This is a genomic window from Mycoplasmopsis agalactiae 14628 (genome assembly GCF_000266865.1).
GTDB classification, from domain to species: domain Bacteria; phylum Bacillota_I; class Bacilli_A; order Mycoplasmatales; family Metamycoplasmataceae; genus Mycoplasmopsis; species Mycoplasmopsis agalactiae_A.
The window spans coordinates 288,356-403,698 of sequence record NZ_AJPR01000011.1 but is presented as its reverse complement, the minus strand read 5'-3'; the positions used below and the strand labels follow the sequence as shown (position 1 = coordinate 403,698).

General features: G+C 29.5%; 81 protein-coding genes, 14 tRNA genes, 1 pseudogene and 1 riboswitch (2 of these 97 running past the window's edge). Of the genes and pseudogenes, 29 read left to right on the top strand and 67 right to left on the bottom strand.

Translation table 4 applies throughout. From position 1 onward, the window contains the following. From MAGB_RS03765 to MAGB_RS03740, 6 genes are all read left to right on the top strand, one after another. Nucleotides 1-761 carry the 3' portion of a glycosyltransferase gene (locus MAGB_RS03765; RefSeq protein ID WP_004024457.1) on the top strand. It extends 244 nt beyond the left edge of the window, so 761 of the gene's 1,005 nt are visible here — the last part of the coding sequence; its start codon lies off the left edge, out of view; the stop codon is at nucleotides 759-761. Nucleotides 762-990: 229 nt separating this feature from the next. Further along, the gene (locus MAGB_RS03760) at nucleotides 991-1,434 is read left to right on the top strand and encodes a hypothetical protein (RefSeq protein ID WP_235750750.1); all 444 of its coding nucleotides are present in this window, start codon (nucleotides 991-993) and stop codon (nucleotides 1,432-1,434) included. Between the two features lie 25 nt (nucleotides 1,435-1,459). Then, the gene (locus MAGB_RS03755) at nucleotides 1,460-3,664 is read left to right on the top strand and encodes a UvrD-helicase domain-containing protein (RefSeq protein WP_004024455.1); all 2,205 of its coding nucleotides are present in this window, start codon (nucleotides 1,460-1,462) and stop codon (nucleotides 3,662-3,664) included. A gap of 21 nt (nucleotides 3,665-3,685) precedes the next feature. Further along, nucleotides 3,686-5,326, top strand: a complete 1,641-nt coding sequence (locus MAGB_RS03750; protein ID WP_235750749.1) for an MHO_4530 family protein — start codon at nucleotides 3,686-3,688, stop codon at nucleotides 5,324-5,326. A gap of 43 nt (nucleotides 5,327-5,369) precedes the next feature. Next, the gene (locus MAGB_RS03745) at nucleotides 5,370-6,260 is read left to right on the top strand and encodes a DegV family protein (protein WP_004024453.1); all 891 of its coding nucleotides are present in this window, start codon (nucleotides 5,370-5,372) and stop codon (nucleotides 6,258-6,260) included. A gap of 71 nt (nucleotides 6,261-6,331) precedes the next feature. Next, nucleotides 6,332-8,665 (top strand): MAG2960 family serine endopeptidase lipoprotein, encoded by a 2,334-nt coding sequence (locus MAGB_RS03740; RefSeq protein ID WP_004024452.1) that lies wholly within the window; start codon nucleotides 6,332-6,334, stop codon nucleotides 8,663-8,665. A 48-nt stretch (nucleotides 8,666-8,713) separates the two neighbouring features. On the opposite strand, the gene MAGB_RS03735 is transcribed toward MAGB_RS03740, so the two are convergent. The 14 genes from MAGB_RS03735 to ligA form a co-directional block, all read right to left on the bottom strand. Next, nucleotides 8,714-9,790, bottom strand: coding sequence for an MAG2950 family lipoprotein (locus MAGB_RS03735; RefSeq protein ID WP_004024451.1), 1,077 nt, complete (start codon nucleotides 9,788-9,790; stop codon nucleotides 8,714-8,716). Between the two features lie 21 nt (nucleotides 9,791-9,811). After that, nucleotides 9,812-11,191, bottom strand: coding sequence for an MSC_0618 family F1-like ATPase beta subunit (locus tag MAGB_RS03730; protein WP_004024450.1), 1,380 nt, complete (start codon nucleotides 11,189-11,191; stop codon nucleotides 9,812-9,814). After that, nucleotides 11,191-12,765 (bottom strand): MSC_0619 family F1-like ATPase alpha subunit, encoded by a 1,575-nt coding sequence (locus tag MAGB_RS03725; protein ID WP_004024449.1) that lies wholly within the window; start codon nucleotides 12,763-12,765, stop codon nucleotides 11,191-11,193. Before MAGB_RS03725 ends, MAGB_RS03730 begins: the two co-directional genes overlap by 1 nt. A 3-nt stretch (nucleotides 12,766-12,768) precedes the next feature. Beyond that, nucleotides 12,769-15,015, bottom strand: a complete 2,247-nt coding sequence (locus MAGB_RS03720; RefSeq protein ID WP_004024448.1) for an MSC_0620 family F1-like ATPase-associated subunit — start codon at nucleotides 15,013-15,015, stop codon at nucleotides 12,769-12,771. Continuing rightward, nucleotides 15,005-15,469, bottom strand: a complete 465-nt coding sequence (locus MAGB_RS03715; RefSeq protein WP_004024447.1) for an MSC_0621 family F1-like ATPase epsilon subunit — start codon at nucleotides 15,467-15,469, stop codon at nucleotides 15,005-15,007. Before MAGB_RS03715 ends, MAGB_RS03720 begins: the two co-directional genes overlap by 11 nt. Then, complete coding sequence (locus MAGB_RS03710; RefSeq protein WP_004024446.1) at nucleotides 15,469-16,389, bottom strand: MSC_0622 family F1-like ATPase gamma subunit; 921 nt, start codon at nucleotides 16,387-16,389, stop codon at nucleotides 15,469-15,471. Before MAGB_RS03710 ends, MAGB_RS03715 begins: the two co-directional genes overlap by 1 nt. Continuing rightward, nucleotides 16,389-16,883, bottom strand: coding sequence for a DUF2714 domain-containing protein (locus tag MAGB_RS03705; protein ID WP_004024445.1), 495 nt, complete (start codon nucleotides 16,881-16,883; stop codon nucleotides 16,389-16,391). The genes MAGB_RS03710 and MAGB_RS03705 overlap by 1 nt, the downstream gene beginning before the upstream one ends. Next, nucleotides 16,870-18,381: an MSC_0624 family F1-like ATPase-associated membrane protein gene (locus MAGB_RS03700; RefSeq protein WP_004024444.1), complete on the bottom strand. Its 1,512-nt coding sequence runs from the start codon at nucleotides 18,379-18,381 to the stop codon at nucleotides 16,870-16,872. Before MAGB_RS03700 ends, MAGB_RS03705 begins: the two co-directional genes overlap by 14 nt. 52 nt (nucleotides 18,382-18,433) lie before the next feature. Then, nucleotides 18,434-21,010, bottom strand: coding sequence for an Ig-specific serine endopeptidase MIP (mip, locus tag MAGB_RS03695; RefSeq protein ID WP_004024443.1), 2,577 nt, complete (start codon nucleotides 21,008-21,010; stop codon nucleotides 18,434-18,436). 29 nt (nucleotides 21,011-21,039) lie between these two features. Further along, nucleotides 21,040-23,331 carry a putative immunoglobulin-blocking virulence protein gene (locus MAGB_RS03690; RefSeq protein WP_004024442.1) on the bottom strand — a complete coding sequence of 764 codons (2,292 nt, stop codon included), beginning with the start codon at nucleotides 23,329-23,331 and terminating at the stop codon, nucleotides 21,040-21,042. Between the two features lie 205 nt (nucleotides 23,332-23,536). Continuing rightward, a complete protein-coding gene (locus MAGB_RS03685) occupies nucleotides 23,537-25,768 on the bottom strand; it encodes a putative immunoglobulin-blocking virulence protein (protein ID WP_004024441.1) in 2,232 nt (743 codons plus the stop codon). Nucleotides 25,769-25,846: 78 nt separating this feature from the next. Beyond that, entirely contained in the window at nucleotides 25,847-28,444 is a 2,598-nt protein-coding gene (gene mip / locus MAGB_RS03680) for an Ig-specific serine endopeptidase MIP (protein ID WP_004024440.1), read from the bottom strand. Between the two features lie 28 nt (nucleotides 28,445-28,472). Next, entirely contained in the window at nucleotides 28,473-30,683 is a 2,211-nt protein-coding gene (locus MAGB_RS03675; RefSeq protein ID WP_004024439.1) for a putative immunoglobulin-blocking virulence protein, read from the bottom strand. A gap of 199 nt (nucleotides 30,684-30,882) precedes the next feature. Further along, the gene (ligA, locus tag MAGB_RS03670) at nucleotides 30,883-32,847 is read right to left on the bottom strand and encodes an NAD-dependent DNA ligase LigA (RefSeq protein ID WP_004024438.1); all 1,965 of its coding nucleotides are present in this window, start codon (nucleotides 32,845-32,847) and stop codon (nucleotides 30,883-30,885) included. Between the two features lie 137 nt (nucleotides 32,848-32,984). Between ligA and MAGB_RS03665 the strand changes: the two genes are divergently transcribed. From MAGB_RS03665 to whiA, 3 genes are all read left to right on the top strand, one after another. Continuing rightward, on the top strand, nucleotides 32,985-34,235 hold the full coding sequence (locus tag MAGB_RS03665; RefSeq protein ID WP_004024437.1) for an MAG2810 family protein: 1,251 nt from the start codon (nucleotides 32,985-32,987) through the stop codon (nucleotides 34,233-34,235). A 129-nt stretch (nucleotides 34,236-34,364) separates the two neighbouring features. Then, nucleotides 34,365-35,552 carry a phosphopentomutase gene (locus MAGB_RS03660; RefSeq protein WP_004024436.1) on the top strand — a complete coding sequence of 396 codons (1,188 nt, stop codon included), beginning with the start codon at nucleotides 34,365-34,367 and terminating at the stop codon, nucleotides 35,550-35,552. 90 nt (nucleotides 35,553-35,642) lie between these two features. After that, nucleotides 35,643-36,464, top strand: a complete 822-nt coding sequence (gene whiA, locus MAGB_RS03655) for a DNA-binding protein WhiA (RefSeq protein WP_004024435.1) — start codon at nucleotides 35,643-35,645, stop codon at nucleotides 36,462-36,464. A gap of 118 nt (nucleotides 36,465-36,582) precedes the next feature. Here the strand turns inward: whiA and rpsR are convergent, their stop codons facing one another. From rpsR to rpsF, 3 genes are read right to left on the bottom strand one after another with little or no spacing between them, the layout of a single operon-like run. Next, entirely contained in the window at nucleotides 36,583-36,906 is a 324-nt protein-coding gene (rpsR, locus tag MAGB_RS03650; RefSeq protein ID WP_004024434.1) for a 30S ribosomal protein S18, read from the bottom strand. An 18-nt stretch (nucleotides 36,907-36,924) separates the two neighbouring features. Beyond that, the gene (locus tag MAGB_RS03645; RefSeq protein WP_004024433.1) at nucleotides 36,925-37,323 is read right to left on the bottom strand and encodes a single-stranded DNA-binding protein; all 399 of its coding nucleotides are present in this window, start codon (nucleotides 37,321-37,323) and stop codon (nucleotides 36,925-36,927) included. A gap of 37 nt (nucleotides 37,324-37,360) precedes the next feature. After that, a complete protein-coding gene (gene rpsF, locus MAGB_RS03640; RefSeq protein WP_004024432.1) occupies nucleotides 37,361-37,798 on the bottom strand; it encodes a 30S ribosomal protein S6 in 438 nt (145 codons plus the stop codon). Between the two features lie 353 nt (nucleotides 37,799-38,151). Here rpsF and topA point away from each other — a divergent pair, with 353 nt between their 5' ends. Then, nucleotides 38,152-40,005: a type I DNA topoisomerase gene (gene topA / locus MAGB_RS03635; RefSeq protein ID WP_004024431.1), complete on the top strand. Its 1,854-nt coding sequence runs from the start codon at nucleotides 38,152-38,154 to the stop codon at nucleotides 40,003-40,005. A 146-nt stretch (nucleotides 40,006-40,151) separates the two neighbouring features. Here the strand turns inward: topA and MAGB_RS03630 are convergent, their stop codons facing one another. Beyond that, entirely contained in the window at nucleotides 40,152-41,204 is a 1,053-nt protein-coding gene (locus MAGB_RS03630; protein ID WP_268869545.1) for a zinc-dependent alcohol dehydrogenase family protein, read from the bottom strand. A gap of 237 nt (nucleotides 41,205-41,441) precedes the next feature. Here MAGB_RS03630 and secA point away from each other — a divergent pair, with 237 nt between their 5' ends. Then, nucleotides 41,442-43,955, top strand: a complete 2,514-nt coding sequence (secA, locus tag MAGB_RS03625; RefSeq protein ID WP_004024429.1) for a preprotein translocase subunit SecA — start codon at nucleotides 41,442-41,444, stop codon at nucleotides 43,953-43,955. Nucleotides 43,956-44,046: 91 nt separating this feature from the next. Continuing rightward, entirely contained in the window at nucleotides 44,047-44,292 is a 246-nt protein-coding gene (locus MAGB_RS03620) for a DUF2188 domain-containing protein (protein WP_004024428.1), read from the top strand. 64 nt (nucleotides 44,293-44,356) lie between these two features. Here MAGB_RS03620 and MAGB_RS03615 read toward each other — a convergent pair whose 3' ends face one another. Genes MAGB_RS03615 through cypl form a run of 3 tightly spaced genes read right to left on the bottom strand, consistent with a single transcriptional unit; the run spans nucleotide 44,357 to nucleotide 48,365 of the window. Beyond that, nucleotides 44,357-46,108: an ABC transporter permease subunit gene (locus MAGB_RS03615; protein WP_004024427.1), complete on the bottom strand. Its 1,752-nt coding sequence runs from the start codon at nucleotides 46,106-46,108 to the stop codon at nucleotides 44,357-44,359. Beyond that, complete coding sequence (locus tag MAGB_RS03610) at nucleotides 46,072-46,983, bottom strand: ATP-binding cassette domain-containing protein (protein ID WP_004024426.1); 912 nt, start codon at nucleotides 46,981-46,983, stop codon at nucleotides 46,072-46,074. Before MAGB_RS03610 ends, MAGB_RS03615 begins: the two co-directional genes overlap by 37 nt. After that, nucleotides 46,983-48,365 (bottom strand): ABC transporter thiamine pyrophosphate-binding lipoprotein p37/Cypl, encoded by a 1,383-nt coding sequence (gene cypl, locus MAGB_RS03605; protein ID WP_004024425.1) that lies wholly within the window; start codon nucleotides 48,363-48,365, stop codon nucleotides 46,983-46,985. Before cypl ends, MAGB_RS03610 begins: the two co-directional genes overlap by 1 nt. 35 nt (nucleotides 48,366-48,400) lie before the next feature. Then, nucleotides 48,401-48,502, bottom strand: a riboswitch (TPP riboswitch). 298 nt (nucleotides 48,503-48,800) lie between these two features. Between cypl and MAGB_RS03600 the strand changes: the two genes are divergently transcribed. From MAGB_RS03600 to MAGB_RS03565, 8 genes are all read left to right on the top strand, one after another. Then, nucleotides 48,801-50,600 carry an MAG3090 family protein gene (locus tag MAGB_RS03600; RefSeq protein ID WP_004024424.1) on the top strand — a complete coding sequence of 600 codons (1,800 nt, stop codon included), beginning with the start codon at nucleotides 48,801-48,803 and terminating at the stop codon, nucleotides 50,598-50,600. A 113-nt stretch (nucleotides 50,601-50,713) separates the two neighbouring features. Continuing rightward, a complete protein-coding gene (locus MAGB_RS03595) occupies nucleotides 50,714-52,090 on the top strand; it encodes a glycine--tRNA ligase (RefSeq protein ID WP_004024423.1) in 1,377 nt (458 codons plus the stop codon). 41 nt (nucleotides 52,091-52,131) lie between these two features. Further along, nucleotides 52,132-54,069, top strand: coding sequence for a DNA primase (dnaG, locus tag MAGB_RS03590; protein WP_004024422.1), 1,938 nt, complete (start codon nucleotides 52,132-52,134; stop codon nucleotides 54,067-54,069). Continuing rightward, nucleotides 54,062-55,591 carry an RNA polymerase sigma factor gene (locus MAGB_RS03585; RefSeq protein ID WP_004024421.1) on the top strand — a complete coding sequence of 510 codons (1,530 nt, stop codon included), beginning with the start codon at nucleotides 54,062-54,064 and terminating at the stop codon, nucleotides 55,589-55,591. The genes dnaG and MAGB_RS03585 overlap by 8 nt, the downstream gene beginning before the upstream one ends. A 5-nt stretch (nucleotides 55,592-55,596) precedes the next feature. Further along, a complete protein-coding gene (locus MAGB_RS03580; protein ID WP_004024420.1) occupies nucleotides 55,597-56,382 on the top strand; it encodes a Nif3-like dinuclear metal center hexameric protein in 786 nt (261 codons plus the stop codon). Nucleotides 56,383-56,492: 110 nt separating this feature from the next. Further along, nucleotides 56,493-57,857 (top strand): FAD-dependent oxidoreductase, encoded by a 1,365-nt coding sequence (locus MAGB_RS03575; RefSeq protein ID WP_004024419.1) that lies wholly within the window; start codon nucleotides 56,493-56,495, stop codon nucleotides 57,855-57,857. Nucleotides 57,858-58,192: 335 nt separating this feature from the next. Continuing rightward, nucleotides 58,193-58,696 (top strand): dUTP diphosphatase, encoded by a 504-nt coding sequence (locus tag MAGB_RS03570; RefSeq protein WP_004024418.1) that lies wholly within the window; start codon nucleotides 58,193-58,195, stop codon nucleotides 58,694-58,696. A gap of 19 nt (nucleotides 58,697-58,715) precedes the next feature. After that, nucleotides 58,716-60,590 (top strand): S41 family peptidase, encoded by a 1,875-nt coding sequence (locus MAGB_RS03565; protein ID WP_004024417.1) that lies wholly within the window; start codon nucleotides 58,716-58,718, stop codon nucleotides 60,588-60,590. A gap of 36 nt (nucleotides 60,591-60,626) precedes the next feature. Here MAGB_RS03565 and tsf read toward each other — a convergent pair whose 3' ends face one another. From tsf to MAGB_RS03545, 5 genes and pseudogenes are all read right to left on the bottom strand, one after another. Continuing rightward, complete coding sequence (gene tsf / locus MAGB_RS03560; RefSeq protein WP_004024416.1) at nucleotides 60,627-61,523, bottom strand: translation elongation factor Ts; 897 nt, start codon at nucleotides 61,521-61,523, stop codon at nucleotides 60,627-60,629. 52 nt (nucleotides 61,524-61,575) lie between these two features. Next, on the bottom strand, nucleotides 61,576-62,529 hold the full coding sequence (rpsB, locus tag MAGB_RS03555; RefSeq protein WP_004024415.1) for a 30S ribosomal protein S2: 954 nt from the start codon (nucleotides 62,527-62,529) through the stop codon (nucleotides 61,576-61,578). A gap of 190 nt (nucleotides 62,530-62,719) precedes the next feature. Next, nucleotides 62,720-63,205, bottom strand: a pseudogene (locus MAGB_RS04605) (DpnII family type II restriction endonuclease). A 20-nt stretch (nucleotides 63,206-63,225) separates the two neighbouring features. Beyond that, nucleotides 63,226-63,648: a DpnII family type II restriction endonuclease gene (locus tag MAGB_RS04555; RefSeq protein ID WP_268869544.1), complete on the bottom strand. Its 423-nt coding sequence runs from the start codon at nucleotides 63,646-63,648 to the stop codon at nucleotides 63,226-63,228. Next, on the bottom strand, nucleotides 63,641-64,489 hold the full coding sequence (locus MAGB_RS03545; protein ID WP_004024414.1) for a DNA adenine methylase: 849 nt from the start codon (nucleotides 64,487-64,489) through the stop codon (nucleotides 63,641-63,643). Before MAGB_RS03545 ends, MAGB_RS04555 begins: the two co-directional genes overlap by 8 nt. A gap of 526 nt (nucleotides 64,490-65,015) precedes the next feature. On the opposite strand from MAGB_RS03545, the gene MAGB_RS03540 reads away from it, so the two are divergent. The 5 genes from MAGB_RS03540 to MAGB_RS03520 all read left to right on the top strand — a co-directional run bounded on the left by MAGB_RS03540 (nucleotide 65,016) and on the right by MAGB_RS03520 (nucleotide 74,441). Continuing rightward, nucleotides 65,016-66,680 carry a variable surface lipoprotein gene (locus MAGB_RS03540; RefSeq protein ID WP_004024413.1) on the top strand — a complete coding sequence of 555 codons (1,665 nt, stop codon included), beginning with the start codon at nucleotides 65,016-65,018 and terminating at the stop codon, nucleotides 66,678-66,680. A 25-nt stretch (nucleotides 66,681-66,705) separates the two neighbouring features. Further along, nucleotides 66,706-69,009 (top strand): leucine-rich repeat domain-containing protein, encoded by a 2,304-nt coding sequence (locus tag MAGB_RS03535; RefSeq protein WP_004024412.1) that lies wholly within the window; start codon nucleotides 66,706-66,708, stop codon nucleotides 69,007-69,009. 19 nt (nucleotides 69,010-69,028) lie between these two features. Further along, entirely contained in the window at nucleotides 69,029-70,837 is a 1,809-nt protein-coding gene (gene mbfn / locus MAGB_RS03530; protein ID WP_004024411.1) for a leucine-rich repeat lipoprotein MbfN, read from the top strand. Continuing rightward, nucleotides 70,804-72,885 (top strand): S41 family peptidase, encoded by a 2,082-nt coding sequence (locus tag MAGB_RS03525; RefSeq protein ID WP_004024410.1) that lies wholly within the window; start codon nucleotides 70,804-70,806, stop codon nucleotides 72,883-72,885. The genes mbfn and MAGB_RS03525 overlap by 34 nt, the downstream gene beginning before the upstream one ends. A 119-nt stretch (nucleotides 72,886-73,004) precedes the next feature. Beyond that, the gene (locus MAGB_RS03520; protein WP_004024409.1) at nucleotides 73,005-74,441 is read left to right on the top strand and encodes a DNA recombination protein RmuC; all 1,437 of its coding nucleotides are present in this window, start codon (nucleotides 73,005-73,007) and stop codon (nucleotides 74,439-74,441) included. 73 nt (nucleotides 74,442-74,514) lie between these two features. Here the strand turns inward: MAGB_RS03520 and MAGB_RS03515 are convergent, their stop codons facing one another. The 3 genes from MAGB_RS03515 to MAGB_RS03505 all read right to left on the bottom strand — a co-directional run bounded on the left by MAGB_RS03515 (nucleotide 74,515) and on the right by MAGB_RS03505 (nucleotide 78,313). After that, nucleotides 74,515-76,116 carry a dicarboxylate/amino acid:cation symporter gene (locus MAGB_RS03515; RefSeq protein WP_004024408.1) on the bottom strand — a complete coding sequence of 534 codons (1,602 nt, stop codon included), beginning with the start codon at nucleotides 76,114-76,116 and terminating at the stop codon, nucleotides 74,515-74,517. Further along, complete coding sequence (locus MAGB_RS03510; RefSeq protein ID WP_004024407.1) at nucleotides 76,106-77,458, bottom strand: FAD-dependent oxidoreductase; 1,353 nt, start codon at nucleotides 77,456-77,458, stop codon at nucleotides 76,106-76,108. Before MAGB_RS03510 ends, MAGB_RS03515 begins: the two co-directional genes overlap by 11 nt. Before the next feature lie 195 nt (nucleotides 77,459-77,653). Continuing rightward, nucleotides 77,654-78,313 carry a variable surface lipoprotein gene (locus tag MAGB_RS03505; RefSeq protein WP_004024406.1) on the bottom strand — a complete coding sequence of 220 codons (660 nt, stop codon included), beginning with the start codon at nucleotides 78,311-78,313 and terminating at the stop codon, nucleotides 77,654-77,656. A gap of 168 nt (nucleotides 78,314-78,481) precedes the next feature. On the opposite strand from MAGB_RS03505, the gene MAGB_RS03500 reads away from it, so the two are divergent. Beyond that, nucleotides 78,482-78,787 (top strand): PTS transporter subunit EIIB, encoded by a 306-nt coding sequence (locus MAGB_RS03500; RefSeq protein ID WP_004024405.1) that lies wholly within the window; start codon nucleotides 78,482-78,484, stop codon nucleotides 78,785-78,787. 43 nt (nucleotides 78,788-78,830) lie between these two features. On the opposite strand, the gene MAGB_RS03495 is transcribed toward MAGB_RS03500, so the two are convergent. The 9 genes from MAGB_RS03495 to MAGB_RS03455 form a co-directional block, all read right to left on the bottom strand. Further along, nucleotides 78,831-79,736: a BspA family leucine-rich repeat surface protein gene (locus MAGB_RS03495; RefSeq protein ID WP_004024404.1), complete on the bottom strand. Its 906-nt coding sequence runs from the start codon at nucleotides 79,734-79,736 to the stop codon at nucleotides 78,831-78,833. A gap of 217 nt (nucleotides 79,737-79,953) precedes the next feature. After that, nucleotides 79,954-80,643: a variable surface lipoprotein gene (locus tag MAGB_RS03490; protein ID WP_004024403.1), complete on the bottom strand. Its 690-nt coding sequence runs from the start codon at nucleotides 80,641-80,643 to the stop codon at nucleotides 79,954-79,956. Nucleotides 80,644-80,809: 166 nt separating this feature from the next. Next, nucleotides 80,810-81,871, bottom strand: a complete 1,062-nt coding sequence (locus tag MAGB_RS03485; RefSeq protein WP_004024402.1) for a variable surface lipoprotein — start codon at nucleotides 81,869-81,871, stop codon at nucleotides 80,810-80,812. Between the two features lie 140 nt (nucleotides 81,872-82,011). Next, nucleotides 82,012-83,031 carry a variable surface lipoprotein gene (locus MAGB_RS03480; protein ID WP_004024401.1) on the bottom strand — a complete coding sequence of 340 codons (1,020 nt, stop codon included), beginning with the start codon at nucleotides 83,029-83,031 and terminating at the stop codon, nucleotides 82,012-82,014. 172 nt (nucleotides 83,032-83,203) lie between these two features. Continuing rightward, nucleotides 83,204-83,277: transfer RNA gene (locus tag MAGB_RS03475), tRNA-Gly, on the bottom strand. A gap of 111 nt (nucleotides 83,278-83,388) precedes the next feature. Continuing rightward, on the bottom strand, nucleotides 83,389-84,681 hold the full coding sequence (locus tag MAGB_RS03470; protein WP_004024400.1) for a CNNM domain-containing protein: 1,293 nt from the start codon (nucleotides 84,679-84,681) through the stop codon (nucleotides 83,389-83,391). Beyond that, the gene (gene dnaB / locus MAGB_RS03465) at nucleotides 84,681-86,156 is read right to left on the bottom strand and encodes a replicative DNA helicase (RefSeq protein WP_004024399.1); all 1,476 of its coding nucleotides are present in this window, start codon (nucleotides 86,154-86,156) and stop codon (nucleotides 84,681-84,683) included. The genes MAGB_RS03470 and dnaB overlap by 1 nt, the downstream gene beginning before the upstream one ends. Further along, entirely contained in the window at nucleotides 86,146-86,601 is a 456-nt protein-coding gene (gene rplI / locus MAGB_RS03460; RefSeq protein WP_004024398.1) for a 50S ribosomal protein L9, read from the bottom strand. Before rplI ends, dnaB begins: the two co-directional genes overlap by 11 nt. After that, a complete protein-coding gene (locus tag MAGB_RS03455; RefSeq protein WP_004024397.1) occupies nucleotides 86,582-88,582 on the bottom strand; it encodes a DHH family phosphoesterase in 2,001 nt (666 codons plus the stop codon). The genes rplI and MAGB_RS03455 overlap by 20 nt, the downstream gene beginning before the upstream one ends. A gap of 282 nt (nucleotides 88,583-88,864) precedes the next feature. On the opposite strand from MAGB_RS03455, the gene MAGB_RS03450 reads away from it, so the two are divergent. Continuing rightward, entirely contained in the window at nucleotides 88,865-89,935 is a 1,071-nt protein-coding gene (locus tag MAGB_RS03450; protein WP_004024396.1) for a variable surface lipoprotein, read from the top strand. Between the two features lie 42 nt (nucleotides 89,936-89,977). Here the strand turns inward: MAGB_RS03450 and MAGB_RS03445 are convergent, their stop codons facing one another. The 29 genes from MAGB_RS03445 to MAGB_RS03305 form a co-directional block, all read right to left on the bottom strand. Continuing rightward, a complete protein-coding gene (locus MAGB_RS03445; RefSeq protein WP_004024395.1) occupies nucleotides 89,978-91,756 on the bottom strand; it encodes a P68 family surface lipoprotein in 1,779 nt (592 codons plus the stop codon). Nucleotides 91,757-91,911: 155 nt separating this feature from the next. Then, the gene (locus MAGB_RS03440; protein ID WP_004024394.1) at nucleotides 91,912-92,736 is read right to left on the bottom strand and encodes an ABC transporter permease subunit; all 825 of its coding nucleotides are present in this window, start codon (nucleotides 92,734-92,736) and stop codon (nucleotides 91,912-91,914) included. Further along, nucleotides 92,723-93,697 (bottom strand): sugar ABC transporter permease, encoded by a 975-nt coding sequence (locus tag MAGB_RS03435; RefSeq protein WP_004024393.1) that lies wholly within the window; start codon nucleotides 93,695-93,697, stop codon nucleotides 92,723-92,725. The genes MAGB_RS03440 and MAGB_RS03435 overlap by 14 nt, the downstream gene beginning before the upstream one ends. Before the next feature lie 70 nt (nucleotides 93,698-93,767). Then, on the bottom strand, nucleotides 93,768-94,982 hold the full coding sequence (locus MAGB_RS03430) for an ABC transporter ATP-binding protein (protein ID WP_004024392.1): 1,215 nt from the start codon (nucleotides 94,980-94,982) through the stop codon (nucleotides 93,768-93,770). A 131-nt stretch (nucleotides 94,983-95,113) separates the two neighbouring features. Continuing rightward, nucleotides 95,114-95,905, bottom strand: coding sequence for an alpha/beta fold hydrolase (locus tag MAGB_RS03425; protein WP_004024391.1), 792 nt, complete (start codon nucleotides 95,903-95,905; stop codon nucleotides 95,114-95,116). A gap of 147 nt (nucleotides 95,906-96,052) precedes the next feature. After that, nucleotides 96,053-96,319, bottom strand: coding sequence for a 30S ribosomal protein S15 (gene rpsO / locus MAGB_RS03420; protein WP_004024390.1), 267 nt, complete (start codon nucleotides 96,317-96,319; stop codon nucleotides 96,053-96,055). A gap of 91 nt (nucleotides 96,320-96,410) precedes the next feature. Then, nucleotides 96,411-97,298, bottom strand: a complete 888-nt coding sequence (locus tag MAGB_RS03415) for an FAD synthase (RefSeq protein WP_004024389.1) — start codon at nucleotides 97,296-97,298, stop codon at nucleotides 96,411-96,413. A 30-nt stretch (nucleotides 97,299-97,328) separates the two neighbouring features. After that, on the bottom strand, nucleotides 97,329-98,171 hold the full coding sequence (locus tag MAGB_RS03410) for a YcsE-related riboflavin metabolism phosphatase (protein WP_004024388.1): 843 nt from the start codon (nucleotides 98,169-98,171) through the stop codon (nucleotides 97,329-97,331). Continuing rightward, nucleotides 98,164-99,030: a tRNA pseudouridine(55) synthase TruB gene (gene truB / locus MAGB_RS03405; protein WP_004024387.1), complete on the bottom strand. Its 867-nt coding sequence runs from the start codon at nucleotides 99,028-99,030 to the stop codon at nucleotides 98,164-98,166. The genes MAGB_RS03410 and truB overlap by 8 nt, the downstream gene beginning before the upstream one ends. Nucleotides 99,031-99,103: 73 nt before the next feature. Continuing rightward, nucleotides 99,104-101,470 (bottom strand): protein translocase subunit SecDF, encoded by a 2,367-nt coding sequence (gene secDF, locus MAGB_RS03400; RefSeq protein ID WP_004024386.1) that lies wholly within the window; start codon nucleotides 101,468-101,470, stop codon nucleotides 99,104-99,106. Nucleotides 101,471-101,506: 36 nt separating this feature from the next. Beyond that, on the bottom strand, nucleotides 101,507-102,469 hold the full coding sequence (gene ruvB / locus MAGB_RS03395; protein ID WP_004024385.1) for a Holliday junction branch migration DNA helicase RuvB: 963 nt from the start codon (nucleotides 102,467-102,469) through the stop codon (nucleotides 101,507-101,509). After that, nucleotides 102,450-103,046, bottom strand: a complete 597-nt coding sequence (gene ruvA, locus MAGB_RS03390) for a Holliday junction branch migration protein RuvA (RefSeq protein ID WP_004024384.1) — start codon at nucleotides 103,044-103,046, stop codon at nucleotides 102,450-102,452. Before ruvA ends, ruvB begins: the two co-directional genes overlap by 20 nt. Before the next feature lie 351 nt (nucleotides 103,047-103,397). After that, a tRNA-Leu gene (locus MAGB_RS03385) sits at nucleotides 103,398-103,482 on the bottom strand. Between the two features lie 8 nt (nucleotides 103,483-103,490). Beyond that, a tRNA-Thr gene (locus MAGB_RS03380) sits at nucleotides 103,491-103,566 on the bottom strand. Between the two features lies 1 nt (nucleotide 103,567). Then, a tRNA-Val gene (locus MAGB_RS03375) sits at nucleotides 103,568-103,643 on the bottom strand. Nucleotides 103,644-103,647: 4 nt separating this feature from the next. Beyond that, a tRNA-Glu gene (locus MAGB_RS03370) sits at nucleotides 103,648-103,723 on the bottom strand. 5 nt (nucleotides 103,724-103,728) lie between these two features. Beyond that, nucleotides 103,729-103,803: transfer RNA gene (locus MAGB_RS03365), tRNA-Asn, on the bottom strand. A gap of 186 nt (nucleotides 103,804-103,989) precedes the next feature. Continuing rightward, nucleotides 103,990-105,846, bottom strand: a complete 1,857-nt coding sequence (locus tag MAGB_RS03360; RefSeq protein ID WP_004024383.1) for a P68 family surface lipoprotein — start codon at nucleotides 105,844-105,846, stop codon at nucleotides 103,990-103,992. Between the two features lie 183 nt (nucleotides 105,847-106,029). Beyond that, nucleotides 106,030-106,761: a signal peptidase II gene (locus MAGB_RS03355; protein ID WP_004024382.1), complete on the bottom strand. Its 732-nt coding sequence runs from the start codon at nucleotides 106,759-106,761 to the stop codon at nucleotides 106,030-106,032. 1 nt (nucleotide 106,762) lies between these two features. Further along, nucleotides 106,763-109,441, bottom strand: coding sequence for an isoleucine--tRNA ligase (gene ileS / locus MAGB_RS03350; protein WP_004024381.1), 2,679 nt, complete (start codon nucleotides 109,439-109,441; stop codon nucleotides 106,763-106,765). Between the two features lie 243 nt (nucleotides 109,442-109,684). Beyond that, the gene (locus MAGB_RS03345) at nucleotides 109,685-111,304 is read right to left on the bottom strand and encodes a CTP synthase (RefSeq protein ID WP_004024380.1); all 1,620 of its coding nucleotides are present in this window, start codon (nucleotides 111,302-111,304) and stop codon (nucleotides 109,685-109,687) included. A gap of 93 nt (nucleotides 111,305-111,397) precedes the next feature. Beyond that, nucleotides 111,398-111,473, bottom strand: a tRNA-Phe gene (locus tag MAGB_RS03340). A 4-nt stretch (nucleotides 111,474-111,477) separates the two neighbouring features. Further along, a tRNA-Asp gene (locus MAGB_RS03335) sits at nucleotides 111,478-111,554 on the bottom strand. 4 nt (nucleotides 111,555-111,558) lie between these two features. Then, nucleotides 111,559-111,634 (bottom strand) — tRNA-Met (locus MAGB_RS03330). Between the two features lie 30 nt (nucleotides 111,635-111,664). Next, nucleotides 111,665-111,757, bottom strand: a tRNA-Ser gene (locus MAGB_RS03325). A 1-nt stretch (nucleotide 111,758) separates the two neighbouring features. Further along, nucleotides 111,759-111,834 (bottom strand) — tRNA-Ile (locus MAGB_RS03320). Between the two features lie 26 nt (nucleotides 111,835-111,860). Continuing rightward, nucleotides 111,861-111,937, bottom strand: a tRNA-Met gene (locus tag MAGB_RS03315). Between the two features lie 7 nt (nucleotides 111,938-111,944). Next, nucleotides 111,945-112,021, bottom strand: a tRNA-Ala gene (locus tag MAGB_RS03310). Between the two features lies 1 nt (nucleotide 112,022). Further along, nucleotides 112,023-112,099, bottom strand: a tRNA-Pro gene (locus MAGB_RS03305). Nucleotides 112,100-112,563: 464 nt separating this feature from the next. On the opposite strand from MAGB_RS03305, the gene MAGB_RS03300 reads away from it, so the two are divergent. Continuing rightward, nucleotides 112,564-113,844, top strand: a complete 1,281-nt coding sequence (locus MAGB_RS03300; protein WP_004024379.1) for a DUF4357 domain-containing protein — start codon at nucleotides 112,564-112,566, stop codon at nucleotides 113,842-113,844. A 220-nt stretch (nucleotides 113,845-114,064) separates the two neighbouring features. Continuing rightward, nucleotides 114,065-115,343 carry the 5' portion of an ATP-dependent DNA helicase gene (locus MAGB_RS03295; RefSeq protein WP_004024378.1) on the top strand. The gene runs 977 nt beyond the window's last position, so 1,279 of the gene's 2,256 nt are visible here — the first part of the coding sequence; its start codon is at nucleotides 114,065-114,067; the stop codon falls past the right edge of the window.

Sequence of the window (115,343 nt, the reverse complement as noted above, 5' to 3'; positions counted from 1 at the left end):
GAGCAAAGCACTCATACATTTATTTCCCTGATAATGACGGTTCTGTTTCATTTGTTAGACAACTTTTAGAAACAATTAGTAAATATGATGCTGATATTGTTGAATTTAGACCTCGTTTAGTTAATACAATTAGATGAAAGCCTTTTCCTAGATTAGAGCCAAACAAAATTTTTGCTTTAAGTAAAAATCCTGAAGTTGTTGCATACTCTTATCCATTTATTTTCAACAAAGTATTTAAAACAAAGTTATTAAACAGCTTGCCTAAATTTAAATTAAGAGAGCTTAATGACACTAAATTACAAGTTTACTTAAACTACTTACTTTTAATCAATGCAAGCACATATGCTTACACAAATGAAGTTATTGTTCGCGAAAATATCCAATCTGATATGTGATTAGCTCCAAACAATTTTATCTATCAATTTAATGAATTGTTAAGCTATGTAAAAATGAATAATTTAAAATTACAACAAGAAATTAAGTATGCATATTATTACTTTTTACAAATCTTTTTAGCAGGATTAATCAAGACTTGAAGAGCTCGTTTTTCTCTTTCAGTAATAACTGATTACATCAACTATAATGAAAAAAGGTCGAAAAAATTTGCTGAAGACTTGTATAAACATTTACAAAAAATGCACAATGATGACAAATTGTTTTTTGAAACAAACATTTATATGCTTAAGTCAAATATTGAAAGTAATTCATTAAAGTACTTACCAAATATTGACAAATGAAGTGATATTTTAGGTGAATTATAATATGCTTCACAAAAATGTAAATTTTTGAATAAGGCTATTTTATAGGCTTTTAGATCTAATTACATTCTTTTTATTAATTACACTATTATCTTATTTATGCGTTATTAAAGCCACTAATAACAAACACATCCCACTATTAAACTATTACTATTTTTGATTTTCTAGCATTATTATTTCTCTTGCTTTATTTATTGTCATTCCCTTTGCTTTTGAAGGCAGAACAATTTGGATGATTGCATTTAGAGTTCAGATTTTATGTACAAATAATGCTGAAAATAAAAGCACTAAAAAATCATTAATAAAATCTTATTTACTAAGAAGTTTGTTTTCCTTTTGAATATGATTATTTTTAGTTTTGCTAATTCTTGCTTTCATTATGCCTTGGCAGATTGATAATTTTTATAAATTTTTACTCTCACCTATTAATACTGATAATGCTCCTATTAATTTCATTTTTCTAGAAAGATTTTTACAAACAATAGTTGGACTATATTTTCTATTTTTATTCATTGACACATTGGTAATTATTGTCAATAAAAAAAATTTAGGCATTGTTGATTCTCTTAGTGGCAGCAGAATTGTATGAATAAAACACTATGATAATGATGAAAGTATTATGCCTAAATTAGTTCCGTTTAAAGCTGATAATAAGCCTTTTAACATTATTTCCTAGTTACTCTTAGAATGAGGTACCACACATGATTGAAAATAAGATTATTGAAATTCAAAAAGCTAAAATTTTTGAAAGTTTGAATGAAGAACAGACTGAAGCTTTATATTACTTTGATGGCCCATTGCGTATAATAGCTGGTGCTGGCAGTGGAAAAACTAGGGTTTTAACTAGAAAAATTGCCTACCTAATTAATGTTTTAGGTATCTCTCCAGATCACATTTTAGCTGTAACTTTTACTAACAAAGCGGCTTCAGAAATGTCGGAAAGAGTTAAACAATACACAAACACTAAGTTTAACAAAGGCACAGCAGAAATTTCAACATTTCACTCTTTGTGTGCAAAAATTCTAAGAGAAGAAGCATTCCATATTAATTTGAAAAATGATTTTCAAATTATTGATGATAATGACAAAAAGAAAATTTTAAAAGACATTTATAAAGAACATGATTTAGTGCCAACTGATTCAAATTTCAAAAATTTAACACGCTTTTTCTCATGACTTAAAAACAAACTTTATGCAAGTGATGAAGAAATAATTGACTTTATTAATTCAGACCCTGAAAGTGAATTTTATGGCGATGGCGAAAGCGTTGTTAAAATTTATAATATCTACAACGAACAGCTTAAACATTTGCAAAGTTTAGACTTTGATGACTTATTAATTAAAGTTAATGAACTTTTTTACAAAAATCCGGAAATTGTAAAAAAATGAGCCTTGAAATACTCATATATTTTAGTTGATGAGTTTCAAGACACTTCAGCAATTCAATACGAAATCATTAAATATTTATCATCACAAAAAGCACAACTTACAATAGTTGGCGACCCTGACCAGACAATTTATCGTTGACGTGGTGCTGACGTTAACTTGATTTTATCTTTTGAAAAAGACTTTGAAAACACTAAAACCATCATTTTAAACAAGAATTACCGTTCAACTAAAAAAATATTAGCTGCCGCTAACAACTTAATTAAGTATAACCGCAACAGATTCAATAAAAATTTAGTTACTGACAATCCTGATGGTGATGAAATTGAATATATTCATGCTTTTAGCCCTGAGGCTGAAGTAAGATGAGTTGTGCAAAAAATTAATGACTTAAAAAAGCAAAAGATTCAGCTTAAAAATATTGCTATTTTTTACCGTTCTAATAGCTACTCTAGAAACTTTGAAGAACAGTTGATGAACGAAAAAATTAACTACAGAATTTTCGGTGGTGAAAAGTTTTATCAACGTAAAGAAATTAAGGACGCTTTAGCATTTTTAAGAGTTATTTACGATGGCAATGACTTGCAACTTAAAAGAATTATCAATGTGCCACCAAGAAAAATTGGCGAGGCATCAATAAACAAAATTGTTAGCTTTGCTAATGAAAAAAATCTATCGCTATATAAAACTTTAGTTACCCACTATAAAGAATTGCCAGTACCTAAAGAAGTTATTATCAACATTATTGCATTATTAAACTGTGTAAATAAGTATAAGGCGGCTTTGCGCCAAGGCAATAAAATTCATGTGGTTTTAGAAAGCTTTTTAAAGGAAATTGGTTTTTTAAAATATGTTAATGAAGATGTAGGCTTAAAGGGTACTGGAGAAGAAAATATCAGGGCACTTTTAGAAGGAATTAAGTCTTGAGAAATAACTAACCCTAACAAGGGACTTAAAGAATATTTTGAATACATTTCTCTTATTTCTGCTTCTGATTCCTCAGATGAATCAATGAGCTATGTTTCGTTAATGACAGTGCATGCTGCCAAGGGGCTAGAATTCGATAATGTCTTTTTAGTTGGCATGTGCGAAAATATTTTTCCAAATTACAGAGCATACAAAGTTGCTGAAGCTATGGAAGAAGAAAGAAGACTAGCTTATGTTGCTATAACTAGAGCTAAGGAAAAATTATTTGTTAGTGACTCTCGTGGCTTGCTTCTTTATTCACAAACTGAGAAAAAGCCTTCTCGCTTTTTAAAAGAAATGGGCATAGACATTAATAAGCATATATTGCAAAAAGACAACTCTATCTTTGTTGATGGTGAGTTAGAAGATGAAGAACAAATTAGAAAAAGAAATAAAAAAATAATTGCTGGTGATGTTATAAGTCATACATTCTTTGGCGAAGGTGAAGTTTTAGAAGTTAATGGCGATACAATAACTGTTCACTTTGCAACTACTGGCATTAAGTCTTTAGCTAAAAACCACCAATCAGTAAGATTGCTAAGAGATAATGATTAAATTTGGAGAATAATAATGGTTATGAATGTTTTACAATTGTTTTTATGAACAATAATAGCACTATGTTTTAGTGCTTTTGTAACATTCATTGCAACTTTAATCTACTGTAAAATTAGATACATAAATTCAATAAACACTAATGGCATAATATTTTTCAAAATAAATTTAGAAAAAAATAATGTAATAAGGCTCAGCAGTGATAATCTTAGTGGTTTGGCTAGTTTTGATGATGATAAAATTGGTATAAAAAACAACCAAACAGTTGATTTAGCAGATTTTTTAAGCTATTTTGCTCCTAAAAGTAGAGAAAAGCTTTCAAAATATATTTTTAAAGAAAAATTAACTTCAAGATATAACTTATATTGTAATCTTAACGTTGAAAAATATGCCAATTCCACTATAAATAAGTCTTATAGGCATTTTAATATTCATTTAGGCAAAAAACCATTTTTGGTAAAACTTTATCCTTCAGCTGATAAAAAGTTTATATATTGCAATATATATTGAAACTTTCATCCGGATTATAGTGATAAAAATATGTTTAATGCTTTATCTGAAGAGTATGACATTTTAAAATTACCAAACAAGTATTATTTATCATATGCATTAACAGTAAATGAATTTTATCTACAAAATGGGCTTGGCAACAATGAAATTAGCCACATTATTAAAATGATGGATTTAACAAAACATGCAGGATGACATTATTTTAAAGACGGAATTCTTTATCTAATCATAGGAGCAAATTCATTATTGCTGCTTAATAAATTTACCAAAAATGCTATAAAAAAGGTTAATAAGGTTAACTTGCTAAACTCATTTAATCCCTTTTTTAATAATTGCGCACTTTTAACTTTTAAAATGCCTTCTGAAAAAGAAGAAGTTGCTGAATACAATATTAAAGCAAAATATTTGCTCCATCATTTAGATAACAATATCTTAAATTCAAAATACTACAATTGATTTTACAATGATGATAACCATTTAGAGCACTATAATGAATTTAAAACTAAGTTAGAAGCTTTTGAAACTAAAAATATATTGTTAGAGTATGCTAAAGATCCAATATATGTATTAAATTATAATGATGGCAGTCAATCTAACATAAGATTTCTAAAAAGTCATATTTTAGGTTTTACAAACAAAGATATGGATTTTTTTAAAAATGCTCCATGACACAAATATTTATATAACAATTTATGGCTAGAATACTTGCTCTCTTCAGAAACCAACAATGAAGATTATGTCATTGTTGAAACTAACAATATTAATTTAGATAAAGTTACAAAATACCTTAATGAAAATACTATCTTAATGCTTAAATATCATTATAGAAACTTTAACTATGAACTTTTTTCTAAGCTTTTAAATCAGCTTGGCAATGATAAAAATTTAAAAAAACTTTCTATTGGGTTATATATTGACAATTTAGATGAGAAGTTATTTAATTTTATTGATTTTGCTAACATCAACACTTTTATTTTCTCAAAAGAAATATGCGAAAATGTTTTAATAAATGCCGAAACATACTTAAAATTACAAGTATTTGTACGAAAAATATCTAGCATGAAGAAATACTTAATTATTTATGAAAATATTCCCAAAAATTTAGAAAATATTGTTGTGCAAAGATTAAAAATAAAATATTTTTATAATGTATAATAACACAGAATTTTTTAATAATTAAAATATGAAAGGTCAATAAATGAGTAGTAAAAAATTAGGCTTTGTTTTTGATTCATTTACTTGCATGTCTAAAGACTTTTTAGACAAGCACAACTATGGCTATGCCCCATTTATAACCACCATTGATGATAATTCATATGTTGATGGTATTGAACTAAGTCAAAAAGAAGTAATTGAAAGAATTAAAGCAGGCAAAGATTTAAAATCATCTATGCCAACAATTGAAAGTTTTACTAATGCTATTGAAGCTAAAAGTAAGGAATATGATGATGTTTTAGTCCTAGGAATTAGTAGCTGTCTTTCTTCAGCATACAACACAGCCAAACTTATAGCAAAAGACTATCCAAACGTACACGTTTATGATAATACCTGGGGCGCTGAACAATATTTAGTTATTGCTGAATATATTAGTAAAGTTTATGAAGCTAATGATGGAAATATGGAAATTGTTTTTGCTGAATTAGACAAAATTCAAGAATCATCACTTATTTTTGTCTTACCACCTAATGTAGATTATGTAATTAAAGGCGGTAGAGTTAGTTCACTTAGAAAATTTCTTCTATCAACAATGAGACTTTTAACCCTCAAACCTTATGTTAAGTTCTATATGAAAAAAGCAACAACTGGTGGTATTGCTAAAAGTATGAAATCAGGAATCAAGCAAATAATCAAGAAATTTATTGACTTTGCTAACATTTCTTTAAACAAAAACAATGCTAATGACTGGCTTTTCCACATAGCACATGGTGTTAATGATGAATACAATCAACAAGTTTTTGATGCCTACAAAGCTCAAGGCTTGGAGATTGCAAGTAAGTGCTATGTTTCTTCTGCCGTTGCAGTTCACACTGGCCCAGAAGCTATCTGCTTTATGCTTATGCCAAACTTATCAAAATGACCTATAAAATAGGTCAATAACTCCCTACGAGTTATTTTTTTAACTTCTTGTATTAAAAGAACACAGGACTATTTATTTTAGCAATGAATAAAAAGAAACTAAGACCGTTTTTTATTAATTCAGCCAGCTCATTATCATTTTCAAGCTTACTTTTAGTATCTTGTAATAATCAAAATCAAGCAAATCAAAATCCAGATATAGATGTTAAATTATCAAACAATAACATTAAGGCAGCAAACGTGGCTCTCAGAGACTTTGAATTTATTTATGATAAATCTAAATATGCTCTTGAAAAGCCTATATTATCTGTAACTGAAGATAAAATCATAGTATCAGTAAAGCTTTTATTCAAAGATACTAATTTGCATGCTTTATCAAAAACCTTCGAGTTTAAATTGCCTAGACCTAATACTACAGAAAATTCTAAAAAGAATGATGAGAGAAATAAAAATGATAGTGGCAATGCTGACACAATTGTAGTAATTCCTGATAGCCAAAATTTGCCTAATAAGCTTATAAATCAACCAGATACAACTAATTTATCTTCAAAGCACTCTCTTACATCTAACTATTTATTTTCCAAAAATTCGTATGAAATAGCTACACAAACAAACGAATACAAAAATGCATTTGCTAACATTAGCAAATGATTAAATACTGCTGATAATGGCAATCCTATAAACTTCCGTTATGGCGATGTTAATTCAAACAAGAATTTGCTTGATAAATATTGAGAGTATACTAAGGATATTGGTATATATGGTAACTATGGTTCTTCTGCTGAGCAAAAGGTTGATTTTTATAATAATACTCTTTCAGCAAATGGTATGTATAGTCAAAAATTTTTGAACAATTTTAATGAAACCGATAAAGAAAAAGCAGCTAAGCTAGATGTAAATTTAAATGATTTAGTGCTTAAAAATCCTTTTGGATTTTTGCCATCTAATTTAAGTCAGCTATTTTACTATATGGACTATAAATCAGTTGCAGAAGTGCTAAAGGTTAATGAAAAAATTATTGATCTTAGAGATAATTTTGATGATAATAAAGGCTCTATTGAGCTTCTAATAACAACAGAATCTAATAAGTATCTTATTAATTTAAATAAAAATAATACTGATAACTTAAAATCAGATTTAGACTTCTATCAATACATTTATGATCGTAGTTTTTCTTTAAGGATAGGCACTGTAGAATTTAGAAGAGATCCTTATAGATTAACTCCTGACCACCTTGCTACTTCTCAAACTGTAGGAACAGTTTGAGTTATGGATAGAATTATAAGCCCTGAAGCTGAAAAGGATGATTCATATGAGTTATTATTAGCTACAAATATGCATGTTTTTAATCTTAGAAACACTTTTGATAGATCCTTATATTTTGATTCTGATTCATCATCTAATGCTAGCAAATGATATGGCGGTTTTTGAGACATAGATAATTTTTATGACAGCGAAACTGATATATATACTAAACGCAAAAATATCTATTTTATGGGCACAAAAGCAAAAGTTGATAAACTAAGCTCAAATAGTGCTGAAATAGGCGGAGATCAATTTAGCAATACTAATTTGCTTTTTAAAGCATATGAGCAATATTTAATTGCACCATATTACACGCCTAGATATTATGCAGATGGCATTATGGGTCATGATGTTGCAATAGCACCACAATATTTTGACAAATATGACGAAGCATCAAGAATTGGTGAGAGTAAAAATGCTGGTGCAGATTTTGTTTTATTGCGCTTACGAATTAAAAAAGCAAACTTATCAAAAATACTTCCTGAATTAGCTAAGGTTGTTGAAACAGAACAAGAGAAAAACTGGCATATTGGAGTGGGTAAAAATGGTAAACATCATCCAATTAAAACTACTTTATATGGCGGATATCCAGCAATAGATAACACAAACTTTCATTTCAAAGCTGCAAAATCACAAGGCGGCGTAATTAATGTTCAAAACAGAGTTATTAGCGACTCAAGCATAAACAGCTTATGAGTTAAATATAATGAGGAGCAAAATAAAGACTTTAATTCAATTAATAATAATTGAACAAAATATACTAAGAGCTTTATAAATAAGCCTAATACGCATTTTGAAGATGAGCATGGAATGCCTATTACAACAGTAAATCAACACTCACATATGTATACTAAAGCTTTAAACAATAGTCAAGAAAATACACTTGATGGTGGCTCATCAGGTTCGCTTGCTATTGATTCATCATTTAATTTAGTTGGCATTAATTATCTTCATACACATGATGAACTTTATAACACTTATTCAAACGCTATATTATTAATGGAAGGTCATAGCACATATAATAATGGCTTTGATGGAAATTTAAGAAATGATATTAAAAATAAGCTAATTAAGGACAAAGTTTATACTGTTAAAATTAATCCTCAGAATTAAAAAAGACATCAACAGGCTTTTGATGTCTTTTTTTGTTATTATTTTTAACTATTTTGCCTTTTTTATAGGAGTTTTGGTTAAGTTTGCTTTTATGTTTTTGAGACTTTCTATTTTTTTAACAATTTTATTTATTTGATTTACATATTGTGTGAGCTCATTATGTATTTTTTGATAGTAGTTGCTCATGCTTGATGAGAAGAAAGCTCTAAATCTATATCAGCCATTGTCTATTTCATCAAACTTTTTCTTTACAGGTTGATATTTTTGATTTACATCTTGGTATTCTTTAACAAGTTTTGCAATTTGTTTATCCAAATGTAATCTCGCAACATCACTGTTTTCCACCAATTCGTCAATGTATCCAGAAGCAATATTTAAGTCTTTATTGCTTCTCTCGCTGTTTAAGTTAATCTTAGATTTAGCTTTTTCTAAAAGATTCTTTATTAAGAATGAAATACTATCAATAATTTCTTTTCAGTTGTCTGTTGCAGTGCTTTTAATTGCTTTAAATTCTTTTTCTATTTCAGAAAGAATGTTTTCTAGTTCTTTTATTCCATATTCATTATTGTCAATAAAATCAAACAGTTCATATATTTTATTTATTGAAGACTTTAATTCTTCTAGAATTTTCTTAATGCCACTATTATCTTTAATTGAATCAATGCTTTCAATTTCAGAAATTAATTGTTCCAAATATGAAACAGCCTCATATAATTTTGCATCATTTTTAGTTTTTGCATACTCATTAATTGACTTTGTCGCGTCTTTAATATTTTCATCAAATAAATTATATGAGTCTTTTAATATATCCTTTAAACTTTGTGTGCTAACGGTTGGAGCTGTTATTAATTTTGGCTCCTCAACCTTTTTCTCATCTTTTTTTGTTTTCGCTCTTGACTCGCTTGTTTCATTGACTGCAGGGTTTGTGCTTTCTAGGTGAGCATCATTTTGCTTATCAATCTCATTTTGAATATTTGTAGGAGATTTAATACCCCCCCCCACAGGGTTTACCACATCTATTTTCTGTTGTGTGTCACATGAAGCTGAAATAAATGCAAATGTTGAAACAACTGAAAGTGGTGAAAGTGTTAAAATTGATAATTTCTTAATTCCATCTCTTTTCATATATTTACTCCTAATTTGTTATTAAAGTCCTAGTTCTTTATCTGTTTTAATGTTTAATGCTGAGCCTACAAAAGCAAATATTTCAGGGCTTTGCTTGATATATTCACCATTAACAATTCTTATAACGCTTTCTACTGTTTCATTCATAGGTACATATTGACCAGGTGATTTAGTAAAGTGTTCAGTCATAAAAAAGTTTTGTGTGAAAAAGTTTTCTAATTGTAGTGCTTTTTTAACAATAATCTTGCTTTCAGCGTCTAACTCATCAAAACCAAGGATAAGTATAACATCTTCTAAATCTTTGTAAGCTTTTAGAATTTTTTTAACTTCAATAATTGCATCTAAGTGTTTCTTGCCAATAATTAATTCATCAACTGAGTTAGATGAACTAGCAAGAGGATCAAAAGCTGGCAAAATACCTTTAGCAGCTTGATCACGTGAAAGAACTAAGTTACCATCAAGGTGGTTGAAAACAGCCACTGCAGAAGGATCACTTAAGTCATCCATTGGTAAAAATACAGTTTGGAATGATGTTATAGCACCATTAGAGTTTTTAAACAATCTGTTTTGTACATTAGCTACATCACTTTCAAGTGTTGATTGATAGCCACCAACTGAAGGCTTTTTACCTAAAGTAGCACTAACTTCGTTTTCGGCTTGCACAAAACGGTAAATGTTGTCAATAAATAGTAATACATCTTCTTTTTGCTTATCTCTTAAATATTCAGCAGCAGTTATGCCAATAGGTACAATTGACATTCTTGCACCAGCTGATTCATTCATTTTTGAAATGTACATTGTTGAATTTTGCATTAAGTTTGATTGTACTAATTCATCATAAAGCTCAATACCTTCTCTAGAACGTTCACCTGAACCAATGAAGATATTTGAAGTGTTTTTATTTTTATTATTTACGTTGAAAATTATTTCTTTCATTAAAACAGTTTTTCCAACACCAGCACCACCGAAAATGCCTAATTTAAAGCCTTTTACGATTGGAATGAAGAAGTCTATTGCTTTAATTCCAGTTTCAATTAATTCGAATTTTGTATTTATTTCTCTATCGTTATTTATAAGTGAGTTCATTTCTACATACTCAGGGCTAGGAGCAGTAGGATTATTTAAAGAAAGGCCTTTAAAGCTATAAATATTACCTTTAGCTAAAGGGCCAACAGGCACCATAAAACTTCTCTTTGTATTTACTACCTTGTCGCTTAATGAAATTGAACTTGATGAATAAATAATTATTGCCTTGATAGTTGTTTCATTGATAACTGACTTAACTAATAAATAAGTTTGACCATCGTGTGTAGTTAGCAAATGATTTACTAAAGGTAAATTGTCTTTGCTAAACTCAACTTCAACAACATCACCAAGTATATTTATAACTCTTCCATTCATTATTTATCTCCTAATTTAAGTGCAGCTTCATTTAAAAATGACTCAGAAATAGGCAAGAAACTGTGTTCATTTTCCAATTCTCAACCTAAATTTGCATAATTTGAATACTCTTGCAAGGCAAATGCAAAGTAACTTTTCATTATTTCATCATCATAGGTAGCATTTGATTTCATTATTTCGAATTGTTTTTTTCCATCAGCATAGTTATTGATAAATTCATCAATAAACATTAATGCTTTTTGTTCGTCTTTTACATTTTTAATTAATGATCATTGAATAATTTTGCTCATCATAAGCACAAAATTATATGAATAAAGTGAATAACCTCTTTGTGCAAAGAGTTTATCAACCATTTTACCTTTATACATTAAGTTTGAAACTTCTTTGTTTAATTCATAATCAAGCATTGAAAGCTTAAGATGTCTTTTGTATTTTCTATAAATTTTATTAATTACACCAGCGACTTTAGCTATTGTTCTATCTTGTACGCTTGAGCCTGTTCTAGAGACTGAAAAGTCAATGTCAATAGCTGGCAAAATACCTTTAGCAAATAATTTTGCACTAGTTACAATTTGCCCGTCAGTTATAGAAATAACATTAGAAGCAATTAAGCTAGTAATATCACCATCAACTGTTTGGATAATAGGAAGTGCTGTAATAGTTTTTTTGCCTTTATATGAGCCTGCTCTTTCTAATAATTGTGAGTGAGCAAAGAACATATCTCCTGGCATGGCTTCTTTTCCAACTGGTTTATTGCTTAATAGGGCAATTTCTCTAAAAATGTTAGCGTGCTTTGTTAAGTCATCAAAAATAACTAGTGCATCATCAGTTGCTGAAATATTTTCAGCATGAGCCATACCTACATAAGGTGCTAAATATTGTTCATAAGCACTGTTAGCAGGAGCGTCAATAATAATTGTGTTTTTTAGTGCATTGTGCTGATTTAAAGTATTATAAATTCGTGAAATGCTCTCTCTTTTTTGTCCAATTGCTACATAAATACACTTAGTTCCTTTGGCAGCTTGGTTAATAATTGCATTAAGTGCTATATGTGTTTTACCTGTTTGTCTATCACCAATAATTAATTCTCTTTGACCTTTACCAATAGGAATTAATAAATCAATTGCATTAATTCCTGTATATAGCTGTTCATTTAGTCTTTGCACTTTCATTAAATCATGTGCTAGCTTAAAAATTTCTGATGAAACAGCTGAATCGTCTTTTTTAATTACTTGTGCAACTGGCAAAATGGCATTACCATAAATATCAATAACCTTGCCAAAATGTTCCTTTGAGGTAAATACTTCATTTGTTTCATTTAGTAAAACTATTTGGTCATTTATAGCTAATTTTCTGCCTTCTTCATTGCTTAATAAATAAGCTGTGTCAGAAAAAGCACTAATTAAAAATAGTCTTGCATTTTTGTTTTTGCTAGAAGTGAAAACTTGTTGTTGTCTATAGTTAAATTTTCCCTTTACTTCTATAATATAGTCAAATACAGCACTTATTTTAGGCATATCATTAGAAGCTGATTTGACATTTGTAATAATGTTTATATTATCATTTGCTTTCATTTATTATCCTTTAAGTCCTAGTAATATTAAAATTATTCCAACAAGAGCCACTATAGCTGAAACTGAAATTGAAATACCAAAGGCACCTTTAATTGCTTTATTTAATTTGTTTTTATACTTAAGTGTAAATATTAAGACATTAGTTAGTGATAGAATTAGTCCTATTATTAATAGTGTGCCACCAAGAGCATAATATGCTCTTTTAACACTGCTTTTACTACTTTTTATTTTGTTTATAGCTTTAGTATAGCTATCTTGTAATTTTTTAAACTCTTCAGACTTTTCATTAGGTACTGCTGGTTCTAAAAAGTCTCTTAAAAATTCAATGTTTTCTCTTACATCAGCCACGTTAGCTGTATATTCATCAAATCATTTGCTATATTGAAAACTTTTAGCTCAGTTGTTAGCTGATGCTCTTAGTTTTAGTAGTGAATCATTTAATAAATTAAATGTGTTATCTAATACTTTAAAGTCTAATTTAAAAGCTTTAAACTTACTTATTATTTTTGCTCTAGTTTCTTTATGATTTGCTATTTCTTTTAAATCACTTTCAACTACTGAAAGTGCATTAACTAATGAATTTCAAAATGGCTGATTGTTTAATTCAGAAGCACTTAGCGCTTGAATTAATTCATTGATTACAATTTCACTAGAATTAGCAACAATATTTTTGTAATCATCATCATTTTTTGGAGTGTCAATTTTTTCAGCATACTTAACAATAGTATTGTTTCATAGCTCAACAAATTTTTGGTCAGTAACTATCTTAGTAGCGGTATTAACCATACCAAAAAGAGATAATTGCAATTCATTATGAGCTAGCTTTGCATAATCAATTTTTTCATCTAGCATCAGTGCTTTATATAGCTGTGTAAATTTTGCACTCAAGGTTTCTGATTGTTTTTGGAATAAAAACATATATCTTGGATCTGAACTAAAGTTATTTTTTTGAATGTTGTATGTTCTAAAGCTACTTTTCTTAGCTGTATCAGTTATTTTAACAGTTGCAACACCAGAATTATCTACATCATTAACAGTGTATTTAAATCTTGTATTTATAGGGTTATTGAAGAAAAATATTTTTTCTTTATCAGTATCGCTAGAGTTTCTAAGCAAGTTAGCTAAAGCATTAGTTGAACTGCTTGAATATCTATAATTAGCATATGGTTCTAAATATAATAATGTTTCTGACTGATCAAAAGGATTAGCTGTCTCATTATTTGTAGGTGGCTTGCCAGGAACTAAAGGCTTATTATTAATATCAGGCAAGTTAGGTGGATTAACTTTAGGTGAAGGCTGAGTTTCATCTATTACTTTAAACTCTTGATTTTGCTTTAAGTCAAAATCAACAAATTTAGGCTTAATGCTTTTTACAATGTAATCATCTCAGCTTTGGCTATTTTGTGGATGTTTAACTGTAAAACCTTCTTTAGCATCAAATTTAGCATCTTCTAAAAAGATATCTTTACCAAATTTTGGAATTTCCTTAGGATTATAAACCATTTCCAAAATTGATTTATTTAAGTCTTGAGTATATTTATTTAAAGCAGCTTCAAATTGTGGATTTGAGGCAATGTTTTCTTCTTCACCTGATTTAGTTATGCTGTCTTTATTATTGGTTTCAATAACTTTAGAATAGTCACGGTCAGATTCTTTACCAATTTTTATATCCTTATATTCTTTACCATTATAAGTTACAGTACCAACGTCATATTTTTTGTCTTTAGAAATAACAAACGGGAAAGTTACTGGAAGTCCTAATTTGGCATAGTCTTCAACACTATTTAAAGAACTCTTTTTTTCCTTAAAAAGCTTATTTAAAGCCTTTAAGTACACTTGCTTCTCTAATTTTTCTAAATAAGTTTCTTTGCTTTCTTTGTTTTCTTCTTGCGGTTTTGATAAGTCAATTTTCTTAAGTTCAGCTTCTGTAAAATTAATAACTTTTTCAACCGCTTCTTTTAATGCTGCATCAACAGCCTTTTTAGCTTTATCAGCAAAAGAGCTAAATTGAGGGCTTACTCCTTTTCCTCGAGATGATGAACTGCCTGCACCGCTTGAACCATTTGCACCATTGTTAGAGCTTCCAGAATTATTGCCTGTGCTAGATCCTGAATTTCCATTGCCATTACTCTCAGTGCCATCTAAACGCTTGTCTAAATTTCCTCTAGCACTTACAGAAGCTAAAGCAACAGGAGCAGTAAGTGCTGGGCTAATTGTTTTAGCAAATAGAAGTATCTTTTTAATCTTCATAAAGCTCCTCTTCCTTTAACTTATGTATATTTTTCATCTTTAGAATATATTTTTCTTCTTTTAATTTATTGAACTCTAATAATTGATCAATGCTCATTCCTAATTGTTGCATAGCTTCTAAGGCAACAACTTTTTTGTTTACTTCTTTATATTGTTCGCTATATTGTTTTTTGACTTTTGTCTCTATAAAAAAGGCTAATTGTGAAAATGTGTAAATACTAATTGTATTATTTGAAACTGTAATATTTGTATTTTTTGCAAATATATATTTACTAATATTAGTGTTTAAATCAACTATTTTAAGCAAGATAATTTCATAGCCCAAAATTGAATTATCAACTAACTGAACTCAGTCCCCTTCTTCATCAGCATTAAAATAAACTAATGCATTATTGAAAACTGCTTCTTTATTTCCTATAAAGTTGATAACAACATTAAAACCCTTTTGACTCATTAGTTATTACCCTCTCTAGAAAGAAATTTTTTATTGTTGCTAGTTAGTAAAACAATTTCTTCGATTTCGTTTTCACGTTTGATTCTAATTATTTTCTTGCCTATTTTCTTCATTTCTTCATCAATTTCATTGATGATTTTGTTAGTTGAAACTAAACCAATTTTTGACTTATAAAATGATGATTCAACTAAAAGAGATTGCACTGAGTTTTCTATAAATGAATTTATTTGACTGCTAATGTATTGGTCAATATTTGGGAAAATTTTAAAATTCCTAATATTAACATCTTCTGATTCATAACTTGATTCACTCAAAATGTCTATATTAAACTCATTTACAGGCAAAATGGTAAAATTGCCGTTTATGTTTTTGTTTGAATTTATTACAAAGTGTAATGATTCATAATTCTCTTGAGCAAATAAAAATTTAATAATTTGGCATAGTCTTCATGATAAATCTGAATAAATATCTGAATTATCAATTTCATAGATAATATTTAAATTATTAGACTTACAAAATTCTTGTGCTCTTTTACCTATTGTGATAAAGTCAGCACTAACTTTTTTAGTGTTACTTAAAATGTTATTTTCATATCTTGAATATGAATCGGTTGCATATTTTTGCTCTTCAGTTAAATAAATTCATAATTCTTTAGGTTTAATGAATAAATTTCTTATTTTTTTAATAATTGCTAGTGACTTAAATGGATAATCATCTTTTGAAACTAGCAAGCTTTTAAATGAGTATTCATTTCTTAAGGCTAAAATCATATTTTTATTATGTCTAGCATTTTTTACATAAAATGAAAGTAGTCTATTTTGCTTCATTATGTCAATAAGCAAAATATTTTTATCATTATTAACCTTTTGCTCAATTCTTTTTAGATTGTCTAACTTATTTTCTAACTTTTTTAAATCCATTATTCACCTCTGAATAATGCACTTTTTGCATCAAAAAGAACTTTAAGTGATTTGGTGTTTTTAGACCTAAAAACAATGATATTGGGAAATAATTCAACATATTTATCAGCTAAAATCAAGCTGTTTACTAACTTGTTATAAAAGTTTAGTAACTTATTAAATTTTTCATCATTAGCACTTTTGAAGTTAAATGCTTCAGTATTTGAATCTTCATCAGCTTTTAACACAGGCACTAAGGCATCAGCACTAAATTTAAGATTAACATTAAAGCTAATTACAAACTTTTCTAAAACAATGTCATATTTTTTAGCTAATGCTTCATCAAACATTTTACCAAATTTAACATACTCATCAGAGCTAAAGCCAAGATTGCACTCTAGCAACACTTGCGCCATTAATTTGTTGTAATTAACAAAAAAATTACTTGCTTTAGCTTCTTCATATTGGTTATAAATATTAAACATTAAATTGTTTTCATTTTTATGCGTTTTCATAGCTTCTCTTTTCTATAACTTCTTGATTAAGCACTGAAGTTTTTTTAATTACTAATATTAATTGAGTAAGTGAGTATGTTAAATAAATCATTTGGAATAAGACAATAACAATTGAAATTACTTGAGCTACTGACAAGTTAGTACTTAGTATGATTAAACTTTTATTATTTTCAGCCAAAAGTACTTGATTAAAGCCAAATACTAAAATTAAGATGAATAATAAAATGGTGTTTAGACTAATTGCAAGTGAGTTTGATATTGCACTAAGCTTGCTTTTTCTAAAGTAGAAGTAGAAAATAATTAATGATGATAAAGCAGTAAGCAATAAATTAATTAAGGCAATTGTTGGTTGCTTATTAATAAAGTTAGCAATCATATAGCTTATTCAAATAACTCACTGAAATAGCGCCATAATTGTGGTTTTAATTAATATGCTGTTAAGCTTAATTTTTCTTACAAATAGTAAGGCAATAAAACTTGATGCAGCTATTACATTAAATATTCCAAAAAGAATATTTAAATATTGCAATGATTCAGCTTGGCCAAATAATTCATGTGTTGGTGGGTATTTTAAGCTAAATAAGCTAAGTAATCAAATTGCTGAGGCTAAGATGCCAACTAGGTAAAGTTGTAATCTGTCTTTAAAAATTTGCGATCTTACTTGTTTATAAGCTAGTGATCATATTGAGTAAATTTTAAGCCCTATTAACAGTAAGCCAATAACTAGTGACATTAAAATGACAATAATGAAATTAAGCACGCTTTTGACTTTAAATAACTTAAAGGCAGCGTTATAAAAAGCATTATAAGGAATGTTTTGATTTCTTTCATTAAATAAAGCAAACATTCTTACAAAAGTATTTGGAGCACCTGTATATGTGTATGCTCAAGCAAAAAAGACTGCTATTGTAATTGCTGTAAGCAAGATTCTTGAAGCTATATCAATTAATAAAGGTGTTTTGCTTGAGTATATAACAGGTTCAGTTTTCTTCTTGGTTTTAAAGTTAAATAATGTAAATGAAATGTCAGCAAGCAAGTATATAACTATAACAAATAGTACATAAACTAGCTTTTTAACATCAATTATATGCAAGGTAAAAAATAATAGAAATCCAGTTAGTGACAAAGCTCAGTAGAGGCTAAATCATAGTGCATATATTTTTATGCGCTCTTTATTTTTATTGATATTTAAATAAGCTTTTAATAGTCCATAAAAGTATATAAATCCAAAAAGGCATAGTCTAAAGATGAATATTCAGTTAGCATCTAAAGTGGTAAGAACTGAAAAGTCAAATATAAAATGGTAAGAGCCAATTATTTTTTTACTAAATAATCCATAAGGCATTAAAAATAGTAAGCATAGCATTGAAATAAAGAAATATGACAAAAGCAATGATTTATATAGTGAAGCAATAAAACTTTTTCTTTGTTTATTTGCTAAACTTTGGCTATCATCATAAATTCTTTTTTCTTCAATATTAATGGATTTTGAATGCATTTTGCTCCTTTACTAATATTTTTTATTTTGCTAATAAAGCTGTTTTATAGGATTATTTGGCTTGATTGTTATTGAATTTGAACGCTTCAGGAATGTTGTTTTCTTCTAAGCCCTTATCAAATAATTTAGTCTTAAAATTACCATTCATTGACTTATACTTTTCTTGTAATGCTTGCCTATATGAATTTTTTTGTTCTTTACCACCACCATAAATTAAGTCATATTGTGGAAGGTTGTATTTTCCAAAAAGCTTATTGTAATCTTTACCAGGAGATCTGAATATAGCTGCTAAACCAGTTTTTGCGCTGTCATTTGATGCATGATATACTGCAATTAATTCATTGTTTTTGTTTCTAACACTAGAACCAGATGCACCACCATTAGGAGCATAGAATCTAGGCATTAAGTGAAGTCCATAATTGACGTATCTCTTTGTTTTACTATCACTTTTGTCAGTTATTGAATAAAACTCACCACCAATTGTAGGAGCGGCTAGAAAGCCATCTGTTAGTCCAGGTTTATCAGTAAAAGTCCTATATCCTATTTGATATGATAATCTGCCACCATTATTAACTGAATATTCAGGAAAAGCAGGTTGCTGTCCTTCTGGTGTAGCTAGTTGTTTGTATCATTTATGATCACCATTTACTCACAGTGAATAGTTTTCCTTAGAAACTTTAATAGCATCTTCATCTATGTATCTATCTAAATAAAAGTCTTTATCAGCACGAGGATAGCCTAAAATGAATAAACCTTCCTTACTATTTCATTTTTCGATATCTTCTTTATTTTTATCATCAATTGCTAATGGGACATCGATTTCATCATAGCTATCTAAATATGATTTTGATTTGAATTTAACATGGTTCTTTGTGTCAGTTTGATAATTATTTGTAATTAATTTTATAAGTTCTTCCTTATTACCTTTTTGTGGTATAGTGTTGCCTATATCTCTGTTTTCACTTCATATAATTACTTCTGAAGGATTTAACTTTTCAAAGTCAATTTCAATAACTGCAAAGTCTATGTATTCTTCTGCATCTTTGTACTCTTCTTTTTGGCTATTATCAATGTAATCTCTAGGACTTGTATTCATAAAATCAACAGCATCAAAAACATTGCTTATCATATCTTTTGGGTTAGTAAAACTAAACTTTTTAAAGTTTGGATCCAAGTCATTGAATTTGAAAGTTGAATGAACACCAACATTTTCATCGACTCTAGAAAGAGAAAATCCTGTTAAGTCGTGTTCTTTTAAGACTTTTGCAACGTGCGAGTTAGTACCAAAATAGAACTTTGTAGCAGTTTTATTATTTTCTGGAAGCTGGTAGTCCATAATTCAGATAGTTCCTGAAACTCTATCTCCAAATTCTCCAGTTTTTTTCTTGTCTTCTATTTTTTGTTTTTCTTCATTCTGTCATTTAAGCAACTCGGTTTTTGTTCATGAAGAATATTTATTTTTTTCTTCTTCATACCTCTTTTTTTCTTCTTCAATTTCTTTTTTATGAGCCTCATCTAAACCTTTTTTAGCTTCGTCTGAAAGTGATGCTCATTTTTTTTCTATTTCTCTAAGAGCAAACTCATGATTGCCAGTTAATATTTGTATTTGGCTATCTAAATATTGTCTTATTTGTTCATCAGATTTATCAGTGAAAAACTTAATATTCTTCTCAATTTCAGCTAACTCCCTTTTGAAATCTTTTTTGAAATTAAATGTGATTTGGTAAGTTTGCTTTGCAATTGTTTGGTAAGTTTTATTAGGAATTGTTCTAGCAAGTCCATTTGTCTTAGGCAATTCTCTACCTAAAGTATCAATATGTGAAGCTGATTTACCTACTTCATTATTAAAGATTTTAAGACCGCTTACTTGGCCATCAGTACTATAAACAGGGAGAGAAAATCCTTTTGCTGCAGCATTATCATAGCTATCGAAACCAACAGTTTTAGCTAAATCATCAAATTTTTTCTTTTGTTCAGCAGTTGTTTTTTCAAGCCCACGTTTTGCTAATATATCACCGCCACCTCATCAGCTTTTAATGCTATCCACATAAAGCTTATTGTCATAATCAAAACGTTCTTTTTGATTTCAGCCTAAATAAGTTTTGAAACCACCAGCGCCTTTAAGAGCATCATTTGGATCTCTTTGAAGTACTCCTGAATGGTGTAAACCATTATTTGACTTTAGTCCTGTAACCCTAAATGCTTTTTCTGCTGTTTCATTTGTTTTTTTGTTTTTAAAATTAATAAAAACATTTAATTCACCTTTAGCATTAGAGATAATAATTGGCAACTGTTTTTCAGTTGTAGCATTAACTACATTAGCATCAATGATATCAGCATACTTTTCATTAACAACAGCGCTTAAGTTATGTGAATTATCTTCAATTTGTGAAGGTAATAATTCGCTTAGTGGTCTACCACCATCTGAGCCAAAAACTAGTTTAACTAATTGTGAATAGTCACTAGTTTGGGCTATCAATTTTTGAAACTCTTCACTGCTTAAGTCTTGAACTCTTGCTACAGCTTGTGAATTATTCTGGTTTGTGTTGCACTGGGCAGCAACAACTACTGAAGCAGGAGTTAGTATGCTTGCAGAAGTAATTAATAAAATCTTTTTGTTTTTATTCATAGTATGTTTCTCACTGTTTTATAGGTAAATTAGGTATATTGCAATCCACTATCTTCTTCAACACTGTAGCCTAAACCAGCTAGCTGTTGTTTTAATGCAGTAGCATTAGACTCAACCTTGATTGACTTATTTCCTGATTTAAGTGAATCACTATAAGCATAGAATTTACGAAGGTTTTCTATGGCGTTGCCGTCTAGCGTTGTAGATCCATCTTTTAGCTTAATCTTGATTGATTTTGTTCCGCTTCCATTACTAAAGAAAATTTTAGGTGGTTCAGGTTCGCCAATTGCTAAGTTTTCTAGTCCAGCAGCACTTAATTCATCTGAAGAGATTTCAAATGAATCGCTTGAGTTAGCTAAAGTAAGTCTTTTAATTTTTCTAGAACCATTATTAGGCTTTTCAACATCATGGAATACTAAGCCTTTTAGTGATTTGATGTTTGGCACTCTTGAAAAGTCTAAACCAGTTGGATAACTATTTCCGCCTTCAGCAGTATCAGGTTCAAGTCCTGAACCGTGTCTTCCTTGGAAAAATGGTTCATTGTTTCTTACAAAATAAACCATTCTTAGGCCGTTGTTGATTCTTTCATAGTTGCCATCACCTGTATAATCCTCAGCATCAAAAGCAACTGTATCAAATGAAATTCTTGTTGCTATAGGTGTATTAGGTGGATACTGTGCACTAACGTTGTAATCATTTGTGTTAATTCATTCAACCTTGTTTAATGATCAAGGATTAAATGATCATGAATCTAATAATGAATTACCCATTGTAAATAATGATAATTCTTTAATGTTTTTGTCTTTAAGAGCAATTAAGCTAGAAGTGTTTGTAGCTTGTGCTGAGAAGAATAATTCTAATTGTGGTAATTTATCTGGCAGAGCTTTAAGTATGTCTTTAAACTCTTGGGTAGGGCTAGTTACTCCCATGTTGAAAATTCTGTATGAAGTTATTTCTTTGTTATTTGCTTTGAATTTTTCAATTAACTCTTTTATTTTGCCATATCCAGAAGAATTGGCAGCATCTATTTCAACCACAATGCCGCTATTTTTCTTACTTCCATCATTAACAGGGTTTTTTCTAGTTAATTCAAAAACTTTTATGCCATCACTTGGTTGGATGTTGTAAGAATCTTTATAATCTTGAGTCTTATCTTTTTTATCTCATCCAGGAAATGTTCCTGAAACAATAGAATCCGATGAACGAAGATATCATTCATCATAGTCAAATGCTCTTCTAGTTGAATTATCTCTAGATAGTCTAGAAGTTACTGTGTTATATTGATCAGGCACATCTCAACCTAATGAATCGATTTCACCATCAGCATTAATAATTGCATTTCTTGGATCAATAGCCAATCCTTGCTTAAGATAATTTAATGACTTTTGAGATATTTTTGTAAACTTACTTTTATCTAAGTTAATAATAATTCATAAATATTTTTGATTTGGGGTTTTGAAGAATCCTGATTTAACATGGTTTTCATATTCTTCACGTTTGCCATCTTTTAGAAAATCTCTAAATTTCCCCGAATCAATTAACTGCTTATAACGATGTATTTGTTCGCCTCATGTGCCTGGATTTTGCTTAACTAAAACATCTTCGGCTTTAGCTAGCCCTTCATATGTTCCTATTATGTCAGCAATTTTAAATAAATTATTACTAAATAAACCAATCCCTTGTCCTTTATCGCCATCTCCTAAAGCATTTTCAATAACTTTCTTCTCTAAATCTTCGGTTACTTCAATGCCTAGTAACTTAGACACAGTCACATTTTGGTAAGGATTAGGATTAGTTATTCCGCTTGCTTTATCCCTTTCAGACACAGGTCTATCAGGACGGGCTAAAACTTTTGCATTAACTTCAACACCAAAAATTCTAACTTTTTCGGTTCTTTCTACTAACGCAGAAATATCAGGCTTATAGTTTTTAATTTCAGGAGTAATTCTAGGAGGTTCTGGAGTAGCAGCTGGTTCAGCTGGCTTAGCTTCTTCTACTTTAGAAGGAGTAATTGTTTCTTCTGGTTTAATTTCAATTTTAGGAGTAATAATAGGTTCTATATCTTCAGGTTTTTCTAAAACTTTTGGCTGCTTTGATAACTCTTTAATGTTTTTATCAGTAATTGAATTAACTGTTCTTGAGTAATCAACATTGCTTGAAGGATGAAGCAGTGAATCGCTTTCATTTGAGAATAATAATTTGCTTAAATTATTGTCACTAGCAGCGTTATAAATTAAGGCACCAGAAGAGACAGAAGCCACTATTCCAGCTGAAAGAGAAATTAGCAAAATTCTGCTCTTTTTCTTTTTGAAAATACTCATATTACTCCTAAATTATTATTTTAAAAACTTAATTAACTTAACTAAAAACCCTATAAAAAGGGAATACAGAAATAAGTCTAAAGGGAAAGTGTTTTTTTAAAAGCACAAATAAATTTTTTTGTTATAAATGTGGAAAATTTGTGGAAAAGCTTAAATAAATAGTGTTTTTGTAAACTTCATTACTTAAATTTTTTAAGCAAAATTTCTATGTGTAAGTTATGCCATCAATGCCAACTTCAACGGTAAAACCAGAGCCTTGTAACTGGCTAATAAGATCACTTGCTCCTTCAGGAACAACAATTTTTTTATTTGCTTTAAGTGTGTCATTTAATTGGAAAAATTTGTTTAAGTTTGTAAGTCCATCTGAGCTTAATTTGTCTTTAGAACTAATTTTTATTTTGTTAGTAGATTCACCATTACTAAATAAAATTTTAGGTCTATCAGAATCACCAGGAACTGGCTCCATTATATGATGGAAGCTTGCTTTATCTAGCTCATCACCTGATATTTCAAAGGTATCTGAACTATTAAATAATGTCAGTCTCTTAATTTTTCTAGCTTTATTATTTGGATTTTGAGTATCATGGAACTCTAAACCTCTAAGTGATTTAATATTTGGCACTCTAGAAAAATCTAAGCCTAATGGATAACTATTATCCCCTTCAGCATGATCAGGATTTAGCCCTGGGCCAAAGCTACCTTGAAAAGCTCTTTCATTATTTCTAGCATAATAAACAAGTCTTAAACCATCATTAATTCTTTCGAAGTTATTCTCTGTTTTATAGTCTTCTTGGTCAAAAGCTATAGTGTCAAAAGTTATTCTAGTTGCTAATGGCTTGTTTCTGCCATATTCATAACTTACATTGTAATCATTAGTATTTATTCAAGCAGTGTTTTTAAAAGCTCATGGGTTAAATGATCATTTTTGCAATAATGAATTACCTAATGTATAAAGTGAAAGTTCTTTAATTTTTTTATTTTCTAAAGCAATTAAACTACTTGTATTAGTAGCATTAGCTGAGAAGAATAATTCTAATTGTGGTAAGTCATCAGGTAAGGCAGCTAAAATTTCCTTAAATTTTTGAGCTGGATCTGCTTCGCCCATATTTTTAATACGGTATGAAGTAATTTTTTTGCCAGCTTTTTTAAGATCTTCTATTAACTTTTTGGTTTTAGCATAACCATCAAGATTTTTAGCATCAATATTAACTACATAGCCTTCATTAATTTGGCCATTCTCTTCCTTGATTTTTTCAATTCTTTCCAATTTATGTACTGTTATGCCATCACCTTCTGAAACTCCATATGAACTAAACTCACTAGTTGCATCAGTTTTCTTTCAGCCAGGATAATTACCTTCTTCAGTATCATCAGGCGAACGTCAAAAGTATGAATTATAGCCAAAAACTCTTTTTAAGCTATTGTCTCTAGAATATCTAGAAGTTACAGTATTAAATTCAGGAGATGGTGATCAAGCATGGGCGTCAATTTCACCATTAGCATTAATTTTTGCATTTCTTGGGCTCACTACTAATCCTTCATTTAAATACTTATCAGATGTAGAAGCTAATTTTGTGAATTTGGATTTGTCTAGATTAGAAATTAGTCAAATATATCTTTGATTTGGAGTCTTAAAGCCACCTTGTTTTTCTACAATATCTTTATATTCAACATCCTTTCCAGTCTTTAAAAATTTAACAACATTTTCTGAATCAAGAAGTTCTTTATAACGGAATAAATTGCTTTCTCATATTTGACTATTTTGTTTTAACACGCCTTCAGCAACTTCCAATGAATCTTTATCAACATTGATTAAGTCATCAATGACTTTGAAAAATGTGCCATCAAAAAGTCCATCACCTTCACCACTAGTTAAAGCTTTATTGACTGTGCTTGTCCTTAATTCATCAGTTACTTCAACTGACACTAATTTATTCACTATAGTGCTTTGATAAGGATCTCTGTTTGCTATTCCTTTTTGTTTATCATAGTCAGTTACTTTTCTATCTGGGGTAACTTCGACTATTGCGAAAACTTCTACACCATTAAGATTTATTTTTCTTCTTTCAGTAGTTGGACTAGCAATTATAGGTTGTGATTCAACTGGCTTCGGTGTTTCTTTAGGTGGCTCAGCAGTTGATGATTCTTCTGCTTTAGGTGTTTTTATAATAATTGGTTCGGTTTTAGGCTCTTCAACCTTTACTGGTTCATTAACTTTTTCAGTTATGTTTTTGTCTCTAATTGAATCATTTGTGTGCTTTACATTGTTGCTATTAGCTAGTTCTGAATCAAAGGAATCAAATGAAAAAATAGATTTTGCTAAATTAAAATCTGAAGAAGCTTTATAAATAGCAACTCCTGCTGAAACTGAAATAATTCCGCCTGATAAAAGCGAAAACATTAATATTCTGTTTTTCTTAGTTTTCAAAATCTTCATTTTTCTCTCCTTATTTTTGATTTTATTAAAAGCTAAAAGCATTATAAAACAGTCATTTTGGTTATTTTGTGTGTGATTTTATCTGCTTGTGGTTGATGATGATGTTGATTCATTAAACTTAAATTCTTCTGGAATTTGATCCTTGCTAAATCCACTTTTGAATAAGTTGGTTTTGTGCTCTTTTCCATTTTTAGGATATCTTTTCTCTAGTGCATCCCTATAAGAATTCTTTTGGCCAGCAGCCCCACCATAAATTAAGTCATATGCAGGTAATTTATATTCACCAAAAAGGCCTTGATAATCATAACCATATGATCTAAATGCTGCTGCTAAACCTGTTTTAGCTGAATTATTTGCAGTATGGAATACAGCTATTAATTCATTCTTTTTGTTTCTTACACTAGAACCAGAAGCTCCACCTGAAGGAACATATGATCTAGGCATTATGTGCAAGCCATAATTAAAATATTGCTTACCATTAATTGAATATAGATCATTTCCAGTTCTGCTTGCTGCAATAAATCCATCGGTTAAGCCTGGTTTATCAGTAAATGAACGATAGCCAATTTCATAAGAAAGAAACTCTCCTCTCTCTAAGTTTTCTTTTGAATGATTAGAAGGAGCACCTTCTTGAGCAGCTACATTTTTATAATATTTATCATCAGCATTAATTCACATTGAGAAGTTAGTTTTAACTTCTTTTTGCTGATCCTCATCAATATAGTTTTCTAGGAAATAGTCACCAGTTGAAGAAGGATAGCCAAGAATGTATAAGCTATCTAAATTATTAAATTTCTTAACTTCATCAGCTTTTTTAGTGTCAAGAATTATAGGTCTGTCAATTTTGCTATAGTCTTTAAGATATGAATCTGCTCTGAATTTAACGTGTTTGTCAGTTTTAGATTGATAATTGTTAGTAATTAATTTAACTATGTCTTCAGTGCTTTTACTTGAATAAGTAGAAGTAAGATTTTTTCTGTTAGATATTGCGCTGAAATTATCATTTTTATTTTTAAGGATTTTCTCAAAGTCAATTTCAATAACTGCAAAATCCATAAATTCTTCAACGCCCTTGAACTTTTCTTTTTGTGATGATTCTAAGAATTCAGATGGCTTACTGTCTAAAAAGTCGGTTGCCTGGAAAATAACATTTATTGCATCTTTGTCAACATTATCAAAAAGGAATCTTGTAAATCTATCGTCTAAGTCATTTAATCTAAAATGTGAGCCAACACCAACATTTTCATTCATTCTTGACATAGAAAACTTAGTAGTTTTATCAGTTAAGCCTTTTGCTACGTGAGAGTTAGTTCCGAAGTAGAACTTTGTAGCGCCTTTTCCATTCTCAGGCATCATAAAATCCATTATTCACATTGTTCCTGAAACTGATGAATATGTTCTTCCTTCACTTTTTAATTGCTTATAGTTTTCTATGTGCTTTTCAATTTCCTTTTTTAATTCTTCATTGGTTATGTTTTCAAGTCTACTATTTTCTTTTTGAAAATCATCCTCAAGCTTCTTTCTTCTTTCTTGAAAACTTTTTTCTAACCCTTTTAGCGCTTCAGCGCTAAGGCTTTTTCTTTCTAACTCTAATTGGTAAACATCAGTTTCATAATTAGCTTTAAGATTAGCCCTGTCTTTTGCTGTAAATGAATTTATTTGATCTCTGTTCCAACTTGTGATCTGATTTTTTAAATTTTCAGCTTGCTTGATTTCCTCATCAAAATCTTTTAATGTTGTAAATGAAACTTGGAAAGTTTGTTCAGCAATAGTTTTGTAAGTTTCATTCAACAATGTTCTAGCTAAACCACTTGATCTATAAATGTTTCTGCCAATTGTATCGATAGGTGACGGGCCTTTTGACATTTCTGGAGCATCATAAACTTTCAAACTTGCTTTGCCGTTTTCATAAACTGGAACAGTAAAGCCTTTTAATGCAGCATTTTCATAAGAATCAAAATTGACTAATTTGGCTGTTTCATTGAACTTTTTGATTTGTTCATCAGTTGTTGTTAAACCTCTAAAACTCTTAAAATCCACTTGCTTACCTGTGCCACGACTTAACATACCTTTAAGCTGGTTTACATATTCATTATTATCTTTTTTAAATCTTTCAGCTTGTGTCTTTTTATGATAATCAAGATACCCTTGTTGTCCGCCAACAGCAGCAAGTGGATCACCTGATAATCTGCCATTATGATCAGCTCCAACAGGGTTATTTGCTAAGTTTTTAAGAGTAAAGTTTTTATAAATTTCTTTACTTGTGCTTTTGTTTGTAAAACCTACATAAACACTAACTTCACCTTTAATATTAGAAATATTTCTATGAGCATCTTTTTCAGTTGATGCTCCCTGAACTTTAACAATAATGCTTTCTGAATATTTATCTTTAACACTAATTTTTAAGCTTCCAGGATTTTCTTCAATTTCAGTTGGTAATGTTTTATCTAAAGATTTGCCTGGCCCAAAGTTTGAATTAAAAGATAATGATGCAAGATCATTTAAATCGTTTGTTTCATTAACTAATTTTTCAAATTCGCTATCGCTAAGTAAAGTTATTTTCTTCTCATCTTTAGAATCCTTTTTTGAATCATTAGTACACTTAGCAGCAATTAATAATGCTGGCAAAAGTGATGAAGATGAGCATAATAGCAAAGTTTTCTTTAGTTTTTTCATAAATTAATTTCCTTTTAAAAAGTAAATTCTATGTATATGTGATATTGCCATCACTATTTTCAACTTTGTAGCCTAAATTAATTAATTGATCTCTTAATTCAGTTGCACTTTCTGGAACCTTAATGCTTTTAGTTGACTTAAGCTTTTCATTATATTCAAAAAACTTAGATAAATTTCATATAGCTTTTGAATCTAATTTCTTAGAATCACTTATTCTAATTGAATCAGTTGTATCGCCATTACTAAACATAATTTTTGGCTTAGAGTACTGATCCATAGCATCAGTGGCAAAGTGTTCAAAACTAGCATGAGTTAGTTCATCTGAAGAAATTTCAAATGAAGAATTATTATTAAATAAAGTTAGTCTCCTGATTTTTCTAGGTGTATTACTTGGATTAACTACGTCATTAAATACTAAGTTTCTTAGTGATTTAATGCCTTCAATTCTAGAAAAATCAATGCCCATTGGATAGCTATTATTGCCTTCATTATGATCAGGATTTAGCCCTGGGCCTAATCCTGCTTGGAAAAATGGTTCATTGTTTCTAGCAAAATACACCATTCTTAGTCCATCATTAATTCTGTCAAATGATTTATCTTTAAAGTCTTCTTTGTCAAAAGCAATTGTGTCAAAAGTAATTCTTGTTGGTATTGCTACATTAGGCAAAAAGTCTCTGCTTACATTGTAATCAACTGTGTTAATTCACTCAGTTTTTCTTAATGCTAAAGGGTTAAATGATCATTTATGAAGCAATGAATTACCTAATGTATAAAGTGATAATTCCTTAATGTGTTTGTTTTCAAGTGCAATTAAACTGCTTGTGTTTGTAGCTTCAGCTGAGAAGAATAATTCAAGCTGTGGGATATTATCTGGCAAGGCTAAAAGAATCTGTTTAAATGCTTGACTTGGATCGCTAGAGCCCATGTTTTTAATTCTGTATGAAGTAACTTGTACTTTGTCATTTTTAAGCTTATTTATAAGCTCTAAAGTCTTACCATAGCCTGAAGAATTAGCTGCATCTATTTCTACAACCAGTCCTTCATTAAGTGCACCAGCACTAGTATCAGTTTTTTCTCTAGTAAGCTTTGTTAATTTAATTCCATCAGCACTGCTTACGTTGTATTTCTTGTATTCTTCTTTTTCTGTAACATCTTCTTTGCTTCAGCCTTCATATGAGCCTTCTCACACACTATCAGGTGATCTACCATATGGCGAATCATAGCCAAAGACTCTTCTTTCACGGTTGTCTCTTGAAACTCTTGATGTAACTGTATTAAATTGATCATCAGGTGCAAAACCATGTGAGCTAATTGTGCCATCTTCATTAATAATAGCTGATCTAGGTGAAATTGCTAGTCCTTGACTTAAGAATGCTTCAGCATCTTTAGCTAAAGTAGTGAATTTAGTTTTATCTAAATGATTAATAAGTCAAATGTTTCTTTGAATTTCTGAATCAAACTTCTTTGAAGGGTATTCTCGCTTGCCTTTTTCAGTTAAAAAGTTTACTACGTTTGCACTATTAAGCAGTCTTTCATAACGATGAACATTGTCTCTATAAACCCCAATATTTTGTCTAACAACTGCTTCAGCAGAAGCTAGGTCACTACTGCTATTAAAAATATTTTCAAGAGTTTTGAAAAATGTACCTGCAAATAATCCTGTGCCATCTTTTCCATCAAGTGCACTGCTTACAGTCTTTTCTCTTAATTCATTAGTTACTTTGACATTAAGCACTCTGCTTACAGTTATATTTTGGTAAGGATTTATGTTATTTATGTGCCTTTCTTTATCGTAGTCAGAAACAGGCCTATCTAGAGCTACTTCAATAGTTGCATTAACTTTAACACCGTGAATATAAATCTCTTTTGTAATTACATTTGGCTTAGTAATTGATGGCTCAGATCTTTCAGGAGTTATGGTTGTTCTATTTATTTCAGGAGCAGAACTAATTTCACTAGTTGTTTCGGGAGCTTTTGGCACAACTGTTTCAGTTGGCTTAATAACTTTGGGATTAGTATTTTCAATTACATTATTATCTTTAATTGAATCAGTTGACTTGCTTATGTTATTTTTATTATTTGCTACTTGAGCATCTGTTGAATTATTAAAAAGTATTCTTGATAAATTTGAATCAGAGCTAGATGAATAAACAACTACACCAGTTGATGTAGAAATAACTGCACCTGCAGCAAGTGAAAAAATAATTACTCTATTTCTCTTTTTCTTAAATACATTCATAAACTAGCTCCATTTAAAAACATAGCAAAATAAAAAAATTAAAAATCAAGCACATCATATATGCCTGATTAGTTTAACAATAGCCAGGGGCATATATATATATATATATATAGCACCAGCTAAAAATCAAAAATAAAAAAGTAAATTGATTGGAAATCATTCCACATTTTTGTTTCATATGCCAAATTAGCCACAAAAATTACTGTTTTATAAGATCATAAAATTGTTCTTCATTTATGACTTTTGTGCCTGTTTTATAGGCTTTTTCTAACTTACTGCCTGCATCCGAACCAGCTAATAAATAGCTAGTTTTGCTTGATATTGCACTGGAAACGGTTCCACTGTGCTCTTCTATTAATTTCACAAAGTGGCTTCTTGGCTCAGATAAGACTCCAGTTATAACAAAAGAGTAACCACTTAAAATAGTGCTAATAGCTTTTGTTTTGCCTTCATAATTAAAGGTTGTATCAAAAAAAGTTAATAAGTCTTGGTTTGAAGGGACCGAAATAAACTCAAGTAAGCTCTCAATTATTTTCGGTCCAATATTTTTAGTATTTTGTAGCTTTATTAAATTATGATCGTCTAGTAACTCTGCAAAATTAGCATAATTATCAGCAATTAATTTAGCAGCTCTTTGACCTATATGCTTAATGCCTAAAGCAAATATAACTTTGCTAATTTTTTTATTTTTTGCACTCTCAATACTATTTAAAATATTGTCAACCTTTAAGTCTCTATATCTTGGGAGTTTAATTAGCTCTGCTCTATACTTATGTAAGTCAAAAATATCTTTAATATTTTTTATAAATTTAGGATAGAAATCTTTAACAGTACTTAGCCCTAAGCCTACAATATTAAGACAGTTTCTAGAAGCAAAATGATAAATATTATTAATATTTTTATCAGGACACTCATCATTAGGACAAAACTGATCAACAATGCCTTCAAATTCCATTAATTGTGAGCCACAAGAAGGACAGTTTGTGGCTTTTTTATAGTAATCTACGTAATTTTTTTCTTCTTTTAGGCTTATAACTTTAGGTATGATTTCACCTGCTTTTATAATATTAACTTCATCATTAATATTAATGTTCATATCCTTAATAAAATTATGATTATGCAAAGTGGCAGCTTTGACTGTGGTTTGATTTAATAACACAGGCAAAATGTTTGCGATATAAGTAATTTTTCCAGTTCTACCAACTGAAGTTAATATGCCAGTTATTTTGCTTGAAGCTACTTCAACATCATATTTAAAAGCAATTGAATGTTTTGGAAACTTGGAAGTTTTGCCCAATTTATCCCACATTTGTAAATCATTAAGCTTAATGACTAATCCATCTGCGTCATAGTCTAATTTGTTTTTTATTTCAGCAAAATCACTAATAGATTCTTCTAATTCTTCAATCTCAACTACTTTTGAAAAAGGATTAGTTGGGAAATTTAAATTTTTCATAAACTCAAGCGCTTCATGTTGATAATAAATGCCATGCTTCTCAGGTTCAACTATTTCATATAAAAATGCACTAAGATTTCTTTCAGCAACAATATTAGCATCTAGTTGTCTCAAAGTTCCACTAGCAGCATTTCTAGCATTAGCAAAATTATTACTTTCATTTATTTTTTTAAAGTTATCTTTAGTAATAAAAACTTCACCCCTTACTTCTAGATCATTAAAGTAATTAATAAGCTTAGGAATTGACTTAATTTGGTAAATATTTTCAGTAACATCTTCGCCTTCAGAGCCATCGCCTCTTGTAGCTGCTTTGACCAATTTTCCTTGTTTATAGTGCAAGGCGATACTTAGACCATCAATTTTAGGTTCAATATTAAAATTTATGTTTTCAGTAGGAACAATTTTTGAAATGTTGTTTATAAAGCTATTGATATCATCATAGTTATAGGCTTTAGCTAAAGATAGCATAGGTTTTTGGTGCACAAATTTAGTAAATTTTTCAGAAGCAAAAGAGCCGATTCTAAAAGTTGGGCTATTATCAAGAATTAAATCAGGATGTTCTTTTTCTAACTTTTCTAATTCTAATAAAGCTTTATCATACTCTAAGTCGGAAACACTAGGTTTATTTAATTGATAATATTCATAATTTCATTGATTTATTCTTTCAACTAGTGACTTAATTAACTCTTTTGCTTCTTCTTTTTGCATCATTTCCCCCAAAATAAATTTGTTTTTTAAAGTATTCTATATGTCTTTAAATATTGTATTTAATTAATAGATTTTGAATTATAAATATATAATTTTAATATCTTTGCTTATTAATAATTTAACAAAAAGGGGGACTTATGAGTAATTTTAATTTAATACTTTCAAGAGAAAAATTTAATCATCAACAATATGCTCCTGTTAAAGGAATTGTTAAAGCTAAATTGAATGAATATTATGCTGAAAAGAAAAATAGTAGAAAAATTAACCTTGCAACAGTGGGGGCTTATGTATGTATTCCACTATTTATTATTGCGGCCATTCTACTGCTTTCATCAGTTGCAATATCTTTTGTAGTTATTTTTAAAACTGGCAATAGTTGGCTACTAAATCCTGACCATTTTCGCCCTTTACTAGCTTCACTTTATAGCTTATCTTTTGTATTTTTAGTTGCTTGATGTATTCTTTATCCAATAGTATTTAATGCTAGAGCGTTTTTAAAAAAGGATATTGTGGCAAGTGTTAATAACAGAGAATTAACCGACCATTTACTTGATTATATTGGACTAAAACCAAGATACCAAAATGACGAAAATGGCAATAAAATAGTTAATTTTGGAAATATTAGTTTCTTTAAAAACACATCTAATTTTAAGAACTTAAGCAAGTTTAATATCATCAACAATAAATATGAAATGTATGAAGCTATTTCAAATAAGCAACTTATTAGGATGCAAAATATTGAATTTAGAAGTGAAGAGTGAATTAAGCTCAATGATTTAAGCAACAGAGAAATAAAGAAATTAAAGAGCGCTAAATCACTTATTTATAAAGATAAAATCCAAAAAATAGAAAACAAACTTTACTTTGGTATTGCAGCTAAATTACTAAATTTAAACAAAAATGTTAGTGTGACACTTTTTGATGAACTAAGTAACTACACTCCTGAAGGCTTTAAAAAAGTTGAAGTAAAAGATGAATTTTCAATGCTAAACATTAATTCAGAAGAGCCTTCATTAATGCAAAAATGAGCAAGTGATACAAACAATTTATCATACCTTAATGACTTAAAAAATGAATTTGACAGTATTGCGATAAATAGCTCTATAAGCCTTAAAAACAGCCGTAAAGATAAATCTTTTGACAAAGATTTAGCAATCTTAATTAAAAACCAAGAAGCTTTTATTTGGTTCAAAACTCCTGCTCAACTGTTAGATTTATACTTCAAAACACCTACATTAAATAAAGAAATGGTAACTGAATTAATTGTTAATAAAATTTTAGATGAATTTTACTTAGTTTACCTTTCATTAATGTTTTTAGCTCCTTTTGGCTATGACAATGTAGTTTCTATAAATGAAAATGAAGCAAAAGAAGAATTATCAAACTAAATAGCCTAGTGCTATTTTTTTATTAAACACACAAGCAAAGCCAGCTAAAAGTCTATAATATAAGTAATACACAATAGTTTATAATTTGTTGTACTTTTAATACATTAAAATAGGTTAATTAGGAGCGAAATGGCTAAATTTAAAAGAGTTTTCATGATAGTTACTGATGGTTTAGGCATTGGACCAGATAAAGATCAAAAAAAATTCGGTGATGCAGGAGCAAATACATTATATTCAGCATCACTTAGTTCAATGTTTTTCATTGACACATGAAAAAAATTAGGTATTGGTAATGTTGCACAATTAGAAGGAAATTACCACATTAAAAGTCCACTTGCTTATGTATCAAGAATTCAAGAAGTTTCAAATGCTAAAGATACATTAGCAGGTCACTGAGAAATGATGGGAATTAAAACCGAAGTGCCTTTCCCTACATTTACCGAAACAGGCTTTCCAGCAGACTTAATCGCTGAATTGGAAAAAGCTTTTGATAACAGAAAAATAATTTGCAATAAAGCTGGTTCAGGTACTGAAATCATTGATCAATATGCTGAAGAACAAAAGCAAAATGGTAGCATAATTGTTTATACATCAAACGATTCAGTACTTCAAATTGCTGCTCATGAAGAGTGAATTGGTTTAGAAAACTTATACAAATATGGTAAGGCAGCTAGAGAAATTTGTTCATCTAAACCTGAGTGAAACGTTGGTAGAATTATAGTTCGTCCTTTTGTTGGCGAAAATGGAAAATATACTAGAACATTTAACAGACATGACTATGCAAATGCGCCTGAACCAATGATCTTAAATAAATTGCAAGAAGCAGGAATTGAAGTTGTTGCTATAGGTAAAATAAACGATATTTTTGTTGGCCAAGGAATTTCTAGAGCAATTCACTCTAGTGGTGATGCTGATGGCATGGATAAAGCTATTGAGCTTGCTCAATTAGATGAAGAAAATAAATTTATTTTTGTAAACCTAGTGCAATTTGACTCACACTATGGCCACCGTAGAGATGTTGATGGATTTGCATCAAATGTAGCTACACTAGATTCAAAACTTGGCAAACTAATACAAGTGATGAAAAAAGATGACTTGTTAATTATGACAAGTGACCACGGCAATGATCCTGCTTATCCAGGCTTTAACCACACACGTGAAATGCTACCTTTAACTATTTATTCAAAAATGTTTAAAGAGCCAAGAGTTTTAAATGATGTTACTGGTTTAGGTACTACTGGAAACATTGTAGCTCGTAATTTTGGAGTTGAAACTGTTTCATTAACAGGTGAAGATATTTTTGATAAATTAGTTTAATAGACAAAATAAAGCAAAGGTAATTTTATGTAAAATTCTTTTGCTTTTTTTATAATTATTTATACATTAGTTTTAAAGCAGGTGTTTTTGATGAATTTTACTAAAGAGATTAAGCTTGAAATATTAAATAAAAAAAGAAATAATGATGATGCAAGTGAATTTTTAAGAGGTTATATATATTCAAAATGCATTATTGAAGATGACATTATCAAGCTTAGAATTTATGATAATTTGACCAAAAGCACTGTTTTAAAGAGCTTAAATAAAATTGGCATACAATACCAAAATAAAAATTCGGTTGTTTTAATAAACAAAAATGATTTTTCGTTAGTTGAAGAATTTAGCTATCCTTCATCATTTTTTCAAGGTGTTTTTGTTGGCAATGGCTCAATTAGCAACCTTAATAACTCTTCATACCACTTGCAAATTGCCTCAAATTACGAGCAATTCATTGATGTTATAATCAATAAACTAAATGAATATGACTTTAATTTTGTCAAAATTAAACACAATAAAAAATTTATAGCTTACATTAAAAAACATGAGAAAATAAGTGATTTTTTAAAAGCTATTTCGGTCACTACTTCATTTTTTAATTTTATGGATAATACTATAAGTAGAGACTTTTTTAATAACACTAATAGATTAAGAAACATTGATGCTTCAAATATAAATAAAATAGTAAATGCAAATATCAAATACATTAAAAATATCAACTTAATGTATGAGCTAAAGCTTGAAAATAACTTTAGCAATGAGCAGCTAAAACTTTTTAATCTTATTAAAGAAAATCCGAATGAAAGTTTGTCTTCTATAGCTTATTTATACTCCTTAAAGGAAAATAAGGAGATCACAAAAAGCGGTATATATCACTGGTTAAAAAAATTAGAAAATCTAGTTGTACAAAAATAAAGAAAGTGGTCAAATTTAGAAAATTTTTGTTTATGAATAAATACTGTTGTTTATTACTTTTTTTAAAAAAGTAAACTAAAAAATCGCCTTGCGGCGATTTTAGATTTTTTTATTGCTATTAAGCGGCTACAGCTTCTTTTCTAACTTTTTCAGCAGCTGGTTGAGTTGCATTTGCTAAAGCAGCAGGTGCTAATACACGAATTTTATCCTTTGTATAAGGAATTAAAGCCATAAAACGTGCTCTTTTAATAGCATTAGCAACTTTTCTTTGGTGTCTAGCGCATGTTCCTGTTGAAACATGAGGTTTGATTTGGCCAATACCTGAAATAAATTTTGTTATAAATTCAACATTTTTGTAGTCAACATATTCAATGTTTGTTTCACACAATTCACACTTACGTCTTAAGTTTCTGCCTTTTTTAACTTTTTTAAAATTAGCCATTGTTATTCTCCTATTAATTTAGTCTTCAATAATTGATTCAGCAGTTGGGATATCTTTATCCAAAGTTACATGTGCACTATCTAATTTAGAATTTTCAGCAATATTTTTATTGCTTTTTGAAAGCACAGTAATTTCTTGAACATTTACATAGGTTAGTTTTACTGGCATTCCTGCTTTATTTTTAAATCTGTAAAGACTTAAGTAGCCTTCTAAAGATACTAATGTTCCTTTAGAAACGTTTTTAGCAATAAAGTCAGCAATATTTTCTTTTGCAATAATGTCAATAAACTCAGCATCATTATTTGGATTATTAGGCTTTTTTACAGCTATTGAAGTCTTAATTGAACTAGCTCCATTTTGCATTTTACCTAACTTAATATAGCTAGCTATTCTGCCAACTAATAAAACCTTATTCATTATTTATCTCCAACTTTTGAAATGAATTTAAAAATAGTTAGTTACTTTTCTTAACTTCTTTTTTAAAACTATGCTTTGCTTTGTGTGACATTGTTTTTTCTAAGTTTTCAATTAATTGTTTAACGCCTGTACCTTTGTTAGCAACTTTAGCGTCTTTAGCAATTCTGTGTTTAAATGCTTTTTTAGATCTTTGAAAACCTTTTTCAGAATCTAAATTTATAACCATTTGTCTTCAAATGAATTTAGCAATATTTGCTCTACGAGTAAATTCAGCAATTAATTCACTTTTAGCTTCAAGTGTATAAACTACATATTGAGCTTTTGATGATTTGTTAATTGGGTAAGCTAAAGTAGAATTTTCTAATTTAACTACTTTATTTATGTTTTTTTTGTCAAAAACTGATTCAACAATTTCATTAGCCATCGCCATGTCAATTGCTGGATCAATAATTAACATAATTTCATACTTATTCATTAATAAAAATCTCCTTTTGGACGTCTGGATCATAACCTATGATCAAGGAGTATTTGAAAAATAACTTAAGAAAAAGTTATTTAGTCTATATAAAATACTCATTGTTAATTATATAAGAAAAATATTTTTACATAAGCATATTTATTTTATTGTTAAATTGACCAAAAAGGCTGTTTTATAGCTTTAAAAGGCAATTAATACCAGCCAAAATAAAATTAATTTTGATATCACCTTCTTAAACCTATGGAAAAAATTTTTTCCACATTTGATTTATTAATATATTAATAAATAAGAAATATGATATTAAATTTTTAATTTTATATGAAATTTTAAAGTATATACTTTCCATAATTATGAGTTATAAATTGGTAATTGTTGAATCCCCAAATAAAGTGGAGACTATAAAAAAATATCTTGGAGAAAATTATAATGTAATGGCTTCAGTCGGCCATATTGCAAGATTAAGCAAAAAAGGATCAATGGGCTTAGGCATCGACATGAATAAATGAGAGCCTGAGTTCGAGATTGATCCAGCTAAAAAAGAAGTTGTTAAGCAACTAAAAGCTGCTGTAAAAGATGCTGATTTTGTTTATATAGCAACTGACCCTGATCGTGAAGGCGAAGCTATTGGTGATCATTTAGTTAAGTATTTAAAGTGTAAAGAAGGCAAATTTGCCAGAATTAAATACAATGAAATAACTAAGGATGCTATTTTATATTCAGTTGAAAATCCAACTAAATTAGACCAAAATTTAATTGATGCTCAAAAAACAAGAAGAATGCTAGATAGAATAATTGGTTTTAGATTAAGCCAATTAATGCAAAGAAAATTATCTAATTCTCCAGCTACTCCTTCAGCTGGTAGAGTACAGTCAATTGCACTTAAATTGGTAGTTGACAGAGAAAAAGAAATTGAAAATTTTGTGCCTAGAGGCTATTATTCAGTTGAAGCTTTGATTTCTGATCAACTAGCAGCATCAATTTATATGCCTAAGCATAGCGCTGCTGAAAAAACATGAGTATTTCCTGAAGAGTTAGAGACTGTTAAAAAGAGTATTGATATTCTGCCAAGTAATATTTTAGTAGTTAAAGATATAAAAGAATCTAAGAAAACATTGCCAGCACTTACCCCTTTTAAACAAGCAGCTTTATATAAAAAGAGTCCATTTAGCTCATCTATTACTCAAGCTTCATTACAAAGACTTTATGAAGGTTTTGGTGATGGTGGTTTAATTAGTTACCCACGTACTGACAGTACTAGATTAAGCCATACTTTTGTTAATGCAACTAAAAACTATATTTCAATTAAGTATGGTGACGAATATGTTTTAGATAAGGTCAAAGGTTTTAAAGGTGACCAAGACGCCCATGAAGCTATTAGGCCTACTGATATAACACTATTACCTGATGAAGCTAAAAATAAGTATGATTTGAATAATTATGATTATCAAATATATAAATTAATTTATGAACATACACTTATGTGTTTAATAACTCCACCACTTAGAGCTAATAAGACATATAAGTTTGCTAAAGATAAATTAGAATTTCGACTAAATGTAAGTTGAGTACTTTTTGATGGATATTATATAGTTAAAGGTGAAATGAATGAAAATGTCGATCCTGACTATAAAATAGGGCAATTGGTCAATGTTAGAGAATTTGTAATTGAAGGAAAAGAAACTAAACCACCTGCAAGGTATTCTGAAGGTTCATTAATTGAAAAACTAGATGATATAAAAGTTGGCCGTCCTTCAACATTTGCTACAACTGTCAAAATTATTCTAAATAGAGAATATGTAAGGTCTGAAAATTCTGCATTAGTACCTACTGATTTTGGTAAATTAATTTTAGAGAAATTAATTCAAGGCTTTCCAGATATTATTAATGAAGGCTATACAGCTGAAGTTGAAAATCAATTAGACCTTATTGCGACTAATAAAATAGCTGTTGCTCCTGTAATGGAAGACTTTTATAATAAATTTAAAAACAACTATGAAAGCGCTTCTCAAAACTTAGATCATACATCAATGAGCTTGCAAAAGGTTGATGAATCTTGTCCTAATGATAATGGTAATTTAGTTATCAGAAGAAATAAAAGGGGGGATAAATTCATCGCTTGCGATAATTTTCCTAAGTGTAACTTTACAAAAAGTTATGGTGATGGAAGCAATAAAAAGAAATTTTTTAGAAAGAAAACTAAATAATATAAAGCAAATCAATTTTCCTTGCTTGCCTGTTTTATAGGTTTATAGGGCTTCTAAATTTTTATAATAAAACTCACAGATAAGGCCTGTGAGTTTTTGAATAACCTTTTAATTAGCTTAAAAATTAATAAGGCGAAAAGTAAAACTTATTTTGTTGCATCAATGAAAATTTTCATTGCCTTGTTATCAGATGCGTTTAAGAAAGTGTCATATGCGCTCATCATATCAGATAAGTTAAATCTGTGAGTAATTAACCCTTGCACAGGTAATTTTCCTGTTGAAACTGCATTAATTAACATTGGAAGTGTGTTTGTGTTTACTAATCCGGTTGTAACTGTAATGTTTTTAATTCATAAATCTTGCACGTTGAAGTCAACTTTTTTGCCATGAACCCCAACTACTGAAATGTTTCCGCCAGCTTTAACAATTTTTTGGCATGTATCTCATGATGCAGGTACACCAACTGCCTCAATAGCTACGTCAACACCATCAGATCCTACAATTTCTTGTAATTTAGCTAATAATGATTCATCAGGAACTAATGTGTGAGTTGCGCCTAATTTTTTAGCCATTTCTAAACGATTTTTATCAAAATCAATCACAATTAAGTGAGCTGGTGAATATAACTGAGCTGTTAATAATGCACCCATACCAACTGGGCCGGCTCCAACAATCGCTACTGATTTACCTGGAGTAACAGCGCCATATTGCACACCAATTTCATGGCCTGTTGGAAGTGCATCAGATAACATAACAGCCACTTCATCAGAAATTGATTCAGGATATTTATATAAACTATTATCAGCAAATGGAACCCTTACATATTCAGCCTGTGTTCCATTAATCATATAACCGAATTTTCAACCACCTTCAGTTTCTCTACAGTGTGAATATAATTGTTTTCTACAATTGTCACATTTACCACAAGGTGTAACACAACCAATTAAAACTTTGTCTCCTACTTTAACATTTGAAACGCTTGAACCTACTTCTTCAACAATTCCAATGCCTTCATGTCCTAAAATTCTACCATCAGCAACTTCAGGATTTTTACCTTTATATATACCTAAGTCTGTACCACAAATAGTTGTTTTAGTCACTTTCACTATTGCATCTGTTGGCTTTTGAATAATTGGCCTATCAACAGTTTCTAAGGCAATCTTGTGATCGCCATGATAAACTAAAGCTTTCATTTTCATAATTAAATAACCTCTAAAATAATTGTTTGTAATTATGATACATTTTTTGCGCCATATTTGCCATTGAATAGCCACTTTTGGTCATTTTAGTGGAAAATTGCATAAAACTTTTCTACTTCAAAAGCAAAGCGTAATATAGCGGTAATTTAAATTAAATATTAATATTAAAAATATGTTTAAAGCTTTAATATAAATAGTAATTCTTTATATTAGTATAAAATTACTATTATTATGAGTATGAATCTATTTAAGTCTACTGAAATGAGAATTGCTGAAAGAGTGCTTAAAAAAATTAATCAATTTGAGCCTCTTATTTCTAAATTAAGTGATGAAGAATTAAAAAACAAAACAATACAATACAGAGCTAGGTTAGCTGAAGGCGAATCGTTAGAAAAAATTAGACCTGAAGCTTTTGCAGTCTGCAGGGAAGCTACTAAAAGAGTTTTAGGCAAAAGACCTTATGATGTGCAAATGCTTGGTGGAGTTTTACTAGATTTAGGTTCAATTGCCGAGATGAAAACTGGTGAAGGTAAAACAATTACATCAATAGCGCCAGTTTATTTAAATGCACTTAGCGGTAAAGGCGCTATTGTTTCAACAGTTAATGAATACTTAGCACAACGTGATGCCGAAGAAATGGGGCAAGTTTTTGCATTCTTGGGACTTAGTGTTGGCATTAATCGGGCACAAATGGATCCTAGTTTAAAAAGGGAAGCTTATGCTTGTGACATTACATACTCAATTCACTCTGAGCTAGGTTTTGACTACTTAAGAGATAATATGGCTTCTAGCATTGAGGAAAAAGTGCAAAGGGGCTTACACTTTTGTTTAACTGACGAAGCTGATTCGATTTTGATTGATGAAGCTAAGACTCCTTTAATTATTTCAGGTGGCCAATCTGAAGATTCAAATGTTTATTTAGCTTCTGATCAATTTGTCAGAACACTTGACGAAAATGACTATGAAATAGATGAAGAAACTAAAGCTATCTCTCTTACTTTTAATGGAGTGCAAAAAGCTAATAGATTCTTCAACTTTGATAATTTATATGACATTAAAAACTCGGAAATAGTGCATAGAATTCAAAATGCACTTAGAGCTCATAAAGTTATGAAAATTAATGTTGAATACATTGTTAGAGATGGCAAAATTGAATTAGTTGATGCTTTTACTGGCCGGATTATGGAAGGAAGATCATATAGTGAAGGCTTGCAACAAGCTATTCAAGCTAAAGAAATGGTTGAAATTGAGCCCGAGACTAAAACAATGGCTACTATAACTTATCAAAATTTTTTCCGTATGTTTGATAAGCTTTGCGGTATGACTGGTACAGCTAAAACTGAGGAGCAAGAATTTATCGACATTTACAACATGAGAGTAAATGTTGTTCCGACTAATAAGCCTGTAATTAGGCAAGATTTAAAAGATTCTATTTATGCTACATACCAAGCTAAATGAATGGCTGTTGTTGATAAAGTTAAAGAGTTATATGAAAATGGCCAACCTGTTTTAGTTGGTACTGCTCAAATTGAGGATTCTGAATTATTGCATGAATTATTAGTTAATGCTGAAATTCCTCATACAGTGCTTAATGCTAAGCAAAATGCTTCTGAAGCTGAAATTATTTCACATGCTGGTCAAGTTAAAGCTGTTACTATTGCTACTAATATGGCTGGTAGAGGAACTGACATTAAGCCTAGTGCTGAAGCACTTGCTTTAGGTGGGCTATATGTACTTGGCACTGATAAAGCTGAAAGTAGAAGAATTGACAACCAGCTTCGTGGTCGTTCTGGACGTCAAGGTGATCCAGGTGTATCTAAGTTTTATCTTTCAATTGATGATCAACTTATGCGTAGATTTTCTAACTACGAAGAATTTAAAGAACAATTTAAAAAAGATGGCGACAAAGAGGTAACTACAAAATCTCTTTTATATGGTTTTCAAGAAGCTCAGAAAAAAATTGAGGGCTTTAACTATGACACGCGTAAAAACGTATTGCACTATGATGATGTTATTCGTCAACAAAGAGATTTATTTTATGCACAAAGAGACTTAATTTTAATTAATGACGACGTTGAGTTTGTTATCAACAGAATGATTAAAAGTACGGCTAACATGATTACTAATATGCCTAAATTTAAAGACAAGGGTAATATTTTTAAGTACCATGACTTTATTGAGTATATTAATGAAACAATATTAGGCAAGGGTATCAGAACTAAACTTTTATATGAAGATATAAAAGACTTGCACGACAATGATTTATTACAGTATGTCAGCGACTTTTTAATTGCTAGCTATCATAAATGAAGAGATAAAGCACTAGATAACACTGACTTAGCTTATGTAAGATGATATGAAAAAAGCATTGTACTTAGAATAATTGATAAATATTGACAAAATCATATTGACACAATGGATAAACTTAGATCTCACACTAATTTAGTGCAATATGCGCAAAAAAATCCTTACCAAGTGTATACGCAAGAAGGAAGCAAAAAGTTTGATGAAATGTTAAGTAACATTGCATATGACACAATGACTGAGATCTTTAAAGACCGCCTTGGTTCTGAGAGCTTAATAACAAGCGAAATGGAAAATGATCCTATTTTTAGACAGCTAATTGATAATCTAATTTTAGATGAAATGTCTGATGATGAAAGAGAAGAGTTCATTGTCAACATGTACAAAAATGTTAAGTCACAAATTGCACAAAATATAAGTGATAATCAAGAAGCAAATAATGAGTAAATTTATGGCCAAATTTAATGTTTATCCTTATATTTTAGGCCTAAAATGAAATAATGAAATATAATTTAATTGCATACATATAAGGAGACATATGAGCGCTTTAGATAAGAAAAATGAGAAAAAAGTAACTGTTTGACATGTAACTCCTAAAGGCGATGTTTGACAAGTTAAAGGCTCAGGCGCCCTTCGTGCCACTAAAATTTTTAATACTCAAAAAGAAGCAATTGATTATGCTAATGAATTATCAAAAAGAAACAGTGGTTCAGTTTTAATTCATAGAACAACCGGCGAAGTTAGAGCCAGCATCAATAATAAAAATAAAGCAAAATCAAAATAGAGTTTTTGACTAAAAGCACTATAAAACAGCAATAAAAAAACAAAGAGACACTTTTGGTGTCTCTTTATTTTTTAACTCGTTTGATAACTAGTCTACCAATTATGTTGATTAAAAGTATTGAAAAGCAGCTTAGTCATACATATGAAAGAGCAACTCTAGGTCTATATAATCTTGTGTCTAGATACCTGCTTATATTTCTTCCTATGTGTAACTCTTGACTTGCTAAAACATAATAAGTGATTGAATTTCTGAAAATAAGCTCAAAGTAGAAAATTGTCATTGAAAGAAAGTCTACTTTTATTGCAGGAAGGACATATTTAAGAAAAATTTGATTATTGGTATAACCTTGCATCCGCATATTATTAATTGCTTCAATGTCTAAATTATCAACAACCTCAGTTAATTGCTTCGATTTAGAACACATTTGGTGAATTCCAACAACTATCATTAATAACGTTATAGGGCTAGGAAAAATATTAAAAAATGTATAAAACAAAACTGTTGTTGGGATTAATCTTACTAAAACATTTAATGAGCGTGCTGTTGCAGCAACATATAACCTGTTTAGATTTAAAGACTGAAGTCTAATAGCAATGAGTGTCAGAACAATACAAATGAATAGGGAAGCGAAAGAAAATTGTAATGAGTTTCAAATAAGTAATATTGGATTATGATTGACATCAGCACTTTTAAAACTAAAATGTGAAAAGTCAGGGTTAAATATTTGCTCAAAAAACTTTTTAGTTGCATCTAAGTTATGAATTTTTATGCGTGTTGTGGCAAATGTTGTGATTGAAACAACTGCAAAAAGCATAAAAATCAAAACAATTATTGCTCTGCGGACGTTGATTTTTTTAGAAAGTCTATTGTAATATGAAATTTTGTCTTCATTTTTTTTAGGCAAAATAACTTTTGTTCTAGCTTCAAATAAAAACCGCTTGAAAACATAATTAAGTACTTCTAATAGTAAAACAAATACCATTAGCACTAAAAGTGGAATACCTAATTCATTGAAGTATGTAATGTTGTGTGATGCATAGTAAATTAACTTACCAATACCAGGAAGAGTAAGAGCACCTAAAATTGATGCTCATCTCATGTTGGATTCGAATGAAAAGATAAACAATGCAATTATTCTGTTTTTAACTCTTGGATAAATTTCTTTAAAAAAAGCTTTTGTTTTTGAGTTACCTTGCATAAGAGAAATTTTATAAGCTTCTAAATCAACAGAAACAAGTAATTCTTCATAATACTTATGCAACCATAGTCATGTAAATCATATGTAAACTAACAGTAAGCTTAGCTCGTTTTGAATGCTAAGAATAAAGATCTGAATAAAGACTAATTCTGGAATAGAACGCAAAATTAGCATAATGACAAACACTAAAAAAGCGCTGTATTTATTTGTTGGTGTAGCAAAAGAGAAATAAGCGGTAACTAGTGCCATCACAAAGCCAATGAAAGTTCCTGTAAGTGCTAACTTAATAGTTACTCAAAGCACCTTCATTGTTTCAAGCAACAAGTTTTCAAACTTACCATCGAACCTTCCGGTTCTTTCAGTATATTTATTTCCAAAAGAAAATAAACGTTTTAATTTCTCGCCAACATCATGCAAGTTAGAAAATTTGATTCTGCCAGATAAGGCATAAACGGAATATATGCAAATTGCCAAAATGGCTATAAACAAGATGTGAAAGTAAATTGGATGTAACTTTCAGCTTGTTGACGTATTTGATTTTTTATTTACATATCTGTATTTAAAAAATGTTGATTCTTTAACTAAATCTTTGTTTCAATTATTGAATTGAGTTCTCATTGCTCAACATCTTTAGTTTTTTTATCAAATACAATTGTCTTGTTTTTAATAGCAATAACTCTGTCAAAATTTTCTTTGACTAAACTTAAGTCATGAATGTTAACAATAATAGTTTTTCCTTGATTAGCTATTTCTCTTAGCAGTGATAAAACTTCTAAACTAGTTAGTCTATCAAGGTTTGAAGTAGGCTCATCAGCTAAAATTAAGTCTACATTTTTAACTAATAATTTAGCAATTTCAACTCTTTGTTGTTGCCCACCACTAAGATCGCTAACTTTGTAAAATGCTTTATCTAAAATTCCTAATTCATCTAGCTTAGTGAATATATTAATTTTTTGCTCTTTAGTAATTATGCTAAACAATTTATAAAATCAATTTTTGTATTGAGAAATTGATCTAGTTATATTGTTATAAACATTTTCAGTATTTATCAAATTGGGCTTTTGTGTTAAAAAGCCAATTCTTGACATAATACTTTTCTTTTGCTTTTTGTAAGATATTTTTTTATTCTTACAGCATTGCTTTTTCGCTAGTTCTCTTGCAGGACTTTGCTCATTATTTTTATAAGCAAAAGTTCAACATGAAATATGTTCATTCTCTATATTTTTGTGTGCTTCATCAGACTTATTTTCTATTAAATTACTGTCTTTTTTGTCTGTTTTATAGATGTTTTGGCCAAAAAGTCTAACACTGCCCTTTGATATTTCAAGGGCATTAACTATAACCTTAAAAAGTGTACTTTTGCCTACACCACTTGGCCCGATTATAGCTATAAACTCGCCTTTATCAACATCTAAATTTAGATCTTCAAGTATGTAGTCGCTTTTCTTATTATACTTAGCGTAAATTCCTTTTAATTCAATAACTTTAGACATTATTTCGCGCTAGGACTAACAACTGATAATTTATCAAAGTCTTGTTTTGATTCAGCACGAACTTGGAACTTAGTTAGTGTTTCTAACAATTCCATGTTTATTGGTTGGAATTTGTTGTAACCTGTGTAAATACCGTATTGGTTTTCTTCTAATGATAATGATTGTAATGCTTTAGAAATCAAGTTAACTTGTGTTTGTGATAAACCTGTTCTACCTAAAACCATATCATATGGTGCTGGGTTAGTTAAAGTTAGCACTCTAACAACATCATTTTCAGCATCTTCATATGATTTTCCTTCTTTGAAATTAGTTGGTTTAAATTGACCGGCATTGTCACCTGTTTTTTCTGAAAATGTTCAGTTGTATTCACCTTCATCGCCAAAGCTAATGTGTGGTGTCAATTTCTTATTGGTATCTTTGTCTTGGGTTTCTTTTCCTAAAGAATCGCCAGCACTTTTACCTCTAACAACATAGTCTTGATTTTCTTGTAAGAACTTGTTAATTTCTGCTAAATCTTTGCCAAAGTGACGTGCTAAAAGAGCTGCTTGATATTTGTATTTACCAGCACTAGAAGTTTTCTTGTAACTTATTACATGTTTGTAGAAATCTTCTCATTTCTTTTCTTCTCATGCTTTAACTATTGCATCTCTAGTTGCTTTATTACCTGAGATATAGATAGCTCCATGATAAACATAAGTAACTTTGTCTTTTTTGTAGAAGTTAGTGTATTTTGAACCATCAAAATGAAGTTTTTTGCCTTCGCCAGTTACTTCAGATCATTCTGGATATTCTTTGCCAATTTCTTTAGTTCATTTGATGTTGTTTTGATCTGCATGAACACGTAATTTGTCTTTTGAAGAACCGTCAACATACACATCATTATCACCAGCACCTCATGTGAATTGCAATGTACTTGCTTGTGAAACTATTTTAGGTGCAAATTCAGGATTGAATTTGCCATCTTTTCATAGTTCATTTACATATTCAGTATAGTTTGCAATGTATAAGTCATTTTCTTTGTTGTCAGCTGTTAACTTAGTGTAGTATGATCCATCACCATCTACTTTAATAACAAATTTAACTTCAGGCAAATCTTTGGTTTTAGAATCTTTATTTTTAAGCTCATTAAATCTTTTGCTTAACAATTCTAAAAAATCAGTTTCTAATTTTGTACCTTGAAAACCTTTATTAACTCAACCATTTGTTATTGATATTGTTGAATCTCATTTAGAAACAATATCTTCTATTTTTTCATTAGCAGCAGCTTCATTAGCTGCATTATTTTGATATGGCGATCCACCACCACATCTAGCAGCTACTAAAGGTGTTGCAGCTAAAAATGCAAAACCACCTAACTTAGCTAATAAATTTATTTTCTTCATATAAAAATCTCCTTAAATACAGGGAGATTTTTCGAATATACATTCGTTTATGTGCTACGCTAGCATTACCTAGATCAGCTTATAGGTATATTCTCAGCCATTATAGATTAATAATTCAGGCACCCTGTATATAAATATTTTAATATAAATTTAGAATTTAAATACAAATGGCAAAAATATGAAAAATAAAATAATGGCAAAAATTTCTTTTTATGCCTGTTTTATAGGCATATTTGCATAAACTAAGCATTCTGTCTTAAAATTAAGCAACAAAAAGCAAAACAACAGCCTTTTGTTTTTCTTAACGTCTTTAAAACAGGCATAAAAGATGAAAATATATTCACTAAAATGATAAAAAATGCGGCATTTTGCTATAATTAGAGAAAACATATATTTTTTTATTTAGTTGAGATTAAATCGAGGAGCAACAACATTATGAAAAGACTTAATTGTACTTATGAATTTAAACAAGATAGTAAATTCCCTTGATTATTGAAACACCCTAAAGTAAAAAAAGGCCTAGCAAAGTTTAAAACACGTGAAGATGCTTTGAATTGGTATATGCTCTTAGATTATGAAACAGCAGTTTGATTCCAAGACAATCAAAGAATTTTCGCTGGTCAATTAACAATTGATTATGAAGATGGCGAATGATACTACTACATCAAAACTAAAGACTTTGACGGTGAAGCAACTTATGATGGTGTTTGCCATGAATTAGGAATAAATCCATACAATTACAAGCGTGATAGAGACGCCGAAATTAAAAAGGGCAAGAAAATGATTGAAGGCGAGGATTTTATTTTAATCTCAGATCCTGCTACATACTTCCCATTAAACTTGGAAATTTCAAAAAGAAAACGTAAAGATTTAGTTGACATTGAACACATCAAAGTACAATACGAAACCAAAATTTTATCATTGCAAGAGCAAATAAATTCTACAGATGAACATATGTCTGAAGAGCTAAAGCAATCTAGAGAAGAATTAGCTAAAAAAGAATTAGAGCTTAAAGAAATATCAAACAAAATTAACTTACTAAAACAAAATACATTAGCTCGTCAAGAAGTTAAATATGTGCAATTTATAGAATTAAAAGGTTCTGATATTTTTGGTGCTACAGCCCTTTATAATGAAAAAATTAAAAAAGTTATAGAAGGTTTAAATAGCAAGAAAATAAGCTGAGAAGACTTTAATAGAATTAAGAAAAGCTTTAGTGACTTCGATAGCTCAATTGCCTATAAAAAAGCTAGAATGAGCGATAAAGGACTAAGATTAATTACTATATTGCATGATGAATTTAAAACAATTTCTATTGAGTTGCTTTCAAAACTAGAACCAAGCGAAGAATTGGATGATTCATATGCTAACAGAGCATTTTATAAAGGTGCTGAAAGTAAATTAATTTCAGTAAGCTGAGAATTGTCATTTGTTTTAGTTGAATTTATGCACGTAGGCTTTGTGCCTGTAAGTGAATACACTTATTCAATTCCATATTTAGTTGAGCGTTCAAAATACTTAGTTACTTTAATTGATGCAGGCGACAATAATAAAATTGTTACTTTCCAACCAGGATTAGAGCAAACTAGTGAAATTGAATTAGCAGACGATAAAGAAGATGTTGTTGAAACTAAGAGTGTTGAATTCAAAAAAGAAGCTAGCGAAAGCAAGGAAGTTAAGAATCCAACATTAATTTACTATGAACTAGCTAAGCCTGAAGCAGTGCAAGAGCCAATGCAAACTGTTGCTACTGAAGAAAAAGCAGAAGCAGAAGTTATGCCTGCTGAAGCTGCTGAAACTAAAGAAGCTACAATTATTCAATATAGCTTAGTTAAAGAAGATTCTCAAGAAGCAAAAAAAGAAGCTGCACCAGTAGCAATGATGGCTGAGCCTATGCCTACTGAAGAAGTTAAAGAACCAGAAATGGCTGCTCAACCTGCTATGATGGAAGAAGCAATGCCAGTTGATGAGGCGCCTTTAGCAGTTGAAAATCAACCATACTTCTATGAAGATCGTGTTGCTCCAAGTGTTGCTATAGAAGATTACACCCTTCCAGCAGAAGAACAAATATTAGTACAAGAAGAATCTAAAGAAAAAGGCACAGTTGCTAAAAAGAATGTTTTATTCATTGCTGCTGTAACATTATTAGTTTTATTAATAATAGCAATAATAACTATTTCAATTTTAGGTATTGTCCACTTAACAACTGATGTTAAAATCTTCAAAAGCTTATAAACATTAGCAAATAAACAATAATTTTAATAATTGTTGTTTTTTGTATTTCTTTTTTCAAAATAAATAAGTATTATTAATAATACTTAAATTTATATGTAGGAAATTTGGGAAATATGAATAATAATGACAAAAATATGGCTAGCATCATAAATCACCTAAAAGCAACTGGTTTCGTGTTTCAAGGCAGTGAAATTTATGGCGGATTAGCTAATACCTGAGACTATGGGCCACTTGGTTCGCTTTTAAAAGAAAATATCAAGGATTTGTGAAAAAAAGAATTTATATATAGTGAGCACAATAACTTCCTAATCGATTCTAAAATATTAATGAATCCTAAGGTATGAGTAACTTCAGGACACGTTTCTAATTTTAATGACCCTTTAATTGAAAATAAAATTAATGGCAAAAGATATAGGGCTGACAAAATTATTCAAGAAATTGATTCAACATTAAATCCTGAAGCAATGAGTTTTGCACAAATGCATGAATATTTAGTTAAAAATGTAAATGAATATGACAATTCTAAATGCTCTTGAAGTGAAATACGTAAGTTTAACTTAATGTTTGAAACAAAACAAGGAATTATTGAGGGCGAGAAGAGCTTAATTTACTTAAGACCTGAAACTGCTCAAGGTATTTTTGTCAATTTTAAAAATGTTTTAAGAAGCACTAGAGCAAAACTTCCAATCGGCATTGGCCAAGTAGGCAAAAGTTTTAGAAATGAAGTAACACCAGGCAATTTTATTTTTAGAACTAGAGAATTTGAACAAATGGAGCTAGAAGTCTTTCATGATCCAAAAGATTCAGAATCAATCTTTGACAAATACTTAAATAAGTGCAAAACTTTTGCAAACCTAGTTGGAATTAAGGATGAAAATATCAGAATTAGAGCCCATGAGCAAGATGAATTAAGCCATTATTCAAGTGCTACAAGTGATATTGAATACTTGTTCCCTTTTGGCTGAGGTGAATTACTCGGGGTTGCTAACAGAACAGATTTTGACCTAAAAGCACATATGCAAGCTACTGGTGAAAGTTTAGAATACTTCGATCCTTTATCTAATGCAAAATTGATTCCTTATGTTATCGAACCATCTATGGGTTTAGACAGATTAATGCTTGCTTTATTAATTGATTCATATGATGAGGAGTTAGTTTCAGAAAATGACACTAGAGTTGTTTTAAAAATGCCAAATTCAGTTGCGCCATATAAATTTGCAATTTTACCTTTAGTTAAAAAACTAAATGAAAAAGCTGAAGAAATCTATAAGCAACTACTTAAATTTAATATTCCAATCACTTATGATGATGCCGGTTCAATTGGCAAAAGATACAGACGTCAAGATTCAATTGGTACACCTTATTGCATCACAATTGATTACGATTCATTAAATGATGAATGCATAACTATTAGAAATAGAGACAGCATGTCTCAAGAAAGAATTAGCATTTCCAACTTATATGAATTTGCCCAAAAAACTTTTAAATAAGCCCTATAAGTAAAATAATTAAGAAAGGACAATACACAACAATGTCAAGAGTTTCAAATGAAATTGCCACCAATATTATTGCATCAAATGACATTGTTGATGTTCTTAGAGACTTTATTGAATTAAGAAAAAAAGGGCAATCTTACGTTGCTCTTTGTCCTTTTCATAACGACACAAATCCATCAATGAGTATTGACACACGTAGACAGATATTTAAATGTTTTGTGTGCAATACTGGTGGCAATGCGCTTACTTTTTTAAAACTTTTTAAAAAATGAAGCTACATTGAATCATTAAAATATTTAGCTAACAAAGCTGGTATTGACTTTGACTTTTCTGAAAACACATATGAAAGTGATAGCCAAAATAAATTAAGTCAAACTGATATTAAGGTTTATGAAGCACTTGATAAAGCAAATTCATTTTATAAATCCGAACTTATTAAGTCAAATAACCCTATAATTCAGGCATTTTTAAAAAAACGTAACTTAAGTTACAATGACTGCAACAAATATGACATTGGCTATGCACCTGTGATGCGTTTTAAAGAAGTTTTTGCTGCTGAAATAGAAAATGAAATAAGCATTTTGTCAAATGCTTCACTAATTTCACTTAATACTAAAGAAGAGTTTTTCAAAAACAGAATTACTTTTGGTATCAGAAATGAACAAAATCAAATAGTTGGTTTTAGTGCAAGAGCCTTAGATGATTCTAAGCCAAAATACATAAATAGTTCGGACAATAATTATTTTAAAAAATCAAGCATTTTGTATAACTTAAACAATGTTTATCAAGAAAACAATTTTAACCAAATTGTCATTACAGAAGGCTTTTTCGACGTTATTGCTCTAAATAAATGCAACATTAATGAAGCAGTTTGCTTAATGGGAACAGCCTTAACAATAGAACATGTTTATAAGTTGCAAAAATTTAAAAAAATAATTTTATTTTTAGATGGCGATAATGCAGGGCAAGAGTCAACTTTTAAAACTATTAAAACGCTATTGCAAAATAATTACACTAACATTTATGTTGTAAAAAGCAATAGTAAACTTGACCCTGATGAGCTACTAAATACCTATGGTGCCGATTCTGTTAAAAGTTTAATTAACGATGCAGGTTTATACATATATTTTGTATATGATTACTTGCGCTTAAAATTTGGTCTTTATGACGGTTTTAACATAATCAATGTTAATGAAATGCAGTTTCAAAAATTTGGTACCGAATTTTATCCTTTTTGAGCATACTTGTCGCAAAATGCTGCATCAGTTTTTAATGAAAAATTAAAAAAAGAATACAATAGAGATATTAACTTTATAATCGACAAAGGCAAAAGTTTTAATAATGATTTTGACACTTTCAATAATGTAAATTTAAATAATTATGATGAATCTTATGAATTTAATGATTCGTTTTACTACGATGATATTGTAGATAGTCAAAGTTTTAGTGAGCTGCCAAATTTTAGCAGCCCTAAGCTTTATAAGCCTGTAAAACAGGAACATAAGCAAAATTGAATTGAAAAAATGTTGCTAATTTTGCTTCACTATCCTAATTTACAAGAATTTTTTTACAAAAATTATTCTAAGGAGCCATTTGAATCAATTGAGCTTAATTCAAGTGCCTTAGAATTTAACAAGGATCTTAAAGTCATTTACAAAAAGTTAATTAATCACATAAAAATTGATGAATATGAAGCGAAAAACATAATTAAAAAATTTACCGAAGAAGGTAAAGACTTATTTATAAGCAAATTAAATTTTGATAGTAAGGACATAGCGCAATTAGAAAATGATTTTGCAGAAATTTATAAAAGAGCTAGGGATGATGATCTAAAAAGATACAACCACTATATTGTTAATGATCTAGGGGCTAATGGGTCAGGTATATTTACAAATGACAAAATAGTGAAGGAAATTTTAGAAAAACAAAGGCAAAACAAATTAAAAATGGATGATGAGGAGCAGAATGAGTAAAAAAAGTGAACTAAAGGCGACAGTTAAATTAATAAAGTCACACCTTAAAAATTTAGGCAAAAGTACTTTAACTCAAGAAGAAGTTTATGAGTACTTAGATTCAATTAAAGTAGAAGTTCCTGATGATGATATGGACATTATGTTAGAACTTCTTTTAGAAGAAAATATTCTTGCAGATGACTTTGACGATGGTGATGCTTCATTTGTTAATAGTGATGACATCATGGATGAAGTTGATGCCGAAAAGTCTATGAATAAGCTTGATGAATCAAAAGGATATGATGACGGCTTAGATAACAAAATGCAAGTTAAATCTAGCGATACTGAAGATTTAGAAGACGATTCAGAGTATTCAAAATTAATTGGCAACTACAGCGATAATTCGTATGATTCATATGAAGAAGAGTCTGAAGACTTTATGCTAATGGATGATGATTATCATGACTCAAGTTATGATGAAGATGATGAAGAAGACGAAATAACCTATAAAACAGGCGATAATGACCAAAATGCTACTAAAGGTAAAAGAGGTAGAAAACCTAAAAATAAACTTAGTTTAGATACTCTGGAGTTAGAAGATTTCTCAGCTGAAGAAATTGACCTTAGTGCTAATTTATCAGTTAAAAAAGAAGACCTTAAAAATAAGCTTACTGAAACAAATGACATTGTTAAGTGATACATGCGTTGAATTGGTAAATATGGTAAATTATTACAACCTGAAGAAGAATTTGAGCTAGCTACTGAAATGGATAAAGGTGGTTTTAGAGGCAAAAGAGCTAGAGATAAGCTAATTAAAAGAAACTTGCGTTTAGTTATTAATAATGCCAAAAAATACAAAAACAGAGGCTTAAGCTTTATTGACTTAATTTCTGAAGGTAACTCGGGAATTATTAAGGCTGTACAAAAGTACAATGTAAATAAAGGTTTTAAGTTTTCAACCTATGCAACTTGATGAATCCGTCAAGCAATTACTAGAGCTGTAGCTGATCAGTCTAGAACTGTCCGTGTGCCTGTTCATATGGTGGAAACAATTAACAAAATAACAAAAATTGAGCGTGAGTTACAACAAGAAAATGGTGTTGATCCAACTGATGAAGAAATTGCGCAAAGATATGGCAATGATTTTACTGCTGAAAAGGTTAGACACATTAGAAAAATTAATATCGACCCTATTTCTTTAGATAAGCAAATAGGAAAAGAAAATGACTCATCATTTAGTGACTTTGTTAAAGATGAAAGTGTTGTAAACCCTGTTGATTACGCTTCTCATGAAGAGTTAGTTGAAACTTTAAATGCAATATTAAAAGACACACTTGATGCAGATGAATATGAATTAATTTGCAAAAGATATGGCGTTGGTTTTGATAATAACGGTGAAAAATACAAAGTGTTTTCATTAGAAGAACTTGCTTTAGAAAGAAATGTTTCTAAAGAAAGAATTAGACAAATTGAAAACAAAATTTTAAGAAAACTTAAGAGTAGCCCTGAAAGAAGCAGATACTTAAAAGTGTTCATGGAATAGAGTAAATGCAAATAAGAAAAATTACGAATTACCTTATAAAACAGTATCCTTTGGAAAATAAGGAAGAATGAGATCCTGCTGGCTGATCACTAAAATTTAATCTTAGTGAGAAACTAAGTGGCATCATAATTGCACTTGATTTAACTTCCCAAGTATTAAAAAAAGCACTACACTCAAATTCAAATTTAATTATTACCCATCATCCATTTAAGTTTTATAAAACCTGAGAAGAAGAGTTCATATATGCTCCTTATAAAAAGCAGATTTTACAAACTCTTAAACAAAAACGTATTAATGTTTTATGCCTGCACACTAATTATGACAATCATAAATTTGGCACCAGTTTTCAAATTGCAAAAATGCTTGAATTAGAGCAAAATATAGCCCATTTTGAAAATTCAAACTATCCTATAGCAATTAAAAATGTTAATTTTACATTAAAAGAATTAGTTTTACTTATCAACCAAAAATTAAACCTACATCAAATGCGCACTAATATTGATTTTGAAGATGCAAAGAGTAAAATTATTAAAAATATCGCAATTTTTTCAGGTTCAGGTTCAATAAGTGAAATAAATAAAGTTGATAGTACATATGATTTAATTATCACAAGTGATATTAAATGAAGTGACTGGCTAACATACAAAGAACTTAGCATTCCTTTACTAGAAATAAGCCATTTAGATGAACAAGCATTTATTTATGATATCCATAAGCAATTAAGTAACAATTTTAAAGATGTTGCAATTACATTAGAAGAAATAAAAAGCGAGCCTTATAGAAATTTATAGGCTCTATTTTTTATATTTTTTTGCATATTTACATATTATTTTTTCATATTTAATTTTAAGTATTAAATAAAGTTTAAAATTTTTTTACTATATTAAATTGGAGGACTTATATGAAGATTATTTTAGTGGGAGCAAACCACGCAGGAACTTCATTTATCAGGACAGTTAAAACCGTAAATAAAGATGTTCAAATTACAGCTTATGACAGAAACACAAACGTGTCATTTTTAGGTTGTGGTATAGCAGTTTGAGTAGGTGGTGAATTTAGTCAACCTGACGGTCTATTTTACTCATCTCCTGAAATTTTAAGAGACAAATATGGTGTTGACTTAAAAACTGAACATGAAGTAATTAAAATTAACAAAGACAAGAAAGAAGTAGTTGTTAAGAATCTAAAAACTGGTGAAGAATTTACAGATACTTATGACAAATTAGTATTTGCTGGTGGTACATGACCAATTGAACCTAAGATTCCAGGTATTGAATACAATAATATCGTTCTTTCAAAATTATTCCAACACGCTCAACACTTAGTTGAATTAGCAAATGATGACAAAATTAAAAATGTTGTTGTTGTTGGCGCAGGATACATTGGAATTGAACTTACAGAAGCATTTTGACAAAAAGGCAAAAACGTTACTTTAATTGACAACAACCCTAGAGTTATTGGAAACTACTTTGACCCTGAATTTACAAACATTATGGAAGCTAACATTAAGAGCGAAGGTGTTAAATTAGCTCTTGGCGAAATGGTTAAAGAATTTAAGTCAGCTAATGGTAAAGATGTTTCAGCTGTTGTTACTGACAAAGGCGAACATGCTGCTGATTTAGTAATAATGAGTGTTGGCTTTAGACCAAGAACAGAAATGGTTGATGCTGAAAAATTACCTAATGGCGCTATTAAAGTAAATGACTTCCAACAAATCTTAGGAGATGAAAACATTTATGCAATTGGTGATTCATCTGCTATTAAACACAGTGTAACAGGAAATCATGCACACGTTGCTTTAGCAACAAACGCTGTTAAAACTGGTGTTGTAGCTGCATTACACATTGCAGGATTAAATGTACCATTCCCAGGTGTTGCTGGAACAAATGCTATTAATGTTTTTGGTTGCCACTACACAAGTACAGGATTCACTGAAGAAGCTGCTAGAAGAAATGGACTTACAGATGTAGCTAGTGTATACTTTGAAGACTTTGACCGTCCAGAATTTATGAGTACATCAGAAAAAGTTGCATGTAAGATCGTATATGACACAAAGACACTAAAATTAGTCGGAGCTCAAATTGGTTCATGAGGCAATGCAATCCACACTGAAACAATTTTCATGTTAGCTCTAGCTATCCAAAAAGGATTAACACTTCCTGAAATTGCTCTTACTGACGTTTACTTCTTGCCACACTTCAACAAGCCATTTAACTTCGTTTTAGTTCCTATTTTAAAAGCATTAGGAATCGACTACAAATACTAATAATAGTAATTAACATGACTATAAAGAAGCATCATCTTTATTTGATGTGCTTCTTTTGTTTATTGCCTTATAAGCCTATAAAACAGCCTTGTAAAGTATGTTGCTGCAACTAAAATCTAGTTTCTAGCAGAACTAACTAAAGTCTTCTTTACTTGCACTTTAACTATCATACTTTTACTAAAGTTGTATATTCATTTTACAAAAAACATATTTGTACTATGCTGCCAAAAAGTATAAAATTTACATAATAAGCACTTTTTTTACTTATAAATTTACATGCTTTATTTAAAATTTTATTATTTAACTATATATAGGAATTGTTTATACTATTAGCCATGAATTTAAAAAAAATATTTGAAATGCAAAGAGAATTAGATATAGCAATTATTAATCGTAATGATGTTGATGCTTCAAGTAGCAAAATAAGTCAAGCTGAATTTGATGAAATGAAATTACTTGCAACTTTAGTTGAAACAGCTGAATTTGCTAATGAAGTACAATCATTTAAATACTGAAAAGCTAATAAAACAATCGATCGTGAAAAGGCTTTGGAAGAATTTGCTGATATACTTCATTTCATTGGTTCTTTTGCATACAAATATAATGTTGAGCCTGATATTGAGCCACTAATATTATCTGACAATGTAAACAGACAAATTTGTTTATTATTTAGTACAATCAGTAGCGCAATTAATAATTTAAATAAATATGTTATAGCGCAAATGCTAGCAATTGCCCTCGGAGTTGCTAAACTATTAAATTATTCAGATGATGAAATAATTCACTGATATTATGTAAAAAACAAGAAAAATTACGAAAGAATAAAAGAACGATACTAATTAAAAATAAGGAGCAATTGTGAAAAAATCTTTTAATAAATTTATAGCTTTAAGCCTTCCAGTAGTCACTGCTCCTTTTGTTGCTGCTCAGTGTGTAAGTAATTCAATAGTTAATACTGATGCTAACTATACTGTTAATAGGCATGCTTTTGTAAACGCTGTTCAATACTATGAACATATTGGTAAAGAAGGTATAGATACTTATTATTTCAATAATGACAGAATTCCTTATGTGTCTGTAAAACAGGCTCTTTCGGCTTTAAATGGTGTTGTAAATACCAATTTAATCCAAATGGGTAGTATTTATAATTTCTTACATAGACAAAATTATCAAATTTATAAGGCTAATGGTGCTACATTAAAATTTGATTGAGAAAATGACACAATTGAAATAAGCGACCCTAGAGTTTTTGGCATTTTAAGTGGCAAAAAGACCTTAGGCTTTATGCATAGCTTAACACCGTTGCAATTTAAAAGCAGCTATATTGATGGTAAACCACATAGCATTAAGTTTGACTTAAAAAAATATAACTGAAAAGTTCATGCAGTAAATAAAGACCCTGTAATTCCTTTATTTGTTTTTAACTTGCTATTTTTAAGCCAAAACTACTATAATTTGCGCTTTAATGGCTCAGAATACTATGGTGTTGATATAGACACAATTATTAGAACAACACCAGAAGCATTAAGCGAAATAACTAATAAATTTAAATTTACTCCTGAAACAGCTGCTCAAAGACAAGATGCCTTGCAGTCATTAAGATTTGTTTTTGATAATTTTTATGGACTTGCTGAAGAGAAAAAGTTTGACAAAGTTGGTTTTGAAAGCTGATTGGATCCAAGTATTAAAAAAGACATACTAAATACTAACCCATTAATTTACAACAAAGGCTATTTTAAAGCCTTGCACGGCCAAATTAATGAATTACACACCTCTGTAAGACAATTTAATTACTATACACCGCTAGAGTATTCAGATGGCGAATTTATTAAAAGGCTAGTGGATAAATCACTGCTTGAATATAAAGAAAAAGTTGACCCTAATTTTAAATCAAGATGACTACACGCAAACGAGCTAAGACTTAAATTGAGCAATCTTAGAGATCATGCAGAATTTAATGACACTATTGGCTCAAGACGTTTATTAAAGGTTGGAGAACACAACGGAAGACCTGCAATAATTGAAAGCAACACTCCTGTTGTAAGATTCTTGCCTGATAAAAAAAGCGCTGTTATTACATTAGACAGCTTTAACACAGCATCAATAGAAGAGCTTACTGGCGATCCTGTAAAGCATTATATGGCTGATTCACTTGAATTAATGAAATATGCACTTGATGTGATTGAAAGAAAAGAATTGTCAACAGGCTCTGAAATAAGTAATATTATTTTGGACATTTCTCAAAATGGTGGCGGTAATATTGCAGCGCTATATAGGCTAATTGGTCTAATTAAAGGCAAGCAAGATAGAAAAGCTTATTCATATGCTTATAACACACTTACCAAAACACTAGAAGAATCAGTTTATAGAGCTGAAATACCACAAAAGTATTTAGATAAACACTATAAATGATTCTTACTAACTAGCAATCTAAGTTTTAGTGCTGCTAATGCTTTAGTAGCTTATACAGCAGCTGATAAATTAAGTCCTGCAAGTTCTAAAGTGCAAATAATTGGGCAAAAAACAGGCGGTGGTGCTTGTGCTATTATTCCAATTGTACTTTCGGACGGCACAATGATTGTTGTAAGTTCAAATACCAAAATTGTTACAAAATCAGACGAAAAGCACTTTGTTTCAGTCGAAAACGGTTTTGAAGTGCCTGCTGAAAACCAATTAAATTATGAAGACTTTTATAATGACTATGCTTTAGCTGAGCTGATAGCAAAAAAATAGCCAGGAAATACTCCTTGGCTATTTTTATTTTATTAATTACATTGACTTATTCATTTGTTCAGCTACTTCAGCAGCAAAGTCTGTTTCTTTTTTTTCAATACCTTCGCCTAGACCAAATCTGATTGCTTTAATTAGTCTTAATTTGTGTTCTTTTAGGTATTGTTGAACTGTTTTAGACTCATCCATAATAAGTTTTTGTGCAAGAAGTGTAACTTCAGAAATCTTTTTGTCCACAAAGCCTTTTTTAATGGTCTCTTGGACTTTTTCAGGTTTGTCACTAAAGCCTAATGGTTCTTTAAATTCTGAAGCAAATTTTTCTAATACATTTGCTGGAATATCTTCTGCAAAAATATATTCAGGATTCATTGCACTTAAGTGCATTGCAACGTTTCTAGAAGCTTCAGCATCTGAGCCTTCTGTAAGCATAATTGCACCGATTTTGCCATTAATGTGTACAAATGTTGAAACTGATTGATTTGTGCCTGCATCAATTAAAACAAAACGTCTTAATTCAATTTTTTCACCACATTTAGCACTGTATGATGAAATTACATCAGCTAGTGTCTCATCTGAATTAGCCACTTTAAGTGCTAAAGCTGCTTCAGCACCATTTTCTTTAACTAATTCAAAGTTTGCAACGATTGTTTGTGCAACTGTGTTTGCTAATGCCACAAACTCTTCACCATGAGCCACAAAGTCTGTTTCACAGTTTAATTCAACTAAAACTGCTCTTTCATTATTGCCCGCTTCAACTAAAAGTCCGTCTGCAGAAACTCTATTTGCTTTTGAAGCTGCCTTAATTTTTCCATTTTTCTTTAAAAATGAAATAGCTTCTTCAACGTCTCAATTTGAAGCTTCTAGTGCTTTTTTACAGTCAGACATTCCGGCTGCTGTTCTTTCACGAAGTTCCTTAATTAGAGCCATTTTATCCATAATACTACCTCTTTAGTTGTTATAAAAATACTACAATATTATTTTATTTGAATTATTCAGCAACTTCAGTGCTTGTTGTAGTTTTTTCTACAGTTTTAACACCTTCAGCACTATTTTGTTCAAAACTTCTTCTTTGGTTCATAAATCTAGGATTTAGAGTCTTGTCAGTTTTGAACTCAGGCAATATAACTTTGTCATCGCCTTGGTAAGCAAATTTAGCTTTTCCGCCACGAGCTGTAGCAATAGCATCAGCTAGAATTGTCATAATTAAAGTAATACTTTTAGCTGAATCATCATTTGCAGGAATACCAAAGTCAACAGCATCAGGGTTTGAGTTTGAGTCTAAAATACCAATAACTTTAACACCTTTACTTCTAGCTTCTTTAACTGCTATAGCATCAACATTAGGGTCAGCTACAATCATGAATGAAGGAAGACTTTGCATTTTTCTTATACCATCAAGGTTTTTGTGCAATTTGTCTAATTCTTTTTGTTTAATAAGACCTTCTTTTTTGGTGTAGCCTTGGAATTTCTTAGCTGCTTGAGCTTCTAATTCTTCCATTACTTTAACTCTTTTGAAAATTGTAGAAGCATTTGTTAATGTACCACCTAGTCATCTTTCTGATACATAGAAACTGCCAGTTCTTAAAGCATTATCTTTAATTGTGTCTTTAGCTTGTTTTTTAGTACCAACAAAAATAAATGTTGTTCTAGGGTTTTTTGCAACAAATTTATTCAAAATATTGTAAGCAAATTCTAAACGTTGTAATGTAACATTTGTGTTAATCATGTGCATTCCACGTTTTGATTGAGGGTATAGAAATTCCTTCATTTTAGGATTTCACATACTCTTTTTGTGACCAAAATATGTACCAGCTTCTAATAATTTTTCTCTAGAAACAATAGTAGGTTTAACTTCCTTTGAAGCTTTTGAATCATCAGCTTTTTCAGCCATATTATTTTCAGCTGTTGTAGCTTGTTCAACTTTTAAGTTTTCGTTTTCCATAAAATAAAATTCCTTTAGTTTGTTATATCTTCCTATTACTTCTAACGCCTAGCACCCTTTCTCCAGGCACACCCAAGCGAATCCATAATAGTGTAATAATTTGATATCAAATTTAATTAAAAATTCTTTTTAATTATAAAGTAAAATGAAAAAAATAAGCCAATTTTCACTAAAAACTTGGACATTATTTTTATTCCTTAGTAACAGATTCACTTACATCAAAAATTTGCTTAATTCTTTCTTCAAATTCACTTGATTTAGCAACGTGATAATTTACTATTTCAATGTTGTCAAATGCTTTGATTAGTTGATTGTGTGAATTTTGTTTTCATACTAATCCATCAGAAATTAAAATGAAATAGTTACCGGTTTTGAGTAGTTCGTTTTTTCTGTTTATATAGCTCTCTATTATTTCATTTGGCTTTGAGCCTCCTGTTTCGAAATAATTTAATTCAATATTTAATGCTTTCCCATTTTTAACTAATACAATATCAGCTATTTTATTATGTAATCCATCAGCGAACTTTAAGTTGTCGTTTTCTATGTCTTTAAACCTAACTTGCTTATAGAAAGTTAAATTGTATTTTGATGCTACTTATATTATTAATTTTTCACACAGTACCTTAAAATTTTGGCCACTTCTATTTTTTCGACCATGTGTATCTAAACCGACCAATGTCCCTGTTAAATAGTCTATTACATTTCTTTTAAAATGTCAGTAAACAAATTTTTTAGTCCTGTTTTTTTAAAAAAGTTAAGATATTTTTCTATTTCATCAAAAGACAACTTATCCTGAGCTACAAAAAATTCTATGTCATTGACAACTTGATTCTCATTGTCAAATATTTCTAACTTTGTGTGCCTGTTTAATAAATGTTCTCTATCCTGCTTTGATAATGCTAATAAAAATGGGAAAGTCTGCACAACAGATGGGAGCTTTGATAGTAAGGCGATAAAACTGTCGTCAAAATTATTGGTCTTAGATATTAATGAATTTAAAGCATTAAATTCTACTTCTAATTGTTCTGGCAATTTAACATTTTGCCAATTTACAAAATAAGCGTAGTCTTTGTTTGTTGGTAATAATGTTTCAACAAAGTAATCAATTTTATTACTCATTAACTTCCTTTATATAATTTGTAATTATAACTTCTTCCCCTACTCTTTTGCTTGCATCAGAATTAATTAATCTTTTTGCCTTTATAACAGTAATATTGTAGTCTCTGTATAAATCCCTAATTAATTCAGTGTTATGATTTGTAAGCATTAGATAACAACCTTTTTTATCTAATTCTTTAAATACTTTAGCCAATCTTTTATGATCATCTAAAGTAAAGCCATCTTTTGTATATGAAGTAAATGTACTGTCATTAAGTGGTGCATATGGACTGTCAAAAAATACAAAATCGCCTTTTGATGCAGTTTGAACTGTTATTTCGAAGTCCGCATTTGTTATAACTTTGTTTTGTAGTCATTCGCATGCTTTTAAAATATTACCTTTATCAAATGATTTTATATTTTCTTTATTATTAAAAGGTACATTAAACAATCCTTTTGAATTCACTCGATATAGACCATTAAAGCAGCGCTTATTTAGGTAAATAAATAGTGCAGCATGTAAAACATCATATTCACTATTTTTAATCTTTTGATTAAAAAGATTTCGACATTTATAATAATCGCTTTTAGAAGTGAATTTATTATCTAATTCACTCAGCACATCAATTAATTCATTTGGATTATCTTTGACTATTTTATAGGTATGAATTAAACTTTTGTTAATGTCATTTATATAACTAACTTGGTTGAGTTTGAGTGAAAATAATAGAGCACCAGCGCCAACAAAAGGCTCATAATAATTATTAAATTTAGATGGAATTTTGTTTAAAATTTCATCTAATAATTGGCGTTTTCCGCCTGCTCATTTTACAAAAGGACTCGGAATAATTGGTGATGACATACATTAATTTTACTAATAAAATTGATGTTTTTAAATAGATAAATTTTTCAGTTACTACTTGATTATTTAATGTATATCTAAAATGCTATTTTGTTGTGTATATTTTGTATTTTAGAAATATACTTAACAATGATTTGTTAATTTATTCAGTGTTTTATTAGCAATTTTCATAAACAGATAACATTGCAGTGTCAAATCTCATTCCAAACATTTTGTGCAAAATCTTTTGAAATTCCAATTTATTCTGTAAATTTCCCAAAAACACTATTTTATAGCGCAAAAAACAATACTAACACATTTGTATGATGAAAAGTAATGATGCCCTGTTTTCATAATTTTTTGCAGTAAATATTATAACTATTACATAATATATAATTTTAATTGACAAGGGTGCTGTAAAAGGCTGAGATTATACCTATGAGTTGATCACGGTAATTCGTGCGTATCTCGATCTTTATTTTTGATATCCCTCTTGTCGAAGGATATTTTTTTATCCTAATATTTAACTAATTATTGAGGATATATTATGAAAAGAACTAAATTGTTATTATCGCTTGGATCACTATCAGTTTTTAGTGCAATTCCATTTATTGCTGCTAAATGTGATGATACAAATGAAAAAGATAACAAAAATCCAATTAATCCAGTTAAACCTGGTGACACAACTGGAGACCAAGTTACAAAAGTTGAACTTGGTAAATTAAGTGACAAAGCTAAAGAAGAGCTAAATAAATTAGCTAAAGATGGTGTGACAAAAACACAAGTTGTTGCTGTGCTTAAAACAGAAAAAGGTTTAGAAAACCTAACTGAATCTGACTTAGCAAAAGTTGAATTTAAAGACAATAAACTAACTATTGAAGCTGATAAAGAATCAAAATTAGTTTCGGGAACATATGAATTTACTGTTCAAAAACTAACACCAGACGCAATTATTGACTTATCTAAAGTTCAAATAACTGGTGAAGCTAAAACACTTTTAAAAGCTGAAGCTAAAGACAATCCAGATAAGGCTAAAGTTCTTGCTGCTCTTAAGAAAGATAATAATTTTGCAAAATTAACAGAAAGTGACTTTGAAGTTTCATTCAAGGACAGCACTTTGACTGTGAAGGCAACTGCAGGTTCAAAAGTTATTAAAGGTGAGCTAAACATTTCAAGCAAAACTGAATTAGATAATGTTACTTTAACTGAAGAAGTTAAGAAAGGACTACAAACTGAGTCAGAAAAGAGTGAACTTAAAGCAGAAAGCATTGTTAGCATTCTAAAGAAACTTCCTGAATTGAAAGATTTAGATGCTAAGGATGTTGAAATTAAGAAAGAAAGCAACAAGCTAACCGTTACTGCTAAAAGTACATCAGCTAAATTTACAGGTACATTAAAATTTGTGTTTAAGGTAATGTTGAATATGGTTATGACTGAAGATATTAAAAAAGAACTTCAATCAGAAGCTAAAGATAAACCTAATACATCGAATGTTGTAAATATTTTGAAAAAGATACCTGCACTAGTGACACTTAAAACTGATGATGTAAAAGTCCAATTTGGTACAGGAAAACTAGTTATAAGTGCTTCTGAAACTTCTAATCTAATTATGGGTACAGTTTCTATTGAAAAAAATAGTGTTGAAAGAAAAATTAATCTATCTACCTATAATTTTGATGAAAAAACAAAAGAGAGTCTTCTTACAGCTTTGGATGAAAAAAATGATGAAGAAAATAATTCAACTAAATCTAGCATTTGATTTACCTTAAGCAACTTATTTAAAAATGGTTTAGAAGAAGATGATTTCGATGTTGAAATTGATACAAGCAAAGGATCAATAACTATAAAAGCTTCAAAAAATTCAAAGAGGCTTGAAGGTCAATATACACTTAAAAAACCACAATCAAGTTCTGTCCAAAATGGGAAAGTTGATTTAAATAAACTCAAACTTGAGGAAAACTTTGTAAAAAGGTTTTTAGAAGAATTTGAAGATGGCAATTTGGCTAGTTTATCAGCTGCTAAACTACTTAAAGAGGTTAAAGAACTAGAAAAAATAACTAAGGATGATATTGAAGAAATAAAGGCTGAAAAAGATGGCACAGTGACTGAAAATGGCCTTACCCAAGATGTTTTCAAAAAAGTCACAATTAAAGCAAGTGCGTCATCAAAATTAATTTCGGGAAAACTAGTAATTGAGAAAAAAGCTAAATAAATTTAAAGCCTTTTAGAGGAACTAAATGAAAGCAAAAAAATACTTAAAAAGACATCTTTTTATTGCTCCTTTATTTATTGCCACTCCCTTAATTGCTGCAAAATGTGGTAATTATGACCCGAGCACTAAAGTACTTTATGATCTTCATAAACTAAAACTAGAATCGGTAGAAGATGAATCATTGGAGCTTATTAAAAATTATGAAAATAAGCTTCATAATTTTTGAAGCGACAGACAAGCTTTAAGAGAACTGAATAAAGTAATTGAGCAAGTTAAAGCAATTGAAAATAAGGCTGAGCAAGAGTTAAAGGAATATGTTGATGATACTAATAGCACTGTCGAACAGGAAGATCCGGAAGAAAAAAACTCTTCTGTTCTTACAGCCAAAAAAGCTTTAGCAAAGTTTGACAGGAATTCAAAAGAAGTAAAAATTCCTACTGAATTTACTAAAATTGGCAAAAATGCTTTTAGCAGTTTTTACAATTTAGAAAAAGTGGAATTTCATGATGGCGTTACTATAATAGATCAAGGTGCTTTTGATAATACTAATTTAGACAGTGTAACTTTACCTAAGAATCTACAAGTTTTAGGTGGCTTTGCCAATACATTTATTAAAAATATAGAAATTCCGCAAAGTGTTAGCAAAATTTTAAACGGTTCATTTGATAATACTGAAATTGCAACTATAAAATTACCAGATAAGCTAACTGAATTAGGTGGCTTTAAAGCTACAAGCATTAGAGAATTAAGTTTCCCTGAATCTTTAACTAAGATACATGAAAATTCATTTGATGAAACTCCTATAACAAAACTCAAATTTAATAAAAACTTAAAAGTTTTAGGCGGATTTAATACTCTACATAATTTAGAAGAAATTGAATTTAACGACCAATTAGAAGAAATTCTAGATGAAAGTTTTTTAAACTTTAATCTAACTGAATTAAAGCTTCCTAATTCACTAAAAATACTTGGTGGTTTTAAGAAATCTAATATTAATAGCTTAACACTAAATAATGGATTAGTTGAAATAAAGCCTAATGCTTTTGCTGAATCAAGAGGCATTAAGAGAATTGACTTACCTGAATCACTTAAAAAATTAGGTGGTTTTGAAAACACTAGCATTTTAGTACTAAGACTGCCACAAAAACTTGAATCTATTTCCAAAAATGCTTTTGATAAAACTTTAATTGATAGTCTTACTTTGCCTGATTCTTTAGTTTCATTTGGTGGTTTCGCCGAAACAGCTATTTCTGAAATTACCTTGCCTAAAAACTTATTACACATTGAGCCTAATACTTTAGATATAAAAGGGCAACAGGCTAGAGAAAATAAATTAGAATTGCCTGAAAAATTAATTTCTTTTGGTGGTTTTAAAAACTGAAATATTAAGGAAATTAAACTTCCAGAATCGCTTAAAGATATATGGGCCGAAACATTAGATTATAGTGATATTTCCAGTCTTGATTTGCCTAAGAATCTTAATTCTTTTGGTGGTTTTGCTGGCACTAAAATTAAAAATATTTTATTTCCTGAGCAACTTAAAGTAATTCATAAAAATACCTTAGATGAAACAGAGCTTAAAGAAGTCAAATTGCCTAGTAAGCTAGAGACTTTGGGCGGTTTTGCAAGTACTTTAATTACTAAATTAGCCACACCAAAATCACTTAAAGTTATTCATCAAGAATCATTTAGAAACTCTAAATTAAATAGAATTAGATTTAACAAAGGACTAACTGAATTAGCTGGTTTTGAAAATCTAGTTAATATCGAAGTAATTACTTTACCTGAAACACTAAAAATAATTCGTGACGGTGCTTTTTCAAATAACAGATTAAGAGAAATTAAGTTACCTAGTCATTTAAAAGTACTTGGTGGTTTTTCAGGTAAAGAGTCTAAGATTAAAGAAGTTATTCTGCCTGAATCACTAGAAGTTATTACTAATAGTGCATTTAATTACAATCCAAACATTAGTGAAATTAAGTTACCTAAAAACTTAGTTGAAATAAATGGCTTTAACTCAACTAATATTAGCCAATTAATAATTCCTGAAAAGGTAATTAAAGTGGGCGGATTTAATTCAACACTAATTAAAGATATCAAACTACCTGAAAACTTAGAATCATTTGAAGGCTTCCACGAAAGCAAGATCAAAAAGTTAGTCTTGCCTAAGTTTGTTAGATTTACTGATATAAGCAAATCACACTGAGGTGCTTTAGAAGAAATCGAAGTTTATAGCAAATATTTAGTTAGAAGCAAATGATGAAATGATATGAAGGAAGATGATTTTAACCAATTAATTAAATTGGTTGATAAAACTAATGTTAATTAATAAAGGAGATAAATAGTATATGAAAAAATTTGGATTAGTGCTTTTACCGATATTAACTTTTCCTGCAATAGCAGCTGCTTGCGATAATAAAGATAAGGCTCAAAAAGATACTAATAAGCAAGATCCTGCTGCTGCAGAACTTCAAAAGCTAAAAGATGAGCTTCAAGATGAAATCACTAAGGCAACTAGCAAGCGTAATCATTATCTTGGTGACTATACAGATTATGCCTTCGAACAATCTGCAAAAGTAATTCAAGCTGCTGTTGATGCCCATCATAATGCAAAGACAGCTGAAGAAGTTAAGGATGCTATTGCAAAATTAAAGGCTCGAATCAAGGAAATTGATAGTTACTATGCACTTTCAAAAGAAGAAAAGCAAAAACTTGCTAAAGATGATTTTAATAAAGCACTAGAAGCTGCTAAAGCTGCTAAAGCAAAATTAACTAAACCAAGTGCACTTGAAGTATTAGATAATTCAATTTCTAAGGCTGAATCAAACAAAGAAGGTGATCCACATTATTTTAAAAACTTACTACAATGAACTCACGAATCTAAAAATGACATTCAAGAAGCACAAAAACTAGAAGAAAAGACTGATAAAGAGCTTTTAATGTTATATTTGGCTAGAGAATCAAATATACTGAACACCTTCAACAGAGAATATAATGCAAGTGGTTCATTTGAAGAGCAAGCAGACAAACTAAAAGAGATTTTCAAAAAAGCTAAAGAAAACAAAAACGAAGATTATAGGGATCAAGAAATTAAGCTAAGAAAAGAAATTTCTGAGATTTTAGAGAAAATATCAAAAGAAGCTATTACTCCTTCCAAAGCTAATGAATTAGCTAAATTAGTTAAAAATGGTGAATTAATTATTGGTGACGATTATAAATACATATTATCAGATGCATTTGCTGGTAACAAAAAAATCAAAAAAGTTACTCTTGGTAAAAAAATTGAAAAAATTGAAAGAGGTGCTTTTGATAATGCTGCAGTAGAAGCTGTAACTTTTAATGAAGATTTAAAATCATTAGAAGGCTTTAGCAAAACAAAAGTTAAAGAATTAACATTACCTAAAAAGCTAGAAAAATTTGCAGGCTTTAATAATACTAAAATTACTAAATTAGTTCTTCCTAAAACACTAAAATCATTTGCTTTAAGCAGTACATTTTTAGAAGAATTGGAATTTGAATCAGACTTTAAATTTGATAAAGTCAACCCTGATTCATATTATGAATCAATTGCAATTAACAAACAATTATTGCCTTCTCTTAAGAAAATCATTGTTGCAGATGATAATGCTAAGAAAAGTTTGCTTGAAAAATTAAAGAAAATTATTACTGACTCTAATAAAATAAAACTAGGGGAAGACTACATTAAATTCCTAGCATATATTGTTAATGTAAAAATTGTTAAAAAGTTTACTTCAATAAAAGAAGATCAAAAGAAAAAGATTATAGAAGCTCTTAAAAAAGACACTAAGTCTGAAATTAAAGGTTTAATTGCCAGTCTAAATAATGGAAATTTAAAGAGCATACTAGAAAAAGTTCTTGATTCATATAAGTATGAAAAGATTAGTGCTAAACATAAATTTGAAGTGTTTGATGCTGCTATATCAACCCTTGTTGAAATATTGAATGCAATAAATTTTGAATTAAAAACTGAAACTATAAAAAACGATTCTGATCTAACACAGTATCATCCTGAAACAGGTGTTACTCCAGGAGACATCACAAATTATTTTGACTCAGAAAAAAAGAAATACGAAGATGGTAAAAATGAAAACGGTTCAAGCGAATGAGAAAAAATAGTTGAAGTAAAGAAAAAATAAAACTTCTTAAATTCATTGTTCCTACTTTTTCATTTTTGCCAATAGCTATTTCAGCATCATGTGATAGTAGTTCATTTAGTAGACACTCAATAACTAACAAAGTTACTGAAGACTTAAAGTTTGACAAGTCATATTCATTTACTAACCTTTCTGATGAGTATAAAAATAAAGAGCAACAAATAAGAGCATATAGACATAAAGATACAGAAGATCTTTATGTCAATGTCAATGAATTTTTGACAAAACTAAATGGAATTTTTAATACTTCAGAATTAAAAATTAACAAAACATCTGATGGTGTATTTGAGTGATCTAGAGGATCTAATAAAGCTGTCTTTGATACTAAATCAAATGTGATTAAAATGAACACAACTGGAGCATTTTTCCTAGTGCGCGGTTCTTCAACTACTGATTACTCTAGAAACATAAAAGAATTAGATCAAAAATTAACTAGATTAGATAATGAAGAATTTAGCACTCTTGATTTAGGCAAGTATGGCATGAGCATTAAGGAAATAGATAGCAATATCTTTATGCCTTTTTCCCTTTTTAACTTACTTTATGGCTCACAAAGCTACTACAATATTTACTTTAACAATGATAAATTTATAGGCACTACTGTTACTGTTAATAAAGACTCGGATCCTAAAGAGTACAACAAAATTATGACTAATAGCCGTAATAATACTAAGCAAACAGTTAAAGAAAGAATTAATACTTACAATTTCCTCAGATTCTTATTTGATAATTTTTATGGCATAAAAGAGAAATTTTTAGAAAAAAAAGGTGTTAAAGATTTTGACGAATACTTCTCTAAAACAGTCATAAAAGACACAGGCATCCTTGATCCTAATGAAGCTAAGATGACTCTGAAAGAAAGAATGCTAAGCACAGATGCATTTGTTAACGGTAGAGCTTATACAGACTTTTATTACAAAGAATTAAATGAACTGCACAGCTCAATTGAATCGGGCTCATACTTTCATCCAGCAGACTATAGGGCTGAGCCTTTTGGTCAGGCACTAAGTGGAAGAGTACATGAATTTATTCACTATCTTAATATCCTAAATAAGATTCGCCTTGGTATTTTAGAAGGAGATAAGGACAAGTTCGTTAAGTTCCACAAAGACATAGCAATTATCTACCTAGATAATTTCAATGTAGCTAATGATGAAGATATCAGCAAGCCTGATGCTCATACTAAAGATAGCTATGTTTTAATGTCTAAAGCTATGAAAATGATTAAAGAGCATTCAGAAAAAAATACTCCTATTAAGCGTATTATTTTAGATTTATCACTTAATGGCGGTGGTGCAATTGTTGCGATGAAAAAAGTTGCTGGATTTTTATCAGGCAAAGATCAGCAACTTTATACTTATGAAAAAATTAATAAGATTCTAGATTATTCAAAATTTAGAGTTGATATTAACAATGACAAAAAGTATGATGAAAATGATAATACTAATGAATATAAATGATACATTCTAGCTGGTGTTAATACATTCAGTGCTGCTAATTTATTAACTCATATTGCCAAAGAAAACAAATTTGCAACTATACTTGGCAATAAATCTGGCGGTGGAATGTGATCAATCTTGCCGCTTGTTATTCCTGATGGTACAAGCTTTAAATTTTCATCTAATAATGCCTGAATATCATGAGTTGATAGAAAAATAGAGAAACCAGAAGACTTGCCTTATACTCAAGATGGCATTGATCCTGATATTGAAATTCCTTATTTTGCTTATTATAACTATGACATCATTGAAACTTATTTAGAATCCAAAGAAAAAGGTGATGCTAAATATCATCAATATGAAAGAAGAATCAAAACAGATGCTTGAAAAAGAGTAGCTGATAATATTGAAGTTCTTCTTAATGCTATTCAGGATGAATATAAAAAAGAGCAATTTAGCAAAACATTTGAAGAAAACAAGCTAAAAGATTCTGATTCAATAGACGAAATGCAGAAAAAGATAGATAAGATTGAAGAATTATTTAGATTTGTTGAATTTCAATATAAGCTAGAAAACCCAGGATTAAGATAAAAAGTTTAAAAATAAAAACTCAAATTGCTGAGTTTTTATTTTGCTCTTTTAGTCTGTTTTACTGATAAATCTGCTATAGCATAAACTAAAAATATATAATTAAAATAAAAAGGAGATATATGGAAGCTATAAATATAATTTTACTTACTTTAAGCATCATAATTGTGCTCTTGCTTGTATCAATTTTGGCTTTGTTTATTGTTAAAAACAAAGGATTAAAGAATAATTTAAGTAGCGGAATAAGTGCTGATGATAAGCTTTTTATTAATGACAAATTAAGCTCAATAAAAGACTCACTTGTTGATAAAATGAATGAATTTGAAAATAAATTAATAAAAGATTTAGCTCTAAATAATGAAGCCTTTGTTAATAAACTAGTTCAGTATGAAAAAAACATGGCTGAATTAATTAATAGAAAAGATTCTGAAAGAGCAAGCAAATTCAACGATTTTAAGGCGCAGCTTTTTGAAGAATTAAACAAAAAAATTGTTGCTCAAAATGACTGATTAAATAATTTTGAGCAAAAGTTTAATCAAACAGTTAGCTCAAATTTAAAAGAAATAAATGAAAATAATGCTAAATCATTTAATGACATTAAAGAAAGAATTGACAAGCATTTTGAAGACACACTAACTAAGCATATTAAAGAGCAATTTGGAAATATTCAAGTACAAATGGACAAAGTCGGCAAAGAAATGGTTAAGTTCGAACAAATGCAAGCTAGTGTAGATGATTTAAACAGAACGTTCTCAAACAACAAAAAAACAGGCGAATTCGGCGAATTTACTTTAGAACAAATATTAGAAGAGCACTATCCAAATGAAAAGAATAGATTGTGATTTAAGCAATATCAAATTAATCCAGGCAAAAATCAAGAAGCAGTTGACTTTGCAATGAAAATTAAGTCAAGATCTGAAAATGAAGAAGTTGAACAAATTATTCCAATTGACTGTAAGTTTCCTAAAGAAAAATGAGACAGATATCTAGATTCAAAAAGCGTGTCTGAAAAAGAAACTCATCTTAAAGAGCTTAAAAAAGCCATTAAGGAAATGGCGCAAAGCATTAATGAAAAATATATTAAGCCTGATAGAAAAACAACTCCTTTTGCCTTAATGTATGTCCCTTCTGCCAGTGTTTATTTAACTTTAATTCAAGATATGAATTTTGTAACTGAAATTCAGGACAAACTTAAAGTTTATATTCAAGGCCCACAAATAATTATGGTCTTTATTTACTCATATTTATTACAAAATAACAGCTTCCAAGTTGAAAAAAATATTGAAAAGCTAAAAGACATATTCCTTGATGTGCAAAAGAATTACAATGCTCTTTATAAAAAGGTCATTGATGGCATAGATAATTTAGACAAATCAAGAGACAAATTTGTTTCAGTTGTTAATACAGCTAATAAAATTACAAAGAAAATTAATACAACATCTAAGTCATTAGGCATTTCAAAAGTTGATATCAATGAAAATGTTGAGAAAAAACAAGCAAAATTGGGGCTTGATAGCAAATTAGATTATGATGAAGCTGAAGAAGCAATTATAGAATAATAAAAGCATAAAAAACAAGTGTTTTTAATAACCCACTTGTTTTTTTGTGCTGTTTTATAGGCTTTTTAGACAATTATTCTTTTGGTTTTGACTCTTCTGTTTTAGCTTTTAATTTATTTAGCTTTTCTTGTTTTTTGAGCTCCATTTTTGCTTCTTTTTCCATTTGTTTTTGTCTGATTAACTCTTGTTTTGCTAATAATTTAGCTGAAAGAATATTTGACTCAGAACTTATTAAACCTTCATTTTTAGCAACCAAAGTAGCTACAACAGCTCCTGAAGTTACATTTACTCCAGTTCTTCCCATATCAAATAAGCCATCTAGTGAACCAACAATTGCATAAACTGGGCCAAATCAAGCGCCAAGACCTAGTCCGCTAAGTACACCAGAAGTTAAAACAGTTGCAGTGCCAGGAATGCCACTAATACCTAATGAAGCAACCAATGTGATAAGCAGTGCTAAAATGAAAAATACTACTAAGCCTTGTGAATGAATTGCTATATCAGTAGTGCCTGTTCATAATAAACTAGTTATTACACCAGATTGTACTCCTGCACAGCCCATTAGCCCCATTGTTGTCGATAAAGGAGTAACAGTTGACACAACACTGTCATCAAGCTTAACATTTTCTTTTAAAGTTTCCATCGACATTGGCAGTGTTGCATTTGAAGACTGAGTTGCAAAACCTTGAATTAAAATTTTGGCGCAGTGTCTTCATCAAGCAATTACATTCACTCTGTTTATTAATAATAATAGTGTTAAAAATACTAATGAAATTGTTAAGCCTAAGTATCCAACGCCTAATACTTTGCCAATTGTTGCTAGGGCGCCAATTGGTTTAGATATAACTGATGAAGCGATCATTGACATAACAGCTAGAGGCATAATTTTCATAAAAGTAGTTAGTATAGATGAAACAATAGTTCAAGCGCCATCCATAAAGTTTCTAATTTTTTGCATTTGTTCAGGCTTTTTCTTTGACAAAATTTTCACTGAATGGCCAAATAAGGCTGCTATTACAATTAATGAAATAACCATTGTGCCAGCTCATGGGCTAATTATGTTGCTTGGTAAGTATTCTCAAATTATTACTGGTAATGGTTGCGTTTCTTTTGGCAAGTTTTTATCAGCTACATTCTCTAAACTTAAGTTTGAACCTTCACCAATTTTAATTGCATAACCTATTCAAAATGTCACTATAAAGGCAAAAGCAGTATTAAGCAGTAATAAAGCTACACCTTTAAGAGAAATACGACCAACATTTTTATTGCCAGGACGCGAAACTACCCTAAAAATAGCGATAAACACCACAGGAGCAGTAAGTAATAAAATACCATTAATAAAAATATTTTTAGCTAATGAAACTCAAATATCAGTTTGCTTAGCTCATTTTGTATAACCTGGGTTTTGCTCTTTTATTAATTCTCCATTATGTTTAATTGCTGGCTTAAACTGATCAACTAGTCCAAATTCGGGGAATTTATTAATTCCTTGAACAACTATTCCAAATGCTAAGCCAATTGCAAGGCCAATTAAGACTCTATAAATAAACTTTAATTTAAAGCGCTTAAATGTAAATCATAGTCCTATCTGGATTCCGATAAATAGAATAACTGCTAAAGCAGCCTGTCAGCTACTTATAGCTAAGAATCTATCTAGTAAAACGTTATCACTCATTATTCTCCTTTAAAATCTTCTCTAAAGCAATATGGAATATGTCAACTACCCTTGCAAAAGGTGGTGAATAGACTAAATCAATTTGTGCTAGTGACTTATCTAGCTTAATTTGATTTCAGATTAAACTAATTAAAAAATTAATTCTTAAAACTGAAAGATTAGTGCCATACATTTGAGCACCCAAGAGTGTGTTTGTTTGCTTGTTAACAATTAATTTTAATGCTAACAGTGTTTGATTAGGATAGTATCCTGGATGATCTTTGTCCTTAATAAACACTGTTTTAATGTCATAACCTAGAGCTCTGGCACTCTTTTCATTTAGCCCGCAGGAAGCTAATTCAGCATCAAACGATTTGACTATTGAGCTTTGAATATGGCCAACAAATTCATTTTTAATTCCCAGAATATCATCAGCAACTACTTTAGCAAACTTACGAGCAATAGTTGCTAAAGGTGTGTAGCTATTTTCATTAGTTAACTTATTTAATGATGTAGCACAGTCACCGCAAGCATAAATGTTTTCAATATTACTTCTGCCTTGATTATTAACTACAATTGCACCGTTAGAAAGCATTTTTAACTTAGAATCATTTAAAAATTCAGTTGCAGGCTTAAATCCAATTGCAAATATGACTAAATCAACATCATACTGCATATCATTATCAAAACTAAGAGTTAGCGAGTTTGCATTTTCGCTTAGGTTGGTTAATGCACAATTTTTGTAAATTGTTACGTTATTTTTAAGCAATTCTTGTTCTAATAATTCACTTATTTCATTATCAAAAACTTTGGAGGCTAGCATAGAAGCCTTTTCGACCAAAATGACTGTTTTATTGTACTTAGCAACCATTTCAGCAGCTTCTAAACCAATAAATCCTGAGCCAATAATAGCCACCTTTTTAATACTTTTGTCTTTTAGCTTGCTCTTTAAACTAACCGCGTCTTCTAGTCTAGTAAGAGTAAAAATATTTTTATTATTAACAGTAGCAAATGAAGGAACTATAGGCTTAGCGCCAGTTGCTATAACTAATTTATCATAACTAAGGCTATGTTGCTTATTATTGTTTACATAATAAACTTCCTCATTTTCTGAATCTATCTTATTTACAGTACTATTTGGATAAATAGTAATATTTTGCTCACTAAATTCCTCTATAGTTCTGGCTAATAAATCATTTTCACTTACTCCTTCATTAGCAACAAAATAAGGCAAACCACAAGCACCTAGCGAAACATATTTTTCTTTTTGTAAAACAATAATTTCAGTCTCTTTGCTTAATTTTCTTATTCTGCTGGCTATAGTCATGCCACTAGCTGCTCCGCCAATAATTACAACTCTCATAAACACTCCAAAATAGCAAAAATGCAATTTATGACTTAATTTTAATATAAAAATGCAACTTTTGATATTTTTATGTAAAAAAACAGGAAATAAATTAATGCATAAATTTGCTAGGTTTTTGCGTTAAAAAAAGCAAAAATACAAAATATTAAAAAACACACCTGCATGGCGTGTTTATACATGGATTAAATAATTTTATTTAACAGTTTGTTTTTCTATTTCTTTAATTGCTTTATCTGTTTCATCAACTATTGTCTCAACGCTAACTCAAGATGATGCTTTATTTAATTTTTTCTCTAGTTTTAATTTTAATGAATTAAATTGACTCTCAAGTTGTTTTATTTTTGTTTCTTCTTTTACTGCTTTCTTGATTTCTTCTTCTATGTCAGTTAATATTTTGTGAAACTCTTCTTTAAAATCTTTCAAGTCCTCATCACTAATTTTATCGTATCATCTGCCAATGTCATAACCTGATGCATCAACGTTGTTAACTGTTCTTCTGTCTAGACTTGACATTGTAGACTGTTTTATAGGCATATCAGACATTTCTCTATTAGAGTTTTTCTCATCAATTGTATCTTTTGCTTTGGTTTCTTTTAATGATTTATTATCCTTGTCATCATTTTTGGCTTCTGTATTGTTTTTTTCTTTCATATTTTCAGTGTTTGTATTCTTATCATTATTATTTTGCTTTGTTTCATTACTATTTTTTAGTTTACTAGTCATTTTGTCTTTTTCCAATTTGTCTTTATTCATATCCTCAGGCTTTGCATCGGTATTGCATTTAGCAGCTACAAATGGCAATGAAATAATTGGAGATAGTGAAGTTAATAATAAAAATTTAGTTTTTCTCATATTTTTCCTTTGTAAGTTATTGTTAAAAATTAAAGGCTTATTTTATATGAGTTATCTATAACCAGAGAGAGAGAGAGAGAGTCTGAATTTATGGAATTGCTTCCATAAATAAGATTTATACTTTATATGTAATAAAATTGAGTATGCTAAAAATTAGAGGTTTTAACTATGACTAAAGAAACTAAAATGATAGATACTAATAATGAGCAATACAATCAACCAAAACAAATAATTTCTGCTTTAGGTGGACTAGATAATATTTCTAAATATCGTAATTGTGCAACTAAGCTAAGATATGATATTGTTGATAAAAGTTTAGTTAATGAAGATAAGTTAATTGAATCAGGCGCAAGCGGTATAAATTTTGTAGGTGATAACCACGTACAAGTCAAATTCGGCCTTAAAACAGTCAAATTGGCCAAAAGCATCAGAGAACTTAGAGATAATGAAAAGTTAGATAAAGAAAGATTTTAAATTAATTGATAAAAAATATGGCCTGTTGTTTTGGCCATATTTTCTATTTTTGTTCTTTGTTTTCTCTTACTAATAAAGTTCCTTCTTTGAACTTTGGTTTTTTGTTTTCGGTTCCTTCTATCTTTGATGCTTTAGCAAAGTCAACAGCATCTTTGACTGATGAAACATTTAATTTTGATAAATCTTGATCAAATGCTTTAGTTCCGTAAAACTTTGATCTCATGTTTGTTACATTTTCAGTGTTTCATTTGGTTATATCTTGATTGAATTTTTCTGCTTTGTAGAACATTAAGCTTGTGTTGTAAACACCGCTTAAGTCTCATGATGAAATGTCTTGGTTAAATTCTTTTGATTCTAAAAACATTTTGTGCAAGTTAGTTATTTCTTTAGGCAATTCAGTTGGAACTTCTGTAACAGTTTTAGGCATTTGTGCAACTCTAATTGTTTTACCATCGTCATAGTATCCAATTTGAACTATCTTAGTTGCTTCTTTAGCTCCATCAACTGTTGATAAGTCTTGAGCATCAGTTTCTTGATTTTTGCCATCTTTATCAACATAAATTGTTTTTTGCATACCAGCAACTACTTTACCTAATTCTAAATCTATCTTATCTGAGCCAACTTTGAACATAATTTTTTGACCCTCTTGTTCTTTTACTGGTCTTTTTCTAGCTTCATCAGCATTAAATAATGAAATTGATTCTTTTAGTGATTCATCAGCAACACTATCTTTTAACATAGTCAGAATCATTGTGTAATTTTTTGCACTGCTGATTTTATCTTTTATATTGTTATTTCAAGCTTCTTTAACTTTTGCTAACGCAGGATTTTCAGCAGGTGTTTCAGTTGGTTTTTTACTATCTTCAGTAAAGCCACACTTCGCCGCTATAAAAGGAATTGCTGCTAATGATGTAGCAGAACTAGTTAATAAAAATTTGATTTTTTTCATATTAATTTTTCCTCCCCGTGTTTATATTTTTTTCTATAACGTTCAGGCGCATTATAACAGAATAGGGGGGGGGGCAACTATTTTGCAAACTTTTTGCAAAAAAAGTCTTTTCCAGTTTTTCATATTCAAACAAAAAAAGTGAACATACATTCACTTTAATTTGTGTTTCAAACATTATCCAAAAATACTGTTTTATTATGGTTTTGGTTAATTATTACTATTTTTTCTTCATTGATTCAATTTTAATGTTGTATCCCTCAAATTGGTCATTGAAAAAGTCAAATAAGTTAATAATTTTTTCAATATTTTTCTCTGTCTTTGCGTCTTCAAGCAACTTAACAAGCTTACCTTTTAACTCCATAAACTGTGATTTTAATTCATTTTTTATAAATCCATTGTAATTAGTTACTTCCTTCTCTAATTCACCGATTTCACTGTTTATTTCTAATTTATAGCCTGCTAATGTTTCTTTATCTAAAATCTCTGTGTTATCTTCAGGTTTTTTATCTGTTTTTGATGAATTGTTAAAGTCAAACAAACTAATGTCATCATTTGGGTCTTCTTCATTCTTTTTTTCTTCTTTTTTTGCTTTTTCTTTGCTTTTGTCTTCTTTTAATTTTTTTTCTTTTGTTTTTGGAGCTTCTGGTGTTTCTGTTTTCTCAGGATTTGTAGATGACTTATCCTTTTCAATTGTTTCGTTTTCTTTTTTATCTTCAAGTTCAATATTTGAGCTGCTTGTTAAATTATGTGATTCTGTTTTCTCTACCTTTTTAACTGTTTTATTGTTGTTTTCGTCTTGTTTGTTTGCTTCCGTTTTTCCTAGTTCAATCTCATTGCAACTAGCTGCAATAAATGGAATAGTTGAAATAGGCACTAATGCACCTAATATAAATTTTGCTTTCTTCATATTCTAATTCTCCTTTTATAAAATTGAATTCGTAAATTCGGAAAAAGTATAAATTAAATAGGGGGGGGGCAGCTTTTCTGCAAAAAAGCTGGTTATATTTTCATATCATTTCATATATAAAAAATATAGAGAAAGCTGCTCTTTCTCTATATTTGTAATTAATATATTAAAACTCAATTAAAGAATCTTTTTCTTGGAATCCACTTTTTAATTTAGCAATCTTTTTAAGATCTTTCATAGTATTTTCACCATCATAGATTATTTTGCCAGTGTCTTTTGATTTAACTTCTTTGGCGTAAAATTCAAAAAACTCGTGAATAATTTTATTTGCATTATCAAATTCATCTTTTGACAATCCAGCCTTGCCTTCGATTGCTTTTTTCAATTTTTCAACTGTTTCTTTTATTTTTTCTTTTACTTTTTCAGATGTTTCTTTTATTTGTTTTACTTCATTAGCAAATGAACCACCATCTCCTGTGTTTGATGACTCTCATTTGTCAATATTTTGAACATTTTTATCCATTTTGTCACTTAATAATCCTAAATCATTGATGGTTTCTTTGATAGTTCCTAATTCATCTAGAGGATTAGTTGTGACTTTTGGAACATCTAAAACAACCTTGCCAGATAAAAGTTTTGAATTTGGGGTAGCTTCAATTATCACTTTACCAACTTCAGTCTTTGTTGCTTCTTTGTCTAATGTAAAAGTAAAATCATCATAAGTTAGATTTGGCAATTGTAAATCTTTTTTAAGTGCATCTAATATTTCAGACCTAAATAAAAAATTAGTTAAAAACTTAAAATTTTCCTTATTGACTGTAGATAAGTCTTTTTTGACAACTGTTTCATCAGTTTTTTTAACTGTAAATGTTACATTTATGCTGCCTGAATATTTCTTACTTTCTTTTTTAGCGCTTACTGTTGCACCAGTTTTTTGAATATTAGATACTTCTAATTCAGAAGATTCAACATTTGTATTAGTTTTTACTAAAGACTCTAATATTAAATTGGCTTCAGGCGTTTCTTTATCTTTAGGTAATACTAATTCACCTAAATTTGTGTTTTTAATAACTTCGCTTAGTGCTTGTTTTACAACTTTATCACCATTTTCTTGTGGATTTTTTTGTGCATTTTCATTTTTATCATCACATTTAGCAGCTAATAAAGGCACTGCTGTAAATGATGATGCAGTTAATAAACCAAATAATATTTTTCTATTTATTTTCATAATTATTTATATCCTTTTCTTAAAGAATAACTCCTGCCTATATTATATTAAAGTTGCACTTTATTAATACTTATGGAAATTAATATATAAAATGGGCTTTAAAAAAATATAGAGTGCTCTATATTTTTTTACTTCTTTGTTTAATTACTAAAGTCAATTAATACGTCAGCTTCTTTGGCTCCGTTTTTTGGCTTTCCAAGCTCTTTAAGCTCATCCATTACTTTGGTGTAATCAGTTTCTTTTCCGTTAACTTTTGGTTTAACAGTTGAATTATATGTTACTGTAACTAAAGAAATGTCTGCATTTAACTCATTAAAAGTATTATCATCAATAGCCCTTTTATCCTTAATAGCTTTTTCTAATTTTTCATAAGTTTTTGTATATTTATCTTTTAACTTGTTAGCTATTTCCTTGATTTTTTCTGCCTTTTTATTAAATTCTTCCTTCTTGCTTTCATCTATAGCTTCTCATTTCTCAATATTCTTTAAATTAGCATCCATTTTTTCAGCTTCTTTTTTGAATTTAGCAATATATTCTTCTACTAATTTTTTATTAGAATTTTCGGTTGTAGATAGTTTAGGAATAACTAATTCTAGAGTACCATAAATAAGTTCTGATGTAGCAGATGACTTAATTACTAATTTTCCCTCTTTATCATTAGTTGCTTGCGATTCTAAAGAAATTGTGAAGTCTTTTTCACTTAAATTAGGTAATTTAAGTTCCTTTTTTAAAATATTAGCCATTTCATTAGCAGAAATAAAGTTATTAATACCTGTAATATTTTCTTTTTTAACTGTTGCTAAGTCAACTCTTTTAGCTTTAGTTACTGTATAAGTTACTACAACTTGACCTTTATAAGTTTTTGAATCTTTTTTAGCTTCAACAATTGCTTGGTTAGCTTTAATTTCTTTTACTTCTAACTGTGATATGTCAATTTTAAGCTTTTCTGAATCATTAACTTTAGCTAATGAATTGAGAATAAACTCTTGTGTTGGCACTTCTGCTTTTTGATCTTCGTAAATTTTAATTTCACCTATATTTAGCACCTTAACCACTTCATTTAGCTCTTGTTTAGCACCACATTTAGCAGCTAGTAGTGGAGCAGCTGTAAGTGATGAAGTTGCTAATAAACCTAGCAATATTTTCCTATTCATTTTCATGACAATTTATCTTTTTAACTAAAGATACCCCTTACTTTTAAATAAATACTCCCATAAATATTATAAAACTTTTATGAGGCTTATTTACTGAATGTGACTATAAAGAAAGGCTAAAAATAAAAATCCAAGGCGATTAAACCTTGGAAAAATAGAGCTTGAATAATCAAACATATGGAGCAAATGACGGGAATCGAACCCGCATGACCAGCTTGGAAGGCTGGAGTTCTACCATTGAACTACATTTGCAAAAATGTAATAATATTATACAAGAGTAAAATAAATTTCAAAATCATTTTATCTTGTTATTGCTTATTACAGAAAACATTGTTTTATAGTGCTTTTAGGCAATTATGCATGCTAAAGTGCAATTTGCTGTGTGCTTGTTTCTAAAATATCTACTTTGTTACCTAACTCAATTTCAATTTTTGCATCATTTTTCTTAGAATTAGTAATAGAAAGTATTCTAAAATGCACATCGCCTAATGCATACTTAGTATTTTTTCTAGGCGTGTAGCCGACTCTATGCTTAATAAATTCAAACAGGCACATATTAAGCTCATCAGAGCTTACATCTTCGATTTCAATTTCAAGCCGCTTAATAACTTCTTTAAGTTTAATTTTGCCTGATGCATGGAATAATTCAAGACTTATTTCGTGAAAATCTGCTCACTCTTCGTCATCATATTCATCATAAATTTCACCTATAATTTCTTCAATTATATCTTCCATAGTTATAAGACCTATAACTTCGGTGCTGTAGTTATTTTCAGTTACAAAAGCCATTTGTGACTTTTGAATACGCATTTTCTCAAGCGCTAGCGACAAGCTAGTGTTCATTGAAACAGTTGGCACTGGTTTTAAGTATTTAATGACCTTACCTTTTTGTAAGTAAAAAATATCTTTAAGGTGAATAATGCCAATAAGATTATCGTCTTTTTTAACCGGTAAACGGCTGTAATTTGTTTTTTTAAACAATTCAATAGCATCAGAAACGCTATCGTTATGGTTTATTAAATAAACATCTTTTAGTTTTATATAGTGTCTTGAAACTTTGGTGCTATCTAAGTCCAAAGCATTTTGAGCCATTATGCTTTCGTTTGTCTCTAATACACCTTCATTTTGTGCAATGTCAATTAAGCCTTTAACATCTTGCTCAGTGTTAGTTATATAAATGTTTCTACCAATTTTGCTTACTGGATAGGTAAAAAGTCAAAAAATATAGTAAAAAGTTTGTAAGGCATAACAAAATGTTTTAGCAACAGCAACAGGATATTTTTTAGCAGCTAATTTAGGTAAAATTTCGCCGAATAATACTATAACTGGGGTTAATATGGCAGTTGAGATAATGACATTATATTTATTAACTTCTTCTAAATTTGCTAATCATCATACGCTTAGTAAATAAGAAGTTATAGCTGAAAGAGCAATATTTACAATGTTGTTGCAAATTAAAATTGTGCTTAATAACTGATTAAAAAATTTGTGTTGTTTTTTAATCAGTTTGGCTCCAAATTCTTTGTTGCTTATCATACTTTCAATTCTGCCAGGGCTTAAACTGGTGTAAGCGGTTTCGCTGGCACTAAAAATTGAACTAAGTAAAAGAAGCAATATCATTCCAATTGTGGAAATGATTTTTAAATAAAGGGGCATTATTCATCTCCTTTATTGAAATTAAAGGAGTCGCTAACTTCGTCATATTTATAATAAAGATCTTCAAATTTTCCACAATTTAGTCTAAACAATAAGTTAATATCAGCCTGCGTGCCGTTTCTGTGCTTTGCAATAAGCAAGTTGGTTACATCGCCAATGAATCCTTGTTCTAGCATTTCTTTTTGCTGTGCACTTAGATCTTTGTCTTTGAAGTTGACTTTGTTTTTATTGTAGTAATTTTTTCTGTATAAAAATAAAACAATGTCAGCATCTTGCTCAATTGTTCCTGATTCTCTTAAGTCTGATAATATAGGCCTTTTATCTTCTCTTTTTTCAACCTCACGGCTAAGCTGACTTAGAGCGATAATAGGTACTTTTAACTCTAAGGCAAGTGTTTTAAGATTTCTACTAATTGTAGCAACTTCTGCCTGCCTGTCTCTAGATGGCTTGCTTGAATCTACACTTAGTAATTGCAAGTAGTCAATAATTATCATATCAATGCCGCTTGTTTTAGCTAACCTACGACATTTTCATAGTAATGTAGGTAAATCAGTTTTGGCCGATTCATCTATAAATAAGTTCAATTGGTTTAAGTGTCTTTTTTGGTGAATAGTTATTTTGTCTAATTCATCCTGAGATAGTTCACTTGGCTTTTTGAACTTGTATAAATCAATTTCTGTACTTATGCCAAATAAACGTGTAACTAGCTGTGATGAAGGCATTTCTAAGGTAAAAAATACCACCTTTTTAGCAGGTTTATTGCCTGAAGCTGAAGCAGCGTTTTTGGCTATGTTTAAGGCGAAAGCAGTCTTTCCCATACCTGGTCTAGCAGCTAGAACAATCATTTCCCCAGGCTGAAATCCTTGAGTAAGAGCATCAAGTGCTTCAAAGCCACTAGGTACTCCGCTGATATTTGAAATATTAAGCTCTCTTTTTTTAACTAAGTCATCAACAACAACTTTGGCCACTTCTTCAACAGTTAAAAAGTCTTGTCTAGTTTTGCTTTTATCGATATTTAAAAGTAAGTCATGTAGCTCACTAATGACTTCATTTTCACTTACTGCAATATTTGTGCTTAGTTTGTTTAACACCCTGCTTAATTTAAGCTCAATTGTTCTTAATTTAGTTAGTCTTTCTAACTCTTGTAAATATTGAATAATGTTATTACTTAGGCCAGCTGAATCTTGTATATGTAACAAAAATTCAAAATTTATGAAGTTATATTGCTTGTTTTTTGACTTATAAAGCATAAGCTGGTCAAAATTAATTGAAATGTTTTTTAAAAACAAGTCTTTTAAAACTTCAAAAAACAAAGCATGTTCTCTGACAGTAAAGTCTTCCTTAGTTAAGTAAGGAATAATTTTACTAGCAGTCTGGTTGTTAATATAAACTAAGCCAAGCAAAGATGCTTCTAAATTTGGATTTGAATACTTGCTTAAGCTGTTTATCTCGTAATACTCGGAGTTATTTGACATTGATTATTATATCCACCTTTAACTTTGCAACAATATCTTTGTAAACTATTACATCAATTAAATGTACTCCTCTGCCAACTAGATGAACCTTTTGAACGGCGTATTTGTCTAGTTTATAGCCTAATTTGACTAATGACTTAACTATGTCCTTAGTTGAAACAGCTCCATGGACATTTAAGTTGCTATTAGCGTCAATATTAGCTTCTAGTTCGTACTTTAAAGATTCTTTTTCTAATTTTTCTTTAAGCTCAAGTGCACTTTGACGCATTTCCATTTCATTGGCAGTTAAATCGCTTAATCTTTTTTCTAATTGTTTTTTAGTTTTTTCATTGTATGGAAGTGCAAAACCTTTGTTAATTAAGAAGTTAGATCCATAGCCATCTGAAACTTCAATTATTGTATTTGCTTTACCATCTTTACAGTCTTTAATTAGTATAACTTTCATTTTTCTCACTCACAATCGCTTGTTTTACATTGTCAATAAATGTGGCAAAATCCTCGCTAGAAACAGCTGCAGCTGTGCCAAAATGGCCACCGCCACCAACTGCTTCAGCAATTAACTGAACATTGACATCCAGTCCTCTTGCACTCATTTTGTAAAATTTAGTTCCTTTTAATTTAGCAATAACAAATGCTGCCTTGCGGTTACTAATTTTTAAAATTTCTTCAGAAGCAATTGAAATAACATCATTGCTTAATGGAATATCTTTATAAGCCAAAAAGTATCCTGGCTTAACTTCTTGAATGTTTTCTAAAACATCATTTACATCATTTCAAGTATCTTCATCAATTTTTAATATTTCACTACTTTTAGCTGAATTTGCACCTTTTTCTTCTAATCAGCCAGCAGCCATAAATGTTCTAGCATTAACTTTTTTAGTAAATTGAAGAGTATCTAAATAAATACCATTTAATAGCATTTGGGCAACAAAAGGCTTAAGTGAAATTCTTCTTTGGACAAACATTAAAATTTCTGTAACTATTTCCGAAGCACTAGAAGCTGCTGAGTCTATGTATCTATTTACACTAGGGCAAAAATCGACGCTTGTGCCTAATCTATGGTGGTCTAGGATAAAAATATTATTAACTTTTGTATTGTTTATGCAATCTTTATTATCGGTTCTATCAATTTGTGAATTATCTAGTAAAAACACTAGTGTTGATTCATCAGTAATTTTATTTGCTACTTGTGGCCTAATAAAAATTTCTTCATCTTTAGGAATAATTTTTTCAATAGCTGATTCAGTAGTTGAATCCTGAGTTATAGAGCAAATGTATGATTCTTTATTGTACTCTTTTGCAAGTGCTCAGATTCCTAAAGCTGAACCAATTGCATCTAAGTCAGCATTAGCATGTCCATAACATATAACTTTTTTAATTTTTGGATCTCTTAGTTTGCTTTCAATTAAGTCAGCAATTCTTTTAATTTTGGTTCTACTTATGTCATAAAGAATTTCGCTAGATGAGCCAAAATATTTAGGTCTTTCTGTATTTGAAAAAATTGCAACCTGGTCGCCGCCCCGGCTTTGTGCTTGTAGTAAAGCATTTTTAGCTTGCTCTGTTTTTTCTCATAAATTTTGATAGCCTAAAGCAAAACCAGCTGAAATTGAAATTAAGTGATTATTAATTTTTGAATTTTTAAGAGCTGAGTGAATTTTAGAGAAAAAATTGAAGTCAACACTAGCCATTTTATCAATTGATTCTTTGTTAGTAAATACCAAAAATTTTCCGTTAGTATACTGACGATAAACAAAGTTGTAGTTTGAAACTAATTCGTCCAAAATAGCTATAAATTCCTGGTTAACTCTATAAAGTTCTTCTTTTGAAAGTATTGAATGATATAGTTGATAATTATCAATTTCAACCTCGCCAATAACAGGAAGCTGATTTGAATAAACTTGAATCATGTTTTGCTCTAAAGTAATGTCTTTTATGCTTATACAATTTTTTAGCGGTCATATTTCTGCATGATAAAAGCTTTCATTATCTTTAAAATTTAGGCTTTGTAAATTATTATCAAAATGAGTTTCATAATGATTGAAAAACTCAGCTAATGAATAGCCCACTCACTTTCTGCCAAAGCGATTTTTGATAAATGAACTTGTTCATAAAATGATAAAGTTATTGTCATAAATTATTAAACCTATTGAATTATGGCTTACTACTTCATCCATAAAGAAATTAAATGATTTTTTGACAATAGCATTTTGTGATCAATACATTCTCACAAGTAATAAACCTACAATGCTTGCAATAATTGCACTAATAGTAAGACCAACTACTGCTGATGCTCATATTTTAGACTGACTGTTACTAAATTTTGCAATAATAACAATGCATGCAACTAATGTAATAATTGCAAGCAAGAATACTGAACTATAAATTATTGCAGTCTTTTTTTTACTAGGTATATTACTTAAATTCATACTTATTAATTATATAAAAGATTTTAATATTAAATTAAACTAGATATATTATTTGCAACTTGCACATTGCTACTTTTTTGTTCTTATGCAAACTTTCTATATTTATTTTTTGACTAATAGTCCTGTTTTATAGGCTTGCAGGAATTTTAGTTAAATATAGACTGCTAACTAGTTGCTATTACTGTATAATGATTTAAATAAATCATAAGACTTAATATTCAAATTGGACAATTAATAATTTCACAATTAAAAATATATAGTATATGTAGCAAGGATAAAATTATGAAAAAAAATAAACTATTATGTAGTTTTGGGATGCTTGCGCCTGCTTTAGCATTTCCAATGATAGCTGCTAGTTGTGACAATGAAAGTAAATTGAAAGAATTAGAGTCAAAATACAATAATAATCGTAAGTCGGTAACCGACTTTCTTAATTCAGAAGAAAAATTTAGTTTTTTAAAAAACTATCTTGATATAAAAGGTGCTTTAAATTCAAAAGTTGACATTAAAAATAAAAAAGAAGTTGATGCTTGAATAAAATCTACTAATGATGCAATTTCTGCATATAAATCATTTAAAAATAAAATTACTGAAGTTAAAAAAGATGAATCTAAAAATACATTTTTAGCTTTTAATAATCTAGTTGCCTTATCGTCTAAAGTATCTGAAAAAGGAAAAGGATTTTTTCCTAAGACCATTATAAAACAGCTTAAAAGTAAGAATTCATTTGCTGAGCAACTTAAGTTATTAAACAGCTTTTTGGAAAACACTTCAGTTGAAATAAAAGAAGAATCAATTAAAAATATTTCAATTGATTTTGAAAACTCGTCGCCAAATGATAAGCTAAATTCAACTAAAGATGGCTTAACCTTAACATTTATAAAAAATGAAAACAATAATTTAAGTTATACCCCAATAACTTGAAGTGAAATTGGAATTAATAATATAGAAAAGTCTGAAAGTGAACACAGTGACCATGCTGATTTATCAAAATTAACCGAAAATGATAAAAGCCACTACTTAGATGATTCTTTTATCATTGGTAAAATATTTAAAAAAGATGCATTTTCGTCTGAAAATACAGCTGAAAAAGTGTTTGAAAAAATTAATACTATTGTTGCCCAAAGTAGCAATAAAATAGGCTCAGAAGACTTTAAAAAGAAAATTGAAGAGCTAAATAAATTCTTTATTTTTGAAGCAAATTTAGAAAATGATCCAACAGTGTCATATTCTTTAATTGGTTCGCACGCTCATTCAACTGATGAATACCATTTTTACATAACTAAGTACATTAGTAATACTAAAGATTCTAAAATTAGTGTTATTGTTCATAACAAAAAAGCTCATTCTTAAAAAACAAAAATACTGAAAGCAAGAGTTTCAGTATTTTTTTTACTAACGATTTGGATTTATTTCTTTTTCAATTGATTCAATTAAGACATCTTCCTTAATTTCAGAAGCCTTGTTATGATTAGTTCAGGTTTTCGCAACTGATGAAATTGTATTGTTGATTTGACCTGTTTTGTCGTCTTGTACGTTATTTTTAGCAATAATTGAATTATCTTTTTCAAAGTCTCTAATTGACTTAATTGATACATAAGCCGATCTTAAGAAGTTTAAGATTCTGAACTCTTCATCGCTGATGGTTTTATTTGCTCTTTTTTGCTTTAATTTATCAGCTTCACTTTGGAATCAATTTAGGCTTTGATCATTAACAACTGAAGCTAAAGGCATAATGTAACCTGAATATTTTGCAAATGTTTTTCAGTTATCTTCCATGTCTTGGTTGTAGGCATTATTTTTGCCTTCAAATAATCATTTAACAAACTTTATAGTTGCTTTATTTAATGATTCATCACTATGTTTAATAGTTAATAAGCTTGAACCACCTTCAGTAAATATTTTTTGTGCATCTTTTTTAACTGTTGTTAATTGCGGATCCATATAAACATCTTCATATGCAGCAACTTTTTTCTCAAAATCAGGGTCATCTTTGCCATAAATTTCTTTATTACGTGAACTAAACATTGTTGAATTAACTCCAACACTAGCTGCAAAACTTATTGCACTCTTAAATCTAGCAATATTTATACTTGCATTTTCGCCTTTGTTACCAAAATTAATTGTTTGAAATACTTTATTATTTTCCCCAACTTTATGTTCATGTCTTTTAATAATATTTTTATATCCACTTAATAATTGCTTAAACTTACTTTTAATGTCTGAATCATCTACTAAATTATATTTAACAGCAACAGGATTTTCTTTTTTGCCTGTTTCAACTGAATCAAAAACTAGTTTATCTTTACCAATTTGTGAATGAAGCTCCTTAAAAAGCAAGTCATTAGCATAGTCAACCGATATTACTTCACCTGTTAATGTGTCGTCATTAACTTTAGAAGTATTTAACTTAGTGCCCTCATAAAACTTTTTAGCAAACTCTTTTATGTTTTCAATTGAGCTAAATGTTTCATTATTTACGTTTAGACCATTAAAAGCTTTTTTATCAGCAGTTTTTGGCTCTAATGCCTTTCAAATAGTGTTATCGGGCATTTTTTGGCCTACACCTTCTTTGCCTGCTTCAGTAGCTTTTTTAACTATATCTGCACTTTCATCTACATTCCCGCCATTTTCTTTAATCATTTTGAAAATGTGATTTAAAACTTCTAGATTATAAACAACTGCGTCAACATCCAAATTATCAAAAGGAATGCTGTAAATTTTATCGTTGCCTTTTTGACCAGGTAATTTTGAATGCAAGTCGGCAATGTTTTTGTTAAATATTGACTTAGTTATTCCATAATCAGAAAGATCCATTAATCTTTTATATTGATTAAGAACATAAGCACCAGATTGTGCGCCTAAAATTAAGCTAGGCAATGAGCTTTCGTTATTAGATTCAATATCATTTTTTACTTTTTTAATTAACTCAAATTCACTTGTAGTTTTTGTTACATCACTAAATTGAAGTTTTACAGGAAGAAAGTCTTTATCTTTGCTAAATGTTTTGTTGTAATATTCAACCAAAGGCACAAGCATTTTAGGTAGTGGTCAAACATTGCTTTGAGCAAATTGAAATACAACTGATTTTTCACTTTTTTGGCATGATGCAGCAATCATTGGTGCAGCAGCCATTAATGGAACAATTCCAAACAATATCTTTTTCTTATTCATTTTAAAAATCCTCTTACTCTTAATTGTAAAAACAACATTACAATTTTATATATTAATAGCTAAAAGGGTTAGCAAAAATGTAAAATTTCTATATTTTTATGTAATAAAAAGCCTGTTTCATAGGCTTTTTGGTAAATTTGATAAATACTTACTTACTAATTAAATCTGTTTATTTTCTTTGAAAAGGCTGCATAAATTGTTAGCGGAATTAAAACTGAAATAACTGCTCCTGCTGCCTGAATAGCTGTGTTTTCAAACTCCGACGCTTCTCTGCCTAAGTTTAAAAATCAAATCGTTATGTTTGTAAAGCCTTTTGCATTATTAGTTGTTGGTAGCACAAATGTAGGCCACAAATAGTCATTTCAGGCTGTAATAAAGGCAAATATGATCAGTAAAAAGTATGCTAATTTTAGCCTTGGCAAGTAAACATATGTTATTTTTTGATTTCATTTAAGATTATCATTAAGCATAATTTTGTACTTTTCATTGTGTACACTTTTTGCTAAATTTCAAACATATGTAAAAGTAAAGAATGAAAATATTGAGTTAGAAACAAATGAAAATGCAGTGCCATATAATTTTAGATTAATCAAAAATGTTTTAAGACTTAAGTAAATTGAAAACTCAGGTATTAAGCTTATAACTAAGAAAAAGTTTTGAAATATTTTTTGAAACTTACTGTTCATTTTTAATAAGCCTGCTACAGCCATTGAATAAGTCAAAATTCTTAGACTCATTAATATAAAAGCAAACAATAAAGTATAACCAAAAGCGACTCAGAAGTCTTTTTTATAGGCTTCTGCGTAATTTGACCAGTTTCATTCTTGGATAGTTAATGATGCTTTATTATCAGTTATTGTTTTAGCTGAAACTAATGAATGAAGAAGTAAATAATAAAGCGGAAAAAGCAGCGCAATGCATAAAAGACCAATTAAAGCGAATTTAATTATTCCAAAAATTATTTTTTTAGTTAATAACATGCGCCGCCTTTCTTTGTTTTACTTTTTGATTGATTTTTTTGATTAAATTAATGATTCCTTTGATTGTTTTTGGCCGAATAAGTTGCATCAAGCACAAAAGTGAAACTAAGTATGCAAAACTAAAGAAAGCGGCTGAATAACCCCTTGGATAAGTTAAAACGGGATTATTGCCTAGCCCTAAATACTTGCCAGTATAGCTAGTTAATGTGTGGGCTTTTTCTAAATCTAGGTCAAATGAACGCTCGAGAATAGCTAGTGGATACATTAGTGATGAAAATATGAAGTTTGTGAACAAAATAGAGAAGAAAACTTTTGAAATTTCATTTGCATAAACAAATTTAATTTTTTGTATTCTAGATAAGTTATCGCATTTCATTAGCTTTGCATATTTTAATTCGCCTCTAGATATAGCTGCAGCAAATAAAACTAAATTAAAAGGGAGCGATCTTCATATTTGATAAATTACATAATAAATTCATATCGGAATTCTTTTGTTTCCTGAAGTAAAACTGTATTTATCTAAACCAATAAGGTAAAAAAACAAGCCTTTGCTTCCAAAAAACAATGTAAATGCAATTCCAACTGCAAATCCAGAAATAAAAAACTGAGAATAAATTATTGAAAGTATTACTCTTTTAGTAACTGCTGACATTATTGAACTAATAATTAAAGCAAAAGTAAGAGCTAAAATCATAGATATGCTTGTTCCAATAAGCAATACTGCTGTGGAGTTTATAATAGCATGTTTAAAATTAGGATCTGATAATATGCCATTATAATTACCAGTCCCTATTACATAAGTTGTAAGGTCAGTTGGATTAGGATTATATCTAAGTGATTTTATAAATGTGTGAATAATTGGCGATATTGTGAAGAATAAAATACATAAAACTAGCGGTAATATAAGCAAAATGATCTGTACTACTGATATTGTTTTTCGCTTTACTTCTTTATTTTTCATACAACCTCAATATGATAAAAAATAAAAAGCTAATTGACTTATAAGCCTGTTTTATAGGCTTTTAAGAACTTTAAATATTTCTAACTCTATTGCCTTCTTTGTCAAAAGCTAAAACATCAGCATCTTTATAACTAACATACACTTTTTGCCCAACTTCAATGCTTGAATCTTTAGTAACTAATGATCAAGATTTATCATCAGACTTAGCACTATAGTGAATTTTGTCGCCAAAATCTTTTTTATCAACTATTATAAAATTGCCATTTGGATCTTTTTTAATGCTAAGCTTGTTGTGCCTAATATAATAACTTATGTCATCAACAGTATTAATGTAATTTATTTCTGGAGATCCTATAAACTTAGCCACAAATAAATTATTTGGATCTTCATACATATCCGCGCCTGAGCTAAATTGTTGAATAGTACCCTTATCCATTAATATAATGGAATCACTAATTTTTAGTGCATCTTGCTGATCATGAGTAACAACAATAATGCTTAAATTAAACTCTTTTTTAATGTTTATTAATCATTCTATTGTCGATTCTTTGATTTTAGCATCAAGTGCTGAAAATGGTTCATCCATTAGAACCAAATTCGTCTTTTTTATAATGCCTTTAGCAAAAGCAACTCTTTGTTTTTGACCACCAGAGAGCTCATTAACATTTTTATAAATAAACTCACCAATGCCTATTTTATTAGCTACGACTTCAAATTCCTTTTTAAATAATGTCTTAAGCCGCATTGACTTAAAAAATTTAAACTTATTCTTGATTTTTTTATCAAATAACAGTTTCATTATAAGCGTAAAAAACCTAATTTTTTTAGCTCAGCTTGAGCTTTTTGACTTAAAAATTTTTTCTAAATATGGCTCATATTTAGAACTTAGTGCAGAATCATCTATACTAGCAAAATACTCATTAAAAAATGTTAATCTAGCATTATCAACTCACTTTTCATAATTTTTTGCACTTAAAAAAACGTTGTTAAATACACTTACATTTTCATAAATAGAATTCTCTTGCATAATGTAAGAAATTTCATGGATTTTAGGACTGTGCTCAATGTTTATTGTTCCTTGAGTCGGTTTCAAAAAGCCTAATAATAAATTAAGCAATGTTGTTTTACCAGAACCTGAAGGGCCTAAAAGTGCTATTATTTGATTTTTAGGTATTTCTAGCTTGTCAATTCTAATACTTTCACCTTTTTGCTTTTTGTTATATTTAAAAACTAAATCATTTATTTTAATCAAGTTTTCTTTTTTATTTTTATCTTCTAATGTCATATTTATATATTATAAAACATTATTAGAATAGAAAATATTTGTAAATATTTATTGCCCAATTTGCTTAATTTATAAGCTTAAAAGAAAAGCAGGCATGCTAAAAATTGCTTTGCCTACTTGTTTTTAATTAATTACTTATTTAAAAATTTTTCAACTGCTTCAATAAACACAGGTCAGTTTTCTAAATAAATTATGTGTGCTGATTTTGGAACAATAATGCTTTCTAGATTCTTTACATGTTCTTTAAAATATTCTAAGCACAATTCACTATCAATAACGCCGTCTTTTTCGCCCAGAACAAGCAATGTAGGAACTTTAATTGAATCTAAAGCACTTTCAATCTGGTCATAAAGATTAGCATCCATTGACATTGTTAATTTTTTAATGTATTCATTGCTAAATCTTTCGGGATCAAAAGCTTTTTTAACTTCCTCACTAAATTCAGGATTTCCAATTAACTTATCAAAATCATAGTATAGTGGTCTTAAAAAGTCATGATATTCACTGAGTGTAGTAGGAACAAAATTTCTTTTATATTTTCCTTTGCTTAGTGATGTTGTTTTATTAATAGGTGCTATATAAATTAATTTTCCAATTAAATCAGGACGCAATTTATATGCAAGCGATATAGTTCCGCCACCCATTGAATGGCCAATTAATGTCACATTTTTTAAACCATTATTAGTAATAAAATCAATAAGTAAATGAGCAAATTGATTTACATTTAGCTTATGGTCTTTGACAGGCTTAACTAAATTATTACCTGGAAATTGAATTGCATAATAATTTGTTTTGGTTCAGTAATTTTGAAAAATTTCAAAAATTTCAGGCTTAGAATTGTGGCCATGGCAATAAATTATGGCACCATCTTTATTGCCATTATCTTTAAAAACATATTCATAGTCATAAATTACTTTTTCCATATATTCCTCTTTTCATATTAAACTAATGAACAACAATATTGATAAGTAAATTATACACAACTTACGTTTAGTGCTGTTTTATAGGGAAAAATGGAAATTTAGTAAGCAAGGTAAAATAAAAAAAGCATCTGATGTGCTTTTTAGAAACTATTTTCTTAAGTTTAATTCAGCCAAAACTTTGTTGTAAAGTTCAAAGTTTTCTTTCTTTAAGTGTTGTAGCAAAATTCTTCTTTTTGTAATTTTTGCAATAAAACCACGTCTTGAGTGATTGTCTTTAGGATTTGCTAAAAAGTGAGGTTTTAAGTCTTCAATTTCAGCTGTTAAAATAGCTATTTGGACAAAGATGTTTCCTGTGTCTTTCTTGTTAGCTCCATATTTAGCAACAATTTGAGCTTTTTGTTCTTTTGTAATCATTTTAGTTCTCCATATATAAATATGTTTTACCCTAGTTTTAATTATTTAATTAAACCAAGTATAAAATTGCATTGTTGTAAATTAAATGCTTTTAAATTTTACCATTATTGCTGTCATTAAGTAAGATTTTTTTAGCATTAATTACATCGGAATTTAATATCATATCATCTTCAAGTGAAGTAATGAATCTGAGTGATTTTAGTATTTTTATTCTTGATTTTAAACTAGATACTTGATCTTTTAATTCAAAGTCAAGAAATTTAAGTTCATAATTGTCTATATTTGCCTTTAAAACAGCATAATAAGTCATTTCATTAATTTCGACATAACTTAAATATATTCCATCTTTTAGGGGAATAATATTGCTATTAGTTGTTAAACTAATTAATTTTGTGCTTTCGTTAACAGTTATATTTGCACTAAATGAGTAGATGTATAAATTTAATGAATTAACTAGTTCAATATCCCCAATTTCAAGGCAGGATTTTAAAAAAGTTGTTGAAACTTTAATATTTTCACCTATTTTTACAATGTCCACTGAATGAACATTTTGATAGCCTACTGTTTCTTTAATAGTGTCAGCATTCCCTTTTGCATTAAGTCCAAAGCGAAAATCCTTACCAACTACGACATCGATTAATCCATCTTGATTTTTAAATAATTTTTCTAAAAAAAGATTGGCTTCTAAAGCTCATATTTTTTCAAATTCAAGATATATTCCTTGAGAAAAACCTAAATTAGCAAACTCTTGAATGCGATTTTCAAAGTCTGTAAAAATATAGCCATTTTTATTTTTAAACATGTTTTCAACATCTTTAAAAAACACAATGACAATGTCTCTGTCTGAATTTCCCTTTATTTCTTTAGCTTTTTCATATAAGAAATTATGACCTAGATGAAAACTTTCAAAAACACCAATTAAATATATTGGATCATTAAATTTTGGCAAATTATTGAAACTATAAACATTAAAACTCATAATTAAAATTATATATTTTGTTCTTATGAATTAAAACACTAGTCCTAATTCTTTTAATTTTAAGTAAACACCGTTGTGTTCACAGTCTAATGTCACATCATTAGCAACACTTTTAACTCAACTATTTGCACGCATCATTGCTACACCATATGCAGCATCTCTTAACATTTCATAATCATTAGAGCTATCACCGAAAGCAATTAAATTTTTATCTCTGTTTATGTTTAAATACTCACATAATCATTTAAGTGTTGATGATTTAGTTGAGTTTTTAGGTCCAATAAATACTCCCTTACTTCATCTTGCTGTTATTTCCAAATTCATATTATGTTGTTTGATTAATTCTCTAGCTTTTTCAGCGCATTTACTGGAATCTTCTTCGCTTTTTGTACCTAGAGCAATAATGTGCATATGATTTTTGTCAACTTTATTAAAGTCCATATCAATTATTTTGTCAATATGTGGCTTTAAAAATCATGATTCTATTTTCATATTTGGAGATTTAAAACCATAATTAATATCAGTTAGCAAAAAGTTTTCACAGTGACTAAAATTAGAAAATTCCGAGTACAAAACCTTTAGTTCATTGTACTTTATGATTTTTTCATAAATAATTTTTTTGTTTTGTACATCATAAACAAATGCACCGTTTGCACCTATAAAATAGTCAATGTGGTTAGATTTATTTAGTAACTGACCTATGGTTACAAACTCTCTGGCTGATGCTAAAATAGTTGTTATACCTTTAGACTTTAGCTGTCTAAATGTATTTAAAACTGTTTCATTAAATTGCAAGTTGCCGTGTTCTAATAATGTGCCATCAATATCAAAAGCCGCTGCCTTGATGTTGTTTTGTATTTCAACTCTAGTCATTTGCTTCTCCTTGCTCAACTTCTTTGATTCTGTTGCCAAATATTCTTTTGACTTTAATTAAATCACTATCAACACTAACAATTCCTCAGTTAGTTTGATTAGTTTTTAAAATATACTCACCATTTTGGATTTTGTTTTTATTAGGTATGCTTATGCCGTTTTTTAAATGTATGATTTCAGCATATGTTGGCTCATAAAATGGCAGTGAAAATAAAGCATAATTGCTTATATCGATAAAGGTTTTGTCTTTTAATAATGCTATATCAAGATCGCCAATTTTAACTCTATCTAATTCACTCATATAAGCGTATGTGTTTAAGAATATACCTAAATCATTTACTAAGCTTCTTATATATGTGCCCTTCGATACATTCACATATACAACAGCTTGTTGAAGCTCATAATTAAAACTAAGTACTTTTGAATCAAACACTTTGATACTCTGTGACTTAAGTTCTATATTTTTTCCTTTTCTGGCTAATTCATAGCTCTTTGCGCCATTTACTTTTTTTGCACTATAAGATGGTGGAATTTGTTCTTTTTGACTATTTAATCAGCTAGAGATCTTTAAAATATCATTTTCATTCACTTTGATTTCCGAATGATTAATAACCATTCCTTCTGAATCGTATGTATCAGTCTGCTTGCCAAATTGAATAGTGGTTATATAGGCTTTATTATTATGTTTAATATAAGGAATTAATTTTGTATCTTCATCAGTAGCTACTAATAATAGGCCTGAAGCTAATGGATCGAGCGTGCCTGTATGGCCGATTTTCTTGATCTTATTTTCTTTAGCAAATGAATTAATAACCGCAAAAGACGAGCGGCCTTTAGGTTTATTGATTAAGTAAAACATAATGGCCTCCGATCAAATACAAAAAGTGTGGATATCTATTATATAAAAAAACACCACAACAGTGGTGAATTTTTTATGCTAAATAATTATTAATTCCTGGAAAGACTTGTTCAGAAGGTTCATTTGGAAATACTCAGTATTTTGTGTCAATTCTGTGTTGAATCTTCATTTGCCGTCTTTCTTCTAATTTACTTCAAACTGCTACTCCAACAAATAATGTTGAATAAATAGCAACAATTACTAAAATTAGCATTATTACACTTGTAAATATGTCAATAGCACCAACAAAGGCTAAAAGTGTTATAAACACTAGTGCTGAAGCAATCAATAAGAATAAATTATTTTTAAATGATTCATAGAAAATGCTGTTTGAAACATATCTAACTTGCTCTTTGCTTAGCGCTTCATCTTTTTCAAATAAGTTCATTTTTGCTTTTATTGAGCCAAAAATTGTAAATGTGTTTGCAACAGTAAGCAATATTGCTCATAAAAATGCTTGAATTGTGTAAACATTTAAAGGAATTCTTAACACAAGGAATAATGCAAATGTTATTAGTAAGTTTTGTATTAAGGCTATAACCATAGCAATAGAATATGTTCACTTAAACCTAATTAATGAGTAAATAATTATAGCTATTATTGATAAACCTAATATAATGCCAAACTTGCTAAATTCTAGATTTATATTAACTCTAGATGCTTCAGCAAATAATCCTGTTAAATTAAATGCAGATCATACATCTTTATTAATTGCTCCAAGTGTTGCAAGTGTAATAATAGCTCCACAAACAAGCAATACTGGGGCAATGACAGTTAATTTTGATTTGTTTACATAGTTGATTTTTTTGTATTTGGCTTCAGTATTAAACTTACCAATTTTTTTAGCCACTATACCAAGCAGACGAACTTTTTTATCAAAAACATCAGTATTGACAGCTAAAAATGTAAGGTATCTATTAATAATTAATATGGCGATAATTCCAAAAATTGAGCCAAAGGTAACCATGATAGAAAAACCTTGTGCATTTGGTGTGCCTAAAAAGAAGAAGATTATTGATAATATTAATGTGCCAATATACATATCTAATGAAGAAATGAAGTTGGCGTTAAGTGCTGTTTTATAGGCTTTTTTAACTTTAGACTCACCTTTGTAAATCTCGGACTGAAACTTATTAAAGGAAGTAAAGATTGGTATTAAATTAATTATTAATGATGCAAAAAGTCCCGCAAAACTTGAGGGTGAATACTCACCTCTTAAAACTGTGAACATTAGTAATGTCAAGAATATATATAGTGCCATTGAGATAACACTTAGTGAGCCTAATAGGCCATAATTTACCATAAGCATTAATGAAACTAGTGAAAATGCAACAGCAAGTGCAATTCATATGTAGTTGAATTGGAATTCACTTTTTTCTTTAGTAAATAAAACAGGTTGGCCAAAAATTCTTAAACTTAAGTTCTTATTAGAACCAAAGTTTATTGATGATGCTAGAGCATCTGAAGTTGATTTTTTTGAATCTGTAGTTGATATAACAAAATTTTTATCATTTAATGGTCTATCAATTTCTGTTATATTAACTAAATATTTTGATCCATCAAATTGACTTTTCTTAATTGTGTTAAGTTTTCTTAATTGTGGATCTCAAGGTCTATTACCAACAAATGTAAAGTTTGCTGCATTTCCTTGGGCTGCTTCTCAGTCTTTTTTGAAAAGAGGTGTATGAGCAAATCTGTACAGCTCATCCAAGTTTGTTCACATGAACATAATTCTTTCAGGTTGCTTAGAAATATATTCAGTTGCTTTTTGTCACTCTAAAATAGCTTGATTATCTTCTAATTCCGCTAAAACTTGATATCTTGAAGCAATTGGGTTAAATCTAACTGTAGCACTATCAGTTTTAAGAGGCACAGCATATTTTTCAATTTCACTATAATCAATTTTTAACTTATCTTTATCAATAGTTTTAGGATCTGCAAATCTACCATTTATAAATAATGGATTCATGTTTATGTCAGTTACAACTAAACTACTTTTTTTAATAATTGAATTTTCAAACTCAGCTTGCTTTTCTGAATCGCTAAGCGGTTTATTACGAGTAACTTGAATAATTCCATTACCAATAACAGCCACATTAGTTGATGAATCATTTGTACTAGAAAAACGATACTTTAATGACTGACCAATATCATTCAAAACTTTGTTTGAAGCAGGTAAATCGCCACTATCATTTTTAACTCTAGCCTCAACTTGGTATCTAATTCCTTCACCATATTCAATTGAACGGTTTGTTTGTTTAAAAATTGCAAAGAATGCGCCACAAACAATAGCGCAAATTATGCCAATAATTGAAATTGATAATAGTAGCCATCTTTTTCAATTATTAGGGCTAAATAGTTTCTTGAAAAAAGTCTTAAAGTTAGTTATAAAGTTTGACATAATAGTTAATATTATATATTATTAGTGTTTTTTCTATTAAGTATAAATATTAAGATTATTTCTTATTAAATAATCCACTCCTTTTGTTGTTATTCTTCTGCCTCTGGGGGACTTTTCTATGAGCTGCAAGTAGAGTAAATAAGGCTCTATATCATTAATTAAGTTTTCCTTACTCATGTTCAAAATCCCTGAAATTGCATCAATTGAAACAAACTTATCATAAAAAGAGTTACTTAGCAATGAAAGATATTCTATATGCTCTTTATTAAGCCCTAAATCAAATAATTCCAAATGTTTAAATGTTAAATATGTTGTTTTAGCATCAATAATACTTTGGTTATTTTTAAGCGAAAAGTCATATGCTCTTTTTAATAAATGATTAGCAATTCTAGGTGTATTTCTAGAATACTTTGCTAAAAGCATTAAAACATCATTATCAGTTTCCACTTTTAGCTTTTTCTTACTGTTTTGTAGTATTTTAACTATCTCTTCATTGCTATACTGACTTAATCTCGCAAGCAGTCCGAATCTATCTTTAAAAGGCTGGCTAAGCAAATTTAATTTAGTAGTTGCACCTATTAAAGTAAAAGGTTTAAGGTTCATTCTCATTACTTTAGAATTTCCCTCTGGCCCTATAATCAAGTCAATTTTGAAATCTTCCATTGCATTATAGATGATTTCTTCGACTGCCTTATTAATGCTATGAATTTCATCAATAAAGACTATATCGTTTTCATTAACATTAGCAAAAACACTTAATACATCTGACTTTTTTTCTAATAATGCTCCTTGCAAGTAATGAACTTTTTTATTTAATTCAATACCTATTAAAGATGCTAAGGTAGTTTTACCAGTTCCAGGTGGGCCATAAAAAAGAATGTGATCCAAAACCTCATTTCTGTGCAATGAGCCGTCTATCATTGCTTTTAAAGTTATAATTAATTTCTTTTGACCTATAAATTCTTTAAAACTAGTTGGCCTAAGCAGTAGCTGATTCATAATTTTGAGTAGACATTAATTTTATTGCTTCTTCAATCATTTTTTCAATATCATCTGTTGATGAAATTTTTGAAAGTGCACCATCAATTTGTTTTGTTTTAAAGCCTAGCATCTTAAGAGTTTCTTTAACTTCAGACAAAGCATTAGTTGCTTCATTAATTTTTGCTGAATCTTTTGGACTAATCATTTTTGACCATTTTGCCTGTAATTCAGCCACAATCAGTCTTGCCATTCTTGGATTAAGATATGGAATTTCGATCAGCGCTTCTGCATTTCCTTCAGCAATTAATGCAGCAACTTTTTCAAAACCAAAGTTTAATATATTAAAAGCTGCTCTTGGCCCGATGCCATTAAGCGAGATTAAATCTGCAAAAAGCAGTCTTTCTTTAAAATCTTTAAATGCATAAGTAGCATATTGATATTCGTTTTTAATTTCAAATAAATATAATTTACACTTTTGCTTTATTTCAACTCTGTCAGGATCAGGAAGTATTAATGAATATCCTATTCCTTGACTTTCAAATATTATGTTTGAGTTATGTTTATGGATTATTTCACCTATTCTATATAAAATCATTTTTTCACCTCCAATTCAGTATGTTTAAAAACGATAGAGGTAAGTTAAAAAAGGAAAAAAATGGGAAAAAGGCGTCCCTTTTCCCATTTTTAAATTATTAATAGAATAAAAATAAAAAATTCGAATTAAAATAATGCAAAAATATACAAGATTTTTTGTTATATAAGATTCAATAACACACTAAGTAACACTGGACAAAAAGCATAAGAAAGGTAAAATGGAAAAAATGAGCAATGCTTAAAAACCTGAAAAAAGGAGAAAACAGTGTGTTATTGCCTAAACGAATAAAACAAATAACGAACAAAATAAAAGGAGTAAAAAAAAACTCTTTGTAGAGTATAAAGAGAATTTTGGTGCGCGGGGAGGGACTCGAACCCTCATGCTGTTAAGCAATAGAGCCTAAATCTATCGTGTCTGCCAATTTCACCACTCGCGCTCAAATTTTGGTGCCGCCTATAGGACTCGAACCTACGACCTACTGATTACAAGTCAGTTGCTCTACCAACTGAGCTAAGGCGGCATGGTGGAGAATGAGGGGCTCGAACCCACGACCTGCGCCTTGTAAGGGCGATGCTCTCCCAACTGAGCTAATTCTCCAAAATGGTAGTCTGTACGGGGATCGAACCCGTGCATGCATGGATGAAAACCATGTGTGTTAACCGCTTCACCAACAGACCATAAATGGCGCCGATTACAAGGATTGAACTTGTGACCAACTGGTTAACAGCCAGCTGCTCTACCGCTGAGCTAAATCGGCAAACTACTTTTTTACATAAAGCTTTATTATTATATAACAAAAAATATTTATGGTAAGAAAAATATTTATTTATTTAGCATCTTTGAAAAATGCATGTTTATTATATATGATTGCATAAAAAAAGTAAGCAGTTTTGGCTTTTAGCTTGCTTACTTTTTTGCTTTTTTTAGAAACAAAATTAATGTTTTATTTTTGTCCTGTTTTAACAATGTTTTTAAATTGTTCTATTAATGTATCAGCAGTTTTAACTTCTTGACCGTCATGAATAGATGATTTATATAATGCACCATTTATTGTGTTAGCAATTTGACTAGTTATATCATCTGTTACTGATGGCTTAGTAAGAACTGTTGACTTGTTTTTCTCAAGATTTAGAATTGACTGAAGTGAAACTAGCGCACTTCTTAGGTTGTTTAGAATAAAGAATTTGCCATCAGCCATTTCCTTTTCTTCTTTAGTTGCATCAGCTTTCTTTTCAACTTCTCTTACTTCTTTAAGTAGTCTTTCAATTTCATCTTTCATTAACTTTTCATTATTTTCATTAATTACACCACTAAGTGGAATAATGTATCCTGATAATTTAGCAAATGTTTTCCAGTTCTCTTCTTCATGACCATAGTATTGGTTTTTACCTGTGTATAATCAAGCTAAGAATTTCTTAGTTGCCTTGTTTATAGCATTAGAAGTATCATGATTTTCAGATGTATCGACAGCTAAAATACTTGAACCACCTTCAGCAAATATTTTATCTTTGCCTTCAGACATTAATGTAAGTTGTGGTAATAAGTATACGTCTTCGAATTTAGCATTATTTTTTTCAAAGCCAGCAACTGGTGTGCGATCTTTCCTTTTTGAAAATAGTTCTCTAGATATTTTCGAAATCATTCTTTGGTTTGTGCCCACGCTAGCTAGGATGCTAATAGCACTCTTGAATTCACGAACATTTCATGAACCTCATTCAAGTGTTCCGTGTTCCATATACTTAATTGATGAAAATACTTTATTGTTTGCACCAACTTTCTTTTCATGTCTTTTTACTGATTTAGTATATGCGTCTCATAGATCTTTAAAATGCTTTACATAAGCTTCGTTATTTGGCAAGTTATATTCAACACGAGTTGGTTTTTTTGAATCGCCAGTTAAAACTAGTTTTCAAATAACATCGTCTTTGCCAATTCTAGACTTAAACTCTTTGAAAAATGATTGTGTATGATAGTCAATTGATAAAACTTCGCCAGTGATTGTGTCAGCATCAACTTTGTTTTGATCTAGCTTGGTTCCTTCTTGGAATTTAACAGCTAGCTCTCTTATTTTATCCATTGATTTAAAGGTATTTTCGTCAACTTTAAAGTCTTTGAAAGCATCGTTACTTTTTAATTCTAAAGCTCTTCAAATACTCTTTTCTGGCAAGTCATTTCCGACACCTTTAACAGCAGCAGCCTTAGCTCTTTTTGGAATATCAGCATTCCAGTCAATTTTTCCTTGACCTTTTTCAATTAACTCAAGCATAAAGTTAAGAACATCAAGGTTAAATGCTAATGCATCTGTGTCAGCATTATCAAAAGGTACGTTATAAACCTTGCTTTTGTCTGTTTGACCAGATAAAATTGTGTGTAATTCAGCTATGCTTTGATTAAAAATTTCTTTTTTAACCCCAACATCACTAAGATCCATTAATCTTTTATATTGATTAATTAAAAATGCGCCTGATTGAGAACTTAAAATAATATTTGGCACTTCTTTTATATTGCCTGATTCAATGTTTTCTTTTGCTTTCTTAACAAGACCAAATTCAGACTTTATGTTATGATCTTCAATGTATGACATCTCAACAGGAATAAAGTCTTTGTCTTTGCTAAATGTTTTGTTGTAATATTTAACAAAAGGCGTTAGTGCATTTGCAAGTGGTCAAGAGCTACTGTGTGCTATTTGAAAAATTATATTTTTTCCAGTATTTTCGTTTTTATCTCCACAAGAAACAGCAACTAATGGTGCTAAGGCAGCTAATGGCGCTATTCCTCATAGTAATTTCTTTGCCTTCATTTAAAACCTCATTATTAGAAAGTAAAATAATTAGTAACTAATTATCTAAATATATATTTTAAAACTAATACAAAATTAAGTATTTGAATGTGGAATTATTCATATTTTGGCCTGATTTTGTGCTATTTATAGCACTTTTTGTAAAGTTAGCTAAATTTGCAACTAAAGCAAAATAAAAAAGGCCTAAGCCTTATTTTGTTGTGCATTAGCTGCTTGATTAGCAACATTAGCTTGCTCTAAAACAACTGGATCAACTAATAGTTCGCTAATCATATTTTCTTCATATAAGTCTTCTTTATTTGGTAATAAGAATGTTTTGACTAACATAACAATAGCCATTAAGATTGCTGCACCAACAATGTATGTATCAGCAAAATTAAATGTGCCTAGTTCTCTGTTTGTTCATTTTTCAATAAATGGAGAAAATATAATGTCTTTAACTGTGTTATTAAATCTCATTCTGTCAATGAAATTACCAATATCGCCAGCAGCAACTGTTGCACATAAAATAATCATTAGATTTGACTTTACAAAAAGCGGCACTGTTAGCAAGAAAAGGAATAAAAGTATGCTAGTAAAGTGAATAAAATTAAATGCTGCAGTTGATAATTGGCCAAATCTTGAAAAGATAGTAACACCATGATGGGCAACTGATCTAAATCCAATTATTCCATAGTCAAATACTATTGATCTATCTCCTTGAAAACCTGAAGAAGAACTAGGATCAGGAATAGAATAAAAATAGCTTTCTTTAGTTACTTGATCAATGGTTAGTAAAATTGCAAAAGCCACTATAAATATGGCATATTTGAGCAATATTGTCAAATAATTATTTTTAATATACATTTGCCAAGAATTAAAGTGATTTTTGACTCTTTCTACAAAGTTTTCTTTATTTTCCTTTTTGTGTCTCATATTACTTTCCGTTTACTTTTTGCACTATTTTATAGCATAATGGGCATAAATTGTCTTTAATTTGAGCAGGTGAAAAATGATTTCAACATCTATTGCATTTTTCAGACTTAAATGATTCTACTTTTGATACATTACCAAATTCAATTGCGCCTACCATTAATAATTGTTTAAGATCATATCCTTTAATTACATCGCTAGGATTCTTGATTGTAACTTTAGCTTCATTGGTTCTTTTAATTAAGCCATTTTTAATAGCGTTTTCTAATAGTAAGTTCACTTCATCTTTAAGAGTAAAAAACTCATCTCATTCTTTTAAAACATTAGAATCATATGGCTTAACTATATCAAAATTCTCTAAATGGATGCTCTCTAATTTATTTTTTTTATAAAAGTGCATATAAGCATCTTCAGCAGTAGTAGGAATAATAGGGGCAATCGCTTTTATTAAAAAGTTAGTTATGTCATAAAAGTTTGCTAGTGTCATCATTCTTTCATTTGAATCAAATTCATGCACATATAAAATGTCTTTAGTTATATTTAAGTAAAAGCTTGATAACTCAACAACATATTTATTTATTGTTTTTATAACGTTAGAAAAATTATATTCATCATAAGCTTTATATACTTTTTCTTTAATTGATTCTAACTCATTATATATATATTGATGTACACCAGTTCTTTTGACTGATTCATCATATTCATAGCCATTTAAGTTACCTAGCAAGAACTTAATTGTGTTCCTAATCTTACGATAAATTTCGCTGTTTTGATTAATTATTTCATCGCTTATATTAACATCATTAGTATATTCAGCATTGGCAACTCATAATCTTAAAATGTCAGCACCATATTTTTTAATTACTTTAAGTGGATCGACAACATTGCCTTTAGACTTAGACATTTTTTCGCCTTTTGAATCTAAAACAAAACCGTGACTAACAATTTGTTTATATGGGCTTTTGTGAGTATAAGCAACTGAATTTATTAATGATGAGTTGAATCAACCGCGATACTGGTCGCTGCCTTCTAAATATAAGTCATATGGAGGCTTTAGTTTTTCATCAATTTCAACTGCAAGTGAAGTTGTACCTGAATCGAATCAAACGTCCATAATGTCCATTTCCTTGGTATAGCCATTGTTTCTAAACTCTTCAGGAAGTAATTCATCAGCTTCTTTTTCTCATCATATGTCAGTACCATATTTTTCCACTAAGTCTATAACATAGTCAAATATGGCTGAATTAATAACTGGTTTACCATCTTTATCATAAAAAATGATAATAGGTACACCTCATGTTCTTTGACGGCTAATTGTTCAATCTTTTCTCTCACTTATCATGTTAACTAAACGCTTTTTAGCTCATTCAGGATAAGTGTTTATGCTTTCTAATTCATTAAGTAATTGTTGCTTAATTTTGTCAATTGAAACAAATCATTGTGGGGTGCCACGGAATAAAATAGGTTTGTGAGTTCTTCAGTCATGAGGATATGAGTGTCTGATTGTTCCTTTGGCTAATAAGGCTGATTTACTGGTTAATTCGTCAAAAATTTGTGCATTAGCTTTTTCATAAAATATGCCTTTATATTTGCCAGCTTCATCATTAAGCACACCGTCATCTTCAACATGCATTATCATTTCTAATGAATTAGCTGTTCCTATTTGAAAGTCATCTTCACCAAATAAAGGTGCAATGTGAACTAATCCAGTTCCACTTTCAAGGCTAACATGATGCCCAATAACTACAGGACAAACTAAATCATTTAACACACTTTTGTACTTAATTCCTATTAACTCATTAGCAGTAAAATCAACACTAATTTGTGCATCATCAAACTTACATACTTCAATAAATTTATTAGCTAATTCTTTAGCAACAATATATCCTTGGTTATTATGCTCAACTCTACAATAAATAAAATTTTCACCAATTGCCACTGCTGCATTAGCTAATAAAGTTCATGGGGTTGTGGTTCAAATAACTAACTTATCGCCGTTTTTGACTTTTTGAGAGCCATTTTGGTCAATTATTTCTAAAGCCACATAAATAGAAGGGCTATCAACATCATGGTATTCAACTTCAGCTTCAGCTAAAGCTGTTTGACTTGATGGAGATCAATAAACTGGTTTAAGCCCTTTATAAACTAAGCCATCTAAAACCATTTTTTTGAATAATTTTAATTGAGCAGCTTCAAATTTAGGTTCTTTAGTTTTATAAATTTTCTTAAAGTCAGTTAGTAATTGCAAGCTCTTAAATTGTGAAATCTGGTTTTCAATTTGAATATCAGCATATTCTGATGCTCTTTTTCTTAATTCAATAGGCGAAATAACTTTGTAATTAATTTTGGCATCAGTAAGCATTTTTAATTCAATAGGCAAGCCATGTGTGTCTCAACCAGGAACATATGGAGAGTAAAAACCGCGCATTGATTTATAACGAACAATAATGTCTTTTAAAATCTTATTTAACGCATGGCCAATGTGGATGCTACCATTTGCATATGGTGGACCATCATGAAGCACAAATGGAGTGTTATTTTTATTTTTTTCCAAAACTTTAGCATACAAATTGTCTTTTTCTCACTTTTCTCTAAATAAAGGCTCCTTAGTAGTAAGATTTGCACGCATTTCAAAATCAGTTTTAGGCATATTTAGCGTTTCTTTATAATCTATCTCTGACATATTGCTCCTAGAATAAATATAAGTTTGATTATTATAATAAAACTAATTTATAAACTTAATATAAGTTTATGAATTATATAAAAAAATCATTTTATGGAAATTTAAATTGTGTTGACTTACATATTCAAAAAATACTTATTTTGCCGTTTATGGCTGTTTTATAGTATTAAAGTACTAAATTGATTATTTGTGTTTTTTACACATAAAAACAAAAGCACACTAATAAGTGAGCTTAGTTAATATTTATTTGTTTTGCTTATTTTCTCAGGTTTTTGCTAAAAAGGTGTCAAACAAAGGGTTTGATTTAAGCACTTGGGTTGTAAATTCAGGGTGGTATTGTACACCTAGATAAAATGGATGATTTCTAACTTCACATATTTCAGCGACGTTTAATTCAGGATGAGTTCCTGAAAAAACAAAGTCTTTATCTTCTAAAAGCACTCTGTACTTATCAGTTACTTCATATCTGTGACGATGGCGTTCATAAAATACATCCGGGCCATAAATTTTTTGTGCAAGTGTGCCGTCTTTGGCTTTGATTTTGTCTTCTCCCAATCTAAGAGTTCCGCCAATATTCATTAAATCGCCATTTTCATAAAATGGAGTAAGCACAAACTCTTGCTCTTTTGACTGATCTGCAAATTCCTTGCTAGTGGCACTTAAGATGCCCATCATTCTCGCTTGTGCAACTGTCATTGCTTGAAAACCTAAGCAAATTCCTAAAGTAGGAATTTTATTGCTACGTGTATATTTTGCTAAATTAACTTTTGCTTCAAATCCTCTTAGTCCAAAGCCAGGTAGAATAACAACACCGTCAAAGTTTTTTAATTCTGAAGCAATATTTTTGTCAGTTATCTTTTCCGAATCGACTAATTTATAGGTTAATTCGATATTTTGATGAGCCGAAGCAATCTTTAGTGATGAAATAATTGATAAGTATGCATCTTCTAAGCCAGTGTATTTGCCCACTAATAAAATATTAAGCGGTTTGCATCTTTTTGAAACATATTTATTGGCAAATTCTTTTCAAGGAGCATTAGCTTCATAGTTAATAGCCTTATCTATTTTAAAGTGCTTATAAATTATTTGTAATATCCCACTTGATTCTAAAAATAGTGGAATTTCATAAATATTTGCTTTATCAGGAATGTTAATTACATTTTCAGGCTTCATAAAAGCATTAGCACTAACTTTTTGGATAATTGATGTATCAATTCCTTCTTGTGAACGAAGCAATAATAAATTAGGATTAATTCCAAATGATCTTAGTGTTGAAATTGAAACTTGACTAGGTTTAGATTTATATTCATTTGATGCTGAAAGATAAGGCACAAAGGCTAAGTGTGAAAACATAACATTTTCAGGATACAAGCTAGCAAATTTTGAAATCGCATAAATATATGGACTAGATTCTAAGTCACCAACAGTGCCTCCGATTTCAATAAGCATAAAATCAGGATCTTTTTGCTTAGCTAAATTCAAAATAATTGAAATAATCTCATCAATTACGTGAGGCACTATTTGTACAGTTTTACCATTATAGTCACCTCTACGCTCTTTTTCTAAAATTCTTGTAAAAATTCTGCCTGTAGTAAAGTTTGATTCTTTAGTTAACTTTATGCCAATGAATCTTTCATAGTGGCCTAAATCAAGATCAGTTTCGCCACCATCGCTAGTTACATAAACTTCGCCATGCTCCAACGGATTCATAACACCTGGGTCAATATTTAAATATGGATCTAGTTTAAGCACAAAAATGTTAAATCCTTGTGCTTTTAAAAGATTACCAACACTGGCAGCAGTTACACCCTTACCAAGTCCGCTTAATACACCACCAGTTGTAAAAATAAATTTAGTTTTCATATACACCTCAATAAATATATATAGTATTTTACTTAAAAATGTATATTTTTGGGCTAAAAAGCAATAAAAAAAGCCCTTAGGGCATATTTGATATGGTGGCTCCGGCAGGAATCGAACCAGCGACACACGGAGCTTCAATCCGTTGCTCTACCTACTGAGCTACAGAGCCATTATGGCGGTCCAGACGGGAATTGAACCCGCGATCTCCTCCGTGACAGGGAGGCGTATTAAACCACTTTACCACTGGACCATATTGGTGGCGGAGGCTGGATTCGAACCAGCGATTTCAAGGTTATGAGCCTTGCGAGATGCCAACTTCTCCACTCCGCGATATAAAGGTTTTAGTTAAAAAAGAACAAATGGCGGGTGATGAGGGATTCGAACCCCCGCGGGCCGTGAAGCCCCTGCTAGTTTTCAAGACTAGTCCCTTCAGCCAGACTTGGGTAATCACCCGTGGTGGACCTAACTGGATTCGAACCAGTAGCCAACCGGTTATGAGCCGGTTGCTCTAACCGTTGAGCTATAGGTCCTTCAGTTAGATACTTTTTCCATATAATGGTAGCGTCGAAGAGAGTCGAACTCTTGACCTTTCGGGTATGAACCGAATGCTCTAACCAACTGAGCTACAACGCCATAAAAATGGTGGAGGATATGGGATTCGAACCCACCACCTCCTGCGTGCAAGGCAGGCGCTCTAGCCAAATGAGCTAATCCCCCGTGGTGAAGAAGACAGGATTTGAACCTGCGACCACTACGTCCCAAACGTAGCGCTCTGCCAAGCTGAGCTACTTCTCCGCTTTTTTGGCTAGTGTTTAAAAAGCAATATTATTATACATTAGAAAAAATAAACCAAAAGCAGATTTTTATTTTTTTAAGTGCTGCTATTGTTTATGAATTCTGTAGCAAAAAACTTGGCTAAATACAATTATAAGCTATGTTTTTTCTGTTCATAATAAAATGTTGAAACTTATTAAGGCAGGCTAAAAATATTTTTTGTATTGCGTATCACCAAAACACTTTTAAATAAGCATACTAATATATTTTCATTTGTTATGAATTAATTACCTTTTTCATTATTTAAAAAAGCAAATGATTAGTCTTCTTAAACCTTTTTTATAATTTAATTATAGGTGACATTTTTTTATTTTATTTATGAGCCTTTATATAATTTAAGGCCTTTTTATTTTGTGCTGCTTACATTAAGAATAAATATAGAATATAATAAAAATAATGAAATTTTTGAATTGGGGTTGTAAAAAGTGTCTATAACAGGATTTAGTGCTCAAATAATAGATAGCAATGATGGACAAATAATAAAATATAAATCCAAAAATTGAGTTGGAGTAATTTATAAAATAACTAAGAATAAACTTTCTAGTTTGTTAGCAAAACAGCAAGATTTTTTAAACCACGCTGGAGTATATTTTCTAGTTAAACAAAATAATAGTAACTATAACGTTTATGTTGGCCAATCAAATGTAAAAAATGATAATAAAGGAGTTTTATGAAGAGTATTTCAACATCTAAACTCAGAAAAAAGAAATGATTTTGACTATGTTTATATAATTGTTGATTCTCAAAGTAATATAGGAGCAACTGAGCTAAACTATTTAGAACACTCTTTTATAAGACTATTTACAGATAATAAAAATATCGAATTACTAAATGACAATTGTGCTAACAAGGGAAATATTTCTAGTGAAGATGAAGCAGAATGAAATGTTTTTATAGAAAATGCTAAAACTATATTAAAAAATGTTGGTTTTGATGTTTTTGATAAAAAACAAAATTTTGGTCAACAAAAAGAAATTCGAGCTCTAAAACAAGAGGAACAAAAGCGCGCACAAACTTATACAAACGATAATGAAATCAAGTACTATACTTTAAGACAAAAATCAAAAGAAACAGATAATACAACCGTTGCTTATTGTGCGAATAAAGACAACAAATATATAGTATTAAAAGGTTCTCAAATTAGATTACACCAAAATGAACCGGAATATTTTGCAAATCTATTTAAAACAATTAAAGAAAAAAGAGAGAAATTAGTTTTAGAAAATAAGATTATTGATGGAATCTTGCAAGAAGATCAGGAATTTAATTCAAGATCTTATGCAGCTGTTTTTGTTTTAGGAAATTCATCAGATGGTAAGATTTGAGTTGAATCTAATAATACTGATGATCTGTATAAAAAACAAAAAAGCTTAAATATTAATAACAACTATAAAGAGACCGTATTTTCATTGTCTAAAAATAGTAGGTTTGATAAAAACAAAAAAATAATTGCAACATTAAAGCAAGTTGAAGACAAAAAATTTATTTTATTATCTGGTTCATACATTGAGCTTGCTGAAGCTCAACACTTTAAAGAACAAATGAAATACAATAGCATAAAAGAATTGCGAGCTGAGTGCTTTGCAAAACAAATCATTAGAGATGGTGTTTTACAACAAGATCTTGAATTTAAAAGTTTATCATCTGCTGCTGAATTTGTCTTAGCTAGATCGTCTAATGGTCACGTAGATTGAATTAAAAAATAAAGACCTCATTTATATCGCTTTGTGTAGATTTGAGGTTTTTATTTATGCATTGTTTTAATTGCATTTAAGTTTAAATAGAAAATAAAAAATACTGAAATTTTATATAACTAAGCTAAATTACTGTATGCAAAAATTAGATAAAATAAAAATAGATAACTTGTGTAAAAAGCTTTTTAAATAATGAATATAAAGCAAATTTATTAATATTTTTGGGAAAGTTATGAAATCATTTATAGGTTATATAAAAGAATTTACTTACAATACAGATAAAGACTGAGCTGTTGCTAATTTTTATGTTTTAGATACCGAGAAAATCATTAAAATTAGTGGTAATATTAATAGCTTGCCTATTGAAGTTTTATATGAAATTCGAACAGATGAAAACCCAGAAGAAAAATATAATTCTGAATTTTATAATTGCAAGTCATATAAGTTGTTCACAGCTAGCGACAACCAAATATTTTTTGAATATTTGAAATCGGATGTGTTTAATAAAAATATTGGTGATGATTTTATTAAAAAATTAGAGTCATACTACCAATCAGATAATATTTGGCAAGAAATACTTTCTAATAATGAAAAATTTCTAAACATGAAGCAAGTACGAAAACCAGTTTTAAATAGCGTTTTTAACAAGCTTACTTTTAGTAATCTGAAACTAGAATTTCTTGCTAATGACCTTGATTTAAATGTACTTGATAAACTAATAGAGCTTTATGCAGGCTCATTTAATCGAATACAAGAAGCAATTAAAAATAGTTTATATGAGATTAATTTTCAATACAAAATAACTAGCCTAGAATCTATTGATAAAATCTTTTTGCATTTTAATAAAGATGCAAATAATGTTGCACGAATTACTCATTATTTACATAATTATTGTAATGAAAATCTAAATAACAAATCTAGTTCTTATACATATTTAGAAAATATAAAAGAATACTTTGACGATCAAGAGAAGTTTTTTATTCCAGTAGAGTTAAAAAAGAAAGTCATTAATAATGTAATAAGGTATGCAAAAAATAAAAAACTTCTCATTATTAAAAAAGATAGGGTTTATACAGCCCAAACATATAATGATGAAATGACTATTGCTTCATTTTTAACTAATAAAAACAAAGTCAAAAAAATTAGGCATTCCAAATTTAAACAATATATAAAAGAAATCCAAGAGGAGACTAGAAAAGAACCAAAAAAAGACAACTTTAAATATGATGAAAGTCAAATTAATGCACTAAGAAAGTTTATTGATAATAAATTTGTAGTAATTAATGGTGGCCCTGGAACTGGTAAGACCACTTTAATAAAAGGCATAGTAAAACTATTTAAAAAAGTTTATCCAAATGAAAGTTTTAAAATAGCAACCCCAACAGGAAGAGCAGCAGCAAGAATTAAAGAAAGTTTTGAAGAATCTGATGCTACAACTATTCATAAATTGCTACAATATGATCCCTCAACTGGTAAGTTTAGAAAAAACATATTCAATCCCTTAGATGAAG